Raw genomic sequence first — 96,040 nt, 5'->3', positions numbered from 1 at the left:
CCTGCTGGCGCGCCTACTGCCCGTGTTGGGCGGCACCGCGCTCTGGGTAGCCGTGGTTACGCCCGTAGGTCTGGCGACGCTGCTCGCGGGCGCGGCCCTGGCCCTGGTGCAGACCGACCTGAAGGGCCTGCTCGCCTACTCCACGGTCGGCGCGCTGGGACTGGCCACCGCGCTGCTCGGGTGGGGCACGCCTGCCGCCGCGGCCGCGGCCATGGTCTTTGTCCTGAACCACGCGGCGTTCAAGGGCACGCTCTTCCTGGTCGCCGGAGCGGTCGAGCACGAGACCGGCACACGGGTGATTGCCCGCCTGGGCGGACTGCGCCGGGCAATGCCGGTCACATTCGGTATCGCGGCGCTGGCGGCACTCTCGATGGCCGGCCTGCCTCCCTTCGGAGGGTTCCTCAGCAAGGAGGCGGCGGTAGAAGCCTTCCTGCGCGGTACCTGGAACGCGGGCCCCTGGATCGCGGGTTCGTGGTTCGGGGGTTCGTGGTTCGCCACCGGCGCCGTGATTCTGTCCGGAGCGCTCTCGCTGGCGTACGGCGCCCGGTACATGTGGGTCTTCCTGGGCAGGGCACCGCAACCACGTCGCGGCAAGGACCGTGCCGGTGCGCCGCTCCTCCGAACGCCTGAAGCCGTGCACGAGCCCCCGGTGCTGCTGTGGATGCCTGCCGGCGTCCTGGCGCTCCTGGCGCTTCTGTTCGGACTGGCTCCGCGCACTATCGAGCGCCTCTCGGCCCTTGCCGCGGCGGCGATCACCGGGGCACCGCAGCCCGTGGCCCTCTGGCACGGCCCGACGCTAACCGCGGCCGCGGTTACGACCGTTGCGCTGGCCGGCGGATGGCTGTTCTTCATCCTGCATCCCCTGGCGGAACGGCTGGAGCGAGGCGCGCAGTGGCTGAGCGCGGGACTGCTCTACGACCGGCTGTACGCTGCCACCCTGGATGGCTCGAAGTTCCTGACAGGGCTGTATCTCACCGGCCGCCTTCGTGACTACCTCGTCTACATAACGGGCACGGCCACGGCGCTCGTGGCCGTCGGGTTCCTCCGCACAGGGATCGCTGCACCCCTCCTCACCGGGGACCACGAACTCGGTCCCGCGATCACCGTGGTCGTGGCTATGGCCGCTGCGGTCGCGGCCGTGCGCCTGCGGCTGCTGCTGGGGGCCGTGCTGGCGCTGGGCGCGGCAGGATACTCGGTCAGTCTGATCTACCTGCTGCTCAGCGCACCGGACATCGCCATCACCCAGGCGGTCATAGAGACGGTTTCGCTCGTGCTCTTCCTGGTGGCGATTACCGCGCTGGGCAAGAGCGACGTCGGTTATCCTCAGGCCCGGCCGGTGTCCGACTGGATGGTGGCGATCGTGGCCGGTGGGGTCAGCGCGGTGATGGCCGCGATGGTTGCCGACGTGTCCGGGCTCCAGCGCATATCCGGCGAGTTCTTTGCGCACGCCGCCCAGGCCGGCGGAAAGAACATCGTGAACCTGATCATCGTGGACTTCCGCGGCTGGGACACAATGGGCGAGATCAGCGTGCTGGCCATCGCCGCGCTCGGGATCATCTCGCTGGCGCCATGGCGGCTAGCCGCGGCACGCCGGAAGCGGCGTGACGCGCAGGAGGGCGTGCCGCTCACCTCGCCGATCCTGCGCACCATCGCGCGCGTCGTCTCGCCGGTGATCGTGGCCTACGCGTTCTTGCTGTTGGCCACCGGCCACTACGGCCCGGGCGGAGGGTTCGTCGGCGGGCTGATGGTCTCAGCCGCGGTAGTGCTGCGCTCGCAGGCCTTCGGCGCCATCCTGCTGTCCCGCCGCTGGGACATCCTCATGGCGGTTGGACTGGCGCTGGCCGCGGGCTCGTCCGCCATCCCACTGGTCGTCGGGAAACCGCTGCTACAGCATACCCTGTTGGCGATCGGCACGTACCGGTTGCCGTCTTCGCTGATCTTCGACCTGGGAGTGCTCCTGCTGGTGGCGGGCTCGGTGCTCTCAGCGTTGCGCTCGCTGGTGGAAGCCGTGGAGGCAGGATAGTGTCAACCCTGGTCGCCGTGCTGGTCGGCGTGCTGGTCGCTTCCGGACTGTACCTGCTCATGGGGAAGTCGCTGCTACGCCAGATCATCGGCCTGGCGCTTCTCTCCCACGCCGCCCACATCACGATCCTGCTCTCGGCCGGGCTGCGCGGCGGGGTCCCCGTGATTGGGTCCTCTCCCGGCCCGATGACCGACCCGCTGCCCCAGGCGCTCATCCTGACCGCCATCGTCATCTCGTTCGGCGTGACCGCGTTTCTGCTGGCGCTGGGATACCGGATGCACCTCTTCGGCGGCGAGGAGAGACACGGCGAGGAGAAGCGCGATGACCGCTAGATTGATCGCCGCGCTGCCCACGCTGCCGATCATCATCCCGCTGCTGACGGCGATTCTCCTGATCGCGGGACCATCACGCCGCGCACAGCGGACACTGGGGCTGGCAGGCAGCCTGGCAACGCTTGCGGCCAGCATCGCGCTGGTCCTGCTGACCCGCGGCGGGCAGGTAATGCCGATCCAGGCCGGGGGTTGGGCCGCGCCCTACGGCATCACACTGGTGGCCGACATGCTGGGCGCGCTGATGGTGCTGATCGCGGCGCTGATCGGCCTGGTAGGGCTCGTCTTCACAGTCGCGGCAGGGCGCGACGACCGGTTCGTGCACGCCGGATGGCAGTTCCTGCTCACCGGCATCAACTGGGCGTTTCTGACCGGCGACCTGTTCAACCTGTACGTCGCCTACGAGGTCATGCTGATCTCGTCGTACTTCCTGCTGACCCACGGCACTACCCAGCGGCAGGCCCGCGAGGCGTTCGGCTACGTCGCGATCAACCTGGTGGCCTCGATGTTCTTCCTGTTCGGGGTCGCGTTGATCTACTCGGCCACCGGTACGCTGAACATGGCCCACCTGGCAGAGCGGGTCCCGCTTGCTCCGGCCGGAACCGTGCGCGCCGCCTCGATGATGCTGCTGGTGGCGTTTGGCACCAAGGCCGCGATCTTTCCCTTCTACTTCTGGCTGCCCCATGCCTACGCCATACCGCCCGGAGGCGTGGCAGCGTTCTTCGGCGGGATGCTTACGAAGGTAGGAGTCTACTCGCTGTTCCGGGTGTTCACGATCGTGTTCCCCAGCGGCGGCCCGGACCCGCTGCTTCTATGGTCGGCGGCTGGCACGATGCTGTTCGGCGTCCTGGGCGCCCTTGCCCAGGACACAGTTCGGCGGATCCTATCGTTCCACATCATCAGCCAGGTCGGATACATGATCATGGGCCTGGCGCTGGCCAGCCAGCTTGGGATCGCCGGAGGGATCTTCTACGTTCTACACCACATCGTCGTGAAGTCCGGGCTGCTCCTGGTCGGCGGAGCCATCCAGGAGACGCAGCGCACGGACCGGCTCGATCGGCTGGGCGGCCTGGCCCGTAACAACGGCGTGCTCGCGCTGATCTTTATGGTGTGCGCTCTCTCGCTTGCCGGGGTGCCGCCGTTCTCGGGCTTCTTCGCCAAGCTGCTGCTCATCCGCGCCGGGCTGGAGGTGCGTCAGTACGGCGTGGTGGCAGTGAGTATCATCGTCAGCGTCCTTACGCTGATGTCCATGCTGAAGATATACACGACCGCCTTCTGGGGCCCGGGAGAGCCCAGGCGCGCGCCGGCCCGGCTGGTCGCTCCAGCGGCCGCGCTCGCACTGATCACGATCGCCGTAGGGCTCCGGGCGCAGGTCCTATACTCGCTCACCTCGACAGCGGCAGCGCACCTGACCCAACCGGCCAGGTACGTCGGCACGGTGTTGAAGAAGTAGGAGCGCCGTGGAAGCGCCTGCGATGAGGAACCGGGAGATGGCGCCGTTTCGACGGATCAGGTCGGGGCTCATCTGGTTGGCGACGTTCATCTACCAGAACTTCGTCGCCAACCTCGCGGTCGCCGGATTGGTTGTGCTGCGGCCGCGTCTGCGGATCCGCTCCGGCATCGTGCAGGTGCCGCTGGACCTCAAGACCGACGCGGGCATTACAATGCTGGCGCACTCGATCACGCTCATACCGGGCACGATGACCGTGGACGTTGCCGGGGACCGATCCCATCTGCTCGTTCACGTGCTGGCCATGGACGACCCGGCGGCCACGGTGGACGAGATCAAGCGCACGCTGGAGAGACCGATTCGGGGGTTGCTTGAATGACGGCCGTCACGATCGCGCTCGCCATGCTCGTGGTCGCGATGGCGCTGTGCCTGCTGCGCATGGTACGGGGCCCGCACCTGGGCGACCGCGTGGTGGCCGGCGACACGATCGCCACGATCCTGATCATCCTGGTAACCGTGCTGGGAATGCGAGCCGGGACGCGGCTCTACGCGGACGTGGCCGCCGTGGTGGCCATCCTGGGCTTCATCGGGACCGTTGCCGCGGCGCGCTACGTGCGGGGGAGGCCTCCCATTGCGTGATACCGCGATCGCCGTGCTGCTGCTGGCGGGATCGAGTCTCTCGCTGATCGCCGCGCTGGGGCTGCACCGTTTCACAGACGCCTACGCTCGCCTGCACGCGGCCACGAAGGCGACCACGCTGGGGCTGGCGCTGGTGCTGAGCTCGGCGATCCTGGCGCACGGGACCGACGGAAGGGAGATCGTCACGCTGCTCTTCGTGCTGCTCACCGCTCCGGTGGGGGCGCACATGGTCTCAAAGGCGATGTACGAGACCGGGTACCGGCCGTGGGAAGCGGACGAGCAGGAGCCCGGCCGCCGGCGGCGCCGCTGATGCCGTGACCGGCAGGTAGACCGGGCACCCGCAGGCTCGCCTGAAAGAGCTCTTGCAATCCCCTTCATCTTGTAGGACTATCTTGCATGGAGGGGTGCGCGTGGAGTCGCTCGAGGGGTTCCGGCAGCGGCTGGAAGACCGATTCCCCGGGCTCACCAAGAGCCAGCAGCGCATCGCCTCCTACCTCCTGGACAACTACGACGAGGCGGCGTTCCTCTCCGCCGCGGCCATGGCCGAGCGCTTCAACGTCAGCGAGGCCACGGTGGTACGGTTTGCCAGGGCCGTGGGCTACAACGGCTATCCCGAACTGCGCCGCGTTCTTCAAGAGTTGTTCCGCCAGAAGGCGAGCCCGGCGGCCCGCCTCCGGCGCAAGCTGGACGACCTGAAGGGCGACCAGAGGCACCTCCTCACCAAGGTTGCCGAGATGGAAGTGCAGTACCTGACGGAGATGCTCCTCGGCGTGCGCCCGGCCGACTTCGACCGCGCGGCGAAGATTCTCTTGAAGGCGCGCAGGGTCTTCGTGTTCGGCATGGGCCCCTCGCGCATACTCGCCGACCTTGCCAAGATCCGCCTCCAGCGGTTCGGCGTGCCTGTCCGCGGCCTGACCAGTTCGGGCCGGGACGTACTGGAGGAACTTCTGCTGCTTCAGCGGGGCGACGCGGTGCTGGCCGCGGGCTTCCTGCGGGCCACCCCGGAACTCGTGGCCGTGCTCACCCACGCCCGATCGCTGGGCTGCCGCACCGTGTTCCTGACCGATACCCTGGGGCTGGCCTTCAAGCGCAAGGCCGACGTCGTGCTGGCCGCCCGGCGGGGGCCGGTCTCAACGTTCCATTCTATGACCGTGCCGATGACAATCCTGAACGCCCTGATTCTGGCCGTGGCCGTGGCCCGCCCCAAGCAAAGTCTGGACAGCATCAACCTGCTTCAAGAGCTGCGTGCCGCGTACGGCCTCGACATGCTGGGAAAGGGTGGGACAATACAGGCCCTGGAGTGACAGAGATGCGCCGGATCGAACTGCGCAACGTGAGCAAGCGCTTCGGTAAGGTAGTTGCCGTCAACGACCTCAGCCTCGTTATCGAACCAGGGAGCTTCCTCACGGTACTGGGCCCCTCCGGCTGCGGGAAGACCACGGTATTGCGCATGGTGGCCGGCCTCGAGGATCCCGACTGCGGGGAGATACTGATAGACGGCCGCCCCATCTTCTCGCACCAGCAAGGCATCCACGTGCCACCGTCGCGCCGGGGCCTGGGTCTGGTCTTCCAGAGTTACGCGCTCTGGCCCCACATGACCGTCTTTGAGAACGTGGCGTTCGGGCTGGAGCTGGCCCGGCTACCGGCCCAAGATATCAGCCGCCGGGTCGCCCGGGCCCTGTCCGACCTGCAACTGGCCGGGATGGAAGGCCGCTACCCACAAGAGATGAGCGGGGGGCAGCAGCAGCGCGTGGCCCTGGCCAGGATGCTGGCGCCCCGGCCTGGCATCTTCCTGCTGGACGAGCCCCTCTCGAACCTGGATGCGCGGCTGCGAATGGACATGCGCTCCGAGCTCAAGCGTCTCCACCGGGATACCGGCGCCACGGTCGTGTATGTCACCCACGACCAGCTCGAGGCGCTGACGCTCTCGACCCATGTGGCTGTCCTGAAGGAAGGGGTCTTGGAGCAGCTGGCGCCGCCCGACGTCGTGTACCGCAGGCCGGCCACCGTGTTCGTGGCGGACTTCATCGGGACCCCAAAGATGAACCTGCTTCCGGCGACGGTGCGCGGAGGGGGAGAGGCAGCCGTCCTGGACTTCGGCGCGTTCACCCTGTGCTACCCCAGTCCGCCTGCCCTGGAGCGCGTCATCGCCGGCATCCGGCCTGAGAGCATCATGCTCTACCTGGAGCCCCAGCAAGGCGCGGTGGAGTTCGAGACGTACTCGGTCCTGCCCGCTGGAGCGGAACAGATTGTCAACGTCCGCCGGGGTGATTTGATGTTCACCGTCCGCGAGACGCGGCCGGTGACGATCGAGATGGACCGCAAGGTGTGGCTCTCGTTTGTCCCGGCCACGTTCAACCTCTACGATCCGGCCACATCGCGTCTGTTGCCCGATGGTCGCGGAGGTCCGGCGCAGTAATGGCCGCGCTGAATCCGCCCTGGTCGTCCGCGCTGCATCCGCACCTGCGGCGCCTCTGGCGTGCGATAACGACGCCCAGGATCCTGCTATCGCTCGGCCTCTGCGCCGTGCTCATCTACCTGGTGGGGGTTCCACTCCTGCGGATCGCGTGGGCGACAGTCACGTGGCACCCCGAGGACGCGCGGGTGGCCAGGGGGTTCGAGGAAGGCGCGTTCACCCTGTTCCACTGGAAGCGCACATTCCTGGGTGCCGTGAGCAACGAGCTGGTCTACAGGCCGTTTCTCAACACGGTCGTCACGTCTGCGGGCGCGACCCTCATGGCCCTGCTGATCGGGTGCCCGCTCGCCTGGCTCCTGACCCGCACTGATCTGCCGGGGCGCCGACTGCTCAGCGGCCTTATCACGATCCCCTTCATCCTGCCCTCGTGGACCATAGCGCTGGCCTGGCTGGTCTTCTTCAGGAACTCGCGGCTGGGCGGAGCAGGCGGCCTGTTCGAGTACCTTACCGGCGTCGCTACCCCAAACTGGCTGGCCTACGGACCGGTCCCCATCGTCATCGCCATGGGACTGCACTACTACGCCTTCACCTTCATCCTGGTGTCGGGCGCGCTCGCCTCGGTTGACAGCCATCTCGAGGAGTCAGGGGAGATCCTCGGAGCGAACCGATGGAAGATCCTAAAGAAGATCACGCTCCCCCTGGTCCTTCCCGCGATCCTCTCGGCCTTCATCCTGACCTTCTCACGGTCACTGGGGACGTTCGGCACGCCTATCTTCCTTGGCAGGCCGGTGGGATACTATACGCTGGCCACCACCCTCTACAACAACCTCAGGATGGGCTTCAAGGCGTCCGCCTACATCCTGGCCGTGGTGCTGGTGGCGCTGTCCGCGCTGACGATCTATGGCAACCAGCGCCTCATCGGCACGCGCAAGAGCTTCGTCACGATCTCAGGCAGGGGCCTGCGCGTGCGCCTGACGCCGCTTCGCGGCTGGCGGTACCCGTTGTTGATCCTGGTGTCGGCGTTCGTCCTGGTCTGCGTGCTGGTTCCCCTCCTGCTCCTGGCCTGGCAGTCGCTCATGCTCGAGGAGAACAACTACAGTCTGGGCAATCTATCGCTGCACTACTGGGTCTCCCAGGGCGGAGACCGCCGCTACGCAGAGGGGGAAGCAGGCCTGCTGCGAAGCTGGCTCGTGCTTGGAGCCGCGAAGAACAGCATCGCGCTGTCAGTGATCACCGCGGTATTGGTGGGCCTGCTAGGCCTGCTCCTGGGGTACGCCATCGTGAAAGGACGCGGGACGCGGCTGTCGCGCGCGCTGGAGCAGATAGCGTTCCTGCCATATCTCGTTCCCAGCATCGCCTTCGGGGCGGTCTACATAGCGATGTTCGCATCGCCGCTCGGTCCGATCCCGGCGCTCTACGGCACCTTTGCGCTGCTGGTGCTGGTCTGCGTCGCCAAGAACCTGCCCTTCTCGTCGCGGACAGGGGTCTCTTCCATGCTCCAGGTGGGCCAGGAGCTCGAGGAGGCCGCGGTCGTGGCCGGCGCCTCCTGGACCGCGCGGTTCCGGCGCATCATCGTTCCCCTGACCCTGAGCGGGTTCGTGGCAGGGTTCCTGCTGACGTTCATCAGCACCATCCGCGACCTATCGCTCATCATTCTGCTGGTGACGCCGTCCACCCGGGTGCTGCCCAGCCTGATCTTCCGCTACAATGAGCAGGGCTTCACCCAGTTTGCCAACGGCATCGTGATAATCCTCGTCGCCCTGAGTCTGGCAGGTCAGTGGTTGATCCGCAAAATCGGAAAGAAGGAGGTCACCCAATGATCAGGCAGGTCCTTTCCCTGACGTGCGCTCTGACCATCGGCGTCCTCGTCGTTGCGCTAGCGGGGGCCACGCCATCCCTGGGCGCGCCCGCGATGTCCGAGGCCCAGCAGAAGTGGCTGAAGGATGCCCAACTGGGCCCACACTCGCCGGCGACGCACGACTGGGCAGCGATTGAGGCGGCGGCCAAGAAGGAAGGTAAGGTCGTCGTCTACTCGTCGTCCTCGCGCATTCCGGCGGCCGCCAAGAGCTTCGAGGCCGCCTATCCCGGCATCAAGGTCGAGGCCTTTGACATGGGCACCGTAGACGTGATCAGCAAGGTCAAAGAGGAAGCCCGCGCGCGCGTCCGAACCGGCGACGTGTTCTTCGCCGGAGATCCGCCCACGGTTATCTTCGAAATGGTCCCGAGACGGATGCTCTGGAACTTCGTCCCAAGCGAGCTGGTGGGGCTGATCCCAAAGGAGTTCCGTGAGCCGCTGCTCGTGCAGCGCCTGGGCACGCGGGTGATCATCTACAACTCGGAGGTGTACAAGACGCCTCCGATCAAGAGCTGGTGGGACCTGACCAGGCCCCAGTGGAAGGGCAAGGTGCAGATCAAGGACATCTTCGAGTCCGGCGAAAACCTGAGCATGATGGCCACCTTCGTCAAGCATGCCGATCACTTCGCGAGCTCCTACAAGGAAGCGTTCGGCAAGGAGATCACGCTCGACAAGGACTGCCCGAACGCCGCCTTCCAGTGGATAAAGGACTTCCTCAAGAACGATCCGGTCTTTGCCGGCAGCGACGGCGACGCGACCAGGGCCGTGGGCACGAGGGGACAGAAGGACCCGCCCCTGGCCACGGTTGACTACGCGAAGTACCGCGACGTGATGGCCGGGAGGTTCGTCTTCGAGCCCGCGCTGGACGTCAAGCCCGTCGGCGCGGTCTTCTACCAGACCTACCTGGGCATCATTGACCAGGCGCCCCACCCCAACGCCGCCAAGCTCATGATCCGGTGGCTGATGGGCGACAGCCGGGGCGGAAAGGGCTATGAGCCGTTCTTCGTGCCCGGAGACTACCCCGTGCGCACGGGCATGCTGGAGTTCCCCCGCGGGGCTGTGCCCATGGCCGTGCTGAAGACCAAGGCCTGGACCATTGACCCCATGTACGCCTACGAGCACGGCGCCAGGATCCTGGACTTCTGGGTCGCGAACCAACGGAGAAGATAGTGATCAAGGCCGTCGTCTTCGACCTGGGTGGCACGCTGGAGGAGATCTACTACGATGACGCCACCCGCCTGACCGCTGCCGGCGGCCTGCTTGAGATGCTGGCGGGCCGGGGGCTTGACCCCGGCCTGTCGGTGGAAGACCTGCGCGCCGCAGTGCTGTCCGGCATGGCGGCCTACCAGCGCTGGCGGGAGCAGTACCAGCGGGAGTTGCCGCCGGATCGCGTGTGGACCGAGTACGTCTTTCCCGACAACGGGTTGCCCCGGGACCGGCTGAGTGCCGAGGCAGAAGATCTGACCCTCTACTACGAGGACAATTTCTACGGGCGGGAGCTCAGGCCGGAGGCGCCCGCCGTGCTTGCCGAACTGCAGCAACGCGGCTTCCGCCTGGCGGTCATTTCGAACATCCTGAGTCTGGGGCTGGTGCCGCGGAAGCTGGCGTCGTACGGCATAGCCCGCTTCTTCGACCCGGTCGTCACCAGCTCGGGGTTCGGCTACCGCAAGCCGCACCCGCGCATCTTCCATGAGGCGGCATCTCGGATGGGGCTGCCACCGGAGGCCTGCGCCTACGTTGGCGATACCGTCTCCCGCGACGTGGCAGGTGCCCAGGGGGCCGGGTACGGGCTGGCCATCCAGATCCGGTCGTTCCTCACGGACAAGTCCGACGGCGATATGGAGGAACCGGCCCCTGACGTTGTTATTCGCGACCTACGGGAGATCATCGCGGTCGTGACAGGACCGATCGCGGGCAGGGGCAGGCAGGGGATCGTGAGGGAACCATGATCCGGGGCGTGTTCTTTGACGCTGCAGGCGTTCTCTACGACCGCAAGGTGCCCACGGGCAAATACGCGGTCCGGCTTCTCGCGGAGAGGGGCTACGACCGCGAGCCCACAGAGTCCGAACGCGTCCGCCTGCGGGCCACGCAGGCAAGGGCATCAACCGGCCAGATCAACGCGGGCGACTACTGGGACGAGTTCCTGCGCGTGCGCGGCGTGACCAACCCACAAGAGCGCAGGGAGCTCACCCGGCTAATCATGGAGCAAACGCACCAGGTTCACGGCCTGCCCGGAGCTCGAGACACCCTTGCCGCCCTGAAGAAGCGCGGCCTCGTCGTCGGGATCATTACCGACACCATCTATCCGCTGGAGTGGAAGATGCAGTGGTTGGCCCAGGCCGGGGTCGCCGACCTGGTTGACGCGGTCGCCTGCTCCAGGGTCGTGCGTGTACAGAAGCCGGATCCCGCGATCTACATGGAAGCGCTGCGGCAGGCAGGCCTCGCGCCGGATGAGGCGGTGTTCGTAGGCCACGATAGCCGCGAGATTGACGGAGCGCACGCGGTGGGGATGATCACCGTGGCTGTTCACCACGAGCCGTCGGTGTGGGCCGATTACTACATCGAGGCGCTGCCGGACCTGCTTGAGCTGCCCTTGTTCACGCTACCGCCGGCCTGATAACATTAGGTTTTGGAGGAGTTCGGGAGCCCGGTACCCGGACGGTCTCGAAAACCGTTGGGCGGGAAACTGCCTCGTGGGTTCGAATCCCACCTCCTCCGCCACCTCCCTGCCACGCATCCAGGCATCGGCCGGCCGCGCGTGCATCAGAGGCCGTCCGGCGCTCCCGGCGCCCTTACCAACAGCATCGGCCTGCGGCACCTCGCCATGATCCGGATCGCCACGCTGCCCGCCCACACCGCGCTCATCCCGGACCGGCCGTGGGTGGCCATGACCACAAGGTCCGCGTCCAACCGCTCGGCGGCGGCGGCAACTTCCCAGGCCGGATCACCGCGCCCTACCTCCACCTCCGCGGTCAGGGTGTCCTGCCGCAGTCGAGCGGCCAGCCCATCGAGGTAGAGCAGCGTCTCCTGCTCCTCGAGATCCAGGGCGACCGCAGTCGCGATTGGAAGGAACAGCGCAGCGGGCGCGCGGGCAGAGGAGACCGTTGCCACTGTGGGCACCACGGTCAACAGGTGGAGGCGGCCGCCAAACGCGTGGGCCAGCGCCTCGGCCAGCGGCAAGGAGGCCTCGGATGGAACACTACCATCAAGGGGGACCAGAACCCTGCTGCATGCGAAGACCTGGGCCCCTGGGCCGGGTCGGATCAGCAGGACCGGGGCGCTGCCGTGGCTGAGAACCTGTTGGGCGACGCTGCCGTAGATCAGCTCCCGGGCGCCGCCCTGACCGTGGGTGCACAGCACGATCAGCGCGGCGCGCAGCTCATCGGCGTGGCGGGCGATGCTCTCGGCGACGCCGGTCTCGTCCGGACCGTGCACGTGCATGGTCACGGCCACGGACGGGAACTCCCGGGACGCCACCTCCGTCAGGTAAGCCTCTGCCTCTGCGACCGTGGTCAGATGCGGCTCACCATGCACCTCGTCGGGCGGCGTCCGTTCGACCACGTGCAGCAGGGTGACGCCAGACCCGAACCGGCGCGCGACCGCCCCGGCGGCAGGAAGCACGCTCTCGGCGAGCCGTGAGCCGTCAAGCGGTATCAGCAGGTGATCGAACACAACCGCATCATCCTCCGGCGAATACCTGGTAGATCAGGAACAGGTTGAGGGAGACGATGAGCGCCGTAACCAGAACCGTGGCCGCCGTCGTGATTGGATGGTTCGCCAGCGGTCCCATCAGGTCCCGCCGCCGCGTGAACAGGACCAGCGGGACAAGGGCAAACGGCAGCCCGAAACTGAGCACTACCTGACTGATGACAAGACTGCGCGTGGGATCCAGCCCCAGCCCAAGCACGACGAGGGCGGGCAGCATCGTCACCAGCCGCCGGACCCACACCGGGATGCGTCGGTGCAGGAAGCCCTGCATTATCACCTGACCCGACATGGTGCCCACCACCGACGATGAGAGGCCCGATGCCAGCAGCGAGACCGCGAACACCGTGCTGCTCAGTCCGCCGAGCAGCGGGATGAGCGTGCGGTGGGCCTCCTCGAGGGTCCCCACATCGGTCAGCCCATGTGCGAAGAAGGTGGTGGCCGCCATGATCAGCATCGCGGCGTTGACCAGCCCTGCGATGCCCATGGCAATGACGACGTCCGCGATCTCAAACCGGAACAGACGTCGTGCCTGCCGGGCGGTCCGGGCCACGATCCGGTGCTGCGTCAGCGACGAGTGCAGGAACACGACGTGCGGCATCACCGTGGCTCCCAGAATGCCGGTCGCGAGCAGCACACTCTCGGCGCCCGCGAAGCGCGGCCGCAGCAGCCCCCCAAACACATCGGACAGCGCGGGCCGCTCGAGCCCCAGCTCGATCAGGTAGCAGACGGCGATAATGCCGACGAACGCGGTTATCACTACCTCCAGGGGGCGGAATCCCCGGCGCTCCAGCGCGAGGATGAGGAACGTGACCGCGCCGGTCAGCAGGCCCGCCGCGAACAGCGGCAGGCCGAACAGCAGGTAGAACCCCACGGCGGCGCCGACGAACTCGGCCAGATCGGTGGCCATGGCCACAACCTCCATCAGGACCCACATGATCCAGACGACCGGCCGCGGAAACTGCTCGCGGCACAGCTCGGCCAGGTTGCGGCCTGTGGCTATGCCCAGTTTTGCCGCAAGCGCCTGCACCAGCATGGCCATCAGGTTGCTGGCCAGCACGACCCAGAGCAGCAGGAAACCGAACTTCGCGCCCGCCTGGATGTTGGTGGCGAAATTGCCGGGATCCACGTAGGCGACCGAGGCGACGAACGCCGGGCCGAGAAACGGCAGGAGTCGGGCCAGACCTCGCCGCCCGCTTCGGCCGGCAAGCACGTCCCCGGCGGCCTCAACGGTGACCTTGTCGGAACGCTGCATGCAGAGTGGCGTCCTGGACTTAGTCGTGTCTAAACAACTGCGACTACAGGGTACCGGCCGTATGCCGGACGGTCAAGGCAAGTGGTCATCCGCGGCCTGCGGCGTAGGGGGAATGGATCCCCCCAGGCCGAATGTCTCCGGCGGGCAGGCAATCAACGATGCCGGCGAACCTTCAGGTTCTACCCACCGCCGGGGCCACCCGGTCCGCGCTCGAGACGCTGCTCGGCGGCTCAGAGAGCGTAAGGATCGCATCTGCCTTTGTCCGCCAGAGCGGCGTGGACGAACTGCGCCTGCTGCGGCGACCCGTCCGCCGGTTGCAGGTGATCGCAGGGACCGACTTCGGGCTGACCCAGGTCGAGGCGCTGGAATCCCTGCACACCCCACCGGACCGGGAGTGCAGGCTCTACTACGCCCCGGAGGACGCCGCGGAGGGCGTCTTCCACCCCAAGCTCTACCTGGGCACCGCCGGCTCAGACTTCATCGCCGTCGTCGGCTCCTCGAACCTCACCGGCCCCGCCCTGACCAGGAACGTCGAGATCAACGTAGCCCTCACCGGCAGCCTCCAGGAGCCGCTGGCCCGGGACCTGGACGGGTTCTTTCGGAGCCTCTGGCAGTCACCGGGCGTGCTGCCCCTGACGAAGGAGATCGCCGACGCGTACCGCGCTAATCAACACGCCCGCGAGCACCTGTGGCGGCAGATGCGCCACTCGCCGGAGTTCCGCCGCGCCCGCGAACTCGTCCGGCGGACGGTGCTGGAACACTTCGCCGCAGGCACGGGCCGGAAGTGGCTGCTGGTGACCTCAATGGACAACTACTTCGCGTGCCTGGGCCGCGGGCGGTGGGGCGATGAGAACTACGGACGCATCAACCAGATCAAGCCCGGCGACCTCTTGGTCTTCTACATCAAGGGCGCGCACAGGCTCGGCGCGGCGGCGATCGTCACCACACCCGTGTATCGGTCGTCGGAGGACACCTGGACAGACCGCCAGTATCCGTACCGGATTGACTTCGAGGTCATCGCCCGTCCTGCGACGCCCATCGACTTCAAGCCATTCATCCCCCGGCTTGCCTTCTTGCGGCGCAAGGACGAGAAGTGGGGCACAGCCCTGCAGACCTCTTCGCTCGAACTCCCGCGCGCGGACGCGCAGCTCCTGCTCGAAGCGATCGGCGCCGCCGATGCGGCGCCTGAGCTCCGGCTGGCGGTGGCGGATAGCCGGGCAGGATACGGCGCAGAGATGAAGCGCTCAACGTAAGAGGGAGGCTGTCAGGGCCGCGATAACAAGTGTGAGGTCAGATTCTACGTGCCCATGCCACCAGTCGCTCTGCGTGCTTGATCGCGGCTTCCGCGTCATGCACCCGACACAGGCGCCCTTCGTACTCCACCGTATTCTTGCGATCAAGCAGCGCCGCCAGGTGACTTGATGCCTTCTTGGCTTCATCGTCCCCGGGAAACAACTGGCGAATTAGCCTGACCTGGTCCATGTGCGCCGGGCTGATCGACCGGACGCTTCGCGCTTAGCCACCGACGGCGATCTCCGCAAGGCTGCGTCCGGCCAGCACCCGCCCTTCGCTCACGATCGACCGCACCAGTTGGTCGCCGGCCCCTAGCTTCGCCCGTACCTCTTCGGCCGTCATCACCATCATTGAGATGAATCGGCCGAACCGCTCGCCGAGGCGCCCGCGAAGTTCGTCGACGCACCCCCCAACGGTCTCGCGTGCGGCCTCATCTGTCACCACCAGCATAAGGTCAACATCGCTACGCGGCGTTGCCGCCTCGCGGACCCAACTGCCGTACAGGACGACGGACTCCGCTGACGATCGGAGAGCTGCTAGGATCTCTTCACCGAGTCGCTCAAACCATCGCGCCTCGCTGCGGAAGGCCGGCTCCAGAATCTCGGTAACGACGTAGCGGTCGCGGTTCAGGGAGTAGAGATACGCCCTCCCGGCGCGGCGTCGCTCGAGCACACCCTCTTGGGTCAGCCGTTCCAAGACCTGACGTGCGACAGAGTGGTGGACCCCCGCGGCGCTGGCGAGCTGGCGACCGGTGATCGCGGAGGGATGGGTTACCAGGTAGCGGAGCAGTCGAACCGCCGGCTTGGAGGCCAGCGCGTCAAGCGGGCGCGGTGAGGGCAGGCGCGGGGGCTGTCCGGGTGTACGCTTTTTATGTACACGTGTACGCATTTCATGTACATTCTATCCTACGGGAGGCACGGGGACAAGCGTCGGCCTGCCCAAAAGTGGTCCGCACCTCCCGTATCTCTGCAGGCGACCAACCATTCGACGCGCGACGCTGCCGCCTCGTTTGTGACGGAGGCTGATGTCAACCAAAGAGGGCAAGTAGACGGCGCTGCTTGGCGGAAGGTGGCAGGAGGGTGCCGCGCGGCTCAGGGAAGATCTCAGTATCCCACCATAGGACCCTCAGCACGCTGGTCGCTATGCCCACCTTGATCCCTCGAGCCTCCAAAGCTTTGTGGAGGCTCGGCCCCTCAAGCAGGTAGACAGAGCGTATGAGCCAGGGGCGCGTACCTCCCCTCGATGGCTTTGCACCTGCCCGTGGCCCTGCCAGAACGAGGTAGTAGTCGGGAACGACTCCCATACTGAGGTCTATCAGCCCCTCGTCCTTTGCGTACCACTTGATGTTGACGCTTGCGCCTTCGAGCGGCCCGCTGGCGAATACCCCATCGATCCCCTCTTGCGCCGCCGACCTTGCCAGCGTTATGTCAAAGATCTTGCTGGCAATGTGCTCACCGATGTGCTCGATCTGTGCTGGACGCCCGACGATGCGGCAGATTTCCTCCTCAGTGGCGTTCCTCTTGCGGATCGGCTTCGCAAGTCTCTCCAGGTCCGGATCATGACGCATCGTCATGGGACTAGTCGCCACCCCCGTAACCACACGAATCCGGCAAGCAGACGAGTCGGACCAAGCGGACCGGTTTTCCCGATGCCGCTTGAAGAGCGCGGAAGAACGCACGTTGCTCCGGTCGCGGTCCGTCACGCGGCCGAGGAATTTGCATCCCATCGAGCCCAGGCCCGCCACCCGCCGCGGCCAAACTCTCGCGCTTGCCACTGGAGAACGGAGGAACGATCCAATCGCGGATCATCTGATGGCAACTCCTTCATGCAGACCCGCCAGAACGCTGTCAGCTACCCGGGGGTCAGCCTTACCTACCCCCGCAGCTCGTCGAGGGGGACCCACTGTCCAGGCGCCCGCTCGAATTGCCAAAAGGTCCAACCATTCGTCGGCCGTTTCGCGATCCGGTGTGCCGACGCCGATGGGCTTCGGTATAGCTTTCGGCTCAGCCGGATGGCGCCATCCGACCGCACGCGGGCACGAAATCTCCGCCCGTGGAATGAAGCCCTGAGCCTCAAGGACGTCTTCACGTAAGGAGCCAGTGCGAATCGTTCCCGGTCTTTCTCAGAGTCTTCTGTACGGCTTTCAACTGGCGTGGTCCGCTTGCCGATGAGACGCCCCAGTTCCTCGCGATGGAAGCTCCGGACATCTCGGGCTAGGTTCGGACGTAGATCCTGCGAGCGTACGAACTAACCCCTCTGCTTGTTGCCGGGAGGCCTAATGGTGCGCAGAACTAGTGTCCTGAGTCAGAGATTCGATGACAAAATCGTGCAATGGTCGCCAGGATCTCATCCGCCGTCTTCGTCCAGACGAACGGCTTCGGCTGATCATTGTATTTGGCGAGATAGGTCTTGATCGCGGCTTCGAGCTCCCGGGTGCTCCGATGGACCCCGCGGCGGATCTGCTTCTCGGTCAGCGCCGCAAACCAGCGCTCGACGAGGTTGAGCCACGAGGCTCCCGTCGGTGTGAAGTGTAGATGGTAGCGGGGGCGTTTGGCAAACCAGCGGCGGATTAGGGGCGTCTTATGCGTACTGTAGTTGTCGAGAATGAGATGCACGTCCAGCGCGGGTGGGACCGCGGCATCGATCGTCGCCAGGAACTTGCGGAACTCGACACTACGATAACGGCGGTGGCATTCGCCCAGCACCGTGCCCGTCGCGAGGTCCAATGCAGCAAACAGCGACGTGGTGCCGTGCCGTCGATAGTCGTGCGTGCGACGCTCCACCTGTCCCGGACGCAACGGCAGCAAAGGTTGGGTGCGATCCAGGGCTTGAATCTGCGCCTTCTCATCCACGCACAAGACCAGCGCCCGATCCGGCGGACACAGATAGAGACCGACGATGTCGCGGACCTTCTCGATGAACAGCGGATCTTTGGACAGCTGGAACACTTCGGTGCGATGTGGCTGCAGGGCGAACGCCCGCCAGATGCGACTGACCGCACTCTGACTCAGCCCACAGGCGGCGGCCATCGCCCGGGTACTCCAGTGGGTCGCGTCTCGCGGCTGCGACTCCAGCGTCAGGGTGAGCACCCGTTCCACGTGGGCGTCAGTGATCCGCCGCGGGGCACCAGGCCGGGGTTCATCAAGCAGACCGTCGAGGCGGCGCGTCAGAAAGCGCGCGCGCCATTTCCCCACCGTGGGCTGACTGACCCGATACGTGCTCGCCACCACGGTGTTCGGCTTGCCGGCCGCGCAGGCCAACACGATGCGGGCTCGTTGCGCCAAGGCTTGTGCACTTGTCGGGCGCCGCGCCCAGCGCTCCAACGTTTCCTGTTCCTCCGGGCTCAGGGTCAAGGGCGGAATCGGACGGCCGCGGGGCATGGGACTCCTCCAGGGGATAGATTCGCCATCGCCCTGGAGAGTATCCCACATAGGAAGATTATACAACAGATCTCTGACTCAGGACACTAGGATGTCCCGCAAGTAGTCCGCAACCGAGCGAACGGGCTTCATACCGGCTCCAGTTCGGAAAGGATGCGCTCCCCAATGCGGGGCTTCAGTGCGCTCTTCATTACGAGATCGACCTTGACCCCCACGAGTTCACGCAGGTGATCCTCCAGATCAATGAATTCGAAGAACGTGGGAGGGGACTCGTACTCGACGAGAATGTCGAGGTCACTTCCCGCCTCCTGTTCGCCCCGGACGTAGGAACCGAACAGGCCAAGCGACCGGACCCCGTATCGCGCCTGGAGCACCGGAAGATGTTCTCGCAAGGACTGGCAAATCTTCTCGAACGGCGGCCGCGCGCGCCTGAACTTCCTCACGCCTGCGATCCTCCTTGGCACTGGCTCAGGCCGGTGGTGGGGACCAGCATCCGGTCGCTCATCCTTCCGCATACTGCACCTGCGCTTCTTTGAGGACATCCTCCCGGAAATACCGGCTGAGATCCTCAGGGGTGCGCAGATCGATCTTGCGCCCCCCGAAGACGAATGATAGCTCCCTCTCCATCCGTCGGACATGATGCTCTCGACAGAAGGCGGCGATCCTCTCCCTGTTCAAGGTGATCTTCGCCATCGCTCAACTCCCTGGCGCCAGGGCCATGTGGAAGAACTTGTTGGCCTCAGGCCGCCCATGCCCCCCTCGTCCGCTCGCCTTTCACGGTTCACCGCCCATGGCCGGAATCTTGCAGTCTGCCTCCGCATCCTTCGTGAAGCCTCCCGCTGCGACGACCAGGCCCGCATCTCAGGACGATGCTTCGTCGCGCGGGCCGGAGGGCCTTCACGCTGCTACTACTTGATTCCCCTTCGCACCGGTCCAGAGGACATCCGCCGGCCATGCCTCACCCGCGGATTCAGGATCAGCACGGCGACGCGACTGCCCGGCCGGCCTTGACCGGATTTCAACCCAGCAGGAACCCCGCTGGCATGGCCTCGTCCGAACTCCGATGACAAACTGGCGTCAGAGCAGAACCGCACCATTCGGAGGTGTTGGCATGTTCGGCGCGATTGTCAAGAGAACGTTGCTGGCGTTGATTCCCATAGCGATCCTAACAACGGCCGGGCTGGCCCTGACCGGAGTTACCCAGCTTCCGGTGAAGTTCGTCAGCACACCCACCGAGGAGGAGGCCGTGGCGCCGCCCGCGACCGACCCGGCGGCGGTCCCACAGAAGACCCTGGTGGCGCAGAATCAGCCCTCGGCGCAGCCGGACCAAATCGCCCAGGCATCTGAGCAGGCCGAGGCCGTGGAGGAGCCCCTCCCGGTCTTGGTAGTTGACAAGACCGCGTTGGCCTCCGCCCTGACCGAGATTGACCGCGCGGCAGCGCAGGCCAAGCTGGCGGTCACCGCGCTGGACGCCGACGCGCAGCAGCGCTACATCCAGGAGACGATCAACCTGCTGGCGGGCTCCGCGGATCCCCTCTTCCAGCGCCTGGCGCAGGCAGGCAACGGTGACGTCTACAAGGGTGTAAGGCCGCTGCTGATCGAGGCCCGCGTCATCCGCGAGGCGGCCGAGGTGCAGTGGATCGCCGCGGTGCAGCGACAGATTGAAGCCAGCGCGCGCAAGCATGCCGAACTGGTGGCCCAGGCAGGAACCGGCACAGGCGTCACTCCGCAGCCGGCACCGGCGTCCGCCACGGCCGAGATCGCAGCCGTGGTCGGCCCGACCGGCGTGCTGGGAACCCGCGGCATGCGCCCCGAGGAGCAGGCCGCCGACCTGGTGAGCCGGGCGATCAGGCAGGCCGCCGAGGCACTGCGCGCGATCGCGAATCGTCCGCAGGGATCCTTCCAGGACGGCACCGTGGATATCCATCACGCATCGGACCAGGCGTCGCAGACAATGGAGGCCGTGCTCAGGATGCTCGATTCGGCCAGGAAGATCATCCAGATCGCTGCAGACCGCTAGAGAGGGAACGGCCGCGACGTAATATACTGGGGGCGTGACCAGGCTCAGCCTCGGTGGCAAGTTCGTCCTGGCGTTCGTGGGACTGTCGGTGCTCTTCGCCGCCACTTTCGGAACGCTGGCCGCCTACCGGCTGCAAAGAGCCCTGCTGGAGCAGGTGCGACTCCGGGCGAAGGGCGTCGCCGAGGAACTGGCTCGCGACGCCTCCCGGTTCCTTCCCACGCCCGAGGGCCTTTCGGAGGCGCCCACTTCCAGCAGGCTCACACGACGGCTCGTGGCAGGAACGGTCCTCTACGCGCAGATCATCCGGGACGGCGAGGTGCGCTTCACCGACGGCCGCTACGCGCTGGCGGTCCCCACCGGCCCGCTCGTGCGGCCGTTCGCCGTGGAGGAGCGCCGGACCCGAGGCGGCACGGCGTACCTCGATATCTTCAGGGCGGTCCCCGACTACCCGCTCGAACGGCAGACCTACGTGCGCATTGGGTTTCCCCTGGCAGACGTGCACAGCCGTATCAGGGCGGAGACCGAGCGGATTCTCCTGGCCAGCCTGCTGATGGCCGGCGGCGGCGTGGCGGCCGCGTTCGCCCTGCGGCGCGCGATCCTCGGGCCGCTGGCCCGCATGAACACGGTGATACGCCTGATCCGCCGCGGCGATTACTCCGCGCGCGTGGAGGCCGGGGGCGGGGACGAGCTGCAGCTCCTGGCCGACGAACTCAACACCATGGCGTCCGCGATCGAGACGCGCGACCGGGAGCTGGCACGCGTCAACGTAGCGCTCCGGAAGGCCAACCAGATTAAGGACGAGTTCACCGCGGCGATGAGCCACGAACTGAAGACCCCGCTGCACGCGGTGCGTGCCTATGCGCAACTGCTGCTGGAGGAGATAGACGGCCCTATAACCCTGGCGCAGCGCAAGGACCTGGAGGCGCTGCTGGCCGCCGGTGACCACCTCCTGCACCTGATCGAGGGCATCCTGCGCTACTCGGCGCTGGAGGCAGGAGGGATCCAACCCCAGGCCGGCCGCGTGGACGCGGCCGCGGTCATCGAGCAGGCCTGCCGGAACGTCGCGCATCTCGTGCGCCAGAAGGGATTGACCGTGGAGGTCGCCGGCACGGCGACCGTGGCGGCAGACGAGACCATGCTCCGGCAGATTCTGATCAACCTGTTGCACAATGCCGTCAAGTACACCGAGCAGGGGAAGATCACCGTGACGGCCGCGAACCGCAACGGGCTGGCCGTCTTCGAGGTGACCGACACCGGAACAGGCATCCCAAAGGGGCACGAGCACGAGGTCTTCGAACCGTTCCAGCGGGCAGGGCATCCGGCGCGTCGCGAGATTGACGGCATCGGCCTGGGACTGGCGGTGGTGAAGCGCTACGTCGAACTCCACGGAGGGCGGGTCTGGTTCGAACGCGCGGCAGGAGGCGGCACGCGGTTCACATTCACCCTGCCGGCCTTCACCGTGCCGGCAGGAGACGGGGCATGAGAATCCTGGTTGTTGAGGACGACGCCCGGTCCAGGGACCTCCTGGTGCGGTACCTGCGCGCCAAGGGCCACGACGTGGCATCCGCCGGGGATGGTGCCCGGGCGCTCGAAGCCGCCGCCGCCGGGGATCCGGACCTGGTGCTGCTGGACGTCAACCTGCCGGTGATGGACGGCTGGAGGGTGCTGGAGGCGCTACGGAAGTTCAGCCAGGTGCCGGTGATCATGGTGACCGTGCACGACAGCGCCCAGGACAAGGTCGCCGGGTTGGAGTCAGGCGCGGACGACTACATCACCAAGCCGTTTGATCTGCGCGAGCTGGACGCGCGCATCCAGGCGGTGATGCGCCGCTGCCAGGCATCTGCGCCAAGGGTGATCCGAACCGCCGAGGTGATCCTGGACGACGAACGCAAGGAGGTAACGGTCCGGGGCCGCCCGGTGGCTCTCTCGCCCAAAGAGTATGAGCTGCTGCGCCTGCTGGCGTCCCGGCCGGGCAGGGTGTTCCCCACCGAGGAGATCCTGGCTGCGATCTGGCCGGACCGCGATGCCGCGGCGGCAGAGGACGTCAAGAAATACGTCCACATGCTGCGCGCCAAGATAGAGCGAGACCCTGCTCTGCCGACGATCATAGTGACCGCGCGGGGGTTCGGGTACCGGTTCGCGTCCCCGGTGGAGGGGGGTCGCTAGGCCGGTGCCACACGCGGCGAAACCGGGTACAAGGCCGGTGCCACGCGTGGCGAAACCGGGTATACTGGGATCGGTTCTCCGGAGGGGTGCGAGAGCGGTTGAATCGGCACGCCTGGAGAGCGTGTAGGCGGGCTACAAACCTGCCTCGTGGGTTCAAATCCCACCCCCTCCGCCACATCATCAGGCACACCCGGTGACCCGGTCGCACAAAGCATGGTACTGAGGATGCTCACACTGCTCCGAGAATGGCTGGGCCGGCTCCCAGTAGACTGGCGCCGCACGGGCCGAGGTGTGCTCGACTTCGCCAAGACGCTTGTGGTCGCGTTTGTGCTGGCCCAACTGGTGATGGTCGGCGTGGCCCAGGCCTTCCAGGTCGAGCAGTACTCAATGGAACCCACCCTGTTGCCGCACGATCGGGTGCTGGTCAACAAGCTCGTCTACCGGATCCGCGAACCCAATAGGGGCGACGTGATCGTGCTGCGCTATCCCCGCGACCCGGGCCGCAACTACATCAAGCGGGTCGTCGCAGTCCCGGGCGACAAGGTAGAGATCAAGAGCGGCCACCTGAACGTCAACGGCACCGCGGTCGAGGAGATGTATGTGAATGGCACCCCGTCGGGTGATTACGGGCCGGAGACAGTGCCCGCGGGCTCGTTCTTCGTCCTGGGGGACAACCGCAACAACAGCGAAGACAGCAGAGCCTTCGGCTTCCTCAACCGAGCACAAGTGGTAGGGCAGGCGGCGCTGATCTACTGGCCGCCGCAGCGGGTCCGGCTGGTGCGGAACAGGTAGCCGAGGGAAAGGCAGCCGCAGAACAGGCGGCGCGTGCTCAGGGGCCGGGCGGTCCCAGGCGCCGGGCGGCCCCAGACGCTACTCCTCCTCCGGCAGCTCGCCCCTGAGCTGCTCTCGTTCCCGGATTTCCCTTCGCAACGCCTTGCCGAGCAGCGTCTTGGGGATCTCGCTCACGATCTCAAACCGCCGGGGCACCTTGTAGGCCGACAGGCGCTGCGCGCAGAAGTCGCGCAGTTCGCGTGCCAGCGCCCGCGCGTCCCCCACCTCCTTCGGCACGATGTGGGCGACCAGCATCTCGCCGCGGAGGCGGTGCCGGATCCCGGCCACGGCCACGTCCCTCACCCTGGGGTGCTCGTAGAGCACCTCCTCGATCTCACGCGGGAAGACTTTGAGGCCGCCCATGTTCACCATGTCCTTCTTGCGGTCCTCGATGTAGAAGTATCCATCGTCGTCCATGCGGGCGATATCGCCGGTGTACAGCCAGCCGTTCCGGATCGTGTGGTCGGTCTCCCCGGGGTTGTTCCAGTAGCCCTTCATGACCTGCGGGCCGCGGACGACCATCTCGCCGATCTCGCCGGGAGGGAGATCGCGGGTCCCGGTCTCGGTGTCAACGATCTTCGCGTCGGTTGAGGGAATCGGAATCCCGATGGAGCCTTCCTTGCGCGTGCCGTAGACAGGGTTGCCGTGGGTGAGCGGAGAGGCCTCGGACATCCCAAACCCCTCCACCAGCCGGCCGCCGGTGAGCTCCTCGAAGCGGCGCTGCACCTCCACCGGCAGCGGCGCGGCCCCCGAGACGCAGGCGCGTATGGACTTCAGGTTGTACTTCTCGACGCCGCGCAGCTGATTGATCGCCAGGTACATCGCCGGCACACCGGGAAAGATCGTGGGACGGTATTTCGGCACCGCCTCCACCACGGTCTTCACCTCGAACATCCGCATCAGCAGCATGATGTTGGTCGCGCCGATGGCCACGCTCAGGTTCATGCAGATCGTCAGGCCGTAGACGTGGAAGAACGGTACGACCGACAGGAGGCGCTCGTCGCCCTCTCTCAGGTCGGTCAGCCACGAGCGCGCCTGCAGGCAGTTGCACACTAGGTTGCGGTGGGTGAGCGTGGCGGCCTTGGGGATGCCGGTGGTCCCTCCTGTGTACTGCAGGACGGCCGCGTCATCGGGGCTGATGACCGGCCTCTGCTCGAGACGCTGGGCGCGCAGCGCCTCCCGGAACGGCACGATGCCGGGCCCCTCGGGCATTACGTCGCCTTCCTTCTTCGCCTTGAGCATCCCATAGAGCAATCGCCACTTCCCGGGGAAGAAGTCGTGGACGTTCGTGACGAACACGGTCTGCAGGTCGGTGTGCGGCCTGACCTCGTGCAGGTCCTTGTAGAGCCGGGAGATCCCCACGGCGTACCGCGCCCCGGAGTCCTTCAGGACGAAGGCAAGGTCGCGGCCCTTGTACAGCGGGTTGACCTGAACCAGGATCCCTCCGGCCTTCCAGATGCCGTAGGCGGCGACCACGTACTGGGGGTTGTTGGGCAGCATAATCGCCACCCTGTCGCCGCGGTGGAAACCGCGTTCGATCAACGCCTTGGCGAACCGATCGGAGAGGTCGTCCAGTTGCCGGTAGGTGATGCGGTTGTCGAACTTGGGGCCGACCTGGATCAAGGCCGGGTTGTTCGGGTACTTGCGCGCGCTTTGATCGAGGAAGCCGTAGATGGGTTGCGACGGGAAATCCAGCGTGCGAGGCACTCCCGGCTCATAGTGTCTGAACCAGGGCCGGTCTCCCTGGGTCACTGGGTTCACCACGACCAGCCTCCAGCAATGGGTGTGGGGAGGTGGGTTCTGCGACGGTCTGCGTGAATCCTGCCCGGGGGTACTCGCGGTGGCACCTAGGGTCCGTACACCGCGTCCCGATCGAGCGGGTAGATCGGTCGCCGCAACCACCTGTACGGAAGACCGTGCAGGTTCGACGTGCTGAGGCCAGGCGAATCCGTCGAGACTATGTGCCGTGCGACCCCCTCGAAGCCGGCCCGGAAGTGCGCGCTGGATTTCAGCCCGACGATGCGGCAACGGGCGACGTCAATGCCGTGGAGCAGGAATGGCCCGGGATCGAGCACCTGGGCGCGCCTGCTGGCCACGACGACGTCCACACCCCGGCCGATCAGGCGCGCCGTCCTCCCCAGGTCCACCGGACTCCCTCGGCCCATGGGCGTGCGGAGCGCCAATCTCCCGTCGGTCAGACACTTCACGTAGGCCTCGAGACCGATCGGCTTGCCGTGCATGGTGTCGGTCTTGCCGCCGATGCGCACGCGGATCGTGGCTCCCACGCCGGCCCGGTGCGCGGCTTCGACCACCGCGGGATCGCAGATCGTGGCAAACGCGCTGTCTGCCAGGCCGGCGTCCAGCATCGCCCTCAGCAGATGCGTGCCGTCACCAGGCGCGCCGCCGCCCGGGTTGTCACTGATCTCGTTGATGACGACCGGGCCGGCATCGGCCGCAAGCCGCGTCGCCTCCGCCACCGCCTCCTCCGGAGCCGGGTACGCCCTGAAGAACGCCTCCCGCCGCGCCCATATCTCCCGGGCTACTGCCCGGGCTGCCCGTCGCGCCAGCGCCAGGTCGCGTTCGGCGACGGCGACTACCGTCACGCCCGCCTCGGGAATGTCCGTGTGTGAGAACCCATGAAAGAAGGCGCAGTCTATCATGCCTGGCTCCCGCTCCCACCGGTGGCAGTATTCGTTGATCGCCCGGGTGGGCTCCACCCGCGACGGCGACGCCGGGATCAGCAGCGGGAGGATCTCCACCGCCATCTCCGGCGTGATCTCGCCGCGCAACACGCGGACGAGGAACTCCATCGCTTCCTGGCCGCGTTCGTAGGAATCAATGTGCGGGTACTCGTGCACGCCGAAGAGGCCGGTGGCCAGCTCCACCATCCGCGGCGTGACGTTGCCGTGAAGATCGAGCGTGACGGCGATCGGCATCGCCTGGCCGACGACCCCTCGAACGGCCTCGAGCACGGCGCTCTCCAGGTCGGAGATCCCCTCGGCTACGCCCGCGCCGTGCAGCGCCAGGCAGACCGCATCCACCGGCATTGCCTGCCGGAGGCCGGCGGTGAGTTCATCCACCATGGTCGTGAAGGCCTCGCGCGTGATCGCCCCCCAGGGCTGGGCGCTGGTGGCAAACGTCGGGGCCAGGTCCACGCCCAGGCGCCCGGCGGTCTCAATCATCCCGCCGACGTAGGTCCGCGTACCCGAGAACCGGTCAAGGATCTCGGGCCCCACGCACCAGACCTGCTGTCGGAACATCTCCAGCGTTGTCGGCGGGCAGAAGGTGTTGGACTCGTGGTTGATGCCTCCGAGCGCGATGCGGTACAAACCGCTTCCTCCCCTAAGGCCCACGGACGCCGGGAGAGACTGCTGCGCCGCCGGCCGGAACCTCGATGTCATAGAGCGGGGCGTGCTGCTGGCAGCCAAGCACGTCTGGGTCGCCGGGTGAGCCGCTCGACTGCCGGCGCAGGATCGTCACCTTGATCCCCTGGCCAGGGTCGTGATTCACCACGGTAATCACCTGGGCCTGTGGGATCCCGTACAGCGCGGCCACCGATTCACGCGTGATGACGTTGGCATCTCGGACCAGCCGGTACGATTCCCAATCGTCGAACATGATGTCGAACGTGATGTAGTGGATCCCGGCGTTCTTGCTGCGGACGGCCGAAGCCAGGTCGCGGATGCGCAGGGGCGTGGTCACGTCCTCTCTCCTCCCAGCGTGCCCAACTCTACCCGGGCATGGGCCATGGGGTCCGACACCCGGACGGTGTGGTAGATGGTCCAGCGATAGGCGTCCATGCCTCGAAGCTCCTCGTCCGCCATGATCGCCGCCTTGCCGGTCGTGGCCTTCTGGCCGGGGTACTCCGCGACCATCAGCGACTTGCGGTGCAGGCGGCAGATCAGTCTGGCCAGCGACTCGTCCCTGGACACGGCCTCAACGACTATGCCGATCTCGTGTGGAAGGTCACAGCGCAAGGGCTCCCAGTCCTTCATGGTGGCATCCACGCCGTAGACATGGGTGTGCACCTCGTAGTCCCGGCCCTTTACCCACTGAGGATACCGGGTGCGCACCCGTTCCTCCGCGAAGCTCATGAAGCGGTCCAGGTTGCGAATCGTCAGCGGGTCCCGGATGCCCAGGATGCCGACGAAGCGGTACCCGACGAATCCGGCGCCCTCGACCTTGAGGCGCAGCTCGGTGGGCTCGAATCTCGCCCCGGTCACCGCGACCGTGCGCGCGTTGCGCTGGGTGAACGCGCATCCGGACAGGTGCACGACGCCTCCCGGGACGCGGTGCAGGTGGGGATGCGCCTCCTCATACATGGAGTGGGCGGCGACCGACACGGGAGTGCACACCTGCCGCGGATTCATGGGTTCGAACAGGATGGCATCGGAGCGGATGGTCCCAAGCATGGCGTTGCGTGCCATGTAGGGGGTCGCCGCGACCGAGGCACATTCGAGCACCTTGCCGAGATGGATTGACAGCGCCCGATCAAACCCCTTGAAGATGGGATAGGAGGCAAAGATGGCGTCGTCGCAGGATCGCCCGGCGATGACGACGTCGGCGCCTTGCTGGAAGGCCTCGAGATAGGGCTCGGCACCCACGACGCTGACGGCGTGGTCCGTCGCGTCAATCAGCTCATGCGTGAGGGGCGGGGACCCGTCCAGCGTCTCCGTGTCTCCTGCGTCGAGTGCCCTGTGCAGCGCTTCCCTGTCCAGCTCCACGTAGATCCGCGCGAGGCGAAACGGGGGCAGGTTCTCCTCCCGTGCGATCTCCCCAAGGATGGACACCGTGTAGTCAACGCCCTTGTTGGTGCCCATGTGGCCGGCGGATCCAACCGTCATGGGTATCCCTCGCCGCCGGCTTGCCAGCAGCATGAGCCGGAGATCGTGCTTGACCCACTCGCGCGGGAAGTAGCAGGTGTCGGCACCCAATCCATAGGGGCCCACATCGTTGCTACCCGCATCCGCGCCGATCAGATGGGGGTGGCGCTCCACCCCGCGCCAGAAGGAGTCCTCGTCCATGGGGGTGGCCCCGAGGGCCCCGGTTGCCGACAAGACGCGCAGTTCGTCCACGCTGGTCCTCCCCTCAAGTGCTCAAGGCCGTCATTTCCGAAGCCGGGGGTCGAGCACGTCCCGCAGCCCCTCTCCAAGCAGGTTCAGACTGAGCACGAGCACAAGAATGGCCACGCCCGGCAGGGTCGGCAGCCACCACGCCACCGACATGAAGGTGCGGCCGCTTGCGATCATGGAGCCCCACGCGGGCACGCGCGGGCTGGCGCCGAAGCCCAGGTAGCTGAGACTGGCCTCGGAGAGGATGACGGTGCCCATGTGAATCGTGGCCAGCACCAGGAGCGTGTGGACGACGTTGGGCGCGATCTCTCTGATCATGATGGCCAGGGGCCTCCTGCCGATGGCCCAGGCCGCCTCCACATAGGCCTTCTCGCGCTCGGTCAGGACCTGGCCTCGAATCACCCGGAACTTGCTCACCCATCCCTTCACGCTGAGGACGAGTATCAGGTTGCCGATGCCCGGCCCGAGGACCCCCATCATCAGGATGGCGAAGACCAGCAGGGGGAACGCCTGCAGCCAGTCGGCAAAGCGGGAGATAAGGTCATCGAACCAGCCCCGGCTGAATCCGGCCACTAGACCGAGAAACAGCCCCACGGCAGATGTGAGCCCTACCGTTGCAAAACCAACCCCCAGGGAGACCCTGGCGCCGTAGACCAGGCGGGAGAGCATGTCGCGGCCCAACTCGTCGGTGCCAAGCAGATGCCCTGGCTCGGCGCCGGGGCTCCAGGCCGGGGGCTTCAGCCGCAACATGAGGTCCCCACGCGCTGGATCCTCGGGCGCGAGGAGCGGGGCAAACACGGCCACGAGCAGGTAGGCAAGCACGAAGACCGCGCCGGCGACCGCGGATGGATGACGCAGCAGTTTCCAAAGCGGGCTCTTCACCGCGTCACCCCCACCGGATACGCGGGTCGAGCATGGAGTAGGCGACGTCAATCAGGAAGTTGATCCCAACGAACAGCAGGGCATAGAAGATGACCCCGCTCTGGACCACCGGGTAGTCACGCGCGAAGATGCCGTTGACGATGAGCAGGCCGATGCCGGGCCAGGCAAAAACGGTTTCAATGATGACATTGCCGCTGAGGAGCGCCCCGGCTTCCAGGCCCGCCACGGTGACCGTGGGCAGCAGCGCGTTGCGCAGAGCGTGGTGGCGGAGCACCCTGCTCTCGGTCAACCCCTTGCTGTTGGCGACACGGATGTAGTCCTGTCCCAGCACCTCCACCATGCTGGAACGCAGGACCCGGGCGATGATCGCGCTGTAGTGGGCTCCCAGCGTGACGGACGGCAGAATCAGGTGGGACAGGGCACTCAGCAAGGCCGGGGCATTCAGCGTCAACACCGAGTCCACGACCAGCAGTCCCGTGAGGCGGGTGGGTTGCATCTCGTACGCGATGCGACCGATGCTGGGCAGCACCTTCAGGTGCACGCTGAAGACCATGATCAGGATGATCGCCAGCCAGAACCCCGGCGTTGAGATGCCGAGAAAGCTGAGCCCCATGCTGACCCTGTCTATCGCTGAGTGCTGCCTGGCCGCGGCTATGACACCTATCGGGATGCCCACGGCGAGTGAGAAGAGCAGTGCGCCGAGCGCCATCTCCACGGTGGCGGGCAGACGCTCCAGGATCAGCCTGGCCACGGGGCGCTTGAGTACGATGGACGTACCAAGATCGCCGGACATCAAACCACGAATGTACCGGACGAACTGGGCATGTATGGGCTGGTCGAGTCCGAGTTCGGCGCGCATTCCGGCGATGTCTTCTTTGGTCACGCCCTCGCCGCCCCGCAGCATCAGGTCCACAGGGTCGCCCGGGGCGTAGCGCATGACCACGAAGATGGCCAGCATGATGAAGATCGCCACCAAGAACAGGTGGATCGCGCGCCGGACGATGAATCGCGTCGGCAACTAGCGCTCCACGTCCACCCTGTGAAGGTTCACGCGCCCGTTGCGGTGGGGCGTGAAGTTCAGCACGCGCTTGCGCGACGCCTCGATGACCTGCGGCACGAGCAGCGTGACTATCGGCAACTCGTCGTGGATCATCGCGTACCCCTGGCGGAACCGCGCCGTCCGAAGGGTCTCGCTTGGCGTGTTCTGGGCGTCATTCATCAGCTTGTCGAATTCGGGCCTGACGTACAGTGAGAAGTTGGCTGCCTGCTCGGCGCCGCACGTCCAGTAGGCCCACATGGGATTGCCCGAGGCATTCCCCCATTGGTCCACCACGGCGGTGCGCTCGCCCCGCAGAGCCAGGGGCCTGAGAGCGGCCAGCTCCCAGATACGGACCTCGGCCCGAAGCCCGACGATATCCAGCATCTGGGCGATGGCCTGGGCGAGATCCCTGTTGTCCGGCGAGGTGTCGATGACGAAGCCGGCACCAGACGCTCCGGCTTCCTTGAGCAACGACCTGGCCTTGCCCGGCGAGTAGGCGTAGGGCTTGAGGGCGGGATCCACGACCTCGCTGGCGTCCATGAAGGGCCGGCCGCCCAACACGTTGCCCATGCCGCCGTACAGCTTGTCCACGATCAACTGGTAGTTGATGGCGTGGGCGACCGCCTGGCGCACGCGCTTGTCGGAAAACGGAGGCTTGGTCACATTCAGGGCCAGGAACAGCATGTTGGTTCCCTTGGTGGTGGCCACGTTGATTCCTGGGTCTGCCCTGAGGACCGACACCATGTCTGACGGAACGGCCTGGATTATGTCAACCGCACCTGAGCGAATAGCGGCCACGCGGGAGGCCGGGTCCGGGATGAACTCGAAGATCGCCCTGTCAATGGGAGGTGGGCCGGGCCTGCCCGGGAGCTCCGGCGATCCGCCCCAGTATTCGTCGAACCGCTCCAGCACGATGCGCTCCTTGATGTCGCCCTCGATGAACCTGAAGGGCCCGGCGCCGACGGGCTTCCTCACGAAGCCGTCCGGGCCGACCTGCTCGAAGTACCTCTTTGGCATGATCTGCATGTTTATCGCGGTGACCTGCATCCGATACTGAGAGACGGGCACGCTCCGGTGGAACCGTACGGTGTAGTCGTCAATCTTCTGGACCATCTTGACGCCGACGAACAGGCTCTTGCGCGGTGACGTCCTGCCCTCCATCGCTCCGTCCTGCGTTGCCCGCACATAGGTGAACACCACGTCGTCGGCCGTGAGCGGGTCGCCATTGTGGAAGACAATCCCCCTGCGGATCTTGAACTGCCACGTGGCGGGATCGATCCTGCTTGTTGACTCGGCGATCTCAGGGATGAGCTTTCCGTCCGGCATCTCCGTGTAGAGCCCGTCGCCGATGTTGCGGAGGATGGTCTCGGTAATGCGCGAGCGGTGGTTGCCCGGGTCGAGCGGAGTAGGGTGGGCCGGCAGTGCTACCCGAATCGTCTTGAGCACGGGTGCCGCCGTGAGGGACAACGGCGCAGCGGTGAGGGCCAACACGACAACCACGGGTACAACGACGTGCAGCCATCCACTCATGGCTACATACCCCCTCCTCTTGGAATGGCACGCTTGTTCGAGGACTGCACATACCCCAGGGCGCGCGAAACCGACGCCCCAGATCCAACCACGGCGCCCGAGAGGGCGTCCGCCGCGTACGCAATCATGCGCGTGGTCGGCCCTGTAATGTTGATGCTGCCGATGACCTCGCCGGAGGCGTTCCGCACGGGTGCCCCGACCGAGGTCGCCCCTGGATTCCGTTCGCCGGTGGTCACGACATAGCCCAGCCGGCGGGTCTCTCTCACGGCCTCCCACAACCGGGCCGGGTCGGTGATTGTGTTGTCGGTCATCCTGACCAGAGGGACCTCGGCCAGGTAGTCCTGAATGCGCTCATCGGGCAGAAAGGCAAGAATGGCGCGCGCCGCGGCCCCGCTGTGCAGCGGCGAGCGCTGGCCCACCACTCCGACAGAGCGCACTTCGTGGATGCCTTCGATTGAGGCTACGCAGAGGCGCTCGTTGCCCACCAGCAGGTTGAGGTTCACCGTCTCTCCAAACTGGTCACGCAGGCAGCGCATCACCGGCATGGCGGCCTCGCGCAGGTCCGTCACCACGCGCACCCGCATGGCCAGGTGCAGGAGGTGCGGTCCGAGCTGGAGTTCGGCAGTCGGATGCGGCCGAAACACGCACCCCCGGTTCTCAAGCGTCGCGAGCAACCGGTGGGTGGTCGTCTTGGGGAGGCCTATGCGGCGCGCGATCTCGCCGGTCGAGAGTGGGCCTTCTGCCAGCGCATCCAGGATGTCCAGAGCTCTGGTCACTGCCCTGACGCTCGACACTGTCGTGCTCCTACAGGGTAGCGCTGGCGTTCCGATTGATGATATAAAGTCCATCTAGCGGAACGCACTTCGGCGGCTGGATGAGGAACTCCTGCAGGCCGGCGCGGGCGCCCATCCGCGCACCGGCCGATTGTGGCACGATGCAACGGTCCTTCCACCGACTGATCGTGGTATGATGCCTGTGGCCGTGCTAGGTGGGGAGCTAGCGGTTCCCTGTACCCGCAATCCGCTACAGCGGGGCTGAACTCCCGCCCAGAGGCGCCATCTCGTGGGGCCAGGCCCGCGCGCGCAGCAAGGAGGGCCGGGTCCTGTGCAACGGGAACTGACCAACCCCGCCAGGCCCGGAAGGGAGCAACGGTACGTCAGCCGCCCCGTGTGCCGCAGGGAAACCTGGCCGGAGCCGGCGGCGCGGATACCGCCCGGGAGATGGTTGTCGAAGGCGGGTGCACGGCCTTTACATCGTGCCGACCAGGACGAGGGTAAAGGAGGGCATGTGATGGCCGACCGGCAGTGGCTTTTCGATTTGTGGCAGAGGGCCTGGACCGAGGGCCTGTATCACGTGGGATGGGGGAAAGCGCTGGAGGGACTCACGGCGCAACAGGCGGCCTGGAAGAGCGCGCCGCAGCGGCACTCCATCTGGCAGATCCTCCACCACATCCTCTTCTGGCGCGAGTACGCGTTGCGCGCAATGGCCGGGGACAAGCCGGGCGAGGATGAGATCAAGCGCCGCAACTGGGAAGAGCCCTCCGAGGTCAGTGACGATGCCTGGCAGACCGCGCGCAGCCGGTTCGCGGACTCCCACCGGCAGGTCTCGGAAGCCATCGGCACCGCCGATGAGAAGAAACTGGAACGGCTCGCGCCCTACATCGCGCACGACAGCTATCACGTGGGGCAGATAATGACCCTGCGCGGCCTGCAGGACCTGCCGTCGCTCGACTAGCCGGCGGTCTGCTGGACCTGCCGACGCTCGACTAGCCGGCGGTCTGCTGGACCTGCCGACGCTCGACTAGCCGGCCTCCGGCGGGTCCGTGCCCGGAGCGTCCGGGGTGGCGTCGGGCAGCGCCTCCTTGTCCGCACCTTCCTCGCGGGTTCTCGCCTCGTCGCGCGCCGCGCGGTGGGGCGCAAACCGGCGCAGCAGATCCGCCAGTTCGTCTAGACGCTGAGCCACCATGAAGTTGAGCGTACCCTCGGGGTAGCTCCCCGCTTCGTCGGCCTGGCCCGCGGGCAGCCCGGTTAGCACCTCGATGCCCTCGTCAATCGAGCGCACGGCCCAGATGCCGAACTTGCCTTCCCGAACAGCCCCGGTCACCTCGTCGTTCAGCATCAGGTTGCGCAGGTTCTGGTGGGGGATCAGCACGCCCTGCCTGCCGGTCAGCCCCAGCGTCTTGCACGCGTAGTAGAAGCCCTCGATCTTCTCGTTGACCCCACCGATCGGCTGGATCTCGCCCTTCTGGTTCACGGAGCCGGTGACGGCAATCCCCTGGTCTATCGGCGCCCCGGCCAGGTCGCTGAGCAGCGCGTACAGCTCGGTGGATGAGGCGGAGTCCCCCTCGACCTCCTCATAGGTTTGCTCAAATGTGATCGAGGCATTGAGGGAAAGCGGACGCCGCCGGGCAAACTTCCCGCCCAGGTAGGCCGACAGCGTCAACACGCCCTTGCTGTGGATGCGGCCGGACATCTGGGTCTCGCGCTCGATGTTGACTACTCCCCGGCCGCCGACGAATGTGCGCGCGGTCACCCGCGACGGCCTGCCAAAGGCGTAGTCGCCCAGCATCAGGACCGACAGCCCGTTCACCTGCCCCACCGCGGACCCGTCCACGCTGACCAGGATCTGCCCGTTGCGGATCAGGTCGCGGATGCGTTCCTCGATCCGGTTGCTGCGCCGTATGCGCTCCTCTATCGCGCGCACGACGTGAGGCGCCGACACCACCGATGCCCCCTCGGTCTTCGCCCACGCCGCGGCCTCGTAGATCACGTCCACCATCTCGTTGAACCGCATCGAAAGCCGGTGCTGGTCGTCGGCGATCCGCGCGCTCTGCTCGAGCGTGCGGGCCACGGCGCTGCGGTCGAAGGGCAGCAGCCCCTGCCGGCGGCAGATCGTCCCGATCGCCTGCGCGTACTCGACCATCGCGGTCTTGGTGCGCTCGACGTCCACGTCGAAGTCGGCCTTGATCTTGAACAACTTGGGGAAGTCGTCGTCGAGCTGGTACAGCAGATGGTGGATGATGGAGGCGCCGATGACAATCACCTTGACGTTCAGAGGGATCGGTTCAGGGCGCAGCGTCGCGGCAGCGAACAACCCGTACTGCTCGGCGATGTTCTCTATGCGTACCTCGCGGCTCTTCAGCATGCGCTTCAGGCCGTCCCACGAGAACGGCGCCACCAGCAAATCCCGTGCCTGGACGATCAGGTAGCCCCCGTTGGCGCGGTGAATGGCACCGGGCTTTATCATGGTGAAGTCGGTGACCATGGCACCGAACTCGCCTCGAAACTCCGCCTTGCCGAACAGGTTGTAGTAGGTGGGGTTCAGCTCGAGCACCACCGGCGCGCCCCGGGTCTGGCTGTTATCAATAAGGAGGTTGACCTGGTAGCGCGTGAACTCTGCCCGCCGGGCCATGAACGGGAGTTGCGGCTGTTGGGCCGTCTCGTCCTTGAAGTCGTCGTGGCGGTCGACAACGTCGGCAAGGAAGCGGTCCAGCCACCCAACGATCCGCTCGTGGCCGGCGTAGTGCTGCTTGAGCGCCTCCACCGCGTGGCTGGCCACCGAGAGAACGGCGGAGCGCTCCAGCTCCTGCACCGCCTCCTTCGCCTCCCGCTCGATGCCGCGCACCTTGCGGGTGGCATCGCCCACGCTCTCCTGCAGCGCCCGCGCCCGGCGCTCAAGCTCCTGGCGGTGGGCCGCGGTGAGTTGGGCCAGTTGCTCGTCTGCCAGCGGCTCTCCGGACGGCGCGATCGGGATCGTTACTATGCCAACGGGCGTACGCTGGAGCGCGAAGCCCAGGCGCCGCGCCTCCGCCTCCAGGTCGCGCCAGATCGTGTTCGCCTGCTGCTCGAAGGCCTGGACGACCCCGCTGCGCTTGGCTTCGAACGTCTCGCTGGCGAACAACTTGCGTATCGAATCCTTGAGTTCGTCCACCAGGCGCTCGACCCCGCGGCGGAACCGGGACCCTTCACCCGGAGGAAGTGAGATCGCCATGGGCTGATCGGGATGCTGGAAGTTGTGCACGTAGATCCAGTCGGATGGCACCTCCTGGGCGGCGGCGACCTGCTGCACCCGGCTCTGGGTATAGGTGGTCCGTCCGGTTCCCACGGGTCCGGCCACGAAGATGTTGTAGCCGGGCTGGGAGACGGTCAGACCGAAATCGAGCGCCCGGACAGCACGGTCCTGCCCAACAATACTCTCCCCGGAGGGGAGATTGGCTGTGGTCTCAAACGGCAGGTCCTCCGGCAGGCACGTCCAGCGGACCTGGTCCGCGGGCACCCTGCGGCTGGCAAGGATATCGCTGTTGCGGGTATCGTCTGGAGTAGGCATGTAGGGAACATTCGGGGGGTAAACAGCCCTCTCCTATCGAATCGAGGTGGGTGTAGGGAATCCGAAACACCAGGAGGGGTGGCGGATGGGTGCCTATCTGATGCTCAGCAACCTGACGGACGAGGGCGCGGAGACGATCAGGAAGAACCCGGCCCGGATCAAGGAGGTCAACAAGGAGGTCGAGGCCTGGGGGGCCAAGATCCTGGCGCAGTATGCCGTTCTGGGCCCGTTCGACTTCGTTACTATCCTGGAAGCGCCCAGCTCGGAGGTCGTGGCGCGGGTCTCGATCGAGTTGGGCGCGCGGGGCAGCGTGAAGATCCAGACGCTGCCCATGATCCCCATTGACACGTTCATCGCCTCGATGAAACCGTAGAGATTGAGAAGCCGTAGTGATTGACGTCGCGCTTGTAGGGCACTTCGCCAAGGACAGGTTGATCTTCCGTGGGGTCACGGAGATCGCGTCCGGGGGCGGGGTCTACTACGGTTCGATGGCGCTGCGCCGGCTCGGCTTCAGCGTCGCGGTCGTCACTCGCCTCCACCCGGACGATTTCGGACTGCTGGAGGAGCTGCGCAGCGAGGGGATAAGCGTCCACGCGGTAGCGGCTCCAGAGACCACCGGCATAGAGAACACCTATCCGGGCAAAGAGATGGACCGGCGGATCTGCCGGCCCCTGGCGTTCGCCGGTCCATTCTCCTCCGGGGAGATCCCTCGCCTGGACACGCGCGTCACCATCATCACTCCCTTGATGGCGGGTGAGGTTGCCCGTGATGTCGTGGGCGAACTGGCTGGGCGCGGGCCGGTCGGGCTCGACGTGCAGGGGTTCGTGCGGGTCCGGCAGGGCGACGCGCTGGTCACCGTGGACTGGCCCGGCAAGGCGTCAGACCTCGCCGGCGTCGCGTTCCTGAAGGCCGACGACGCGGAGGCCGAAGTGCTCACAGGCCAGACCGACCTCCGGAAGGCGGCGGAAGCCCTGGCCGCGCTGGGGCCGCGGGAGGTCGTGCTGACGCACGCGGGCGGGATCCTCGTCTGCGCGGAAGGAACGTTCGTTGAGGCCGCGTTCACTCCCCGGGTGGTGCGCGGCCGCACCGGCCGGGGCGACACGTGCTTTGCCACGTACGCGGCTTCGCGGCTGGACTCATCACCAGAGGAGGCGTGCCGGATGGCCGCCGCGGTCACCTCGCTGAAAATGGAACACCCCGGGCCCTACCGTGGGTCTCGGGAAGAAGCAAAGGGCATGCTGGCAGGGAATCCACCGGATTGGCTCTAAGCAGGCAAGGTGTCTTACTCGGAGGTGGCAAGATGAAAGCACGTCGGATAGCTCTGTTCCTGGCAGTGGCCCTGGTAGCGGGCGTGCTCGTCCGGCCCGCGCCCCTTCCTGCCCAGACCCCGCTCAAGATAGGATATCCGGTCTGGGTGGGCTACGGTCCGCTCTTCCTCGCGGAGAAGAAGGGTTTCCTGAAGGAGCTGGGAACCTCGGTCGAGTTTGTGCTGATGGAGGACACCAAGCCCCGGTACGTGGCGCTGGCCGCCAAGCGCATTGACGGGCTCATGACGACGATTGACACGGTGGTGCAGCGCGTCAAGCCCGACTTCCAGATGGCCGCCATTCTCGCGATGGACGACTCCAAGGGCGGCGACGGCATCGTCGCGCGCAAGGAGATCGCATCAGTCAAGGATCTCAAGGGCAAGAAGGTGGCATTCAGCGAGGGTTCGGTAAGCCACTTCTTCCTGGCCTTCCTCCTCAAGCAGGCCGGCCTCTCGCTAAAGGACATCACCGCGGTCAACATGACCGCCGGGGACGCGGGCGCGGCGTTCGTGGCCGGCAAGGTGGACGCCGCGGTAACCTGGGAGCCCTGGCTGACCAAGGGCAAGCAGGCGCCGCACGGCAAGATCCTGGTTGACTCTTCTGCCACGCCCAACCTGATAGTGGACGTCCTGGTCTTCCGCAAGGACGTGATCAAGGCCCGGCCCAAGGACATGGCCAACCTCGTGCGGGCCTGGCATCGCGCCGTGGACTACTGGAAGCAGAACCCGGACGAGAGCAACAAGATCATGGCCGAGGCGGTCGGCGGCTGGCTGAAGGATACCAAGGTCTTCGCGGAGACGCTGACCGGCATCCGTTACTACGATCTGGCCGCCTCCCAGGAGTTCTTCGGCACGAAGGACAAGCCCGGGATCGGCTACAAGACCGCGCAGTTCGCCATTGACCTGTGGACCGGTCTGGGCAAGGCCGGGATGAAGGGAATCAAGGCGGCGGACATCCTGGATCCATCGTTCGTAGGGAAGTGAGACGCTCCGGGCGGTGAAACGAGACCGACCCGGGCTGCTGGCCCGGCTAAGCGAGATCCTGCGGCCGCACGAGCCGATCTCCCGCAGCGCGTACCTGGCAGGGGTGGGCGCGTCGGCCGCAGGGCTCTTCTCGCTGTGGGCCATCCTGACCTACGGCGGCTTCGTCACCCCCCTGTTCCTGCCGTCGCCGTCTGACATCGTGCGGGCCGCGGCCGCGCTCATCGCGGACGGCAGCCTGGCCGAGCACACCTGGGCCAGCGTCAGCGTAATCGTCACGGGATGGGTGCTGGCCGTGCTACTGGCCGTGCCGCTCGGTATCCTGATGGGCACCCTCAAGTTCGTCGAGTCCCTTGTGGAACCCGTGGTGAACTTCGTCCGCTACCTGCCGGTAAGCGCGATGATCCCGCTGCTGATCCTCTACATCGGGATCGGCACTTCGCAGAAGGTGGCGGTGATCTTCATCGGCACGTTCTTCCAGTTGATCCTGCTGATATCGGACGTGTCCGCGGGCGTGCCAAAGGACCTGCTCGACAGCGCTTACACGCTGGGCGCCAGCCGCGCCGACGTCTTCGGCCGTGTGCTCCTGCCCGCCACACTGCCGGGGGTTATGGACAACCTGCGCATCACGATGGGCTGGGCCTGGACCTACCTGATCGTCGCCGAGCTGGTCGCGGCCAACCGCGGGCTGGGATACATGATCCTGGACGCCGGCCGCGGTCTGTTCACCGACCGCATCTTCGTCGGGTTGTTCACCATCGGCCTACTGGGCTTCGTCTTCGACCTGACCTTCAAGCGCCTTCACAAGCTGCTGCTGCCGTGGTCGCCGAAGATCTGAAGCTCGCCATCCGCGGCCTGAGCGTGGTCTTCACCCGCCGAAGGGGCGGCACCGTGACGGCCGTTGAACATCTCAACCTGGGCGTCCGCGACGAGGAGTTCGTCTCGATCGTCGGGCCCTCCGGCTGTGGCAAATCAACGCTGCTGCGCATCGTGGCCGGACTGATCCGGCCGACTTCGGGCGAGGTGTTGCTCGACAACCGCCCGGTCGAGGGCCCGGGCGCCGACCGCGGCATGGTGTTCCAGTCCTACACGCTTTTTCCCTGGCTGACGGTGCAGGGCAACGTGGAGTTCGGCCTGCGGCTGCGCGGCACTCCGGCGGAGGAGCGGCAGGAGGTGGTGCGCCGTTACCTGGACCTGGTGGGCCTGCGGGGCACCGAGCCGGCCTACCCTAAGGAACTCTCGGGCGGGATGCAGCAGCGCGTGGCGATTGCGCGCGCGATGGCCAACGAACCGGCGATCCTGCTGATGGACGAGCCCTTTGGCGCGCTGGACGCGCAGACGCGCTCGGTGATGCAGGAGTTGCTGCTGCGGGTCTGGGAGCAGACGCATAAGACCGTGCTGTTCGTGACCCACGACATAGACGAGGCGATACTGCTCTCCGATCGGATCTACGTAATGACCTCTCGCCCAGGCCGGATCAAGACCGAGGTAGCGGTCACGCTTCCCAGGCCGCGCGAGGTGAGCGTTATGGACACGCCGGAGTTCATCGCGCTGCGCCAGCGGGTGCACGGCCTGATCCGGGAGGAGACGCTGCGGGTGCTGGACGAGGAGCGCCCGACGGGCGGCGGCTCCGCGGGCGGCTAGAGCGCCCCGTCGGCGCGCCGTCGGGCGGCTAGAGCGCGGCGACCACCTCTGACAGGATACTCAGCCCCTCGTCGAGCTCTGCGCGGCTCACCGTCAGCGGCGGGGTGATCCGCAGCACGTGGCCGGACTGCCCGGCCGGATAGAGGAGCAGGCCGCGCCGCAGGCATCCCTCCAGGACGCTGCGAACGGCGTCGCCGTTGGGCGCGCCATCCGCGGAGGGATCCACGAACTCCAGGCCGATCATCAGTCCCCTTCCCCGAACGTCTCCCACAAACGGCGATCGCCGGGCAAGATCGCCCAGCCGAGCCATCGCCTCCTCGCCGCGCGCGCGGGCGTCGTCGAGGACGCCCTCCTCCCGGAACACCTCCAGGGTGGCAATCGCCGCTGCGCACGACACCGGGTTGCCGCCGAAGGTCGTCCCGTGCGTGCCAGGACCCCATCTTTGCATCAGGTCTGGGCTGGCGGCCACCGCGCTCAGTGGGAAACCGGAAGCGATGCTCTTGGAAAGGGCCAGGATGTCCGGCGTGACACCGAATGTTTCGGATGCGAACATCGCGCCGGTGCGGCCGAACCCTGTCTGGATCTCGTCGAAGATCAACATGATTCCGTGCTGGCTGCAGCGGTCCCGGAGGCCGGGCAGGAAATCCGACGGCGGCACCACGAAGCCGCCCTCTCCCTGGATCGGCTCAACGATCACCGCCGCGACCTCGCCTGGGTCCACCACATACTGGAACAGCCGGTCCAGACTAGCGAGGGGATCGCCGCAGCATCCGGGGCCGGTGCGGTGCGGGCAGCGGAAGCAGTAGGGGAACGGCACATGGTAGATCGAGGGAAGCAGCGGCTCGTAGTGCCGGCGATACTTGGCGCTGGACGCGGTGACCGAGGTTGATCCAAACGACCGGCCGTGGAAGCCGCCGATAAAGCCCACGATGGCCGGCCGGCCGGTAACGTACCGCGCCAACTTCAGGGCGCCTTCCACGGCCTCCGTGCCGCTGCTGCCCCAGAAGAAGGCGTTGAGATCGCCCGGCGTGATCCGCCCCAGATCCTCGCTCAAGCGCAGGACCGGGTCGTACGCGACCAGGCCGATCGCGCCGTGGATGAGCCGGTCCATCTGGGCTTTGGCCGCAGCGACCACGCGGGGATGGCGGTGACCCAGGTTGCACGCGGCAAACCCTGCGACGAAGTCGAGATAGCGCCGGCCGTCCAGGCCAAACAGAAATGCGCCTTCGCCGCCGACTACAGGCAGGTTGGGCCAGTCCTCGGAGAGGTTGGCCGCGAGGAGGTCGCGCATACGGGTGACGCGGTCTGCGAAGGCGGCGTGTTCGTCCGTCATCGTTCACCTCGGCAATCTGATCCCATTCCACATTACCCGGCGGCGGAGGTAGTTCCTGCGGCTGGCTGCTGAACACCTGCCGCATTTGTGCTACCCTTTACGCAGGCAGGGCGCAGTAGCAGGGGGCGAAAGCGATGTTCAGGGGGGCAGGTTGGCTACTGCTGGCGGTCGTTGCGGTCGGGGCGGGTGGTGTTGTCTATACCGCGGTCCAGGCCTCTGACCGCGCGGCGCCGGTGACCGCGGCCACCGTTTCTCAGTCCATTCTGCAGGCGCCGCGGCCAGACCAGCAGCCCCTGGAGATGCGCGAGTTTATCCCCCTGCCCGGACCTGACAGCCAGCGCCAGCAGCCACAGCAGAGAGAGTGCGAGCCCGTGATCCTGTTCTACCACGAGGGCCGGCTCTACCAGTTGAAGCCCGGTCCAAAGGACGGTAGGGGCAACCCGGGTGCACCGCCGGAGTTCTACGAGATGAAGCCGTATCAGGCCCCGCCGCCCTCTTCGCCCAACCCTCGCTCGTAGCGGACACCGGAATCGTGGCCCGCGTAACACCCATCCGCGTGAGCAAAGGAGCGGCGGTCATAATGCCGCTCTTGCTCATCCTCGTGGGATTCGAGATAGGCGTTTCCGTCTTCGGCCCGCTCCTGCCGCAGGTGCAGCGGGAGTTCCGGGTTTCTGCCGGCAGCGTGGCACTTGCGCTGTCGGTGTACCACGGGATCCGGCTGCTCGTGAACGTACCGATGGGCCGGCTCGTGGCCCGCTCCGCCCTGCCGGCGATGCTGGCCGCGGGCGGCGCGATCCTGGCCGCAGGAGGGGTCGCCGTGGCCCTGGCGCCTTCGTTCGCCGTCGTGCTCGTTGGGCGGGCGATCATGGGCGTGGGGTCCGCGCTGTTCTTCATCACGATCCAGTATTGGATCTCCAAGGTCGCCACGCTCGACAACAAGGCGCAGTTGTTCAGCTACCACCAGATCGCAGCTCTCACGGGCACGGCCCTGGGCCCGGCGCTCGGCGGCGCAGTGGCCGGCTGGCTGTCGTGGCGGTATTCGCTGGTCCTCGCGGTGATCGCCGGGACCGTGGCGCTGGGGGCAGGCCGCCGGCTGGCAGATCCTACGGCCGATCGTCCTGTTGCGCCGGCGCAGACCGATCCCTCTGGCGGAGCCCCGCTGGAGATTCGGAGCATCCTCGGCCCCGGCATCATCATGATGGCGCTGTTCTTCTTCCACGGCGGGGTCATCGCGACGCTAATCCCGCTGTTCTCCGCCCGGGAGATACACCTCGGGCCAGCGGCGATCGGCGCCATTCTGATGATCGGCACGATCCAGCGGTTTGGCGCGGCGCTGGCCAGCGGCCGTCTGGCAGGTCTGTTTGGAACGCGGCGCGTGATTCTGACCGGCCTCTTTGCGCTGGGGGTCTCGGTGCTGAGTTTCCTGGGCGTCGGCTCCCCGCTGGGAGTGGTCCTCGCGGTCTCCCTCGTCTCGTGGGCCAACCTGGGAGGCAGTCTCGTAATCGCGCTTGTCACCGATGTCGTGCCCGAGAAACACTGGGGCGTGGCCCTGGGGATCAACCGCACCATGGCGGATGTCGGCGCGATGGTGGCACCTCTGCTGGTTGGGTTCGTGATAGACCAGCGGGGATTCGGCGCCGCCTTCGTCGCGGCTGCGACCGTGCTGCTGGCGGCAACGGGGCTGGCCGCCGTGCTTACCGCGGCTCATCCGACCGACGCCACAGGAGCCGGAGGACGTGATGCGCCCTGAGATCACCGCACATCAGATCGCCGCGGCGGCCGCAGCCGGCCGGCGGCCGTTCGACCTGCTCGTAACCAACGTGCGCGTGGTCAACGTGTTCACCGGCGAGGTGCTTCGCGGGCACATCGGCATCGCCGGCGGGCTGTTCAGCCGCATCCTCGCGCCCGGCGACCCGCTGCCGCTTGCGCACCAGATCATCGAAGGCCGAGACCGATTCGCGGTGCCAGGGCTGGTGGATTGCCACCTGCACTTCGAGAGCACGATGGTGCTTCCGCCGGCCTTCGCAGAGGCGGTTGTCCCGCTGGGCGTGCTTACCGTGACGCCGGACCCGCACGAGATCGCGAACGTGATGGGCCTGGAGGGCATACGCCTGCTGATCGAGCAGAGCCGCAACCTGCCGCTGGACGTGTTCATGCAGGTGCCGTCCTGCGTCCCTGCAACCGCGCTGGAGACCTCCGGCGCAAGCATTGGCCCGGGGGAGGTCGCGACGGCGCTGGGATGGCAGGGAGTGGTCGGGCTGGGCGAGGTGATGGACTACCCCGCGGTGATCGCAGGCGACGCCCGCATGACGGCAATCCTGGAAGAGGCGCTGGGTGCCGGAACCGTGATCGAGGGCCACGCGCCCAACCTGACCGGCGTGGACCTGGCCGCGTTCGTGGCTTCGGGGATAGACTCCGACCACACCTTCGTGACACCGGCGCTCGCACTGGAACGGCTGCGCAGCGGAGTAACGTTGCAGCTTCAGGAGAAGTCGTTGGCGCCGGACACGCTGGCTGCCTGCCAAGGCGCGGCCCGCGCCCTCAACCTGTGCCTGGTCACCGATGACGTCCTTCCCGACGACCTGCTGGCACGCGGGCACCTGGACCTGGTGCTGCGCGAGGCGGTCCGGATGGGGCTGGATCCGGTCGAGGGAATCCGCGCGGTCACGCTGGCGCCGGCGCGCCGGATGCGGCTCTACGATCGCGGTGCGATCGCGCCCGGGCTGGTTGCGCACCTGGTGCTCGTCAGGGACCTGGAGGAGTTTCGGGCGGACGCGGTCTTCTCCCGGGGCGTGCTCGTGGCCGAGGAGGGACGCCTGCTGCCCGGAGTGGTTGCGGTGCGACCCGCACCCGCTGCCGGCCTGGGGACGGTGCGCATCCCGGCGCCCGGGATCGAACGCTTCCGCGTGGAGGCGCCCGCGGGCCTTGCGAAGGCTCGCGCGGGACCGGCCGTCGGACGCAGCGCGGCGCGCGTCCGGGTGATGGAGATGAACGCCACAACCACCTACACGCGGGCCGCGGAGACCACGCTGCCCCTGGTGGACGGTCGCCTGGACTGGGAATCGAGCGGTCTCTGTCTGGCCGCGGTGTTCGAGCGCCACGGCCGCTCCGGGAGCGCCGGCTACGGGCTGGTGCGCGGTGCGCTGCGTGAGGGAGCGATCGCGACCACCTGGGCGCACGACAGCCACAACCTGCTGGTGGTCGGGCGCAACGCCGCCGAGATGGCTGCGGCCGCCGGCTGGGTCGTCGGGCACGGCGGCGGCATGGCCGCGGTACGCGGCAGCGAGGTGCTGGCGGGTGTCCCTCTGCCGGTGGCCGGAATCGTTTCCGGTCAGCCGGTGCGCGTGGTCGGCGAGCAGGTGGCGGCGTTCCGGTCGGCGCTGGCAGCCCTGGGATTCGAACACCGCTCGCCGATCATGACCCTGGCAGTCCTGACTCTCGCGGTCAGCCCTGCGCTGAAACTGACCGATCGCGGGCTGGTGGACGTCCTCCGCGGTCGCCTTGTGGATCTGTTTGTCACGGAGGATGAGCCATGAGCGATGAACTTCCTCAGCGTCACCTGAGAGTCACCACCGGTGCCGTGGCACGCACGGTCCTCATCCCGGGCGACCCGGCCCGGGCCGAGCGCATCGCCGCGCACCTCGAAGGAGCCCGCGAGGTGATACGCAATCGCGAGTACCTGGGATTCACCGGAACCGCCGGTGGCGTACCAATCTCGGTCTGCTCCACCGGCATCGGGGGGCCGTCCGCGTCGATCGCGGTCGAGGAGCTGTGCAATCTCGGCGCGGACACGTTCATCCGGGTGGGCTCCGCAGGCGGCCGGCAGCCCGAGATCGAGGTCGGGAACCTTGCCATCGTCACCGCCGCCCACCGCGACGAGGGCACCGCGCTGGCCTACCTTCCGCTGGGATTCCCTGCGGTCGCGGATCTGTCTGTGACTCAGGCACTGATTGACGTGGCCCGCGGCCTGGGCCACCGGCCGTACGTGGGTGTGGCCACGTCGCGCGACGCGTTCTACCGCAAGGACCCCTCGCTCACCGAACTGCTCACGGCGCAGGGGCACGTCGTCGCGGCCGAGCAGGAATGCGCAACGGTCTTCATAGTGGCGCAGGTCCGGCGCGCGCGGGCGGGCGCGGTGTTGGCGATTGACTCCAACATCCTGCGGGAGAAGCTGCCGCCGGAAGAGGCCGCGCAGAGGTTCCGGGCGGCAGAGGCGGCCTCAATCGAGGTGGCGATCGCGGCGGCCAGGAGGTTAGCCGCGGACTGAGGTCGCGTTGACCCGCTGGGCCCCCTACTCCTCGGCCGCGACGCTGTTTGTTAGCGTGCCTATGCCTTCGATCTCTATCGAGACCTCATCGCCGGGCTGTAGCTGTCCAACCCCGGCCGGGGTTCCGGTGGCAATGATGTCCCCGGGTTCCAGCGTCATGATGCGCGACGCCATCGCCACCAGCGCAGGAACATCAAAGGCCAGGTGCCGGGTTGAGGAGTCCTGCTTCACGATCCCGTTGACGCGCGTCACCAGGCGCAGATCCAACGGGTCAACGTGCGTGGCCACCACCGGCCCGTAGGGCGCAAACGTATCGAAGCACTTGGCCCGAACCCACTGCGGCTCTACTTTCTGGATGTCCCGGGCTGTGACGTCGTTGAAGATGGAGTAGCCCAAAATGACGGACCGGGCGTCCTCGATCGGGACATTGCGGCAGCGCGCGCCGATTACCGCGGCCAGTTCACACTCGAACTCGAGCTGCTTGGTCTCCGGTGGATAGACGATGGTCTCGCCGTGCGCCAGCAGCGCGCTGGGCGGCTTCAGAAAGAACAACGGCTCACTGGGCAGCTCCCGGCCCAACTCCTGAGCGTGGTCACGGTAGTTGAACCCTACGCAGATGATCTTGCTAGGCGCGGTGGGCGTGGAGAAGCGGGCGTCGCCGACGGCGATGCGGTGGCCGGACTGCGTCGTGACCACGGAGCCCTCGACCTTCGCCTCTTCGATGGTGTCGTCGTGGAACACTCGTGCTAGGAATGGCATTGTGCTGCCTCCTGGTAACCTGACGTGGTCCTGACTGATTCGACAGCACCCCTGGCCTGTCCCGCGACTCCGCACCGCCCGACGTTGCTATACTGTAGAGGCCCCACCTCCACGTTCCTTGAAGGGGGAATCTTCAGATGCGCCTGGGTGTGGTCTTCCCTCAAACCGAGATAGGCACCGACCCCGTCGTGATCCGCGACTTCGCGCAGGCCGCGGAGACGCTCGGCTTCCACCACCTGGTGGCCTATGATCACGTGCTCAGCGCGAGCACAGCGAACCGGCCGGGATGGCTGGGCTACGACATGGACGATCCGTTCCACGAGCTGTTCGTCCTGTTCGGCTATCTGGCCGGCTGCACGAGGCGGATGGAACTCGCGACCGGGATCATCATCCTGCCCCAGCGCCAGACCGCGCTCGTTGCGAAACAGGCGGCAGAGGTGGATGTGCTCTCCGGCGGCCGCCTGCGGCTCGGGGTGGGCCTTGGATGGAACTCCGTCGAGTACGAGGCGCTCGGAGAGGACTTCCAGAACCGCGGGGCTAGGATCACCGAGCAGGTCAAAGTGCTGCGCGCCCTATGGACCCAGGAGATCGTGACCTTCCGCGGACGGTGGCACACGATCGTCGAGGCAGGGCTCAATCCCCTCCCGGTGCAGCGGCCGATTCCCATTTGGATGGGAGGCGCGGCGGACGCGGTACTCAGGCGCGCCGCGCGGATTGCCGACGGCTGGTTGTTCGGCGGCGGACTGCCGAATCCGTACACCCGCGGCCCTTCCAGGAAGCCTCGCGAATCCGTCGAGCGCCTTCGCGTGCACCTTGAGGAGGCAGGACGCGACCCGGCGTCATTTGGCATCGAAGCGCGGATCGTCGCTGGCAAGGACGGACCGGACGAGTGGCGCCGGCTCGCCGAGGAATGGCGGGAGATGGGAGCCACCCACCTCAGCGTCTCCACGATGGGCGCGGGGCTGGGGACGCCCGACGACCACATCGAGGCGATCCGACGGTTCAGGGATGCGGTCGGCTAACGTCCCGCCGCCAGCTTCAGGTCCGCAGCCACAAGAAGATCGAAGGCATCGCCTTGCCGGAGTCGTACTGAGAAGAGTAAGATCTCCAGGTTCTCGACCTCACCGGTCGCCGGGTTGATCCGGGCAACGACCCCCTCGCCCAGCTCCTCAGACTCCTGTTCCGGGTAGGGGGGCCGCTTGCTGATGTGAAGGATGTCGGCGTCCCGGTCATAGTGGAGCGTCAACTTCGCGTCCATGCCGCAATCCCCAACGTGCTTGCCGCCTCGAGGACCAGTATACCAGCGCGAGAACAGCCGCGCGGTCGGGACACTGGCACTTCTGCGAATGAGATCAGGATCGGATAGTCCCACCTCCGCTGTGAAGTACGGACACGGAAATCGGAGCACGATGAACCCCCAGGACATGCCTCATGAAGGTTATCGGCATTGGCTCGGTGGCATTCAGTGGGCGAAGTGACATACTGCCACCTGCCCTCTTCCTGCGTCGACTAGGGGCGGGAACTCGCGACGGCAGACCTCCTGCGCGATTGGACAGCGAGGGTGAAAGGGACAGCCCGGCGGAGGCGCGACCGGAGACGGCACGTCTCCCTGGAGGATGATTCGCTCCCGCATCCTCGCGAGCCGTGGATTGGGGACGGGCGTGGCCGACAGCAGCGCCTCTGTGTAGGGGTGCAAAGGTCTGCCGAACACCGCCTCGGTCGGGCCTTCTTCAACGATCCGCCCCAGGTACATCACCGCAACACGCCGGGCCACCGAGCGCACGACAGCCAGATCGTGGCTTATGAACAAGTACCCAACGCCGCGCTGCCGTTGGAGTCGCTGCATGAGGACAAGTATCTGTGCGCGTACCGAGAGGTCGAGGGCGGAAACCGGCTCATCGGCAATGATCACCTTGGGATCGGTGGCGAGCGCGCGGGCCACGTTGATCCGCTGGCGCTGGCCTCCTGAGAGCTGATGCGGGAACCGTCCGAGGAACACCGCCGGGGGCTCCAGGCCGACCTCAACCAGCAACCGGGCTGCGGAGTCTCGACGCGCTCCAGGAGCCACCCCATGCGCGGCCAGCGCTACCTCCAGGATCTGCGCCACGGTCTTGCGGGGGTTCAGCGAAGCCTGCGAATCCTGGAACACCATCTGCACGCTGCGACGGAACTCGCGCCAGTCCTGACCGGTCAGCGCCGAAAGCGCCCTGCCACGATAGTGCACATCGCCTGAGGTCGGCGCCTCGAGCCCGGCCAGGATGCGGCCCGTCGTGGTCTTGCCCGACCCGGACTCGCCGACAAGCGCGAGCGTGTCACCCTCGGCCACGCCCAGGGAGACGCCCTCCACGGCGCGCACCCAGGCGCGGGTGCCGGTGAAGGTCCGGCCCCATGGGAACCGCTTCGTGAGATCGCGGGCTTCCAGGATCACGGCGCTCCCTGCTCCTCGTGGAGCCAGCATGCGACCAGATGGTGCGCTCCGAGACGGAAGGCCGGCGGGTCCTCGATCCGGCAGCGGTCCATCACAGCCGGGCAGCGGGGATGAAACCGGCACCCGCGCGGCAGGCGGGCCAGGTCGGGCACCGCGCCCTCCATCACCCTGGTGATGGGACGGGCCTCGTCAATGCTGAGCGTGGCGGCCAGCAGGCCCTGGGTGTAGGGATGGCCCGGAGACGCAAACAGCGCTTCCGATGGGGCGGACTCGACGATCCGGCCGGCGTACATGACGTGGACAGTCTCGCAGACCTCGGCCACGATCCCCAGATCGTGGGTGATCAGCAGCAGCGTCATCCCCAGTTCGCGACGGAGGCGCTGGAGCACATCTAGGATCTGCGCCTGGATCGTCACGTCCACCGCGGTCGTCGGCTCGTCGGCGATCAGCAACGCGGGCCGGCAAACAATCGCCATGGCGATGACGGCGCGCTGGCGCATCCCGCCCGAGAGCTCATGAGGGAAGCGGCGGTAGGTCTCCCCGGGGTCAGGCAGGCCTACGAGTCCCAGTGCCTCGACCGCCTTCTGCCGCGCCTGCGTCCATCCGTGTCGCATCGCGTACGCCTCGGCCACCTGCTGCCCGACGGGCATCACAGGGTTGAGGTAGGTCGTTGGGTCCTGGAAGATCATGGCCACGTCCCCGCCGCGCGCCCGGCGCATCTCCTCATCCGTGAGGGACAGGAGGTCGCGCCCGGCGAGCTCGATCCGGCCGCGCACGATGCGGGCGGCGTCCGTGGGGAACAGCCGGAGGATCGAGAACCCGGTCATCGTCTTACCTGACCCGGACTCGCCGACCAGTCCCGCGGCGGAACCCTGCGGGAGCGAGAGCGAAATGCCGTCAACCGCGCGCACCACGCCCCGCGTCGTCAGGATGTGGGTGTGGAGGTCCTCAACCAGCAACAGGGGCCCGGTCCCGTTCATGGCGCCTCACACCCCAAGTCGGGGATTGGCAGCGTCATTGAGGCCATCGCCCATCAGGTTGAACCCCAGAACCGCCAGCGAGATGGCAATTCCGGGGAACACGCTCATCCACCAGGCCTGGCGCAGGTGGGCCTGCGCGTTGTTCAGCATCATTCCCCAAGACACGAGGTTGGGATCCCCCAGGCCGAAGAACCCCAAACTTGCCTCCAGCAGTATGGCGCCGGCAACGTCAAGTGACCCGATCACGACCACCGGGGCCAGCACGTTCGGAAGAATCTCCGAGAAGATTATGCGTGCGTTGCGCAGCCCCAGGACGCGCGCCGCGTCCACGTAGGCCGCGCCCCGTAGCGCCATGACCTGCCCGCGAACTACCCGCGCGGCCTGCGGCCAGGACAGGATGCCTATGACCGCTATCAACTTCCACAGGCCGCTGCCGAAGAGCGCCACCACGAGCAGCGCGAGCACGAACCGCGGGATCACCTGGAACAGCTCGGTGATGCGGCCCAGAACCGCGTCGGCCCATCCCCCGTAGAACCCGGCCAGGGAGCCGATGAATACACCGAGCAGCACCGCGGCGGCGGCGGCGCAGACGCCGACGGTGAGCGAGACGCGGCTCCCCCAAAGTACGCCACTGAGGATGTCGCGGCCGAGGTTATCCGTTCCGAGCGGATGCCCAGGCGTGCCGGGGGGGTTGAGCGTGACCAGGGAGGTGGTCTGAGGGTCGCGCGGCGCCAGCAGCGGCGCGGCCATGGCGACGACAACCAGGAGAACGACCAGGCCCAGGCCGATGATGCCTGCACGGCTCCGGCGAAAGCGGCGCCAGAACTCGCGCCCGCCGGCCGCGGAAGGGGTTACTGCGCTCTCGTCGGCAACCATCTGTCAGTACCTGACACGCGGGTCCAGCGCCGCGTAGAGAAGGTCGGTAAGCAGGTTCACGACAACAACCGTCGCGGACACCATGAGAAGCACGCCCAAGAGCACCGGGGTGTCACGCTGCAGAATCGCGTCGTACAGCAGCCGCCCCACACCCGGCCAGCCGAAGACGGTTTCCACCAACGCCGACCCGGCCAGCACGAAGGCGAAGTTGTAGCCGATCACCGTCACGACCGGTAGGGCGGCGTTCCGCAGGCCGTGCTGGAGCAGCACCAGCCGTTCCGGAAGGCCGCGGGCCCGCGCGGCCAGGATGAAGTCCTGGCTCATCGCCTCGAGCATCGAGGCGCGGGTCAGGCGGGAGATGAGCGCCATGTACCTGAACGATAGCGCGGCCGCCGGCAGTATCAGGTGCCGCGCCACATCCAGGACGGCGGCCATGCCGGTGTACTGCTCGCGGACCGAGCGGATCCCCTGCGCCGGAAGCCAGCCCAGGAACACGGCGAAGAGCAGGACCAGGAGCTGCGACAGCCAGAAGTCGGGGATCGAGTATCCTGCCAGCGAGATGCCGGTGGCCGCTGTGTCCAGTCCAGAGCCCCGGCGGCGGGCCGCGGTGACGCCAAGCCCGACACCCACCAGCGCCGCGAGCGTGAGGGCCGTCACCATCAGAAGGAACGTGTTCCCGAGACGCCCGACCACCAGTGCGGCGACCGGAAGGCGATAGGCAAATGAGAACCCCAACTCACCGCGGGCAACGTTCCAGGCATAGAGCGCCAGCCGCACCGGTGCCGGTTGGTCGAGGCCGAACTCACGCCGGAGTTGAGCAACGTATTCCGGGGGCGCGGGATACTCGCCCAGGAGGGTGGCCACGGGATCGCCGGGAGCCAGCGAGATGAGAAGAAAGTTGACTACAACTACACCTAGCAGTAGCGGGACGGCCTGTGCCAGCCGTCCCGCCGCGTACCGCCAGAGCGGCGTACTCCCCGCCGTCACCACCGCGCCTGTGCCACCCTCGCCGCGTGAACCCCCGCCTGCGTCTCTACGCGCGCCCCCGCCCTGGCTACTTCTGTACCCACACCGCGTCCCAGCGGTCGCGGGCCTCGGCTCCGATCCAAACACCCCGCAGCGTTGCGCGCGCGGCATCCACTCCGATCTCGTCAAACAGCATCAGCGTCGGCAGGTCGGCCGCCAGTATCTTCGATACCTGTGCATAGATCTTGCCCCGGGCCGCCCGCTCAGGCACCTCCGCGGCTCGGTTGAGCAACGCGTCCACCTCCGGGTTCGAGTACCCCGTGGCGTTGACGAACGGTACCCCTGGCGCCGCGGATGCGTAGATGCGGTGGTACCCGATCGCAGGATCCCCGCCGCTCGTGAAGGTCTGCACGGTCAGTTCGTAGTCGGGTCGGGTGTAGATGCGCTCGATCATGACCGCGCGGTCCATCGGCTGCAGATCCACGGTGATGCCGACCGCGCGCAGGTTGTCCCGAATGATCGCCGCCGACGCCGCGATCGGGGCACGCGCCGCGTCGTAGACCATGCGCAGGCGCACGGGACGCTCGCCGCCGGCACCCCGGGGAAGACCGGCTTCATCCAGCAGGGCGTTGGCCCGTTCGACGTTGTAGGGGTAGAGCCGGTTGTAGTCGGACTCGGGCGAGTGGGCCCACTTGAACCCATCGCCGAACGGCCCGCGCGCCGGCCTCGCGAGGTTGCCCATGGCCTGCGTGACGATCTGCACGCGGTTGATGGCCAGGGCCAGCGCCCTGCGCACCTTGGGGTTATCCAGCGGAGCGCGGCGCGCGTTGATGAACATGAACCCCATCGAGGGTATAGGCTGGCCCAGCCGCAGCCGGACGTTGGGGTTGCGCTTGAGCCGATCCACATCGGTCTTGGGCAGGTAGAAGTCCGCGACCATGTCCACCTCGCCCACTTCCAGCGCGGTCACGCGCAGGGCAGCGCCGGGAATGATCCGGAAGATCAGGCGATCCAGGTAGACAGGGTCCCAGTAGGCATCGTTGCGCTCCAACACCAGCCGGTCACCGCGCACCCATTCGCGGAACTTGAATGGCCCGGTGCCCACCGGATCGTTGTTGCGTGAATGACGTGTGATGTCCTCGCCCTGGTAGACATGCCGCGGCAGTATCGGGCAATCGAAGACCGTCAGCAGCCGCAGGAGCGGCGCGTACGGACGCTTCAGCGTGATCTTGAGCGATTGAGGCGACGTCACAGTAATGGACTCGAAGTTCAGGTAGGCCGGCCGGAACCGACCGTGATAGAGACCGGTCACCTGCTCCATCGTGAACTTCACATCCTGCGCGGAGAATGCCCGGCCGTCGTGCCACTTCACCCCCCGGCGCAGCTCGAAGGCGTAGATCAACCCATCGGGCGATGTGGTCCACGAGGTGGCCAGCCCTGGCTGGATCTCGCCGCGCGCGTCTATCCAGACCAGGCCGCTGAAGATGCTCGCGGCCACAGCGCCGACGGCGTAGCCCGTGGTGATGCCCAGGTTGAGGGTCTCCGGATCGCCGCCGATGGCTACAACGGCCGAACCACCACGCTGGGGCTCGGCTGGGGTCGCGGCGGCAATGCCGGTGGCCAGGAGCGTAACCAGTAGAACCGCCACAATGCGCGTGCTCATCGCTTGGTTCCTCCAGTGTGATCAACAGGTACTCTGGCTCGTAGGGGTCTTTGACGGTGCCCGGCACGGTCCTCCTGATCCGCGGTAGTCGGTACGGTCCTCCTGGCTCACGGCGCGCGTAGCCACTACGGGGCCAGGGGGTCCCGACCCTCCCGATGCCGCGTGTAGCGGGCCACGAAACCGTGGGGCGACGGAAGCGGCGTCGCGCTCGCCTCAGCGAGCCGGGCCACGAACTCCGGCGCCAGCGCCCACCCGACGCTGCCCAGGTTCTGCTCTAGTTGCTCGACGGTCCGGGCGCCAAAGATCGGCGCGGTCACCCCCGGCTGCCGGAGCAACCAGTTGAGCGCTACCTGAGACGGCGTCCTGCCGACCTCGCGGGCAACCGCGTCCAGCTCTTCTATAACGCGCCATGCCTGCTCGGTCGCGCGCTGCTCCGGGAGGTCCTCGAACCGGTCCCGCCTGCCGGCCCGGCTACCCTCGGGAGGCGCCTGGCCCTTTCGATACTTGCCCGACAGCCACCCACCGGCCAGCGGAGACCAGGGCAGGACGCCTATGCCCTCTGACCGGCACAGCGGGAGAAGCTCCCACTCGGGGCTGCGCACCAGCAGACTGTACTCGGGCTGCAGGCAGTCCACCCGCACCCAGTTGTTCAAGCGGCTCAGCATCACCGCCCGGTCCACCTGGGACGGCGTGAAGTTGGACGCCCCCAGGTAGCGAACCTTGCCCGCCCGCGCCAGGTCGTCCATTGCGCGCACGGTCTCTTCCAGCGGCGTGGCCGCGTCCCAACAATGCATCTGGTATAGGTCTATGTGGTCGGTCCGCAGACGTCGCAGGCTCCCCTCCACCGAGGCCATTATGTGCGCCCGAGACAACCCCCGGTCGTTGGGACCCGGGCCCGTGGGGAAGAACACCTTGGTGGCGACCACCAGGTCGTCGCGGCGGCCGCGGCAGGCGATCCAGGTCCCCAAGATGGTTTCCGACTGGCCGCGATTGTAGGTGTCGGCACTGTCGAGAAAGTTACCCCCTGCCGCGGTGAAGCGATCCAGCATCGCGTGCGAGGTGGGCTCGTCGGCCACCCACCCGAAGGTCTGCGTGCCGAAGCAAAGGGCCGACACCTGCAGGCCTGTTCTGCCCAGATATCGGTATTCCATCGTTTCGCCTCCTCCTAGGATGCCGGGGCGTTCTCGCCACGGAGCAACGGTTCAAGAGGCATCGTGGGCCGGATGAGCTCGCGCCGCCGGCAGGCCGGCCTCATCCAGCAGCATCACCGTCCGCAGCAGCACCTCTGCTCCCAGTGCCGCGTCCTCCCAGTCGGTCCACTCGCGCGGGGAGTGGCTGATCCCGCCGACGCTGGGCACGAAGATCATGCCGGAGGGCACGTGCTGTGCCATGACCATTGCGTCGTGGCCTGCGCCGCTGGGCATCGCGAACGGCTCGCATCCGGCATCCTGAATCGCCCGCGCGATCGCACGCTGAACGCCCTCGTCCATCGGCACGGGATCGCGCAGATCCCAATCTCCGATGTGGCAGCTCAGGCCGCGGCTCTGCGCCACCTGCCTGGCCTCCACGCCAATGCCGGCGCACAGGCTGCGCAACTGGACGCCGTCGGTTGTCCTGAACTCGATGCTGAACTCCGCGTGGCCGGGCACCACGTTGGATGCCCCGGGCGAGACGGACAACGTGCCAACGGTTCCCACGGCAGGCGCACCCGCGGTCCGGGCCAGGGAGTGTACAGCCAGGACCACGTCGGCGGCGCCCACCAGCGCATCGCGGCGATCCACCATCGGGGTCGTGCCCGCGTGGTTGGACTCACCTTCCAGGACGACCACGGTCCGGGCGATACCGGTAATCGTACTCACCACAGCGACACGGCGGCCGAACCGCGCAAGAACAGGGCCCTGCTCGATGTGTAGTTCCAGGTATGCCGCTGCGCGCTCGGGAAATGCGCAGCGAGGAAGGCCGGGCGCGAACGCCGCCAGCGACTCGGCCAGGGTGCGGCCGTCGCGCCCGCGCAGCGAGGCAAACCTCTCCCTGGGGATCCGGCCGGTCACGCACCGTGACGCCAGCGTGCCCACCCCGAACTGATGGCCCTCCTCGTCGGCAAACCCCACGATTGCCAGCGCGTGATGCAGGCCGCGGCCTGACTCGTGCAGAGCAGCCGCCACCTCAACACCGGCGGCGACGCCGAGCGCGCCGTCGAACATGCCGCCGCAGGGTACCGTGTCGAGGTGCGACCCAAGAATGATGGCTGGCCCGTCCCCCGAACCCGGGCAGGTGCCGATCAGATTGCCGAACTCATCGCAGCCCGCGGAGAGACCCGCCTCTTCCATCCATGCAGCGACGATGCGGACCGCGTCGGCGTGGGCCGCGGAGAACGGAAACCGGCTGACACCCCGGACGTCGCCACCGGATGCTTCGCCGCCCTGCGCGGCCAGCATCTCGAGGCGCGCCCTCAACCGCTCGGGTCGAACCAGAGGAGAGGAAATGATCGGCTCCATCGGTGCTGGCATGAAGTTGGCAGGGCTGGTGGCATCAGAATCGTATTACTAGACGGGCGCGGCTATTCCTGTAGCGTGCCGGGAGAGTGAAACGTGACCGTACCTCACCGACCCAAGGTCTTGATCTCGGCGCCGGGCTTCGGCCGCACCGGAGACGAAGCGATCGGGCTGCTCCGAGGAGCCGGGTGCGAGATCATCCCCAACCCAACCGAGGCCACCCTTACCGAGGAGCAGTTGGTCGGGCTCGTGGGCGACGCGGATGCCATCATAGCCGGCATGGAGCGCATCACCGAGCGCGTGCTCGGCGCTGCGCCTCGTCTGAAGATAGTGGCCCGCCGCGGGGTGGGATACGAGACCGTGGATCTGGACGCGGCCACCCGGCGGGGTATCCCGGTGACAATCACCGCCGGCGCGCTCACCGACACGGTGGCCGATCACACCATGGCGCTGTTGCTCGCTGTCTCCCGTGGAATTCCTTCCCTGGACCGCAGCGTCAAGGCCGGCAAATGGGATCGCGTGCCCACGGTGGACGTCCACGGCAAGACGCTTGGCATCTTGGGGCTCGGCTCCATCGGTCGGGCAGTTGCCCGCCGCGCCTCCGGTTTCGGAATGAGGCTGCTGGCACATGACGCGCTGCCTGATCCCATTGCCGCGGCAACGCTCGGTGTAACGCTCACCGACCTGGACACGCTGCTGGCTGAGAGCGACTTCGTTACGATCCACGTGCCGCTAACGCCGCAGACCAGGGGCATGATCTGTGAGACGGCGCTGCGCAGGATGAAACCGGGCGCGTATCTGATAAACACCAGTCGTGGGGCAGTGCTCGACGAGGCGGCGGTGCTTTCGGCCCTGCGCGAGGGCCGGCTGGCAGGAGCCGGCTTGGATGTGTTCCAGGATGAGCCGGTCCGGGATCTGTCGCTGGCCGGGCTCGACCAGGTCGTGGCCACGCCGCACGTGGCTTCGCACACGGCAGAGACGCTGGCCCGCATGGAACGCTCCTGTGCGGATGCGGTGCTGGCAGCGCTTAGGGGAGAGCGGCCCCATCATGTGGTGAACCCGCAGGTGTACGACCGCGGTCCCAGCAGGTGCGGCCCCAGTAAGCGCGGTCCGAGCAGTCCGGGCAGGTAGGGACGGCCCGCGCCCCGGCGAAGCGATATTCTATGCCTGCCACCACGCACGCGATGCTGGCCGAGATCCGCGAACAGCCGGCCGCCCTGGAGCGCATGTTGAGCCGTCACGCGGCCGAGATCGGCGAAGCGGTGCGGGCGCTGCGGCACCGGCGCCCGCCGTTCGTCGTCTTCGTCGCGCGCGGCACCTCGCACAACGCGGCCATCTACGGGCAGTACCTGGTTGAGACCTTCCTGCGAATACCCACGGGCACCGCGATGCCGTCGGTGACGACGCTGTACGGCCGCACGCCGGACTGGCGCTCCGCGGCTGTGATCGGCATCTCGCAATCCGGCCGGTCGGTGGACGTCACCGAGGTGCTGGCCGAGGCGCGCAGGCAGGGCGCCCTGACCATGGCCATCACCAACGATCCCGCCTCGCCGATGGCAGGTTGCAGCGATCAGATCCTGCCCCTGGCCGCGGGCCCCGAGATCAGCGTGGCGGCGACCAAGACCTTCACGTCTTCGCTTGCGGTGCTTGCCGCCCTGGTCGCGGGATGGGGCCGGGTATCGGCTCTGACGCGCGCCCTACCCCGCCTGCCCGACGCCGTTGGCTCGGCGCTTGAACGCGAGGCCGTGATCAGGTCGCTGGCCAGACGCCGCGCCCGGCGCGATCCCTGGGTGGTGACAACGCGGGGCTACATGCTGGGCGTGGGGGACGAGGCGGCACTGAAACTCAAGGAGACCGCGTACGCGGCCGTGGAGTCGGCCTCCTCGGCCGCCCTTCTACACGGTCCTATCGCCGCCCTCGATCGAAGGAGCACGGTGCTGCTGCTCCTGCCGCCGGGAAAGAGCAAGGCCGGTCTGATTGAACTCCGAGACCGGTTGCGCAAACGATCGGTTACAACGCTCACGTTCGCGTTTGACGATGACCCGGGGGACGTGTCCATCCACACCGGCCTGCCCGAGCCGCTGGCGCCCATCGCCGCATCTCCAGCCGTGCACCTCTTCGCCTACTACCTCTCAGTTGCGCGCGGCCTGAACCCGGACATGCCCCGAGGCCTCAGCAAGGTGACCCCGACTCGCTGAGCGATGCCCACCGTTGCTGCGCGCGCCCTGCTGAAACGCTTCGGCGACCTGGCCGCCGTGGACGGCATCTCGTTCGATGTCCGCCCCGGTGAGTGCTTCGGCTTCTTGGGTCCAAACGGCGCCGGCAAGACCACCACCATGAAGATGGTATACTGCGTGCTGCCTCCGACCTCGGGCGACCTGCGGGTGCTAGGCATGGACGTGCGCACGCACCCGCGCGCGATCAAGGCACGGCTGGGCGTTGTCACCCAGGACAACACGTTGGACACGGCGCTGACCGTACGCGAGAACCTCGTGATCTTCGCGCGCTACTTCGACATCCCGTGGGGATTGGCCAGGCGCCGGGCCGACGATCTCCTGGAGTTCGTGTCGCTCACCGACCGCGCCGGGGACAGGGTTGAGTACTTGAGCGGCGGCATGAAGCGGCGGCTGATGGTGGCGCGGGCGCTCGTGCCGCAGCCCGAGCTGCTCGTCCTCGACGAGCCGACAACCGGACTCGACCCGCAGGCGAGGCAGCTGGCATGGGAGAAACTGCGGCAGCTCAAGCGCACGGGCGTCACCCAGATCCTCACCACTCACTACATGGAGGAGGCCGCGGCGCTGTGCGATCGCATCGCCATCATGGACCAGGGCCGCATCGTCACCGAGGGCTCCCCGGCCGACCTGATAGCCGCCCACGCAGGCCGCGAGGTGGTTGAACTGAGGGCTACCGACACCGAGTGGCAGGAACAGGGCACCCTGGAGCGGGTACTCGGCATCGCAGGCGACCTGGCAGAGACACATGAGGTATACGGCGACCTTCTGGTGATCCCCACGCACGATGGCGAGGCCCTGCTGCGTCGCATTCGAGAAGACGGCGTCGTGCTCGAGTCCGCAACGCTGCGCCGCGCCACGCTAGAGGACGCGTTCCTGCGGCTCACCGGCAGGAGGCTCCGCGACTGATGAAGCCGCAACTGATGGCGCCGCGCGCGCTGGGCGCATACTCGCTTCTGTTCTTCTCGCCCCGAGGCGCGTTCCGGTTCTGGCAGCGCAACGCCTACATCTTCAGGCGCATCTTCCCGGAGTCCGTAGCGGTGAACTTCCTGGAACCGGTGATCTACCTGCTGGCGATGGGGTTTGGAATCGGCGCGTACCTCAGCACTGTCGGCGGGCTTCCCTATCTCACGTTCGTCGCCACCGGGCTGGTGGCGACCGCGGCGATGTTCGGGGCCACCTTCGAGTGCACCTACAACGCCTACGTGCAGATGTACTACGAGAAGGCCTACGACGCGGTCATCACGACCCCGCTGGGGGTCGAGGACGTGGTGATCGGCGAGATCTGGTGGGGAGCGACCCGGAGCGTGCTCTACGGGACGGTGTTCCTGGCGGTGATAGCGCTGTTCGGCACAGTGCGGTCACCGCTTGCCCTGCTGATACCGGTGCTGTTCCTCCTGTCGGGATTGATGTTCTCGGTCATAGCAATGACCTTCACCGCGGCCAACCCCAGCATAGACTACTTCACTTTCTACTTCGCCCTGTTCATCACGCCGATGTTCATGTTCAGCGGCGTCTTCTTTCCCCTTGACGCCCTGCCGGCCTGGGTCCGGACCGCGGCCTGGTTCACGCCGCTCTCCCACGTCGTCAGCCTCAGCCGGGCGCTGGCATTGGGAACCCTGGAAGCACACCATGCGACGGACCTCGCATGGATCCTGACAGTCACCGTGGCGATGTTCCCGCTGCCGGTCGTGCTGATGCGGCGCCGGCTCGTCAAATAGCGCAGGGCAACAACGTGCGATCGCCGGCGTCCGCGATCGGCCGAGAGCCCCTCCTGCCTAGTGGAACAGCCGCGTGAGCCGGTACAGCTCCGGGTCGAACGGGCTGGTGCCGGATAGCGCCTCCTCCAGGCCTACGGTGGTGATCTTTGTCCCGCGCAGGGCGACCATTACGCCGAAGTGCCCGGCCTCCACCGCTTCAACCGCGGCCACGCCGTAGCGGGTCGCAAGTATCCTGTCGAACACAGTAGGTGATCCACCCCTCTGTAGGTGGCCCAGCACGGTCACGCGCGTCTCGTAGCCGGTTTGCGCCTCGACCTCGCGCGCCAGCAGGGCTCCTATCCCGCCCAGGCGCACGTGGCCGAACTCGTCCACGCGGGCATCCTGTGTGACCTGCATACCGAAATCGGTCGGCCTGGCCCCTTCGGCGACGACAACGATGCTGAAGGTCCTGCCGCGCGCGTGACGCCGGCGTACGATCTCGCACACGTCCTCGATCGTGAACGGGACCTCTGGCACGAGAATCACATCGGCACCGCCGGATAGGCCGCCGACCCCGGCCACCCAGCCGGCATCGCGTCCCATGACCTCGACTATCATCACGCGGTGATGGGCCTCCGCCGTTGTATGCAGACGGTCGCAGGCGTCCATCACGATGTTCACGGCCGTATCGAAACCGATCGTGTAGTCGGTTCCGGGAACGTCGTTGTCCATGGTCTTGGGAACCCCGACCACCCTGGCGCCCATCTGGAAGAGCTTGAGGGCCACGCCCAGGGTGTCGTCACCGCCGATGGCGATGATGGCGTCAATTCCCAACCGCTCAATCGTCCGCAGCAGGCGCCCCTCGCCGCCCTCGGCCTTGAACGGGTTCGTGCGCGAGGTACCGAGGATGGTCCCGCCGCGCGGCAGAATACCCGAGACGCTGTCCCGTGTCAGGGGGAAGACGTCCCCTTCAAGCAGGCCCAACCAGCCCTTGCGGATCCCGATGACCTCGTGGTTCCCCTCGAGTGCCCGCCTGGTTATCGCACGAATCGCCGCGTTCAACCCAGGCGCGTCACCTCCGCCGGTCAGCACCGCAATCTTCATCCGCGCACCTCCTGGCCCACACCTCCAGGCCGCCAGCCCTCACTCCGAGCCGTCATCCTTCGCTCCCCAGCGAGATCCCCAACTCGCGCGCCGTGCGGGCCATCTCGCCGTCCGGGGCCACCCGCTTGGGCTCGGCGATCGCCTCTGAGATTGGCACCGCGACAACCGAAGGACCGCGCAGCGCGACCATCTGACCCAGGCGTCCCTCCATGACACACTCGACCGCGCGCACCCCGAACCGCGTGGCCAGGAGCCGGTCGGATGGGGTGGGGCTCCCGCCCCTCTGGAGATGCCCCAGCACCGTGCACCGGGTCTCTCGACCGGTCATGTCGGCGAGGGCATTTGCGACCTGCTGTCCTATCCCGCCGAGCCTGGGCAGCCTACCCGGGCCGCCCTCCTCTACAACGACCTGCGCCCCGCCGACCTGGACGGCTCCCTCGGACACCACAACGATCGAGAACCGCCGCCCCCGGGCCGCCCGCTCCTCGATCGCCTGGGCGACGACCTCGAGACGGAATGGGATCTCCGGTATCAACACCGAGTTCGCGCCCCCGGCAATCCCAGACTCCAATGGGAGCCATCCGGCGTTGCGGCCCATCGTCTCCACGACCATGATCCTGTGGTGACTCTCAGCGGTCGTGTGGAGCTTGTCAATCGCCTCGGTCGCCGTGAGCCGCGCGGTGTCGAATCCGAACGTCACGTCCGTGGCGGAGATGTCGTTGTCAATGGTCTTGGGAATGCCGACGATGGGCGCGCCCATCCGGTGCAGCGCGTCGGCGATGTGCAGGGTGCCGTCGCCTCCGATGACGAGCAGCGCGTCCAGCCGGAGGGTTTCCACTCGCTTCAGCACCGTGCGGGACGCGTCAATGACCTCCCGCCGCCCGTCGCGCTCGACCGGCCAGGCAAAGGGGTTCCCGCGGTTGGTGGTACCGAGGATCGTGCCGCCCTGCGTCAGGATGCCGCGCACGTCGTCACCCTCCAGCGGCCGGATCCTATCGTGCAGCAGTCCGTCGAACCCGTCCTCGATGCCCAGTACCTCCCAGCCCATCCCGACGGCAGCGGACAGCACCACGGCCCGGATGACGGCGTTCAGCCCCGGGCAGTCCCCTCCCCCGGTCAGGATTCCTATTCGCCGCCGTGAACTCATCGCAACAACCACCTCAGCGTAGGGTTGCCTCGGTGTTCCGCCGAAGCTACCTGGCATGGTGAGTTCTGCCCGAGACCTGCCTGCTTCCTCCTGGATCTCGATAGACGGCCGGATTATCCTGGGCGCACGCGCGGTTCGGACGTTCGCCTACGGGTTCCAGTCGGTGTTGCTGGGAGTCTACCTCAAGGAAGCGGGCTTTGCGCCCTGGCAGGTAGGCGCGGTGCTGACCGCGACCCTGTTGGGATCGGCCGCGCTTACCGCGCTGTTTGCCGGGACCGCCGACAGGTACGGTCGGCGCAGGATGCTGCAGATCAGCGCGGTCTTCATGGCCGGCAGCGGCGCGGCGTTCGCGTTCAGCACCTGGTACCCGCTTCTCATCCTAGCATCGCTGACCGGCACGGTGGGAGCGACATCGGGCGAGGTCGGCCCCTTTCTCTCGCTCGAGCAGGCGATGCTGCCCCAGACGACCGCGCAGGAGCACCGGACGCGGCTGTTCTCACTGTACAACATGGTGGGCGCGCTGGCCGGTTCCCTGGGCGCGCTGGCCGCCGGCACACCGGTTCTGCTGCAGCAGGTCCTGGGCATGGATCCCAGGATGTCGTTTCGGACGATGTTCCTGGCCTATGCCGCGTTCGCCTGCGTTGCGCTGTGGCTGTTCAAGCGGCTCAGCGGCCGCGTAGAGGTCGTGGTAGGCAGCGCGTCAGGATACGGCCTGCGGCGCTCACGCGGAATTGTCCTGAAGCTGGCGGCGCTGTTCAGTCTGGACTCGCTCGGCGGCGGGTTCGTGGTGCAGAGTCTGATCGCCTACTACTTCAACCTGCGCTGGGGAGCAGGGCCGGAGATCCTCGGCCCGATCTTCCTGGGCGTCGGCCTGCTGCAGGCCGCCTCGTTCCTGGCCGCGGCGCGGGTCGCCGAGCGCATCGGCCTGATCAACACGATGGTGTTCACGCACCTGCCCTCCAACGTGCTGCTGATGGCCATCCCGCTGGCGCCTTCGCTGCCGTGGGCGATCGGCCTGATCCTGGCCCGCCACGCCCTCTCCCAGATGGACGTCCCCACGCGCCAGTCCTACGTCGTGGCCGTGGTGGATCCCGAGGAACGGGTGGCCGCGGCCGGGGTGACGAACATCGCGCGCAACCTGGCCCAGGCCACGACACCGATCGCGGCCGGCGTGGCGATGCAGGTGGTCGGACTGGGCGTGCCGTTCTTTCTGGGAGGCGGGCTTAAGATCATCTACGACCTGCTTCTCTTTCGCATGTTTCGCAACGTCCGGCCGCCAGAGGAGCGGCGCTAGCGGCCGGAGGGGCCGATGAGACCGGGCATGTTGACGACCAGCTACCACACCCACAACCGCTACTGCGACGGGGAAGGCGAGATCGCGGAGTACGTGGACGCGGCCATCGGCGCCGGTCTGGAGGCGGTGGGGATCTCCAGTCACTCACCGCTGACCTTTGCTAACGACTTCGCCCTGCGGGCCGAGGACTTGCCGGCATACTGCGCCGAGGTCGAGCGGCTTCGGAAGTCCTACGCCGGGCGGCTGCGCGTGCACCTGGGAATGGAGTTCGACTTCATCCCTGAGCATGCGGCGCCTCTGTGGGAGATCGTGGCCCCATTCCGGTTCGAGTTCCTGATCGGCGGCGTCCACTTCCTCGGGCACGACGCGGCAGGGGTACCCTGGGCCTTCGACTACACACGGCAGGAGTTCGAGCAGGGGCTGCGCGAGATATTCGGTGGCGATGCCCGGGCGCTGGTTGCCGAATACTACAGGCGTGCGCGGCAGCTGGCAGAGTGGGGCCGCGTGGCGATCCTGGCGCATCTAGACCACATAAAGAGATGGAATGGCGATGGACGCTACTTCAGAGAGGACGAGGGGTGGTACAGGGACGAGGTGGAGACCACGCTGCGGGCCTGCGCGAAGGCAGGCCTGATCGTGGAGGTCAACACGTCGGGATGGCGCTGCTCGCCGGCGGCGCCACATCCAAGCCCATGGATCGTCCGGCGCTGCGTGGAGATGGCAATCCCCCTGGTCGTAACCGCCGACGCCCATCAGCCCGAGCACGTCGCCGCCTTCTACGCCGAGGCAGAGGCGATGTTGCGCGAGGCAGGGTGCTCCACGACCGCCGTCCTGCGCGAAGAAGGCTGGCGGATGGAACGGTTCTGATAAACGAGGAGGCTGGATCTAGATGGCCGCAACTTCGGTGGCAGAGCAATGGGTGGACGAGGCGGCACGACGGTGCCATCCCGATCGCGTGGTCTGGCACGGGGGCTCAGAAGAGGAGTTCGAGCGCCTTGTTGATGCGATGCTCCGCGACGCCACCCTGCACCGCCTGAACCAGTTCACCTATCCCAACTGCTACCTCCACCGGAGCCATCCACAGGACGTGGCCCGCACCGAGCACCTGACCTATGTCTGCACCCCGCGGCGTGAGGACGCCGGCCCAACCAACAACTGGATGACCCCTGCCGAGGCCGAGGAGAGAGTGGGAGCGCTCTTCAATGGAAGCATGCGGGGCCGGACCATGTACGTCATCCCCTACCTGATGGGGCCGGTGGGATCACCCTACAGCAGGGTCGGCATCATGGTCAGCGACAGCGCCTACGTAACGGCCAGCATGCACATAATGACCAGGGCGGGACGCGTGGCGCTGGAGCACCTGCGCACCCCCGAGGACTTCGTCGCCGGCCTGCACTCCCTGGCGGATCTCTCCCCGGAGCGGCGGTTCATCATGCACTTCCCACAGGAGCGGCTCATCTGGAGCGTCGGCACCGGGTACGGCGGAAACGCCATCCTGGCGAAGAAGTGCCATTCGCTGCGCATCGCCTCCTGGCAGGCCCGGCAGGAGGGCTGGATGGCCGAGCACATGTTGATCCTCGGGCTCGAGGATCCGTCAGGCGAGGTGACCTACCTGGCGGCGGCCATGCCCAGCGCGTCCGGCAAAACCAACCTGGCGATGGTGCAATCGGCGCTTCCCGGCTACAGGGTGTGGACGCTCGGCGACGACATCGCCTGGCTGAACGTGGACGACAAGGGGCAGTTGTGGGCGATCAACCCCGAGCAAGGGTCGTTCGGGGTAGCGCCGGGGACAAACATCAATACGAACCCCAGCGCGCTGGAGATGATACGCCGTAACGCCCTCTTTACCAATGTGGCCGTGTCCCCGGGCGGAGAGCCCTGGTGGGAGGGGACGAGCGACGCGCCGCCCGCGGGCCTGCTGGACTGGCAGGGCCGGCCGTGGCAACCCGAAGCCGGCCCCGCCGCCCATCCAAACTCCAGGTTCACCGCCTACCTGCGGCAGTGCCCCACCATCTCGCCCCGATGGGAGGATCCAAAGGGGGTGCCGATCTCGGGCATCATCTTCGGAGCGCGGCGATCGCGCGATGTCCCGCTCGTCTTCGAGGCGTTCGACTGGCAGCACGGCGTTTACATGGGTGCCTCGATGGGAACCGAGACCACGGCGGCGGCCACCGGCAAGGTGGGTGTGGTGCGCCGCGATCCCATGGCGATGCTGCCGTTCTGCGGCTACAACATGGGGGATTACTTCGCCCACTGGCTGGAGATGGGCAGGCGTCTGGCAGTGCCCCCAAGGATTTTCCGTATCAACTGGTTCCGCCGCGGCGCCGATGGACGGTTTCTCTGGCCCGGGTACTGCGAGAACGTGCGCGTCCTCAAGTGGATCGTCGAGCGAATCAAGCGTAAGGCCAGGGCCATCGAAACCCCTGTGGGTTTGATCCCGTCACCTGACGACCTGGACCTGACCGGCCTGGAGCTGGGTGGCCCGGAGGCCCCCCACAGCGCGGTGGCGGAAGCTCTGAGCTACGACCGGGAGGGCTGGCTGCAGGAGCTGGAGGAGCAGCGGACGCTGTTCGAGCAGTTCGGAGATCGGATTCCGGCGTCCATCTGGGAGGAGCACGCGCGGACCGGGCGGGAAATTCATAGATAATTCGCCGTGATCACTACCCCATCCTCTCGAGCAGAACCCTCAAGTTGCGCGGAAGAATATCAACCATGTCCAACAGGCCGCACTCCTCCAGCTTCTTCACCATCCTGGCGGGCAGTTGCTCAAGTGGTGTCCCGGCCACAAGGAGCGCCGTCTCCTCCAATGAGAATTGCGCTCCCTCCTCAACCCACCCCACGAACTCTTTGTTCTCCGGGCAGACCCTTTGGCATTGCATGCAACCCACCAGACAATCATGCCACGAAGCCTCCAACCACGCCGGAAAGGGAACTTCGCCGGGCCTCTCATTATGGAACGCGATACACCGTTCCGCGTGCAGCAGAAAGCGATCTGCGCTGATCGCGCCCGACGGACATTGCCTTATGCAGGCACGGCAGCCTTCACACCGTTCCACCATCCTTGATTCCTGCCAGTTCCCTTCCTCACATGGCAGATCAGAGTAGAAGGCCACCAACCGATGAAAACTCCCCATCCCGGCAACGTAGGTGATGTTGTTCTTGCCATACGCCGCCAGCCCACTGTGCGCTGCAAGCGGCTTCTTCGGCAACACTGCCTCACCTACCTGATACCCTTCTGGACCGAGGATCTCGGCCAAGGTCTCTTGAACTTGCCGGTCGGTCTCTCGCCAGTGTATGTACGTGGGTGGCACAATGATCGGTACGGGCTCGCCTTTCCAGGCAAAGGTGAAGCGCACCTGAGGCTGCCTTACGGCCACCACGATCAGAGACCGAGCCTCTAACAGGCTCTCGGGAGGACTGAAGGCAAATCCAGTCAGGCGTTCCTGATAGAACTGTTCCTCGAATGAGCCGCTGCCATAGTTCGCCTCGATGTCCCGCCGCAGGTCATGAAGGTGCTGGATTGATGCGACACTCCCCGCATACCCACGCTGCTCCAGCCGCTGCAGCATTCTCGCTTTCAATGAGATTCCCCCTTCGCCATGAGTAGCTTGCCTGACGGCCTCGAGCTAAGCTGCCTCCTTCACTCCAAAGTGAGACTGCGAGCACTGAGAGACGCGCCTGAGCGCTAGCCTGCCGGGCCAGCTTCAGCCAGTTGTTGTGGGGGCTGTTTCGAGCCTGCGGACCAACGAGCATGACAAAGCACGAGACGCATCGGGCACCGCTACGATAGAATCGTTTCGCTCTCCACATCATGCGTGGTCAGGTTGCGCGCTGCACCAGGATGGCCGATTGCATCCCGCAGTTGTGGATGGCAAGGACCTGCCTTGCTTCCTCCCTTGTGCAACCCACAAGAACTTTCAGTTCAGCGTCATGCTTCTTCTCATCTACCGTTACAAGAAGGCCGGTGACAGTACCCCCGGAAAGGCTTCCAACCCAGACATCGACCTCGGCACCATCGCCGGAGAGAGTGCCCTCCAGAAAGCCATAGTCCAGCGGATACACAAGATCTGGCTCCTCAGGATATGATAGCCCCTTCGGCCGATCGACCCGAATGCGGTGCGACGCCACGAATTCGTCAAGCCGGACCCAGAACTGTTCGTCTTCCATGGGAGAAGATGGCTCCAGAGGGTCGCCTAACATAAATGCCTTCAACCGAAACACGCGCCCGCCCTGCGCAACGCTTGCCCTCCACCCAAGTGCCGGAGCTCTTGCGGTCCCCCGAGTCCTTACTCCCCGGCGCGACGAATCTCCGCGACTCCACGATTCTTGTCCTTAGATCGCTTGCCCGTGATCCGCTCAATCGAGATGCGCCACAACCGCGTCTTCTCGAGCGACCGCTCGTTGAGGCTCCACTCCCTGCCGGAGTAGTGCCTCATTATCTGGCTCAGCGCATCGGCCTTGCCCTGGGGATCCACTATCTCCTCAACCGTGCCAAACCCGATCACGCTGTAGAAGGAGAAGGACCATTCGCAGGCTTCACCGGAACTTGGGATGACCCTAACATCGTGCTCCAACTCAAAGCAGACCCTGTTGTTGGAAGCCAGGTAGTCCAGCTTCATGCCCTCCCTGGCCGAGTGAAAGTAGATGAAGGCACCGTCATAGCCGAAGGACACGGGAACAACATAGGGCATATTGTCTTTGCACAGCCCCAACCTGCAGACCTGGGCCTGCGCAATGACCTTGTCGATCAGGTCTCTATTCGGGATTTCCTTGTCCTCACGTCTCACTGGGAGCGCCCGCGGGCATGCTAGCCCGCGTACCTCAGCACTGCGACGAAGTGACAGGCCGTACCCGTGAGAACGTACAGGTGCCAGACGAAGTGGCCGTAGCGAACCCGCTCCGCTGCCAGGAATCCGACGCCCGCCGTGTACGCCACGCCGCCGGCCACGAGCCACAGCAGGCCGGGTAGCGGCAGATGGGTCCAGAGGGGCTTAGCCGCGATGACGATCAGCCATCCCATCCCCAGATAGAGCGCTATCGACAGGACCGGGTACCTCACCCCGCACACCGCCTTGAGCACGATGCCCGTGATCGCTATGCCCCACACGAGCCCGAGCAGCGTCCAGCCCCACGTACCCCGCAACGCACCGAGGGTGAACGGCGTGTAGGTGCCGGCGATCAGAAGGAAGATCGCGCAGTGATCCAAGATCTGAAACACGCGCTTGGCCCGCCCCTTCGCCAGCGAGTGGTATAGCGTGGACATCAGGTAAAGCAGCAGCATCGTGGTCGCGAAGATACTCGCGCCTACTATTCCTAGGCCATCCCCGCTTCGAACCGCGGAAACAATCAGGAATGGAGCGGCTACGGCCGCTGCCAGCGCGCCCACGCCGTGGCTGACGCTGTTTGCGATCTCCTCGCCCAGCGACTGCGTCCTTGAGTTGGCCCGCACAGACTAACCCGTCGCAGCGTCCTAGGTCTGGTTGGTCAGGTAGTTCGCCAGGCCCATCTGCTCGATCTGAGCGTTCTGCACTTCCGCCCAATCCTCGTGGTCCTCTTCCATCTTGAGGATGCGGGTCAACAGGTCAACGCTGGCATTGTCACCTACCTCGCGCGCCAGCGCGATGGCTTTGTTGTAGGCAGCCACCGCGTCAATCTCGGCCTCCTGGTCGAACTTGATCATCTCGGGCACGGTCGGGCCGATCCTCATGGGATTGAGCTTCGATACGATCGGCGTGCCGTCCAGGAATAGGATGCGCTGGATGAGCCACTCGGCGTGGTGCATCTCGTCCACCGCCCGGGCCTCGATGGCCTTGTGAAGCTTCTCGTATCCCCAGTTGGCGCACATCTCCGAGTGCACCATGTACTGGCTGATGGCGGTGAGTTCGTCAGCCAGGAGTTGGTTCAGCGCCGATAGCATCTTCTCGTTACCCTTCATTCTTCTCGCCCCTTTCCCGCCCGAGTCAGGTTGCCGGTCCTTCCTACTATGACATCTTGGCTGACAAGGCGCCCACCTCCTGCGACGTGGTCGCGAGGGAAGCCTGCCGAACCGCGGGAACGATCCCTGGGGTAGGAGAACGCGGCGGTGGGTCGAACCGCTGGAAGGATACGCCGCTTCATCACGAGGCACAACAGGCGCGCACCGGATGGTCGAGCAGATCACCCTGGCCCGGCCCCGCGTGGATCCGGGCCTCATCCTGAGGCTGCAGAAGTACCGGAGGATCGAGGCGGTCTCGCCGGTCGTGCGGGAGACCTCTGCGCGGATGGCCGCGCTGGCCGAAACGCTGGTGGAACCACGGGCGTGGCTGGCACGCGGGCGGCTCACCCGGGTTGAGACCGCAGGCGGCGTGCTGCTTGCCGGTGGCCTCGCCTTCCACAGCCGCGCGCTGGCGCGCCGGCTCGCCCAGGCGGTAGAGGTCGCGATCGTGCTCCTCACCGTCGGGTCGGAACTGGAGCGGCGCGCGCAGGAGATGGTCCGCGACGGGCAGTTTGTGGAAGGGTTGTTGCTGGACACCGCGGGGTGGGTAGTGATAGAGATTCTCATTAAGGACATCAGGCGTCGCCTGGCCGCCGAGTGCCGTGCGCAGGGGCTGCGGCTGACCGGGCGGATGGCGCCCGGCTTCGGAGACTGGGGCCTGGAGCAACAGCGCGTCCTGTTCTCTGCGTTCGACGGCGCCGGTGTGTCGGTGCTGCTGACCGAGGCCTGCGTGATGCTGCCCCTCAAGTCCGCCTCAGGGCTCTACGGTTTGGTCCCCGTGGCCGCGCGATGATGACGGTGGCACGATGATCACGGTGGCGCGATGATCACGGTGGCGCGATGATCACGGTCAGGTTCGAGCCGGACGGGCGGACCACGGAGGTGCCCAGGGGCACCACGATCCTGGCCGCGGCGCGGCAGGCGGGTCTGGAGATCGTGGCCACCTGCGGCGCGCGCGGCCGGTGCCGGAGCTGCCGGGTCCAAGTGGTCGCGGGCGCGGTCCCACCGCCTACGTTGGCCGACCGGGTCCAGCTCGGCGAAGACGAAGTGCGAGAGCGCTTTCGCCTGGCGTGCCAGGCCGAGATCGGCGAGCCGCTGACGGTCCTGGTTGCCCCTATCCTGAAAGAGGTCGCCTTCCAGATCATGTCCGACACGCGGGCACTGCGGTCGGCGGCGGGCTTCCTTCTCGACTCCGGCGTGGAGCAGAGCCCTGCCTTTGGGCTGGCGTTCGACATCGGGACCACCACGGTCGTGGGCTACCTGGTGGACCTGCCCGGCGGTACGGTCGTCGCGACCGCCTCCGGCCTGAATCCCCAGGCCGCGTTCGGAGGCGACCTGATATCCCGCATTGCGTTCGCGCAGGAGAACCCATCCAACGTGCGTGCTCTCCAGACAAGGATCGTCCGGCTCCTCAACGGGCAGATCGAGGAACTCTGCTCGGATGCGGGCATCAACCGTGACGCCATCTACAAGACCGTGATCGTGGGCAACACCGTGATGCACCACCTGTTCCTGGGCATTGATCCCACGCCCGTGGGGCAGGCGCCGTACACGCCGGTGGTCCGCAGCAGCATGCGCCTGCGTGCGCACGAGGCCGGCCTGCGGCTGGACCCGCAGGTCCCGGTCTTCCTGCTGCCCATCGTCGCCGGGTTCGTGGGCGCCGACGCGGTCGGCATGGTCCTGTCCACACGCCTCTACACGAGTACCGAACCCCGGATCGCCGCGGACATCGGCACCAACGGCGAGGTGGTCCTGGGATTGCCCGACGGCCTGATCGCCTGCTCGGCGCCGGCCGGCCCGGCGCTGGAGGGCGGACAGATCCACTGCGGCATGCGGGGGGCGCGCGGCGCCGTAGACCAGGTTCATCTCGGGAGCGATGTCGCCTACCACACAATCGGCGGCGGCGCGCCGCTCGGCGTGTGCGGATCCGGCATCCTCGATGCGGTCGCCGGCATGCTGGATGCGGGCATCCTGGACGCGTCCGGGCGGTTGCATCCCGATCCGTCGGCCTCGGTACCTGATGCGCTCCGCCGGCGGGTCGTCTCGACCTCAGGCGAGGCGCCGGCGTTCGTGCTGGCTCGGGGCGACGAGACCGCCTCAGGAGAGGACATCGTGCTGACCCAGGCGGACGTCCGTCAGGTGCAGCTCGCCAAGGGCGCGATCCGCAGCGCGATCACCATGCTGGAGCGGATAAGCGGAACGTCGGAAGGCAGGATAGCCGAGCTGATGCTGGCGGGCGGGTTCGGCAACTACCTCAATGTGCGCAGCGCGATCCGCATCGGCCTGATCCCTGCGATGCCGCTCGATCGGATCAGCTATGTCGGCAACGCCGCCGGACTGGGCGCACAGATGGCACTGGTCTCGGAGACGGAGCGACGGAGGGCGGATGAGCTGGCAGCCAGGATCCAGCACGTTTCGCTGGCCGCGCACCCCGAGTTTCAGGAGGTGTTCCTGGAAGCCGTAGCGTTCCCGCCTCCAGACGGCATGGGAGAAGGCATGGGTAGGAAGGAGTGAGCGGGCCAATGGCGTCGAGGGGACAGGAGTTACTGGAACGGCTGCGCACCGAGGTGCTGATCCTCGACGGCGCAATGGGCACCATGCTGTTCGAGGCCGGACTGCAGGACGGGGGCTGCCCCGAGCTGTGGAACGAGACACGGCCCGATGCCATCCGGGAGATCCACCTGGCCTACCTGGAGGCCGGCAGCGAAGTCGTGGAGACCAACACCTTCGGCGGCACGCGGCTCAAGCTGGCGGCCTACGGCCTGGCGGACCGCGCCCGCGATCTGAACCGCCGGGCGGTGGAGATCGCGCGATCGGTCTGCCCACCGGGGAAGTACGTGGCCGGCTCGATCGGCCCTACAGGCCATCTCCCGGACACCGTCGAGCCGTTGGGCGACGTTCCGCTGGAGGAGTTCCACGCCAATTTCACCGAGCAGGCGGTCGCGCTGGCAGAGGCCGGCGCGGACCTGCTGGCGATAGAGACGATGATGGTCCCCGAAGAAGCCCTGATCGCGATCCGCGCGGCCAAGGAGGTGACGGACCTACCGGTCATGTGCACGATGTTCTTCAAGTACGGCCGCGAGAAGGGCATTGACCGGACCCTCTGGGGCTCCTCGCCCGCGGAGGCGGCCCGGTTCCTGACCGACGCCGGCGCGGACATCGTCGGCTGCAACTGCGGCGAAGGCGGCCCTGACCGCGCCGCGGTCATCATCAGGGAGATGCGCGAGGCCACGACCCGGCCGCTCGCCGCGTACCCCAATGCCGGCCTCCCCCGTCTGGTGGACGACCGCACGGTCTACGATATGCCGCCCGACGAGATGGCCGCGGGGTATCCCGCGATTCTCGACGCAGGGGCCCGCATCGTGGGCGCCTGCTGTGGGAGCACGCCGGCGCACATCCGGCAGATCGCGGCCGCGGTCCGCAGGTGGCGCGTTCGGTAAGACCTGCGCCTACACCGGCGATTGACAAACAGATCTAATGTCCCTAATGTACGTTACGTACGGAACGTGCATAGCGCTGATGTCTGTGAGGAACAGCTATGGCGCGACTGACAACCACCGCAGCCCGCAAGGACTTCGCGTCCGTGGTCAACCGGACGGCGTATGGAAAGGAGCGCGTGGTCCTCGGTCGTAGGGGAAAGGATCTGGCGGCGCTGGTCCCCATAGAGGACCTAACGCTCCTGGAGCAACTGGAGGATGCGCTGGATCTGTCGGAAGCGCGAAAGGCGCTCGCGGACCCGAAGAACCGAAAGCGGATTCCCTGGAAGAAGGTCAAGGCCGACCTGGGACTGTGAGCCGCTGTGGCCTCCTACAGGGTCGACCTGTTGCCCTCGGCCGTGCGCGAGCTTTCGGCGCTTCCCAGGGCGGTCCAGCAACGCATCGGCCATCATCTCGACGGGCTTGCCGGCAATCCCCGGCCTCGCGGCGTAAGAGCCCTGGCCGCGGAAGGCGGTTTCCTGCGCCTGCGTGTTGGTGACTACCGCGTAATCTACAGTGTGGACGACGGCGGCAAGAGCGTGCTGGTCGTGAAGATTGGCCACCGCGGAGAGGTGTACCGGAAGAGGTAGGCGTCAGGCACTGGCGGAGGAACCTGATGGACCGGACGGAGATCCTGGACGCGCTCAAGCAGGCGATCCTGACCTACGACGAGGACGGCGCCCGGGCGCTGGTGGCGCAGGCGCTCGAGGCCGGCATTCCGCCGCTGGAACTGGTGGACGGCGGCCTGTCGCGCGGCATCAAGGCCATCGGTGAGAAGTTCCAGGCGATGGAGGTCTTCCTCCCCGAGCTGATGCTGGCGGCCAAGGTGTTCCTCAGTGCACTGGAGATGATCGAGCCCGCCCTCGTGGGCTTGGGCGAGAACCGGGCCAGGCAGGGGGTCGCGGTTATCGGCACTGTCAAGGGCGACGTCCACTCGATCGGCAAGGACCTGTTCGCCACCCTACTGAAGGTGGCCGGCTTCGAGGTCCACAACCTGGGCGTCAACGTGCACCCCGGCAGGTTCGTCGAGAAGGCCCAGGAGACTGGAGCCCAGATCGTCGGCCTATCTGCGCTGATGACCACCACGATGCCCTCGATGCGCGAGGTGGTCGAGTTGTTCGTGACCCAGGGGATACGCGACCGGCACGCGATCCTGATAGGCGGCAGTCCGGTGACGCAGGCGTTCTGCGACAAGATCCAGGCCGACGGCTACGGCGAGACCGCGCAGGACGGCGTGGACCTGGCAGTTCGGTTCGCAGGGCAAAGGGAACAGAGGAGGCAACCATGCTGATCGTCGGTGAACTGATCAACTCGACCCGCAGGCAGATCCAGCCGCTGCTGGAGGCGCGGGACGGCGGCGCCATCGTGGATCTGGCCCGACGGCAGGTTGAGGCCGGCGCGCACCTGGTGGACGTCAACTGCGCCACGTTGATGGAGGGCGAGGTCGAGTGCCTGGCCTGGGCGATCCAGACGATCCAGGAGGCCTGCGACGCGCGGATCAGCGTGGACAGTCCGAACCCGATGGCGCTGCGGCGCGGTCTGGAGGTAGTCCGGGACAAGGCCATGCTGGACTCGATCAACCTGGAGCACGAGCGCTGGAGCGGCTTCCTGCCGGTGGTCCGGGAGTTCCGGCCCGAGGTCGTGGCCCTGTGCATGGATGACAGCGGGATTCCCACAACGGCCGAGGGCAAACTGGCGCTGGCCACGACCCTGGTCGAGGGACTGACCGGGGCCGGAATCCCGCCGCAGGACATCTATATAGACCCGCTCATCTTCCCGATCGCCACGGACAGCGGTTGCGTGAGTGTATTCCTAGAGGCGCTGGACCTCATCAAGAAGCGCTTCCCCGAGGTCCGCACGATCTGCGGGCTGAGCAACGTCTCGTTCGGCCTGCCCCACCGCGCCCAGATCAACCAGGTGTTCCTGGTCCTGTGCCTGGCGCACGGGATGGACGCGTTCATCCTCGACCCGCTCGACCGGCGGATGATGGCCAACATGGCCACGGCGCAGATGCTGCTGGGCCAGGACGAGTTCTGCCGGCAATATCTAGGTGCGGTGCGGGCCGGGAAGTTCGACTTCCTGAAAGCCCGGCGTGTGTAAGCTGCCCGGCGCGACGACCTCGTCGGCGACGGCCTCCGGCGCGACGGCCATCGTGCTCGCGGCCGTCTTCTTGGCCATCCTCGCGGGAGCGCTGATCGTAGCCGGGTGCGGCCCCCGGCCCGTCAACGTCGCAGGGACCTGGGAAGGGATCTGGATCGGTGCCGACCCGCAATCCCGCGGGACGTTCCGCGTCGTGATCCAGCAGCGCCGCAAGGTGATCAAGGGAACTATCGAGCTGAGTCTGGACTGGCTGCCCCAGGCCCGGATAGACGGCGTCGTGGAAGGCCGGCGGGTACGGTGGGGCGTGCTGCGCGGCGGGCTGGTCGCGTTGACGTTCGACGGGTCCGTGTCCGGGGGCGCGGCCGAGGGGACATACTCGTTCGGTCAGGCCGGCGATGGAACCTGGACCGCCCGGCGGACCGGACGCCCGTGAGCCACGAGCGCAGGCCCTTCGGGTTGGGCGACCTGCTGGTGCTCACGACGGTGGTGCTGTGGGCCGCGTCGTTCACCGTCATCAAGTCCGCCTACGCCGAGTTCACGCCCCTTTCCTTTGCCGCGACGCGCTTCGCGATCGCCTCGCTCGGGCTGTTGTTGATAGCCACGCTACGCAGGGAGCCGCTGTCATTCGCGCGCCGTGACTTCCCGCGCATCGCGGCGCTCGGCGTGTGCAATGTCACTCTATACCAGGCCTTCTTCGGGGTCGGACTGGGCTACACGACTGCGAGCAACTCCGTTCTCATCACTAACACGGCCCCTGTGATGACGCTCCTCCTGGCGGCAGCGACGCGGGCCGATCGAATCACTCCCAGGCAGGCACTGGGAGTGCTCCTGGCGTTGGGTGGGGTGGCCGTGCTCGTCTCCGCCAGCGGCGGGTTATCGGCAGGGCATCTGAAGGGCGACGTCCTTACGCTGCTTGGCGCCGCGTCCTACGCGGTGACGCCGATCACCGTGCTGCCGCTGTACCGACGCTACAGCACGCTGCCGGTCATGGCCGCCTCCATGACCTTCGGCACGATCCTGCTGCTGGCGGTAGGGTTTCCCGACCTGGCGCGGCAGTCGTGGGCGCTCTCGCCCGCGGCCTGGAGCCAGCTCGCGTACGCGGCCCTGGGCGCGGGTTCGCTCGGATACCTGTTCTGGTACGAGGGCATCCGCCGGATCGGCCCAACCCGGGTCGCCGCGTACTCCTACCTGATCCCGGTTCTGGGAGTGTGGATCGCGGTCGCGATTCTGAACGAACCTTTCGGCCTGCGCCACCTGATCGGCGCCGCGGTCACGATCACCGGCGTGGCGCTAACCCGCTGGCCCGGCGGAAGAGGCTAACCCGGGCTCCTCACAACCGCTCGAACCGCGCCTGAAAGAAGCGCAGGTACTTCGGCTCGTAGACCATCCGCAGGCCCCCGGTCTTCCTCCCCTCCTCGAAGACTGCGTCAACCGACTCGGCCACCACGTCCATGTGGGCCTGCGTGTACACGCGGCGGGGGATGGTCAGTCGTACCAGTTCCAGCTTCGGATAGCGGTGATCGCCCGTGACCGGGTCGCGGCCCGCTGAGACCACGCCCCGCTCCATGCTCCGCACCCCGGAGTCCAGGTAGAGCTCCGCGGCCAGTGTCTGCGCCGGGAACTGGTCCTGGGGAATGTGCGGGTAGAATCTCGCGGCGTCCAGGTAGATCGCGTGGCCTCCGATCGGCTCCACGATCGGGATGCTCCACTCCAGCATCTTCATCCCCAGATACTCCACCTGGCCCACGCGCGCCCGGATGTGGTCGTCCTGCACCGACTCCTCGATGCCCCGGGCCATGGCCTCCATGTCGCGCCCGGACATCCCGCCGTAGGTGTGCAGCCCCTCATATACCACGACCATGTTGCGGGCCTCGTCGAAGAGCGCCGGGTCGTTCAACGCCAGCCATCCGCCGATGTTCACCAGACTGTCCTTCTTGCCGCTCATGGTGCAGCCGTCGGTGTAGGAGCAGAACTCCCTGAGGATCGCGGCCACGGGTGCCCCGCGGTAGTTCTCGTCACGCTGCTGGATGAAGTAGGCGTTCTCCACGGCGCGGGTCGCGTCCAGCATGACGCGGATGCCGTAGCGGTCGCAGAGCGAGCGCAGCTCACGCGCGTTCTGCATCGAGACCGGCTGGCCGCCGGCCATGTTCACGGTCGCCGCCAGGCTGACGTACGGGATCTTGTCTGCGCCGACCTTCTCGATGAGGGCCTCCAGCTTGTTCAGGTCCACGTTGCCCTTGAAGGGTAGCCACGCCCGCGGGTCGTGGGCCTCGTCAATGATCACGTCCACGAACGTGCCCCCGGCCAGCTCCTGGTGCAGACGGGTCGTGGTGAAGTACATGTTGCCCGGGACGAAATCGCCGGGCTTGATGAGCATCCTGGAGAGGATGTGCTCGGCTCCCCTGCCCTGGTGGGTGGGCACGACGTGGGCGTAGCCGTAGTGCTTCTGGATGGCGGCCTCCAGGTGGTAGAAGTTCCTGCTCCCGGCGTAGGACTCGTCGCCCAGCATCATCCCGGCCCACTGGTAGTCGCTCATCGCCGACGTGCCGCTGTCGGTGAGCAGGTCGATGTAGACGTCCTCCGAGCGCAGCAGGAAGGTATTGAATCCGGCTTCGCTCATGGCCCGCTCGCGCTGCTCGCGGCTGGTCCACCTGACCGGCTCTACCACCTTGACCTTCCACGGCTCGGCCCAGGACCGGCGGGCCGGGCGCTTGCGCGTCTCTGCCATGGCGTTGTTCCTCCTCTTCCTCGTCGGCCGCCCGCGCAGGGGGCCATAATGATGCTTCGAGATTGGCTGGGGCATCTCCCTGGGCACAGATCTACGCATCCCAGCAGGAACCATGTGGCCTACCGTATGATGGCGACGTGAGCGCGAGCGAGCTCCCTGCCTGAAGGTGAAGCATGGCCGCCCAAAGAGAGCAGTTCATAGTAGATGAGAACGGCAGAAGGACCGGCGTGGTCCTGTCCTTCCGTCGCTATCAGAAGCTGATGGAGGATCTCCACGACTTGGCCACTGTGGCTGAGCGGCGCATGGAGAAGCCTGTCGGCCTCGGTGAGGTCAAGCGCCAGCTCAAGCGAGATGGCATCCTTTAGTGTCGCCCTGAATCCATCCGCCGAGAAGGACCTTCGCCTTCTTCCAAAGCCGCTCGCCAAGCGTCTCTGGGCGAAGATCGAGGCACTATCCGCAGAACCGCTTCCGCGCCAGTCGGTCAAACTGGCTGGTGGGGAGCACCTGTACCGCGTCCGCGTTGGTGACCACCGGAGCGACGCGTATCGCCAGACAAGATGAGGCGGCTGGCCCGGCTTGCCCTGGCTGTGGCGACGCCGTGGTGAAGCATGATCGGAGGTGAACCATGCTTCAGGACGTCTTCCTGAACGAAGAAGAAAAGGCTCTCCGCCAGGAGATCCGCGAGTTCGTGAGGCATGGAGTCTCCTCAGAGTTGCTGCAAAGGATGGACCGCGACGAGATCACGTATCCCAGGGAGTACGTGAAGGCGCTGGGAGACCGGAACCTCCTGGGCCTGCGTTTCCCAAGAGAGTATGGTGGCCGGGGCCTCGGCTGGACCGCGGAGATCGCTGCGCACGAGGAGATCGGAGTCCTGGGGACCTCGCTCGGTTGCGCCTTCTCTATGCCGTCCATCGTGGGAGAGGCGCTGGTACGCTTCGGGACTGAGGAGCAGAAAGAGAAATTCCTGAAGCCCATGCTGAAAGGCGATCTCGTCTCTGCTGAGGCTCTGACAGAACCTCGGGGAGGATCCGACTTCTTCGGCGCCACGACGACGGCCGAGTTGAAGAACCGGGCCTTCAAGGTGAGGGGACAGAAGCGCTTCGTCGTCGGAGCGGCGTCCGCGGACTTCTTCCTCGTATACTGCAACACTAATCCAACCGGGAAGCCCCACGAGCGCATCAGCCTGATCCTGATCGAACGGGACCGCCCGGGCGTGGAGGCCAAGTACCTGTACAAACTCATGGGAACCCGAGGAGGCGGTACAGGCCGACTGCTGTTCCGGGACGTGAAAGTGCCCGAAGCAAACCTGGTGGGCGGGCTCAACCAGGGGGCTGCCATCTTCAACCAGATGATGATCCCCGAGCGGATGACCTCGGCCGGCGGATCCTTGGGCATGGCCCGTGCCGCCCTGGAGGTCGCCGTCCGGTACAGCAACCGGCGCATGGCCTTCGGCCAGAAGATTCGCGCCTTTCAAGGAGTGAGCTTCAAAGTCGCCGATGCCATCACAAAGCTCGACGCGGCCCGGGCGCTCACGCAGGCCGCGGCCCGAACCGTGGATCAAGGACTGCCGACTGCCCGGCGCATGGTGAGCGAGGCCAAGAAGTTCGCCACGGATACGGCCTGGGAGGTGACCAATCTCGCCATGCAGATCGTCGGGGGGATCGGATACACCAACGTCTTCCCCCTCGAGAAGATGATACGGGACACCCGCCTCATCCAGATCTGGACCGGGACCAACGAGATCATGAGCCTCCTCATCCAGCACGAGTTCTACAAGGAGGTGCTCGGCGCGGAGAATCCCGGGCGGATGATCGAGATGGACGCCGAAGAAGCCCGGGCCGAGGATGAGAAAGTGTTCGAGGACGAGGAGATGTGGATCAAGGGCTGGTAGTCCCGGCGAAAACCGCCCAAAGGAGTGTCTTGCCGATTTCGCCGGGGATCGATAGAATAACTGTAATACGATAAGCTGATCGATCGGGGCCGCCGATGGAAACCGTAACAATTTCGCCGAAGTTCCAAGTCGTGATCCCAAAGGGCATCCGCGACAAGCTGAAGCTAAGGCCCGGCCAGAAAGTTCAGGCCATCCTCTACCAAGACCGCATCGAGCTAGTTCCTGTGCGGCCGGTTCGCGAGATGAAGGGCTTCCTCAGGGGAATTGACACCGATGTGCCCCGTGAACGGGACCGCGTGTGAACGTAGTCGATTCCTCTGGCTGGCTGGAATACTTTGCGGATGGCCCGAATGCCAAGTTCTTCGCGAAAGCCATCGAGGCACCCGCGGAGCTTCTGGTTCCCACCCTGAGCCTCTACGAGGTTTTCAAGCAGGTTCTTCGGCAGCGTGGCGAAGGGGAGGCTCTTCAGGCCGTTGCGGTTATGCAGCAAAGCACAGTCATTGAGCTCACCGCGCCCCTGGCTTTGGCGGCTGCTCGTATTAGCCTTGACCTGGGAGTCCCAATGGCGGACAGCATCATGCTGGCAACCGCGCGTGCCTCAGGCGCAACCCTGTGGAGCCAAGATGCAGACTTCGCCAACGTGCCAGGGGTTCGGTACATCGCCAAGCGCGGTGGCGGAAAAGCAGGCTAATCTGCCGGCCCGGGCGGCTCGGGAATCTGCCTGAGCGCCCGCACCGGCGAGCGCCACACCCACACAAACGCCAGCGCCGCCCCGGCCGCGGCAATCGCGATCGTCGGGCGCAGCCCCAGCACCTGACCCAGGGCGCCACCGGCCAGCGCGCCCAGCGGCATCGTACCCCAGACCAGGAACCGCATCGTGGCGTTCATCCGTCCCTGCAGCCGGTGCGGGGTAATCGCCTGACGCAGACTCACCTGGCTGATGTTGTAGACGGGGGAACCGAAACTGACCACCAGCGCGCCCAGCGTCAGCAGCGGGACCGCCAGCGCCGGGGTAGCCAGCACCACCGGCACGAACCCCAGACCTGAGATCAGCGGCGCAACCACGATCACGCGGCCTACGCCCAGCCGCCGAGCGAGTGATCCTGCGAGCAGCACACCTGCCAGCGCCCCGAGGCTGCCCAGGCTGAAAACGGCACCGATCGCGACCGGCTTCATCCCCAGCTCGCGCGTGACAAAGAGAATGTAGAGAGCGCCTGCCACAGAGGCAAAGAAGTTTGACGTACCGGTGCAACCGGCAATCGCACGAAGCATCGGGTTTCCGAAGACCACCGCGAGCCCCTCGCGAATCTCGCCCAGCATAGGCGCTCGGACAGACTCAGGCGCCGGCTCGGACCGCCTGATCAGCCCGATGAACAGGCCGGAAACCAAGAAGGACAGGGCGTCGAAAACGATTGCCATCGGGGCCGAGACAATCTGGACGACGACGCCGGCGAGCCCCGGTCCGGCGATCTGGGCGGTCGAGCGGCTCGCCTCGAGCTTGCTGTTCCCCTCCACGAGATGCGCGCGGTCAACCAAGGACGGCAGATACGACTGGTAGGCGACGTCGAAGAATACTGTCAAGACGCCGGTCAGAAACCCTACCGCGTAGAGTAGCGGCATGCTGAGCGCGCCGGCCACGTGCGCGATCGGGATCGCCGAAAGCACCAGCGCGCGGCCCACGTCGCCGGAGATCAGGACCGGCCTACGGCGCCAGCGGTCCACCCAGACTCCAGCAAACAGACCTACGAGCAGGAAGGGCGCGGTCACGACAGCGGAGAGGACGCCCATCTGTGCCGGCGAGGCCTTCAGGATCACCGCGGCGACGAGCGGTACGGCCAGGTGCGTGAACTGGCTCCCGAAGACCGAGATGGTCTGTCCGGTCCAGAGCAGCAGGAAGTCGCGGTGCCGCCAGAGGGTGTTGGGTTTCATCGGATCAGGCTGACAAACGCTGCAAGGCCGAACGCGGCGATGATGCACCCTGAGAGCCGGTTGATCCAGCGCATCCCCGGAGGACCGACCTTCGATCGGACGGCGCCGGCGCTGCTGCTCAGGATCAGCCACCAGGCAGCCGACCCAAGGAACACCCCTGCCACGAGCGCTCCGGCCGGTGCGTACCCTCCGGCCACGGCGTACCCTCCGGCCGCATTCGCCAGCCCCAGCCCTGCAAAGATCGCCGCAAACGAAAGGATCGTCATGGGATTCGTTAGGGTCAGCAGGAACGTGGACGCGTAGGCGCGCAGGAGACCGGCGCCAGTCCGAGACGGCCCCTCGGAGGCCGGAGTCGCTGAGAACGTTCTCACACCGAGGTAGACGAGAAAGACGCCACCGGCCAGGCGGAGCCAGGCCTGGTGGCCGATCAGCAGGCCTGATATGAACGTCAGCCCGAATCCGGCGATCGCGCCGTAGACCGCATCGGCCGTGGCCGCGCCCAGGCCGGAGACTAGCCCTGCCGCCCGCCCGTCGGCGAGTGTCCGGCGGATGCACAGCACGCCAATCGGCCCGACCGGGGCAGCGATCGAGAAGCCGATGACGAGTCCCTTCAGGAAGAAGCTCAACGTGGATTCCTGGGTGTGCGCGAGGCGGTCTTCACCATCCGGTACTTCAGCGGCCCGCGCTCCGCACCCTGCCCCTTCGGCCTCCCGGCGGCTCGCGACCTCACCAGGCACCCTGCCACCGTTCACCAGGGACCCAAACCTCGCCCGCGGAATAGGAAACCCATGGACGCCCTTGTCGCCGCCGGGAACCTGGTCAAGCACTACGATGGGCATGCAGCGGTCCGCGGGATCTCGTTCGAGGTGCGAAGCGGCGAAGCGTTCGGGTTGCTCGGCCCCAACGGCGCCGGCAAGACCACCACCATCGGCATGTTGGCCTGCCTGTTGGAACCCACCTCCGGTGACGCCTTTATTGCGGGCAACAGCATACGCAGGGATCCGATGGCGGTCCGCCGGGCGATCGGCGTGGTCCCACAGGAGATCGCCCTCTACCCAACCCTCACCGCGCGAGAGAACCTGCGCTTCTGGGCGCGCATGTACGAGGTCGCGGGCGAGGAAGCCGCGCGCCGCATCGAGGAGGTACTCGATGTCGTGGGCCTGCGCGACCGGGCCGGCGAGCGCATTGACACCTATTCAGGTGGGATGAAGCGCCGGATCAACATCGCCGTAGGCCTCCTGCACCGGCCGAAGCTGCTGATGCTGGACGAGCCCACCGTGGGTGTGGATCCCCAGTCGCGAACCAACATCCTGGAGACCGTGAAGCAGCTCAACCGCGATGGCCTCACCGTCCTCTATACCAGCCACTACATGGAGGAGGTCGAGTTCCTCTGCAACCGGATCGCGATCATGGACGCGGGCCAGATCATCGCCATGGGCACCCAGGAGGAGCTGCGCCTGCAGGTCGGGGAGCGCGACCTGATCAGCATAGCCACGCACGCGGCGCGGCTTGGCGCCGAGCTGCCCGCGTCGCTCCGCGCGCTTCCGGGGGTGGACGATGTGCGGATGCGCGAGGACCGGCTCGAGGTGCTGACCACGACAGGCCGCCGGCTGCTGCCGCAGATCGTGACGCAGTTCGTGGCGCACGACGTGCCGATCCTGGCCATCGAGGTCCGGGAGCCCAACCTCGAGAGTCTCTTCCTCCACCTCACCGGCAAGGGACTCCGTGACTGAACCGTGACCAGCAAGGCCCTGTTCATCGCCGCGAAGGATCTCAGCATCCGCGCGCGCGACCGGCGCGCCCTCGTAGTGCTGCTCGCCATGCCGATGGCGCTCATCTTCATCCTGGGCCTAGTCTTCAACCCGATGTGGCAGGGCACCGCCGAGTTCCAACGCATCCCTGTGGTCGTTGTGGATCAGGATCAGGGCGAGATCGCGCGGCTGCTGGTGGAGCAGGTACTCGGGACCGGAGAGATCGGTCGGATGCTGCGTGTGGACCACGCCGGCCAGCCCGCGGATGCCCGAAACCTGGTTCTGCGCGGGCGCCGAGCCGCCGGGCTGGTGATCCCCCGGGGATTCTCGCAGGCGGTCATGACCGGGCGCCCTGCGCGCCTCATGCTCTTCACGGATCCGGCCCAGAGCATCCGGGCCGGCATCGTCAACAGCATCGTCAACCGGTTCGGCGCGGAGGTGGTCAAGCGGCAGGTGGCGATCACGGTGGCGGCCGAGACGCTCATCGTCGAACGCATCATGACCCCGGCCACGGTCGTCGCGGCCATTCCGTCATGGCTGAAGGACGTCGAGCAGTTCACGGGCCGCCAGGCCGTGGCGATCGCCGAGGAGCGCGGCAGTGGGCCCCGCTTCCCCGCGGCCATTGACTACTACGCCGTGGGGATGGGTGTCATGTACCTGCTCTTCGGGGTGAGCATGGCGAGCCAGAGCATCCTGGTCGAGCGGCGCGAGGGCACGCTCGCGCGCATGCGCACAACCCCCACGGGCTCCTCCGACATCATAGCCGGCAAGCTCCTGGCCACCTTCCTGACGGGTTTGGTACAGTTCAGTCTGCTTGTTCTCTTCACGTCGGTCTTCTACAAGGTCCGGTGGGGCTCTCCGCTGCTGCTGTTGTTGATGATCGGCGCCACGGCGCTGGCCGCGGCCGGGCTGGGCACGTTCCTGGCCGCGCTGGCCCGCACCCCCGAGGCCGTCGAGTCGCTGGCACCGGCCATCATCCTGCCCATGTCGTTCCTGGGCGGCGCGATGTTCCCCGTGTACTTCATGCCGCCGTGGCTGGAATACGTCAGCCGGCTGACCTTCAACCGCTGGGCCCTCGACGGATTCCTGGCCATCATGGCCGGCGCACAGACCCCGGTGGCCATCTGGCAGCCGCTGCTGGCGCTGCTCGCCATGTCCGTGGTGTTCCTCACCGTGGGGGCGTGGAGGCTGCGGTTCCGGTGAGCGCAACGTGACCGCCCTGCGCAAGGCCTGGACGATTGCGCTGCTGTCGCTGACCATCACCGCGCGCGATCGCGGCGCGCTGCTCTGGCGGCTGGCGATGCCTCTGTTGATGACCGTGCTGGTGGGCGCCGTCTTTGGAGAAGGCGCCGCCGGCGCGCGCACGCCGGTGGCGGTCGCCGACGAGGACGACAGCACGTACTCGCGGCTCTTCGCTGAGCGTCTTGGAAAGGAGCCCACGGTCGGCCTTCGGAAGACCACCGGGGTGGAGGCGAGGGCGCTGCTCGAGGATGGGCGCGTCGCCGCCGTCATCTTCATACCCAAAGGGTTTGCCGCCCGCATCAACACGGGCAAGGACGCCGACGTGAGCGTGCGGTTCGACCCACGCCGGGGCCCGCCCATGCTCGTCACCGAGATCGTGCGCGAGGTGGCGATGCGCCTGGCGGTGGACGCCATCGCGGGCGAGTTCACCGCGGCGCTGGCCGTGCGCGAGACGCAGGACCCCTCGCTGGGACCGGCTGTGCGCCGCCGCGCCATTGATCGGGCCGACAGCCGCTGGTCGCCCACTCCCCCTGTGACCGTCAACGTGGAGGTGGCAAGCGCACTTGCCCCCGACCGCCGGCAGCGGCTCCCGACTGGCATGGAGCAGGCCTCCCCGGGCTTTGCGGTGATGTTCGTCATGATGGCCGCGGCGATGAGCGCGGCAACCCTTGTGGTCGAACGCCAGAACGGCACGCTGGCGCGGCTGATGACCACCCCGACGCGGCGGGCATCCATCCTGGGAGGCAAGATCTCCGGGATCTATCTTCAAGGAGTCGTTCAGATGGGCATCCTGATCATCGTCGGCTGGGGGTTGCTCGGCGTGAACTGGGGGCAGGCCCCTGCCGCGCTTGCCCTGCTAGTGGCCACGTATCTCTTCTCGGCCACCGGGCTAGGCGTCATGCTCGCGGCGGTCGTCCGTACCGAGGCGCAGGTGTCCACGCTGTTTCCGGTTGTAACCATCATCCCGGCGATGCTGGGCGGGGCCTGGTGGCCGATCGAGGTAGCGCCGCGGTACATGCAGACCCTGGCCTACGCCGTACCGCAGGGATGGGCCATGACCGGGTTCGTGAACATCATCACGCGTGGCCTCGGGCTGGCGGAGGTGCTGCCGCAGGCGGCCGCGCTCGCCGGATTCGGCATCGCGTTCTTCGTGGTGGGGATCCTGTTGTTCAGGTTCGAGTAGCCAGGTTCGCATAGGCGGGCCGAGTGGGCGGGCTGGAGCCCGCAGCGCAGGGACAGTGAGAAGCCACAAAGAACCTCACAGGAGTCGAGGGGAGGGATCGGCATGCACTATCCCTGGTGGTACGTCCCGCTTCTCACGTCCCCCATGCTCATCGCCGCAATAGCGGTGCTGCACGTACTGGTCGCGCACTACGCCGTGGGCGGCGGGCTGTTCCTGGCGGTCGAGGTGCGGCACGCCTACCGCACGCACAACCGGCACTACCTCGCCTACCTGAAACAGCACGCGTGGTTCTTCATCCTGCTCACGGTAGTCTACGGCGCCATCACCGGCGTGGGCATCTGGTGGACGATCGGGCTGGCCTCCCCTCTGGCTACCAGGACGCTGATCCACATCTTCGTCTTCGGCTGGGCGATGGAGTACGTGACATTCATTATCGAGATCGTCGCCGCGTTCATCTTCTACTACTACTGGGGCCGGCCGGACCCGAAGACCCATCAGACCATGGGGTGGATCTACGCGGGCTCGGCCTGGTTGAGTCTGGTACTGATCACCGGAATCACCGGCTTCATGCTCAACCCCGGCGCCTGGCTGCAGAGCAAGAACTTCTGGGTGGGGCTGCTCAACCCGCAGTTCGTGCCCCAGGTGCTGGCGCGCACAGGGGGCGCGATCCTCCTGGCGACGCTGTACGTGTACCTGCACGCGGCGTTCAAGATCAAGGACCCTGCGCTGCGCGATCTGGTCGCAAAGCGATCGGCCCGTCCTGGGCTGCTGGGCTCCATCCTGATCCTGATCGGCGGCATGGGATGGTACGCGTTCCTGCCCGAGTCGGCCCGGGCGGCCCTGATGGCCTCCGGCGTCCTGACCGTGCTCACGGCCCTGATCTTCGCCACCACGGCCATCGTGTTCGTCATGCTGTACCTGGGGCCTTACCGCAACCCTGGGTGGCTATCCCCGGGATTTGCGATCTTGCTCTTCATCTTCGGGGTGGGCGCGTTCAGCACGGGTGAGTTCATCCGTGAGGCGGTCCGCAAGCCGTACATCGTTTATAACATCGTGATGGGCAACCAGTTGTTGACCGAACAGCTTCCCCAGGTGCGCAAGGTCGGCTATCTGGAGAGCGGCACCTGGACCAAGGCCTTCGTTGCCTCGCAGTATCCCCAGGTGATGGACGGGACTAAGATCGTTCGGGAGAAGCTGAGCGGGCTATCCGAGCCCGACCAGGTGCGGCTGGGCCACCTGATCTTCCAGTACGCCTGCAACAACTGCCACTCCACAACCGCGGGATACTCGGCGGTCGGACACCTGATGCGGGGCTGGACGCCGGACATCATCCGGAGCACCGTCCCGCACCTGGGAGATGTGAACATCTTCATGCCGCCGTGGGCGGGCACGCCCGAGGAAACGGAGATGCTGGTGAAGTACCTGGCGTCAATCGCGCTGCCGCGCCCGGAGGGAATGCGGTAGGGAGGCGAAGATGGATCCAACCCGTCTATTAGGACCCGACAGCCCGCTGGGAGTCCCATCACCATACTGGTTCACGGTGTTCTTCAAGGTGTTGGGGTTCACGCTCCACACGATTCCGATGAACCTGTGGTTCGCCGGGGTCCTGCTGGCAATGCTCCTGCGAGGACGCGACGAGCATGCCAGGACCTGCTCGAACCGCCTGATGAACCAGATGCCGATATTGATCGCCCTGGGCATCAACTTCGGGATCATACCGCTGCTGTTCATCCAGGTCGCGTACTACAAGGTGTTCTTCCCGGCCACCATCCTGATGGCCTGGCCGTGGTTGAGCATCATCCTCATGCTCATCCCGGCCTACTACGGCGTCTATTTCTACGCCATCGGTCTCCGGAGGGGACGCACCTCGCCGGTTCACCGCACGGCCGGATGGATTGGGACGCTGCTGTTCATCGCGATTAGCTTCGTGTTCGCCAACGGCTTCAGTCTGATGACCAACCTGGCCGCGTGGCCGGCACTGTGGCAGAAGACGAGCGTAGCAGGCGCGCCGCTGGGAATCGCACTCAACGTCGCCGACCCGACTCTTTGGCCCCGCTGGCTGATGATGTTTGGCCTGGCGCTGACAACGACGGCCGCCTACCTGGTGGTGGACGCCGCCTTCTTCGCCGCGAAAGAGAGCGACGCGTACCGGCGGTGGGTATCCGGCTTCGCGCTGAGACTCTACACTGCGGGCGCGGCCTGGTTCGCCCTGATGGGCACCTGGTACACGTTCGGAACCTGGTCCCCGGAGCTGCGCCAGACTATGTTCGGCGGCTCCCTGGTTGTGCTGACGGCCCTGACCGCACTGGGCCCGGGCCTGCCCTGGGCGTTGATCCTGGCTCAGAGCAGGAAGGTGCGGCGGCCGCTGGCGCTGGCGACCGCTCTTGCCCAGGTGGGCGTCATGGCGCTGAACGCGGTCAGCCGCCAGGTGCTGCAGAACGCGGAGCTTCGCAGGTATCTTGACGTGGCCGCGGAGAAGGCCAACGTACAATGGAGCCCGCTGATTGTGTTCCTGATCACCTTCGCAGTCGGGGCGGGGGTGATCGGCTGGATGATCGTCAAGGCTGTTGCTGCAGCCAAGCAGCCAGCGCCGTCGAAGGGGTAGCTATGTGGCCTTACGCCTGAACGCTGACCTCATAGCGCTCTGAAGCAGGCGGCCCTGCAAGAACACCTGCGAGCTTGCCCAACAGTTCCCGGTAAAGAGGGCTGGCTTCGAATGCCGCCAGGTCGGTTTCCGATTCCCACAGGTTGACCGAGATGGCTTTGCCGGTATCACTCTGTGTAAGGAGAAACTGACCCTTGAACCCCTTTTGCTCCTTCATCACCGGAACGATTGACTCGTTGACGATGCGGCTCGCTTCATCAACCTTGCCAGCCTGGAACTGGATATTCACTGCTCTCGCGAACATGGCCCAGCCTCCCTCCTGGCATACGATTCGCCTTCGACTACCAGCCCCTCACCCTGGGCGCTCCTTGACGCCGGCCAGCTTCCGCGCCAACCGCGTCTTATCCTCCAGGTCGGCGAGCCGCGCCAGCATGATCCTCTGCGCCTGCGGCGACCCGGCCCCGTGCATTGACTCGGTGAGATAGGCCGCCGCTCCCGGCCCCAGCGTGAGGTTCTCCAGCAACCGCAGCATCCGGCAGCGTTCTTCGGTCGTGTAGCGGTCCACGCTGTGCAGGTACTTCACTAGGTAGGGGCCCACGACGGGGTTGGCCAGGTCCTTCTCCGACGGCAACGTGACAAGCAGGCCGCCTGCGATATCCTGCGCCAGCCGCGCGATCTCGTACGGGAAGCGGGTCACGTTGAGCTTGCACACGTTCGCCAGCAGCGGATCAATCAGGTAGGTGCCGGTAGCCGTCGGCCTGCCTTCCGCTGAGCACGCGATACCGCACGCGTACATCGTCTCGTTGAGGTGGACCATCTCGACGATCTTGTCCTTGATGTGCGACGCCCCCTCCGTCCCCTGGTACTGGGCCAGCGACTGCGCCGCCCCGATCATCACGTCGCCTACACCTGCCTTGCAGCCGCCGTAACTCTGGCGGTGGTAGCCGGCAAACCGCTCAACGAGCAGCCCGCTGAAGGCGTGTTCGCCGGCCATGAAGACCCGCTCCCAGGGGACGAATACCTCGTCCAAGATGATCACGGCCTCGTGACCGCCGAACTCTCGGTTGCCCACGTCAATCTGGCCGCCTTCGAGTCGGCGTGTGTCCGACGACTGCCGGCCGCAGATCATGAGAATGCCCGGAGCGTCCGCCGGAACTGCGAATGCGACGGCATAGTCCCGGTCTTCCTCCGAGAGCGTCTGCGTGGGCATGACGAGGATCTCGTGTGCGTTCAAGGCGCCGGTCTGGTGGAGCTTGGCGCCGCGCACCACGATGCCATCGGGCTTCCGCTCCACGATGTGCACGAACAGGTCCGGATCGGCCTGCTTCGAAGGCCTCAGCCGCCGGTCGCCCTTCGCGTCCGTCATCGCGCCGTCCACCACCAGATCGTGCTCCTGCACGTGCTGCAGGTACCGGCGAAACCTGGCGTGGTATTCCGTACCCAGCGTCCGGTCCATCTCGTAGGTCACCGAATCCACCGCGTTGAACGCGTCCATGCCCACACAGCGCTGGAAACAGCAACCCGTCCTCTGCCCAAGCAGGCGCTGCATCTTCACCTTCGCCACCAGGTCTGCCGCATTCTGGTGCAGGTGCGTGAACCGGTTGACCGTCTGGCCCGTCAGGTTGGAGGTGGCCAGCATCAGGTCGGCGTACTCGGGATCCTGGGCCAGTTCGTAGGTCATCGCGCATGCGTTGAGCGACGGCCGGACCAGCGGGTGGTCCACCGGGCTCTCGACCTCCTGGCCCATGATGTACGCGCGCTTCTTCATCCTCCTGAGGCTTTCGATGTAGTCGTTTCTAGTCATCAGCGCCATGACGACCCTCCTTCTGAGGCAGCCGTGTACCCGGACATCATCCCTTTGCAATTGAAGGCAAGACTTGGAAGTTATCAGTACGCGTAAGCGACCGTAGAGCGCTGGTCAATGCCTCCGGTGGGATAGTCAGTCTCCGCGTACCAAGATCGAGCCATCCACCGACACTTGTGACCTTCGCGGCCAACTTGCCGTCGCGCTTGAAGAACTCATTGCGTATGTGAAAGTGGCTGCCATCCTCCGCGAGGGCGGCTATGGCCAGAGTCACCCTCAACTCCTCCAGCAACTCGACTTCCCTGTAGTACTCAATCTCGTCCTTCATGACCACAGGACCGATCCTGAGCCGGTAGAACTCGCTCATCGGAAACCCGTTCTCCGAGAAGAACATCATCCGAACATCAGCCGACTTGTCCAGGTAGGCCGTGTTTCTCATGTGGGAGTTGAAGTCCATGTCCCCCCAGCCGGCCACGAGCCATTTCTCGTACATGGGGTTCACCCCCCGAACTTCAGCGCGAGCTCGATCTCGTCAAGCGCCACAGGAACATTCCAGGGCAGCCAATCCCATCATCGTAGTCGGAGCCAACGTGCAGCATGAGGAAGCCGACCGGCGTGTCATCGGCATAGATGGCACGCATCCAGGCATTCTCGGAGAAGTGCGCCTGGGCGATGGAGAGCGCGTTATCAGCAACCATCTTCCGCTGCTCTCCAGAGAAGGTTCCACTCAGCTTGCGGATTGCGACAACCGTCCGCGCGGTGATGCGCTTGAAGTGAATGTCGGGGGCCCGGGTGGTGGAATCGTCCGTATGGCTCCGGCGTAGGCCACGCTCCAGTCCAATAGCGTCAGCACCAGGGACACAGCCGCCATGATTCCAACCAGCCGGGGCCACCATGCCCAGCCTGCGAATATGGCGATGCCGCACAAGACGAACCCTACCGCAGGGACCAGCCAGAGAATCCCGAAAACCCGTATGCCCGCGTCGCCGACATGCCACGCGCCGCCAAGTAGCGTCGTCTTGTACGGAAGTGCCTCGACCCGGCCGAGCTTCAGGTATGCGGCTGTGCCCATAAGATGGATCAGTCCGTGAAGAACCAGAAACGCTGCTGCGCCCGCGAACAGGAATCTATTCACTCACTCCACCTCGCTCTCAACTCCTCAAGACGCTGCTTGTTCTCGTAGGGCGCGATGAACCTGGCGCGGTCTTCCTCCGGGATCGGGGCCCCGAACCGGGCCGCAACGTCCTCATAGTTCACCAGACGCTCTGCGAGTTCCTCACATCCGTAGTCAGCACATTCGGCGCAGTAGCGCAGCGCTCTCTCGATGACGCACGGCCTGACCGGACACGTGTGGTCAATGAGGCGCCCATCCTCTGCCATGCAGCCGTCGCACACGACTTCTCCTGGGGGAATTCTGAATCCGAAGTACTTGTGCCACCTATCGCTGAGGATCTGCTGGCTTGATGGATTCGCCTGGACGTTCGGCCGATACGCCAGACACAGGTCGCAGCGATAGCCGCATCTTGCGAGGATCTGCTCCATGATCGAGCGCCTCCCATGACGAGCTGCAGGATGTTGTGGAGCCGAAACAAGGTGATGTCGTTCAACACCTGGAACCGACGCCAAATCAGCGGCTGCGCCCCTCGCAGCGAAACCTTGAGCTCGTAGACCGTCTTGGCTCGCTTGACCTCCGGCACCCGTGCCACCTCGCCAGGTGACAGTACGCACGAAGTCGGGCGCGCTGTCAGGTTGACGCGCTGGTTAGCCCAACCTCTCCTTCAAGAAGAGCAGCGTTCGGTCCCACGCCAGTGCCGCCGCCTCAGGGTCGAAAGCGTCGACACGGTCTTGCTCGAAGAACCAGTGACCTGTCCCCGGATACGTGTAGAAGAACACCGTCCTCCCGGCTGCGGTCAGGCTCCTCTCGAGCTTCCTGATACCCGCCGCGGAAACCCACTCGTCTGTCTCGGCGAAGTGAGCTAGGAAGTCCGAGGAAGTGGTCGCGTAGTCGCCGTTGCGCGCTGCGTAGAAGGTCACTGTGGCCGCGATCGGCAGCTCAGGGCGCTGCGCGAGCCAGTAGGCCCAGTGTCCGCCCATTGAGAAGCCGATCACCCCAATGTCGGGCCCGCGAACCGCAGGCTCGCCCAAGAGCACACTGATCATCCGGATCAGGTACTTGTATGCGGACTCCTTGCGTGCTGCGGTGGTCTTCGCCCGCAGCTCCTTCGCCTGCGTGATGGTGGTCGCAACCTTGCCGTCGAACAGGTCCGGCGCGAGAGCAACGAACCCCTGGCCGGCGAGTCGGTCGCAGAAGCCCCTGAAGAACTCGTTGAGCCCCCACCACGAATGAAGCACGAGGACTCCTGGCCCCGATCCGCTCTCCGGTGTGGCGAGATACAAGCCCGCGCCCACGGTTTGGGCTAACGGTTGGGTTCAGCCGTGTCGCGGGGCGCAGCGGAGCAACGTCGGCTGTAACCTGCCGTTGGCCAGCCCCTTATAGCTTGAAGGTGCGCGCAATATGAACGCAAGCCGCATTCTCGCTACGCGTTCTTCGGAGATCGCAATACCAAGCCTGTCCAAATGGCTCCCAGCAGGTCCACGGCCCCGAATAGAAGGAGGGGTGGACTAGCCATACCCAACAACACGAAGGAGGCGAAAAAGACAATGACGGTGGAACGGACATAGACCGTCCATCGGAAGAAGTCGGTCATTTCTTTTCGGGCTGCCTGCGTGTAGTAGAAGCCCAAGAAGAGAACCAGCATTCCGGCGACACGAATCCATACTTCAGTGGTATGGGGAACGAGAAACATCCCAAGCAGAATGTTCGGTGCTACAAGCAAGAAGACGCCGAGCACCGCGAGATACAGGCCAAATACGAAGACACTGCGGGCACTGTTACTCATCTTGTTTGCTCCTTTCGGCCCCAAATGCACATGGATGCCGGCTATCACTCAACTTGCACTTCGCCTGCCGCGCTCGGATAACAAAGACACGACGGCCAACTCGGCCCGCCCTTGTGATGAGCAGGCGGGACTTGAAGTAAGCCGAACCATCTGGCTTGACTGGCGCTCCATGCGGGTCGTCCCATTCCTCGATCACCCCTCACGCCGGCCCGGTTCCGTTGGTCAGCCCTACAATCCTTTGTCTCCCACTTCCTCACTACGTTAGGGTGCCGCCAGCCGATCGGGCCAGGCTGCGGGGTACACCCCGAACTACCTTGTTCTCACCCGCATCCCGTCCCGAAGACCCTCCGGGGGAGTCCCCACCACCCGATCGCCGACCTCCACTCCGCTGAGCACCTGCACCTGCTTCGACGTACGCACGCCTATCTCGACTGGTCGGAGCCGGGCGATCCCCCCGGCAACCACGAACACCCCAGTGCGCTCGAGGCGGGTCACGATGGCCGTCGCCGGCACCAGGAGCGCATCGGCCGCGACGATCCCGGTCCCCTCGATGTCCACCTGCACCCCAGGCCGCAGCAGCCGGTCAGGGTCGGTCAGGGCGACCTTCGCGCGGATGGACCAGGCCTGCCCCACGCCGAACCTGGGATCGGCCACGCGGGAGAGTTCCGTGACCTTTGCCGGGAAGACGCGGCCGGGATAGGCGTCCGAGCGCACCTCGAGATCCTGCCCCACGCGGACCTTGGCGACGTCGCCGGCGGCCAGGTCCACGGTCACCCAGACCTCGCGCAGGTCGGCGAGCGCGAGCAGCGAGGCGCCGGGCGTGACCAGTTCTCCGACTTCGACGTTCTTGCGCACGACCGTGCCTGCGATCGGCGCGGTGATCGTGGCAGAAGCCAGTTGCGCCCTCGCGGCGCGCAGCGCCGCCTCGGCCTGCCCAACAGCGGCGCGGGCCGTGGCGAGATCGGCCTCGCGGATGCGCTCCTCTGCGGCCGCAGCCCGGGCGGCGGCAACTGCGGCCTCGGCCTGGCGCACGCGCGCCTCGGCCGTGGCTATGTCCTCGGCCTGCGCTCCGGCCTCGACGAGGCTCTGAGCCTGCAGCGCGGCATCGTACTGTGACTGCGCGGTCTCCTCGGCGGCGCGCGCGGCGTCGAGCGCGCTCTGCGGGAGTGCGCCCCTGGCCACGAGATCGCGCACGCGCTGGTGCTCGCGCCGGGCCTGGTCGAGCGCCACCTTCGCCTGCGCCACGCGGGATGCAGCCTGCTGCCGCTCCTGCGGCCTGGCGCCGGCGCGCGCCTTGTCACGCTGCGCCCGGGCAGCTGCCAGCTCGGCCTCGGCCTGTGCCATGCGGGCGGCAGCCGCTGCGCGCTGCACCTCCAGGGCCGCGGCGGCCTGATCCCGGCGGGCCCGGGCCGCTGAAACGGCCGCCGTAGCCTCGTCCACGCGCGCGGCCATTTCCTCGTTGTCCAGATCGATGAGGATCCGACCGGCGGGCACCTCGTCGCCGCTCGCCGCGTGTACGGCCCGTACCCGCCCCGGCACCTTCGGCGACACCGTCACGGTCCGCGCCTCGACCATCCCGGTGACGGCCAGGGAGTCGGAGAGCGATCCCCGCTCAACCGGCGTGAGGTCCACGGCGGTGGCCCGCCAGGGAGCGCTGATCTGATAGAGCACGCCAGCAGCAACGACGCCTGCGACGACGAGAACAATAACGCGACCGCGTTTCACGCCCTGCCTCCCGGGTGCTGCGGATTGCGATCCTCCCTGGCGAGTTCGACCCGGACCCGCGCCTCCCTCTGGGCGGGCCGGGTCCTCCAGCATTCCCGCTGGACGGTGGCCCGGGCGGAATCCTCAGGCGGATCGCGAACAATCCACGCAACCGCCGATGGAAACCGGAGGTGCAAAGTGTCAGTCTCTGTCGCATCGCTGCGAGCCCTGCTCCGCGCCCATGCCGACCCCATCAACGCCGCCGGGGCCCGGCGCTACTTCACCGACGGTGTCAAGACCTACGGTGTGCGCCGGACGCTGCTCGACGGGTTCGCCCGCGACGCCGCGGCGGCGCTTCGGGTGGGGCAGGCCAGGGAGCCACGCCTCCGCGCGGTCGAACGCGCCGGATCGAAGCCCGCCGCACGCGGCGGGCTGCCGGCGGCCCTGCGGATCGCGGGCGGCCTCTATCGCTCGGGCAACATGGACGAGGCGGCGCTCGCCGTTCGCATCCTGGAGCGATTCGGCCGTCACCTGGCCCCGGCGCACTTCGGCACCTTCGACCGATGGGTCAGCTTCCTCAACGATTGGGCGAGTTGCGACTCGCTGTGCTGCCAGATCATCGGGCCGCTGGTCCGCGACCACCCGGCGCTGATCCGTCGGCTCGTCCCCTGGGCGCGCAGCCGCCATCGGTGGCGCCGCCGCGCAGCCGCGGTCAGTATGATCCCACTGGCGCGGACCGGCGAGCACCTGCCCGAGATCCTTGGCATGGCAGACCGGCTGCTCGGCGATGCCGACCTAATGGTACAGAAAGGGGTCGGATGGTTGCTGAAGGAAGCGACGAAGAAGAAGGCCGGCGAGGTCGTGACTTACCTGGTGGCGAACCGCGATCGAACCACGCGGCTGGTGCTGCGTTACGCGTGCGAGAACCTGTCCTCGGCGCATCGCCGCCGGGTCTTGGGCCGGCCCCGGCAGCGATCCTCGCGCCCGCAGGGAGGCAAACCATGAGCGGCTGCCCGCCCTGGTGGAAGGGCACACGCGGCGAGTGGCTGGTTATCGGGCAGTTGATCTTGATGGCAGCGGTGGCGCTGGCGCCGCCCGCGTGGCGCTGGACCGCGCCGTCTCGTGCGCTCTGGGTGCCACTCGGTGTGCTGCTGGTCATCGCGGGAGGATGGCTGGGCCTGCGCGCGCTGTATGAACTCGGTCCCAGCCTGACTATCCTGCCCCGGCCGCGTCGCAGGGGTACGTTTGTGCAGACCGGCCTCTACGCGCGTACGCGCCACCCCGCGTACGGTGGACTCCTGATCATGGCGGTGGGATGGGCGCTGTGGCGGGGGAGCGGCCTGCACCTGGTGCTGACCGCGGTGCTTA

98 protein-coding genes, 2 tRNA genes, 1 other RNA gene and 2 pseudogenes are annotated in these 96,040 nt (G+C 66.4%); 57 read left to right on the top strand and 46 right to left on the bottom strand.

Annotation, left to right across the window (positions count from 1 at the left end; translation table 11 throughout):
* The 13 genes from FJX73_06120 to FJX73_06060 form a co-directional block, all read left to right on the top strand.
* Nucleotides 1-2,023 (top strand): DUF4040 domain-containing protein (locus FJX73_06120; protein MBM3470350.1); only part of this gene is annotated, 2,023 nt, incomplete at its 5' end.
* Nucleotides 2,023-2,355, top strand: coding sequence for a Na(+)/H(+) antiporter subunit C (locus FJX73_06115; GenBank protein MBM3470349.1), 333 nt, complete (start codon nt 2,023-2,025; stop codon nt 2,353-2,355). The genes FJX73_06120 and FJX73_06115, both read left to right, overlap by 1 nt.
* Nucleotides 2,345-3,805: a Na+/H+ antiporter subunit D gene (locus tag FJX73_06110; protein MBM3470348.1), complete on the top strand. Its 1,461-nt coding sequence runs from the start codon at nt 2,345-2,347 to the stop codon at nt 3,803-3,805. Before FJX73_06115 ends, FJX73_06110 begins: the two co-directional genes overlap by 11 nt.
* Nucleotides 3,806-3,827: 22 nt before the next feature.
* The gene (locus FJX73_06105) at nt 3,828-4,181 is read left to right on the top strand and encodes a hypothetical protein (GenBank protein ID MBM3470347.1); all 354 of its coding nucleotides are present in this window, start codon (nt 3,828-3,830) and stop codon (nt 4,179-4,181) included.
* A complete protein-coding gene (locus tag FJX73_06100) occupies nt 4,178-4,441 on the top strand; it encodes a K+/H+ antiporter subunit F (protein ID MBM3470346.1) in 264 nt (87 codons plus the stop codon). Before FJX73_06105 ends, FJX73_06100 begins: the two co-directional genes overlap by 4 nt.
* Nucleotides 4,434-4,751 carry a Na+/H+ antiporter subunit G gene (locus tag FJX73_06095; protein MBM3470345.1) on the top strand — a complete coding sequence of 106 codons (318 nt, stop codon included), beginning with the start codon at nt 4,434-4,436 and terminating at the stop codon, nt 4,749-4,751. The genes FJX73_06100 and FJX73_06095 overlap by 8 nt, the downstream gene beginning before the upstream one ends.
* Nucleotides 4,752-4,851: 100 nt before the next feature.
* Nucleotides 4,852-5,745 (top strand): MurR/RpiR family transcriptional regulator, encoded by an 894-nt coding sequence (locus tag FJX73_06090; protein ID MBM3470344.1) that lies wholly within the window; start codon nt 4,852-4,854, stop codon nt 5,743-5,745.
* A 5-nt stretch (nt 5,746-5,750) separates the two neighbouring features.
* Nucleotides 5,751-6,860 (top strand): ABC transporter ATP-binding protein, encoded by a 1,110-nt coding sequence (locus FJX73_06085; GenBank protein MBM3470343.1) that lies wholly within the window; start codon nt 5,751-5,753, stop codon nt 6,858-6,860.
* The gene (locus tag FJX73_06080) at nt 6,860-8,677 is read left to right on the top strand and encodes an iron ABC transporter permease (protein ID MBM3470342.1); all 1,818 of its coding nucleotides are present in this window, start codon (nt 6,860-6,862) and stop codon (nt 8,675-8,677) included. The genes FJX73_06085 and FJX73_06080 overlap by 1 nt, the downstream gene beginning before the upstream one ends.
* Nucleotides 8,674-9,882, top strand: a complete 1,209-nt coding sequence (locus FJX73_06075; GenBank protein MBM3470341.1) for an ABC transporter substrate-binding protein — start codon at nt 8,674-8,676, stop codon at nt 9,880-9,882. Before FJX73_06080 ends, FJX73_06075 begins: the two co-directional genes overlap by 4 nt.
* Nucleotides 9,855-10,661, top strand: a complete 807-nt coding sequence (locus FJX73_06070) for an HAD family hydrolase (protein MBM3470340.1) — start codon at nt 9,855-9,857, stop codon at nt 10,659-10,661. Before FJX73_06075 ends, FJX73_06070 begins: the two co-directional genes overlap by 28 nt.
* Nucleotides 10,658-11,329 carry an HAD family hydrolase gene (locus FJX73_06065; protein ID MBM3470339.1) on the top strand — a complete coding sequence of 224 codons (672 nt, stop codon included), beginning with the start codon at nt 10,658-10,660 and terminating at the stop codon, nt 11,327-11,329. The genes FJX73_06070 and FJX73_06065 overlap by 4 nt, the downstream gene beginning before the upstream one ends.
* A 14-nt stretch (nt 11,330-11,343) precedes the next feature.
* Nucleotides 11,344-11,433 (top strand) — tRNA-Ser (locus FJX73_06060).
* Between the two features lie 42 nt (nt 11,434-11,475).
* Here the strand turns inward: FJX73_06060 and FJX73_06055 are convergent.
* Both FJX73_06055 and FJX73_06050 read right to left on the bottom strand, forming a co-directional pair.
* Nucleotides 11,476-12,384 (bottom strand): universal stress protein, encoded by a 909-nt coding sequence (locus FJX73_06055; protein MBM3470338.1) that lies wholly within the window; start codon nt 12,382-12,384, stop codon nt 11,476-11,478.
* 7 nt (nt 12,385-12,391) lie between these two features.
* The gene (locus FJX73_06050; protein ID MBM3470337.1) at nt 12,392-13,672 is read right to left on the bottom strand and encodes a divalent metal cation transporter; all 1,281 of its coding nucleotides are present in this window, start codon (nt 13,670-13,672) and stop codon (nt 12,392-12,394) included.
* 131 nt (nt 13,673-13,803) lie between these two features.
* Here FJX73_06050 and FJX73_06045 point away from each other — a divergent pair, with 131 nt between their 5' ends.
* A complete protein-coding gene (locus tag FJX73_06045; GenBank protein MBM3470336.1) occupies nt 13,804-14,925 on the top strand; it encodes an EVE domain-containing protein in 1,122 nt (373 codons plus the stop codon).
* Nucleotides 14,926-15,187: 262 nt separating this feature from the next.
* Here FJX73_06045 and FJX73_06040 read toward each other — a convergent pair whose 3' ends face one another.
* The 5 genes from FJX73_06040 to FJX73_06020 all read right to left on the bottom strand — a co-directional run bounded on the left by FJX73_06040 (nt 15,188) and on the right by FJX73_06020 (nt 19,038).
* Complete coding sequence (locus tag FJX73_06040) at nt 15,188-15,853, bottom strand: GntR family transcriptional regulator (protein MBM3470335.1); 666 nt, start codon at nt 15,851-15,853, stop codon at nt 15,188-15,190.
* A 139-nt stretch (nt 15,854-15,992) separates the two neighbouring features.
* Nucleotides 15,993-16,538: a hypothetical protein gene (locus FJX73_06035; GenBank protein MBM3470334.1), complete on the bottom strand. Its 546-nt coding sequence runs from the start codon at nt 16,536-16,538 to the stop codon at nt 15,993-15,995.
* 718 nt (nt 16,539-17,256) lie between these two features.
* The gene (locus FJX73_06030; protein ID MBM3470333.1) at nt 17,257-18,345 is read right to left on the bottom strand and encodes an IS630 family transposase; all 1,089 of its coding nucleotides are present in this window, start codon (nt 18,343-18,345) and stop codon (nt 17,257-17,259) included.
* Between the two features lie 128 nt (nt 18,346-18,473).
* Entirely contained in the window at nt 18,474-18,860 is a 387-nt protein-coding gene (locus FJX73_06025; GenBank protein MBM3470332.1) for a nucleotidyltransferase family protein, read from the bottom strand.
* Nucleotides 18,847-19,038, bottom strand: coding sequence for a hypothetical protein (locus tag FJX73_06020; protein MBM3470331.1), 192 nt, complete (start codon nt 19,036-19,038; stop codon nt 18,847-18,849). Before FJX73_06020 ends, FJX73_06025 begins: the two co-directional genes overlap by 14 nt.
* Before the next feature lie 418 nt (nt 19,039-19,456).
* Between FJX73_06020 and FJX73_06015 the strand changes: the two genes are divergently transcribed.
* The 5 genes from FJX73_06015 to lepB all read left to right on the top strand — a co-directional run bounded on the left by FJX73_06015 (nt 19,457) and on the right by lepB (nt 23,323).
* Nucleotides 19,457-20,365 carry a hypothetical protein gene (locus FJX73_06015; GenBank protein ID MBM3470330.1) on the top strand — a complete coding sequence of 303 codons (909 nt, stop codon included), beginning with the start codon at nt 19,457-19,459 and terminating at the stop codon, nt 20,363-20,365.
* A gap of 34 nt (nt 20,366-20,399) precedes the next feature.
* On the top strand, nt 20,400-21,848 hold the full coding sequence (locus FJX73_06010) for a HAMP domain-containing histidine kinase (protein ID MBM3470329.1): 1,449 nt from the start codon (nt 20,400-20,402) through the stop codon (nt 21,846-21,848).
* Nucleotides 21,845-22,531 (top strand): response regulator transcription factor, encoded by a 687-nt coding sequence (locus FJX73_06005; GenBank protein ID MBM3470328.1) that lies wholly within the window; start codon nt 21,845-21,847, stop codon nt 22,529-22,531. The genes FJX73_06010 and FJX73_06005 overlap by 4 nt, the downstream gene beginning before the upstream one ends.
* A gap of 80 nt (nt 22,532-22,611) precedes the next feature.
* Nucleotides 22,612-22,706, top strand: a tRNA-Ser gene (locus tag FJX73_06000).
* 38 nt (nt 22,707-22,744) lie between these two features.
* On the top strand, nt 22,745-23,323 hold the full coding sequence (gene lepB, locus FJX73_05995; GenBank protein MBM3470327.1) for a signal peptidase I: 579 nt from the start codon (nt 22,745-22,747) through the stop codon (nt 23,321-23,323).
* A gap of 78 nt (nt 23,324-23,401) precedes the next feature.
* Here lepB and FJX73_05990 read toward each other — a convergent pair whose 3' ends face one another.
* From FJX73_05990 to FJX73_05955, 8 genes are all read right to left on the bottom strand, one after another.
* Nucleotides 23,402-25,114: a long-chain fatty acid--CoA ligase gene (locus FJX73_05990; protein ID MBM3470326.1), complete on the bottom strand. Its 1,713-nt coding sequence runs from the start codon at nt 25,112-25,114 to the stop codon at nt 23,402-23,404.
* Between the two features lie 95 nt (nt 25,115-25,209).
* A complete protein-coding gene (locus tag FJX73_05985; GenBank protein MBM3470325.1) occupies nt 25,210-26,763 on the bottom strand; it encodes a M81 family metallopeptidase in 1,554 nt (517 codons plus the stop codon).
* Nucleotides 26,705-27,064: a DUF4387 domain-containing protein gene (locus FJX73_05980; GenBank protein MBM3470324.1), complete on the bottom strand. Its 360-nt coding sequence runs from the start codon at nt 27,062-27,064 to the stop codon at nt 26,705-26,707. The genes FJX73_05985 and FJX73_05980 overlap by 59 nt, the downstream gene beginning before the upstream one ends.
* Complete coding sequence (locus FJX73_05975; GenBank protein ID MBM3470323.1) at nt 27,061-28,437, bottom strand: DUF1446 domain-containing protein; 1,377 nt, start codon at nt 28,435-28,437, stop codon at nt 27,061-27,063. Before FJX73_05975 ends, FJX73_05980 begins: the two co-directional genes overlap by 4 nt.
* A gap of 30 nt (nt 28,438-28,467) precedes the next feature.
* On the bottom strand, nt 28,468-29,316 hold the full coding sequence (locus tag FJX73_05970; protein ID MBM3470322.1) for an ABC transporter permease: 849 nt from the start codon (nt 29,314-29,316) through the stop codon (nt 28,468-28,470).
* Between the two features lie 4 nt (nt 29,317-29,320).
* On the bottom strand, nt 29,321-30,334 hold the full coding sequence (locus FJX73_05965) for an ABC transporter permease (GenBank protein MBM3470321.1): 1,014 nt from the start codon (nt 30,332-30,334) through the stop codon (nt 29,321-29,323).
* The gene (locus tag FJX73_05960) at nt 30,335-31,885 is read right to left on the bottom strand and encodes an ABC transporter substrate-binding protein (protein ID MBM3470320.1); all 1,551 of its coding nucleotides are present in this window, start codon (nt 31,883-31,885) and stop codon (nt 30,335-30,337) included. It lies immediately after the preceding gene.
* 2 nt (nt 31,886-31,887) lie between these two features.
* Nucleotides 31,888-32,733 carry an IclR family transcriptional regulator gene (locus FJX73_05955; GenBank protein MBM3470319.1) on the bottom strand — a complete coding sequence of 282 codons (846 nt, stop codon included), beginning with the start codon at nt 32,731-32,733 and terminating at the stop codon, nt 31,888-31,890.
* A gap of 131 nt (nt 32,734-32,864) precedes the next feature.
* On the opposite strand from FJX73_05955, the gene ffs reads away from it, so the two are divergent.
* Nucleotides 32,865-33,130, top strand: an RNA gene (gene ffs, locus FJX73_05950) — signal recognition particle sRNA large type.
* A gap of 45 nt (nt 33,131-33,175) precedes the next feature.
* Nucleotides 33,176-33,619: a DinB family protein gene (locus tag FJX73_05945; GenBank protein ID MBM3470318.1), complete on the top strand. Its 444-nt coding sequence runs from the start codon at nt 33,176-33,178 to the stop codon at nt 33,617-33,619.
* Nucleotides 33,620-33,685: 66 nt separating this feature from the next.
* Here FJX73_05945 and FJX73_05940 read toward each other — a convergent pair whose 3' ends face one another.
* Nucleotides 33,686-36,211, bottom strand: coding sequence for an ATP-dependent protease (locus FJX73_05940; protein ID MBM3470317.1), 2,526 nt, complete (start codon nt 36,209-36,211; stop codon nt 33,686-33,688).
* An 85-nt stretch (nt 36,212-36,296) separates the two neighbouring features.
* Here FJX73_05940 and FJX73_05935 point away from each other — a divergent pair, with 85 nt between their 5' ends.
* From FJX73_05935 to FJX73_05915, 5 genes are read left to right on the top strand one after another with little or no spacing between them, the layout of a single operon-like run.
* The gene (locus tag FJX73_05935) at nt 36,297-36,584 is read left to right on the top strand and encodes a GYD domain-containing protein (GenBank protein MBM3470316.1); all 288 of its coding nucleotides are present in this window, start codon (nt 36,297-36,299) and stop codon (nt 36,582-36,584) included.
* Nucleotides 36,585-36,600: 16 nt separating this feature from the next.
* Nucleotides 36,601-37,479, top strand: coding sequence for a carbohydrate kinase (locus tag FJX73_05930; protein ID MBM3470315.1), 879 nt, complete (start codon nt 36,601-36,603; stop codon nt 37,477-37,479).
* Between the two features lie 32 nt (nt 37,480-37,511).
* The gene (locus FJX73_05925) at nt 37,512-38,501 is read left to right on the top strand and encodes a transporter substrate-binding domain-containing protein (protein MBM3470314.1); all 990 of its coding nucleotides are present in this window, start codon (nt 37,512-37,514) and stop codon (nt 38,499-38,501) included.
* 55 nt (nt 38,502-38,556) lie between these two features.
* Nucleotides 38,557-39,336, top strand: coding sequence for an ABC transporter permease (locus FJX73_05920; GenBank protein ID MBM3470313.1), 780 nt, complete (start codon nt 38,557-38,559; stop codon nt 39,334-39,336).
* Entirely contained in the window at nt 39,333-40,142 is an 810-nt protein-coding gene (locus FJX73_05915; GenBank protein ID MBM3470312.1) for an ABC transporter ATP-binding protein, read from the top strand. Before FJX73_05920 ends, FJX73_05915 begins: the two co-directional genes overlap by 4 nt.
* Before the next feature lie 28 nt (nt 40,143-40,170).
* On the opposite strand, the gene FJX73_05910 is transcribed toward FJX73_05915, so the two are convergent.
* Entirely contained in the window at nt 40,171-41,475 is a 1,305-nt protein-coding gene (locus tag FJX73_05910; protein MBM3470311.1) for an aminotransferase class III-fold pyridoxal phosphate-dependent enzyme, read from the bottom strand.
* A 134-nt stretch (nt 41,476-41,609) separates the two neighbouring features.
* Here FJX73_05910 and FJX73_05905 point away from each other — a divergent pair, with 134 nt between their 5' ends.
* Genes FJX73_05905 through FJX73_05890 form a run of 4 tightly spaced genes read left to right on the top strand, consistent with a single transcriptional unit; the run spans nt 41,610 to nt 45,742 of the window.
* Nucleotides 41,610-41,993 (top strand): hypothetical protein, encoded by a 384-nt coding sequence (locus FJX73_05905; protein MBM3470310.1) that lies wholly within the window; start codon nt 41,610-41,612, stop codon nt 41,991-41,993.
* 38 nt (nt 41,994-42,031) lie between these two features.
* Nucleotides 42,032-43,225: an MFS transporter gene (locus FJX73_05900; GenBank protein MBM3470309.1), complete on the top strand. Its 1,194-nt coding sequence runs from the start codon at nt 42,032-42,034 to the stop codon at nt 43,223-43,225.
* Nucleotides 43,215-45,011 (top strand): adenine deaminase, encoded by a 1,797-nt coding sequence (locus FJX73_05895; GenBank protein MBM3470308.1) that lies wholly within the window; start codon nt 43,215-43,217, stop codon nt 45,009-45,011. Before FJX73_05900 ends, FJX73_05895 begins: the two co-directional genes overlap by 11 nt.
* A complete protein-coding gene (locus FJX73_05890; protein MBM3470307.1) occupies nt 45,008-45,742 on the top strand; it encodes a nucleoside phosphorylase in 735 nt (244 codons plus the stop codon). Before FJX73_05895 ends, FJX73_05890 begins: the two co-directional genes overlap by 4 nt.
* Nucleotides 45,743-45,766: 24 nt before the next feature.
* Here the strand turns inward: FJX73_05890 and FJX73_05885 are convergent, their stop codons facing one another.
* Nucleotides 45,767-46,501 carry a fumarylacetoacetate hydrolase family protein gene (locus FJX73_05885; GenBank protein MBM3470306.1) on the bottom strand — a complete coding sequence of 245 codons (735 nt, stop codon included), beginning with the start codon at nt 46,499-46,501 and terminating at the stop codon, nt 45,767-45,769.
* Between the two features lie 137 nt (nt 46,502-46,638).
* Between FJX73_05885 and FJX73_05880 the strand changes: the two genes are divergently transcribed.
* Nucleotides 46,639-47,523: an LLM class F420-dependent oxidoreductase gene (locus tag FJX73_05880; GenBank protein MBM3470305.1), complete on the top strand. Its 885-nt coding sequence runs from the start codon at nt 46,639-46,641 to the stop codon at nt 47,521-47,523.
* On the opposite strand, the gene FJX73_05875 is transcribed toward FJX73_05880, so the two are convergent.
* From FJX73_05875 to FJX73_05840, 8 genes are all read right to left on the bottom strand, one after another.
* On the bottom strand, nt 47,520-47,759 hold the full coding sequence (locus FJX73_05875) for a DUF2283 domain-containing protein (protein ID MBM3470304.1): 240 nt from the start codon (nt 47,757-47,759) through the stop codon (nt 47,520-47,522). The genes FJX73_05880 and FJX73_05875 overlap by 4 nt on opposite strands.
* A 204-nt stretch (nt 47,760-47,963) precedes the next feature.
* Nucleotides 47,964-48,959, bottom strand: a complete 996-nt coding sequence (locus FJX73_05870; protein MBM3470303.1) for an ATP-binding cassette domain-containing protein — start codon at nt 48,957-48,959, stop codon at nt 47,964-47,966.
* Complete coding sequence (locus FJX73_05865) at nt 48,926-49,909, bottom strand: ABC transporter ATP-binding protein (GenBank protein ID MBM3470302.1); 984 nt, start codon at nt 49,907-49,909, stop codon at nt 48,926-48,928. The genes FJX73_05870 and FJX73_05865 overlap by 34 nt, the downstream gene beginning before the upstream one ends.
* 6 nt (nt 49,910-49,915) lie before the next feature.
* The gene (locus tag FJX73_05860) at nt 49,916-50,785 is read right to left on the bottom strand and encodes an ABC transporter permease (protein ID MBM3470301.1); all 870 of its coding nucleotides are present in this window, start codon (nt 50,783-50,785) and stop codon (nt 49,916-49,918) included.
* Between the two features lie 3 nt (nt 50,786-50,788).
* Nucleotides 50,789-51,922 carry an ABC transporter permease gene (locus FJX73_05855; protein MBM3470300.1) on the bottom strand — a complete coding sequence of 378 codons (1,134 nt, stop codon included), beginning with the start codon at nt 51,920-51,922 and terminating at the stop codon, nt 50,789-50,791.
* Nucleotides 51,840-53,414, bottom strand: coding sequence for a hypothetical protein (locus FJX73_05850; GenBank protein MBM3470299.1), 1,575 nt, complete (start codon nt 53,412-53,414; stop codon nt 51,840-51,842). Before FJX73_05850 ends, FJX73_05855 begins: the two co-directional genes overlap by 83 nt.
* 125 nt (nt 53,415-53,539) lie before the next feature.
* Complete coding sequence (locus tag FJX73_05845) at nt 53,540-54,565, bottom strand: aldo/keto reductase (protein MBM3470298.1); 1,026 nt, start codon at nt 54,563-54,565, stop codon at nt 53,540-53,542.
* Nucleotides 54,566-54,616: 51 nt separating this feature from the next.
* Nucleotides 54,617-55,924, bottom strand: coding sequence for a Zn-dependent hydrolase (locus FJX73_05840; protein MBM3470297.1), 1,308 nt, complete (start codon nt 55,922-55,924; stop codon nt 54,617-54,619).
* 81 nt (nt 55,925-56,005) lie between these two features.
* Between FJX73_05840 and FJX73_05835 the strand changes: the two genes are divergently transcribed.
* From FJX73_05835 to FJX73_05820, 4 genes are read left to right on the top strand one after another with little or no spacing between them, the layout of a single operon-like run.
* Nucleotides 56,006-57,040: a hypothetical protein gene (locus FJX73_05835; GenBank protein MBM3470296.1), complete on the top strand. Its 1,035-nt coding sequence runs from the start codon at nt 56,006-56,008 to the stop codon at nt 57,038-57,040.
* A gap of 32 nt (nt 57,041-57,072) precedes the next feature.
* Nucleotides 57,073-58,107 (top strand): SIS domain-containing protein, encoded by a 1,035-nt coding sequence (locus tag FJX73_05830; GenBank protein MBM3470295.1) that lies wholly within the window; start codon nt 57,073-57,075, stop codon nt 58,105-58,107.
* A gap of 3 nt (nt 58,108-58,110) precedes the next feature.
* On the top strand, nt 58,111-59,049 hold the full coding sequence (locus tag FJX73_05825; protein ID MBM3470294.1) for an ABC transporter ATP-binding protein: 939 nt from the start codon (nt 58,111-58,113) through the stop codon (nt 59,047-59,049).
* Nucleotides 59,049-59,861 carry an ABC transporter permease gene (locus FJX73_05820; protein ID MBM3470293.1) on the top strand — a complete coding sequence of 271 codons (813 nt, stop codon included), beginning with the start codon at nt 59,049-59,051 and terminating at the stop codon, nt 59,859-59,861. The genes FJX73_05825 and FJX73_05820 overlap by 1 nt, the downstream gene beginning before the upstream one ends.
* Before the next feature lie 57 nt (nt 59,862-59,918).
* Here the strand turns inward: FJX73_05820 and FJX73_05815 are convergent, their stop codons facing one another.
* Together FJX73_05815 and FJX73_05810 are read right to left on the bottom strand one after the other, a co-directional pair.
* Complete coding sequence (locus FJX73_05815) at nt 59,919-60,944, bottom strand: 6-phosphofructokinase (GenBank protein ID MBM3470292.1); 1,026 nt, start codon at nt 60,942-60,944, stop codon at nt 59,919-59,921.
* Nucleotides 60,945-60,996: 52 nt separating this feature from the next.
* Complete coding sequence (locus FJX73_05810) at nt 60,997-62,091, bottom strand: 6-phosphofructokinase (protein MBM3470291.1); 1,095 nt, start codon at nt 62,089-62,091, stop codon at nt 60,997-60,999.
* 55 nt (nt 62,092-62,146) lie between these two features.
* Between FJX73_05810 and FJX73_05805 the strand changes: the two genes are divergently transcribed.
* Genes FJX73_05805 through FJX73_05795 form a run of 3 tightly spaced genes read left to right on the top strand, consistent with a single transcriptional unit; the run spans nt 62,147 to nt 66,032 of the window.
* Nucleotides 62,147-63,385: an MFS transporter gene (locus FJX73_05805; protein ID MBM3470290.1), complete on the top strand. Its 1,239-nt coding sequence runs from the start codon at nt 62,147-62,149 to the stop codon at nt 63,383-63,385.
* Nucleotides 63,386-63,400: 15 nt separating this feature from the next.
* Nucleotides 63,401-64,252 (top strand): histidinol-phosphatase, encoded by an 852-nt coding sequence (locus FJX73_05800; protein ID MBM3470289.1) that lies wholly within the window; start codon nt 63,401-63,403, stop codon nt 64,250-64,252.
* Between the two features lie 22 nt (nt 64,253-64,274).
* Nucleotides 64,275-66,032 carry a phosphoenolpyruvate carboxykinase (GTP) gene (locus FJX73_05795; GenBank protein ID MBM3470288.1) on the top strand — a complete coding sequence of 586 codons (1,758 nt, stop codon included), beginning with the start codon at nt 64,275-64,277 and terminating at the stop codon, nt 66,030-66,032.
* A 13-nt stretch (nt 66,033-66,045) separates the two neighbouring features.
* Here FJX73_05795 and FJX73_05790 read toward each other — a convergent pair whose 3' ends face one another.
* The 5 genes from FJX73_05790 to bfr all read right to left on the bottom strand — a co-directional run bounded on the left by FJX73_05790 (nt 66,046) and on the right by bfr (nt 69,320).
* Nucleotides 66,046-66,966, bottom strand: a complete 921-nt coding sequence (locus FJX73_05790) for a hypothetical protein (GenBank protein ID MBM3470287.1) — start codon at nt 66,964-66,966, stop codon at nt 66,046-66,048.
* Between the two features lie 238 nt (nt 66,967-67,204).
* Nucleotides 67,205-67,552: an inorganic pyrophosphatase gene (locus FJX73_05785; GenBank protein MBM3470286.1), complete on the bottom strand. Its 348-nt coding sequence runs from the start codon at nt 67,550-67,552 to the stop codon at nt 67,205-67,207.
* Nucleotides 67,553-67,671: 119 nt separating this feature from the next.
* The gene (locus FJX73_05780; protein ID MBM3470285.1) at nt 67,672-68,340 is read right to left on the bottom strand and encodes a pyridoxamine 5'-phosphate oxidase family protein; all 669 of its coding nucleotides are present in this window, start codon (nt 68,338-68,340) and stop codon (nt 67,672-67,674) included.
* The gene (locus FJX73_05775) at nt 68,193-68,834 is read right to left on the bottom strand and encodes a hemolysin III family protein (GenBank protein MBM3470284.1); all 642 of its coding nucleotides are present in this window, start codon (nt 68,832-68,834) and stop codon (nt 68,193-68,195) included. Before FJX73_05775 ends, FJX73_05780 begins: the two co-directional genes overlap by 148 nt.
* Before the next feature lie 21 nt (nt 68,835-68,855).
* Nucleotides 68,856-69,320, bottom strand: coding sequence for a bacterioferritin (bfr, locus tag FJX73_05770; protein ID MBM3470283.1), 465 nt, complete (start codon nt 69,318-69,320; stop codon nt 68,856-68,858).
* Nucleotides 69,321-69,528: 208 nt separating this feature from the next.
* Between bfr and FJX73_05765 the strand changes: the two genes are divergently transcribed.
* The 8 genes from FJX73_05765 to FJX73_05730 all read left to right on the top strand — a co-directional run bounded on the left by FJX73_05765 (nt 69,529) and on the right by FJX73_05730 (nt 76,255).
* Entirely contained in the window at nt 69,529-70,152 is a 624-nt protein-coding gene (locus FJX73_05765) for a hypothetical protein (GenBank protein ID MBM3470282.1), read from the top strand.
* 47 nt (nt 70,153-70,199) lie between these two features.
* Nucleotides 70,200-71,873 carry a DUF4445 domain-containing protein gene (locus FJX73_05760; protein MBM3470281.1) on the top strand — a complete coding sequence of 558 codons (1,674 nt, stop codon included), beginning with the start codon at nt 70,200-70,202 and terminating at the stop codon, nt 71,871-71,873.
* A gap of 8 nt (nt 71,874-71,881) precedes the next feature.
* Nucleotides 71,882-72,799 (top strand): hypothetical protein, encoded by a 918-nt coding sequence (locus tag FJX73_05755; GenBank protein ID MBM3470280.1) that lies wholly within the window; start codon nt 71,882-71,884, stop codon nt 72,797-72,799.
* A 98-nt stretch (nt 72,800-72,897) separates the two neighbouring features.
* The gene (locus FJX73_05750) at nt 72,898-73,152 is read left to right on the top strand and encodes a type II toxin-antitoxin system Phd/YefM family antitoxin (GenBank protein ID MBM3470279.1); all 255 of its coding nucleotides are present in this window, start codon (nt 72,898-72,900) and stop codon (nt 73,150-73,152) included.
* 6 nt (nt 73,153-73,158) lie between these two features.
* A complete protein-coding gene (locus tag FJX73_05745) occupies nt 73,159-73,425 on the top strand; it encodes a type II toxin-antitoxin system RelE/ParE family toxin (GenBank protein ID MBM3470278.1) in 267 nt (88 codons plus the stop codon).
* A gap of 26 nt (nt 73,426-73,451) precedes the next feature.
* Complete coding sequence (locus FJX73_05740) at nt 73,452-74,126, top strand: hypothetical protein (GenBank protein MBM3470277.1); 675 nt, start codon at nt 73,452-73,454, stop codon at nt 74,124-74,126.
* The gene (locus FJX73_05735) at nt 74,120-74,935 is read left to right on the top strand and encodes a methyltetrahydrofolate cobalamin methyltransferase (protein MBM3470276.1); all 816 of its coding nucleotides are present in this window, start codon (nt 74,120-74,122) and stop codon (nt 74,933-74,935) included. Before FJX73_05740 ends, FJX73_05735 begins: the two co-directional genes overlap by 7 nt.
* Nucleotides 74,936-75,040: 105 nt before the next feature.
* A complete protein-coding gene (locus FJX73_05730; GenBank protein MBM3470275.1) occupies nt 75,041-76,255 on the top strand; it encodes a DMT family transporter in 1,215 nt (404 codons plus the stop codon).
* Nucleotides 76,256-76,265: 10 nt separating this feature from the next.
* On the opposite strand, the gene FJX73_05725 is transcribed toward FJX73_05730, so the two are convergent.
* Nucleotides 76,266-77,663 carry a tyrosine phenol-lyase gene (locus tag FJX73_05725; GenBank protein MBM3470274.1) on the bottom strand — a complete coding sequence of 466 codons (1,398 nt, stop codon included), beginning with the start codon at nt 77,661-77,663 and terminating at the stop codon, nt 76,266-76,268.
* A 173-nt stretch (nt 77,664-77,836) separates the two neighbouring features.
* Between FJX73_05725 and FJX73_05720 the strand changes: the two genes are divergently transcribed.
* From FJX73_05720 to FJX73_05705, 4 genes are all read left to right on the top strand, one after another.
* Nucleotides 77,837-78,028 (top strand): hypothetical protein, encoded by a 192-nt coding sequence (locus tag FJX73_05720; protein MBM3470273.1) that lies wholly within the window; start codon nt 77,837-77,839, stop codon nt 78,026-78,028.
* Nucleotides 78,029-78,288: 260 nt separating this feature from the next.
* A complete protein-coding gene (locus tag FJX73_05715) occupies nt 78,289-79,554 on the top strand; it encodes an acyl-CoA dehydrogenase (GenBank protein MBM3470272.1) in 1,266 nt (421 codons plus the stop codon).
* A 95-nt stretch (nt 79,555-79,649) separates the two neighbouring features.
* Nucleotides 79,650-79,856: an AbrB/MazE/SpoVT family DNA-binding domain-containing protein gene (locus tag FJX73_05710; protein MBM3470271.1), complete on the top strand. Its 207-nt coding sequence runs from the start codon at nt 79,650-79,652 to the stop codon at nt 79,854-79,856.
* The gene (locus FJX73_05705; protein MBM3470270.1) at nt 79,853-80,245 is read left to right on the top strand and encodes a type II toxin-antitoxin system VapC family toxin; all 393 of its coding nucleotides are present in this window, start codon (nt 79,853-79,855) and stop codon (nt 80,243-80,245) included. Before FJX73_05710 ends, FJX73_05705 begins: the two co-directional genes overlap by 4 nt.
* Here FJX73_05705 and FJX73_05700 read toward each other — a convergent pair.
* Together FJX73_05700 and FJX73_05695 are read right to left on the bottom strand one after the other, a co-directional pair.
* The gene (locus FJX73_05700; protein MBM3470269.1) at nt 80,242-81,483 is read right to left on the bottom strand and encodes an MFS transporter; all 1,242 of its coding nucleotides are present in this window, start codon (nt 81,481-81,483) and stop codon (nt 80,242-80,244) included. The two genes, FJX73_05705 and FJX73_05700, sit on opposite strands and share 4 nt — an antisense overlap.
* On the bottom strand, nt 81,480-82,322 hold the full coding sequence (locus tag FJX73_05695) for a LysE family translocator (GenBank protein MBM3470268.1): 843 nt from the start codon (nt 82,320-82,322) through the stop codon (nt 81,480-81,482). Before FJX73_05695 ends, FJX73_05700 begins: the two co-directional genes overlap by 4 nt.
* On the opposite strand from FJX73_05695, the gene FJX73_05690 reads away from it, so the two are divergent.
* The 5 genes from FJX73_05690 to FJX73_05670 all read left to right on the top strand — a co-directional run bounded on the left by FJX73_05690 (nt 82,272) and on the right by FJX73_05670 (nt 88,264).
* A complete protein-coding gene (locus tag FJX73_05690; GenBank protein ID MBM3470267.1) occupies nt 82,272-83,216 on the top strand; it encodes an ABC transporter ATP-binding protein in 945 nt (314 codons plus the stop codon). The two genes, FJX73_05695 and FJX73_05690, sit on opposite strands and share 51 nt — an antisense overlap.
* Before the next feature lie 3 nt (nt 83,217-83,219).
* Nucleotides 83,220-84,437 carry an ABC transporter permease gene (locus tag FJX73_05685; protein ID MBM3470266.1) on the top strand — a complete coding sequence of 406 codons (1,218 nt, stop codon included), beginning with the start codon at nt 83,220-83,222 and terminating at the stop codon, nt 84,435-84,437.
* Nucleotides 84,438-84,444: 7 nt separating this feature from the next.
* Nucleotides 84,445-85,659, top strand: a complete 1,215-nt coding sequence (locus FJX73_05680; protein MBM3470265.1) for a hypothetical protein — start codon at nt 84,445-84,447, stop codon at nt 85,657-85,659.
* Between the two features lie 102 nt (nt 85,660-85,761).
* Nucleotides 85,762-87,123 carry a hypothetical protein gene (locus FJX73_05675; GenBank protein MBM3470264.1) on the top strand — a complete coding sequence of 454 codons (1,362 nt, stop codon included), beginning with the start codon at nt 85,762-85,764 and terminating at the stop codon, nt 87,121-87,123.
* Nucleotides 87,124-87,133: 10 nt separating this feature from the next.
* Nucleotides 87,134-88,264: a hypothetical protein gene (locus tag FJX73_05670; protein MBM3470263.1), complete on the top strand. Its 1,131-nt coding sequence runs from the start codon at nt 87,134-87,136 to the stop codon at nt 88,262-88,264.
* Between the two features lie 10 nt (nt 88,265-88,274).
* Here FJX73_05670 and FJX73_05665 read toward each other — a convergent pair whose 3' ends face one another.
* From FJX73_05665 to FJX73_05620, 10 genes and pseudogenes are all read right to left on the bottom strand, one after another.
* Nucleotides 88,275-88,568, bottom strand: a complete 294-nt coding sequence (locus FJX73_05665) for a hypothetical protein (protein MBM3470262.1) — start codon at nt 88,566-88,568, stop codon at nt 88,275-88,277.
* Nucleotides 88,569-88,616: 48 nt separating this feature from the next.
* Nucleotides 88,617-90,077, bottom strand: coding sequence for a 4-hydroxybutyryl-CoA dehydratase (locus FJX73_05660; GenBank protein ID MBM3470261.1), 1,461 nt, complete (start codon nt 90,075-90,077; stop codon nt 88,617-88,619).
* Nucleotides 90,078-90,114: 37 nt separating this feature from the next.
* Nucleotides 90,115-90,561, bottom strand: a complete 447-nt coding sequence (locus FJX73_05655; protein ID MBM3470260.1) for a thioesterase — start codon at nt 90,559-90,561, stop codon at nt 90,115-90,117.
* 19 nt (nt 90,562-90,580) lie between these two features.
* Nucleotides 90,581-90,766, bottom strand: a complete 186-nt coding sequence (locus FJX73_05650; GenBank protein MBM3470259.1) for a hypothetical protein — start codon at nt 90,764-90,766, stop codon at nt 90,581-90,583.
* 116 nt (nt 90,767-90,882) lie between these two features.
* Nucleotides 90,883-91,203 (bottom strand): annotated as a pseudogene (locus FJX73_05645) (ABC transporter permease).
* Complete coding sequence (locus FJX73_05640) at nt 91,200-91,610, bottom strand: DUF3795 domain-containing protein (protein MBM3470258.1); 411 nt, start codon at nt 91,608-91,610, stop codon at nt 91,200-91,202. Before FJX73_05640 ends, FJX73_05645 begins: the two are co-directional and overlap by 4 nt.
* A gap of 8 nt (nt 91,611-91,618) precedes the next feature.
* Nucleotides 91,619-91,816: pseudogene (locus FJX73_05635) on the bottom strand (plasmid pRiA4b ORF-3 family protein).
* Nucleotides 91,817-91,829: 13 nt separating this feature from the next.
* Nucleotides 91,830-92,477 carry a dienelactone hydrolase family protein gene (locus FJX73_05630; protein ID MBM3470257.1) on the bottom strand — a complete coding sequence of 216 codons (648 nt, stop codon included), beginning with the start codon at nt 92,475-92,477 and terminating at the stop codon, nt 91,830-91,832.
* A 128-nt stretch (nt 92,478-92,605) separates the two neighbouring features.
* Nucleotides 92,606-92,968 (bottom strand): hypothetical protein, encoded by a 363-nt coding sequence (locus FJX73_05625; protein MBM3470256.1) that lies wholly within the window; start codon nt 92,966-92,968, stop codon nt 92,606-92,608.
* Between the two features lie 309 nt (nt 92,969-93,277).
* Nucleotides 93,278-94,786: an efflux RND transporter periplasmic adaptor subunit gene (locus FJX73_05620; GenBank protein MBM3470255.1), complete on the bottom strand. Its 1,509-nt coding sequence runs from the start codon at nt 94,784-94,786 to the stop codon at nt 93,278-93,280.
* Nucleotides 94,787-94,870: 84 nt separating this feature from the next.
* On the opposite strand from FJX73_05620, the gene FJX73_05615 reads away from it, so the two are divergent.
* Both FJX73_05615 and FJX73_05610 read left to right on the top strand, forming a co-directional pair.
* On the top strand, nt 94,871-95,677 hold the full coding sequence (locus FJX73_05615; protein MBM3470254.1) for a DNA alkylation repair protein: 807 nt from the start codon (nt 94,871-94,873) through the stop codon (nt 95,675-95,677).
* On the top strand, nt 95,491-96,040 hold a 550-nt coding region (locus tag FJX73_05610), incomplete at its 3' end, for an isoprenylcysteine carboxylmethyltransferase family protein (GenBank protein ID MBM3470253.1). The genes FJX73_05615 and FJX73_05610, both read left to right, overlap by 187 nt.

Source organism: Armatimonadota bacterium, assembly GCA_016869025.1.
Classification (GTDB): domain Bacteria; phylum Sysuimicrobiota; class Sysuimicrobiia; order Sysuimicrobiales; family Humicultoraceae; genus VGFA01.
This window is presented reverse-complemented; position numbering and strand designations above follow the sequence as displayed.

What these genes read in the sequence shown, in the direction of transcription:
- FJX73_05805 (MBM3470290.1), top strand. Translation starts at nt 62,147, where the DNA reads ATGGTGAGTTCTGCCCGAGACCTGCCTGCTTCCTCCTGGATCTCGATA.
- FJX73_05830 (MBM3470295.1), top strand. Translation starts at nt 57,073, where the DNA reads ATGCCTGCCACCACGCACGCGATGCTGGCCGAGATCCGCGAACAGCCG.
- FJX73_05740 (MBM3470277.1), top strand. Translation starts at nt 73,452, where the DNA reads ATGGACCGGACGGAGATCCTGGACGCGCTCAAGCAGGCGATCCTGACC.
- FJX73_05880 (MBM3470305.1), top strand. Translation starts at nt 46,639, where the DNA reads ATGCGCCTGGGTGTGGTCTTCCCTCAAACCGAGATAGGCACCGACCCC.
- FJX73_05785 (MBM3470286.1), bottom strand. Translation starts at nt 67,552, where the DNA reads ATGGAAGACGAACAGTTCTGGGTCCGGCTTGACGAATTCGTGGCGTCG.
- FJX73_05625 (MBM3470256.1), bottom strand. Translation starts at nt 92,968, where the DNA reads ATGAGTAACAGTGCCCGCAGTGTCTTCGTATTTGGCCTGTATCTCGCG.
- FJX73_06005 (MBM3470328.1), top strand. Translation starts at nt 21,845, where the DNA reads ATGAGAATCCTGGTTGTTGAGGACGACGCCCGGTCCAGGGACCTCCTG.
- FJX73_06035 (MBM3470334.1), bottom strand. Translation starts at nt 16,538, where the DNA reads ATGACGATGCGTCATGATCCGGACCTGGAGAGACTTGCGAAGCCGATC.
- FJX73_05855 (MBM3470300.1), bottom strand. Translation starts at nt 51,922, where the DNA reads ATGCCGCGCGCGCAACGCTGCGGGGTGTTTGGATCGGAGCCGAGGCCC.
- FJX73_05845 (MBM3470298.1), bottom strand. Translation starts at nt 54,565, where the DNA reads ATGGAATACCGATATCTGGGCAGAACAGGCCTGCAGGTGTCGGCCCTT.
- FJX73_05755 (MBM3470280.1), top strand. Translation starts at nt 71,882, where the DNA reads ATGGCGTCGAGGGGACAGGAGTTACTGGAACGGCTGCGCACCGAGGTG.
- FJX73_05960 (MBM3470320.1), bottom strand. Translation starts at nt 31,885, where the DNA reads ATGAGTGGATGGCTGCACGTCGTTGTACCCGTGGTTGTCGTGTTGGCC.
- FJX73_05620 (MBM3470255.1), bottom strand. Translation starts at nt 94,786, where the DNA reads ATGCTGGAGGACCCGGCCCGCCCAGAGGGAGGCGCGGGTCCGGGTCGA.
- FJX73_05910 (MBM3470311.1), bottom strand. Translation starts at nt 41,475, where the DNA reads ATGACGGACGAACACGCCGCCTTCGCAGACCGCGTCACCCGTATGCGC.
- FJX73_05665 (MBM3470262.1), bottom strand. Translation starts at nt 88,568, where the DNA reads ATGTTCGCGAGAGCAGTGAATATCCAGTTCCAGGCTGGCAAGGTTGAT.
- FJX73_05865 (MBM3470302.1), bottom strand. Translation starts at nt 49,909, where the DNA reads ATGAACGGGACCGGGCCCCTGTTGCTGGTTGAGGACCTCCACACCCAC.
- FJX73_05810 (MBM3470291.1), bottom strand. Translation starts at nt 62,091, where the DNA reads ATGAGTTCACGGCGGCGAATAGGAATCCTGACCGGGGGAGGGGACTGC.
- FJX73_05875 (MBM3470304.1), bottom strand. Translation starts at nt 47,759, where the DNA reads ATGGACGCGAAGTTGACGCTCCACTATGACCGGGACGCCGACATCCTT.
- FJX73_05655 (MBM3470260.1), bottom strand. Translation starts at nt 90,561, where the DNA reads ATGTACGAGAAATGGCTCGTGGCCGGCTGGGGGGACATGGACTTCAAC.
- FJX73_05925 (MBM3470314.1), top strand. Translation starts at nt 37,512, where the DNA reads ATGAAAGCACGTCGGATAGCTCTGTTCCTGGCAGTGGCCCTGGTAGCG.
- FJX73_05825 (MBM3470294.1), top strand. Translation starts at nt 58,111, where the DNA reads ATGCCCACCGTTGCTGCGCGCGCCCTGCTGAAACGCTTCGGCGACCTG.
- FJX73_06015 (MBM3470330.1), top strand. Translation starts at nt 19,457, where the DNA reads ATGTTCGGCGCGATTGTCAAGAGAACGTTGCTGGCGTTGATTCCCATA.
- FJX73_05885 (MBM3470306.1), bottom strand. Translation starts at nt 46,501, where the DNA reads ATGCCATTCCTAGCACGAGTGTTCCACGACGACACCATCGAAGAGGCG.
- FJX73_05935 (MBM3470316.1), top strand. Translation starts at nt 36,297, where the DNA reads ATGGGTGCCTATCTGATGCTCAGCAACCTGACGGACGAGGGCGCGGAG.
- FJX73_05940 (MBM3470317.1), bottom strand. Translation starts at nt 36,211, where the DNA reads ATGCCTACTCCAGACGATACCCGCAACAGCGATATCCTTGCCAGCCGC.
- FJX73_06020 (MBM3470331.1), bottom strand. Translation starts at nt 19,038, where the DNA reads ATGGCGAAGATCACCTTGAACAGGGAGAGGATCGCCGCCTTCTGTCGA.
- FJX73_06105 (MBM3470347.1), top strand. Translation starts at nt 3,828, where the DNA reads ATGAGGAACCGGGAGATGGCGCCGTTTCGACGGATCAGGTCGGGGCTC.
- FJX73_05815 (MBM3470292.1), bottom strand. Translation starts at nt 60,944, where the DNA reads ATGAAGATTGCGGTGCTGACCGGCGGAGGTGACGCGCCTGGGTTGAAC.
- FJX73_05700 (MBM3470269.1), bottom strand. Translation starts at nt 81,483, where the DNA reads ATGAAACCCAACACCCTCTGGCGGCACCGCGACTTCCTGCTGCTCTGG.
- FJX73_05650 (MBM3470259.1), bottom strand. Translation starts at nt 90,766, where the DNA reads ATGGTTGCTGATAACGCGCTCTCCATCGCCCAGGCGCACTTCTCCGAG.
- lepB (MBM3470327.1), top strand. Translation starts at nt 22,745, where the DNA reads ATGGTACTGAGGATGCTCACACTGCTCCGAGAATGGCTGGGCCGGCTC.
- FJX73_05870 (MBM3470303.1), bottom strand. Translation starts at nt 48,959, where the DNA reads ATGCTGGCTCCACGAGGAGCAGGGAGCGCCGTGATCCTGGAAGCCCGC.
- FJX73_05715 (MBM3470272.1), top strand. Translation starts at nt 78,289, where the DNA reads ATGCTTCAGGACGTCTTCCTGAACGAAGAAGAAAAGGCTCTCCGCCAG.
- FJX73_05725 (MBM3470274.1), bottom strand. Translation starts at nt 77,663, where the DNA reads ATGGCAGAGACGCGCAAGCGCCCGGCCCGCCGGTCCTGGGCCGAGCCG.
- FJX73_05720 (MBM3470273.1), top strand. Translation starts at nt 77,837, where the DNA reads ATGGCCGCCCAAAGAGAGCAGTTCATAGTAGATGAGAACGGCAGAAGG.
- FJX73_06065 (MBM3470339.1), top strand. Translation starts at nt 10,658, where the DNA reads ATGATCCGGGGCGTGTTCTTTGACGCTGCAGGCGTTCTCTACGACCGC.
- FJX73_05860 (MBM3470301.1), bottom strand. Translation starts at nt 50,785, where the DNA reads ATGGTTGCCGACGAGAGCGCAGTAACCCCTTCCGCGGCCGGCGGGCGC.
- FJX73_05760 (MBM3470281.1), top strand. Translation starts at nt 70,200, where the DNA reads ATGATCACGGTCAGGTTCGAGCCGGACGGGCGGACCACGGAGGTGCCC.
- FJX73_05670 (MBM3470263.1), top strand. Translation starts at nt 87,134, where the DNA reads ATGGATCCAACCCGTCTATTAGGACCCGACAGCCCGCTGGGAGTCCCA.
- FJX73_05640 (MBM3470258.1), bottom strand. Translation starts at nt 91,610, where the DNA reads ATGGAGCAGATCCTCGCAAGATGCGGCTATCGCTGCGACCTGTGTCTG.
- bfr (MBM3470283.1), bottom strand. Translation starts at nt 69,320, where the DNA reads ATGAAGGGTAACGAGAAGATGCTATCGGCGCTGAACCAACTCCTGGCT.
- FJX73_06075 (MBM3470341.1), top strand. Translation starts at nt 8,674, where the DNA reads ATGATCAGGCAGGTCCTTTCCCTGACGTGCGCTCTGACCATCGGCGTC.
- FJX73_05765 (MBM3470282.1), top strand. Translation starts at nt 69,529, where the DNA reads ATGGTCGAGCAGATCACCCTGGCCCGGCCCCGCGTGGATCCGGGCCTC.
- FJX73_05840 (MBM3470297.1), bottom strand. Translation starts at nt 55,924, where the DNA reads ATGCCAGCACCGATGGAGCCGATCATTTCCTCTCCTCTGGTTCGACCC.
- FJX73_05905 (MBM3470310.1), top strand. Translation starts at nt 41,610, where the DNA reads ATGTTCAGGGGGGCAGGTTGGCTACTGCTGGCGGTCGTTGCGGTCGGG.
- FJX73_06080 (MBM3470342.1), top strand. Translation starts at nt 6,860, where the DNA reads ATGGCCGCGCTGAATCCGCCCTGGTCGTCCGCGCTGCATCCGCACCTG.
- FJX73_06085 (MBM3470343.1), top strand. Translation starts at nt 5,751, where the DNA reads ATGCGCCGGATCGAACTGCGCAACGTGAGCAAGCGCTTCGGTAAGGTA.
- FJX73_05675 (MBM3470264.1), top strand. Translation starts at nt 85,762, where the DNA reads ATGCACTATCCCTGGTGGTACGTCCCGCTTCTCACGTCCCCCATGCTC.
- FJX73_05710 (MBM3470271.1), top strand. Translation starts at nt 79,650, where the DNA reads ATGGAAACCGTAACAATTTCGCCGAAGTTCCAAGTCGTGATCCCAAAG.
- FJX73_05735 (MBM3470276.1), top strand. Translation starts at nt 74,120, where the DNA reads ATGCTGATCGTCGGTGAACTGATCAACTCGACCCGCAGGCAGATCCAG.
- FJX73_05895 (MBM3470308.1), top strand. Translation starts at nt 43,215, where the DNA reads ATGCGCCCTGAGATCACCGCACATCAGATCGCCGCGGCGGCCGCAGCC.
- FJX73_06045 (MBM3470336.1), top strand. Translation starts at nt 13,804, where the DNA reads ATGTCTCCGGCGGGCAGGCAATCAACGATGCCGGCGAACCTTCAGGTT.
- FJX73_06025 (MBM3470332.1), bottom strand. Translation starts at nt 18,860, where the DNA reads ATGCGGAAGGATGAGCGACCGGATGCTGGTCCCCACCACCGGCCTGAG.
- FJX73_06050 (MBM3470337.1), bottom strand. Translation starts at nt 13,672, where the DNA reads ATGCAGCGTTCCGACAAGGTCACCGTTGAGGCCGCCGGGGACGTGCTT.
- FJX73_05800 (MBM3470289.1), top strand. Translation starts at nt 63,401, where the DNA reads ATGAGACCGGGCATGTTGACGACCAGCTACCACACCCACAACCGCTAC.
- FJX73_05945 (MBM3470318.1), top strand. Translation starts at nt 33,176, where the DNA reads ATGGCCGACCGGCAGTGGCTTTTCGATTTGTGGCAGAGGGCCTGGACC.
- FJX73_06110 (MBM3470348.1), top strand. Translation starts at nt 2,345, where the DNA reads ATGACCGCTAGATTGATCGCCGCGCTGCCCACGCTGCCGATCATCATC.
- FJX73_05820 (MBM3470293.1), top strand. Translation starts at nt 59,049, where the DNA reads ATGAAGCCGCAACTGATGGCGCCGCGCGCGCTGGGCGCATACTCGCTT.
- FJX73_05750 (MBM3470279.1), top strand. Translation starts at nt 72,898, where the DNA reads ATGGCGCGACTGACAACCACCGCAGCCCGCAAGGACTTCGCGTCCGTG.
- FJX73_05660 (MBM3470261.1), bottom strand. Translation starts at nt 90,077, where the DNA reads ATGGCGCTGATGACTAGAAACGACTACATCGAAAGCCTCAGGAGGATG.
- FJX73_05985 (MBM3470325.1), bottom strand. Translation starts at nt 26,763, where the DNA reads ATGACATCGAGGTTCCGGCCGGCGGCGCAGCAGTCTCTCCCGGCGTCC.
- FJX73_06100 (MBM3470346.1), top strand. Translation starts at nt 4,178, where the DNA reads ATGACGGCCGTCACGATCGCGCTCGCCATGCTCGTGGTCGCGATGGCG.
- FJX73_05695 (MBM3470268.1), bottom strand. Translation starts at nt 82,322, where the DNA reads ATGCCCATCGTAGTGCTTGACCAGGTTCCCGGCGGCGACAAGGGCGTC.
- FJX73_06040 (MBM3470335.1), bottom strand. Translation starts at nt 15,853, where the DNA reads ATGCGTACACGTGTACATAAAAAGCGTACACCCGGACAGCCCCCGCGC.
- FJX73_05690 (MBM3470267.1), top strand. Translation starts at nt 82,272, where the DNA reads ATGGACGCCCTTGTCGCCGCCGGGAACCTGGTCAAGCACTACGATGGG.
- FJX73_05795 (MBM3470288.1), top strand. Translation starts at nt 64,275, where the DNA reads ATGGCCGCAACTTCGGTGGCAGAGCAATGGGTGGACGAGGCGGCACGA.
- FJX73_05890 (MBM3470307.1), top strand. Translation starts at nt 45,008, where the DNA reads ATGAGCGATGAACTTCCTCAGCGTCACCTGAGAGTCACCACCGGTGCC.
- FJX73_06030 (MBM3470333.1), bottom strand. Translation starts at nt 18,345, where the DNA reads ATGCCCCGCGGCCGTCCGATTCCGCCCTTGACCCTGAGCCCGGAGGAA.
- FJX73_05955 (MBM3470319.1), bottom strand. Translation starts at nt 32,733, where the DNA reads ATGGACTTTATATCATCAATCGGAACGCCAGCGCTACCCTGTAGGAGC.
- FJX73_05850 (MBM3470299.1), bottom strand. Translation starts at nt 53,414, where the DNA reads ATGAGCACGCGCATTGTGGCGGTTCTACTGGTTACGCTCCTGGCCACC.